Origin of the sequence: Pseudomonas sp. ACN5, from assembly GCF_002303975.1 — a bacterium.
GTDB classification, from domain to species: Bacteria; Pseudomonadota; Gammaproteobacteria; order Pseudomonadales; family Pseudomonadaceae; genus Aquipseudomonas; species Aquipseudomonas laurylsulfatiphila.
Genome location: NZ_MRCP01000007.1, coordinates 226462 through 316731, shown reverse-complemented (window position 1 = coordinate 316731; position 90270 = coordinate 226462). Strand labels below are relative to the sequence as shown.

92 protein-coding genes, 4 tRNA genes, 1 rRNA gene and 1 pseudogene (1 of these 98 only partly in view) are annotated in these 90270 nt (G+C 59.4%); 77 read left to right on the top strand and 21 right to left on the bottom strand.

Going from position 1 to position 90270, the window contains the following annotated elements; genetic code table 11:
- The 50 genes from rrf to bfr form a co-directional block, all read left to right on the top strand.
- A 5S ribosomal RNA gene (gene rrf, locus BSF40_RS15950) occupies window positions 1–110 on the top strand; the annotation flags it as partial.
- A gap of 135 nt (window positions 111–245) precedes the next feature.
- The gene (gene birA, locus BSF40_RS15945) at window positions 246–1205 is read left to right on the top strand and encodes a bifunctional biotin--[acetyl-CoA-carboxylase] ligase/biotin operon repressor BirA (RefSeq protein ID WP_095965780.1); all 960 of its coding nucleotides are present in this window, start codon (window positions 246–248) and stop codon (window positions 1203–1205) included.
- A complete protein-coding gene (locus BSF40_RS15940; protein WP_095965779.1) occupies window positions 1195–1944 on the top strand; it encodes a pantothenate kinase in 750 nt (249 codons plus the stop codon). The genes birA and BSF40_RS15940 overlap by 11 nt, the downstream gene beginning before the upstream one ends.
- 7 nt (window positions 1945–1951) lie before the next feature.
- Entirely contained in the window at window positions 1952–2389 is a 438-nt protein-coding gene (locus tag BSF40_RS15935) for a hypothetical protein (protein WP_095965778.1), read from the top strand.
- Window positions 2390–2531: 142 nt separating this feature from the next.
- Window positions 2532–2616 (top strand) — tRNA-Tyr (locus tag BSF40_RS15930).
- A gap of 24 nt (window positions 2617–2640) precedes the next feature.
- A tRNA-Gly gene (locus BSF40_RS15925) sits at window positions 2641–2714 on the top strand.
- A gap of 26 nt (window positions 2715–2740) precedes the next feature.
- Window positions 2741–2816, top strand: a tRNA-Thr gene (locus BSF40_RS15920).
- Between the two features lie 173 nt (window positions 2817–2989).
- Window positions 2990–3065 (top strand) — tRNA-Trp (locus BSF40_RS15915).
- Window positions 3066–3110: 45 nt separating this feature from the next.
- Window positions 3111–3479, top strand: coding sequence for a preprotein translocase subunit SecE (gene secE / locus BSF40_RS15910; protein ID WP_007984402.1), 369 nt, complete (start codon window positions 3111–3113; stop codon window positions 3477–3479).
- Window positions 3480–3488: 9 nt separating this feature from the next.
- A complete protein-coding gene (gene nusG / locus BSF40_RS15905) occupies window positions 3489–4022 on the top strand; it encodes a transcription termination/antitermination protein NusG (protein WP_007984405.1) in 534 nt (177 codons plus the stop codon).
- A 117-nt stretch (window positions 4023–4139) separates the two neighbouring features.
- Entirely contained in the window at window positions 4140–4571 is a 432-nt protein-coding gene (gene rplK / locus BSF40_RS15900) for a 50S ribosomal protein L11 (RefSeq protein ID WP_007933726.1), read from the top strand.
- Window positions 4571–5266 carry a 50S ribosomal protein L1 gene (gene rplA, locus BSF40_RS15895; RefSeq protein WP_003186095.1) on the top strand — a complete coding sequence of 232 codons (696 nt, stop codon included), beginning with the start codon at window positions 4571–4573 and terminating at the stop codon, window positions 5264–5266. Before rplK ends, rplA begins: the two co-directional genes overlap by 1 nt.
- Before the next feature lie 198 nt (window positions 5267–5464).
- The gene (gene rplJ / locus BSF40_RS15890; RefSeq protein WP_007970413.1) at window positions 5465–5965 is read left to right on the top strand and encodes a 50S ribosomal protein L10; all 501 of its coding nucleotides are present in this window, start codon (window positions 5465–5467) and stop codon (window positions 5963–5965) included.
- Between the two features lie 75 nt (window positions 5966–6040).
- Entirely contained in the window at window positions 6041–6406 is a 366-nt protein-coding gene (gene rplL / locus BSF40_RS15885) for a 50S ribosomal protein L7/L12 (RefSeq protein ID WP_007970414.1), read from the top strand.
- Between the two features lie 220 nt (window positions 6407–6626).
- Window positions 6627–10700, top strand: coding sequence for a DNA-directed RNA polymerase subunit beta (rpoB, locus tag BSF40_RS15880; protein ID WP_007970415.1), 4074 nt, complete (start codon window positions 6627–6629; stop codon window positions 10698–10700).
- Between the two features lie 64 nt (window positions 10701–10764).
- Window positions 10765–14964 (top strand): DNA-directed RNA polymerase subunit beta', encoded by a 4200-nt coding sequence (rpoC, locus tag BSF40_RS15875; protein WP_007970416.1) that lies wholly within the window; start codon window positions 10765–10767, stop codon window positions 14962–14964.
- A gap of 216 nt (window positions 14965–15180) precedes the next feature.
- Window positions 15181–15552, top strand: a complete 372-nt coding sequence (rpsL, locus tag BSF40_RS15870; protein WP_003186084.1) for a 30S ribosomal protein S12 — start codon at window positions 15181–15183, stop codon at window positions 15550–15552.
- Window positions 15553–15660: 108 nt separating this feature from the next.
- The gene (gene rpsG / locus BSF40_RS15865) at window positions 15661–16134 is read left to right on the top strand and encodes a 30S ribosomal protein S7 (RefSeq protein WP_007970418.1); all 474 of its coding nucleotides are present in this window, start codon (window positions 15661–15663) and stop codon (window positions 16132–16134) included.
- A 30-nt stretch (window positions 16135–16164) separates the two neighbouring features.
- A complete protein-coding gene (gene fusA / locus BSF40_RS15860; RefSeq protein ID WP_057400627.1) occupies window positions 16165–18270 on the top strand; it encodes an elongation factor G in 2106 nt (701 codons plus the stop codon).
- A 30-nt stretch (window positions 18271–18300) separates the two neighbouring features.
- Complete coding sequence (gene tuf, locus BSF40_RS15855; protein ID WP_008053875.1) at window positions 18301–19494, top strand: elongation factor Tu; 1194 nt, start codon at window positions 18301–18303, stop codon at window positions 19492–19494.
- Between the two features lie 157 nt (window positions 19495–19651).
- A complete protein-coding gene (rpsJ, locus tag BSF40_RS15850; RefSeq protein WP_003186070.1) occupies window positions 19652–19963 on the top strand; it encodes a 30S ribosomal protein S10 in 312 nt (103 codons plus the stop codon).
- An 80-nt stretch (window positions 19964–20043) separates the two neighbouring features.
- Entirely contained in the window at window positions 20044–20679 is a 636-nt protein-coding gene (gene rplC, locus BSF40_RS15845) for a 50S ribosomal protein L3 (RefSeq protein ID WP_003186059.1), read from the top strand.
- Window positions 20680–20691: 12 nt separating this feature from the next.
- Window positions 20692–21294 carry a 50S ribosomal protein L4 gene (rplD, locus tag BSF40_RS15840; RefSeq protein WP_003228735.1) on the top strand — a complete coding sequence of 201 codons (603 nt, stop codon included), beginning with the start codon at window positions 20692–20694 and terminating at the stop codon, window positions 21292–21294.
- Complete coding sequence (gene rplW, locus BSF40_RS15835) at window positions 21291–21590, top strand: 50S ribosomal protein L23 (protein WP_002555488.1); 300 nt, start codon at window positions 21291–21293, stop codon at window positions 21588–21590. The genes rplD and rplW overlap by 4 nt, the downstream gene beginning before the upstream one ends.
- Window positions 21591–21604: 14 nt before the next feature.
- Complete coding sequence (gene rplB / locus BSF40_RS15830) at window positions 21605–22429, top strand: 50S ribosomal protein L2 (RefSeq protein ID WP_003228734.1); 825 nt, start codon at window positions 21605–21607, stop codon at window positions 22427–22429.
- Between the two features lie 16 nt (window positions 22430–22445).
- Window positions 22446–22721, top strand: a complete 276-nt coding sequence (gene rpsS, locus BSF40_RS15825) for a 30S ribosomal protein S19 (RefSeq protein WP_002555486.1) — start codon at window positions 22446–22448, stop codon at window positions 22719–22721.
- Between the two features lie 11 nt (window positions 22722–22732).
- Window positions 22733–23065 carry a 50S ribosomal protein L22 gene (gene rplV / locus BSF40_RS15820; protein ID WP_003103908.1) on the top strand — a complete coding sequence of 111 codons (333 nt, stop codon included), beginning with the start codon at window positions 22733–22735 and terminating at the stop codon, window positions 23063–23065.
- Window positions 23066–23078: 13 nt separating this feature from the next.
- Entirely contained in the window at window positions 23079–23765 is a 687-nt protein-coding gene (gene rpsC, locus BSF40_RS15815) for a 30S ribosomal protein S3 (protein ID WP_007970424.1), read from the top strand.
- Window positions 23766–23777: 12 nt separating this feature from the next.
- The gene (gene rplP / locus BSF40_RS15810) at window positions 23778–24191 is read left to right on the top strand and encodes a 50S ribosomal protein L16 (RefSeq protein WP_003228729.1); all 414 of its coding nucleotides are present in this window, start codon (window positions 23778–23780) and stop codon (window positions 24189–24191) included.
- Window positions 24191–24382: a 50S ribosomal protein L29 gene (gene rpmC / locus BSF40_RS15805; RefSeq protein WP_002555481.1), complete on the top strand. Its 192-nt coding sequence runs from the start codon at window positions 24191–24193 to the stop codon at window positions 24380–24382. Before rplP ends, rpmC begins: the two co-directional genes overlap by 1 nt.
- A 2-nt stretch (window positions 24383–24384) precedes the next feature.
- Window positions 24385–24651: a 30S ribosomal protein S17 gene (gene rpsQ / locus BSF40_RS15800; RefSeq protein ID WP_003176419.1), complete on the top strand. Its 267-nt coding sequence runs from the start codon at window positions 24385–24387 to the stop codon at window positions 24649–24651.
- A 23-nt stretch (window positions 24652–24674) separates the two neighbouring features.
- Window positions 24675–25043, top strand: a complete 369-nt coding sequence (gene rplN, locus BSF40_RS15795; RefSeq protein WP_002555479.1) for a 50S ribosomal protein L14 — start codon at window positions 24675–24677, stop codon at window positions 25041–25043.
- A gap of 11 nt (window positions 25044–25054) precedes the next feature.
- Window positions 25055–25369: a 50S ribosomal protein L24 gene (gene rplX / locus BSF40_RS15790; protein ID WP_095059509.1), complete on the top strand. Its 315-nt coding sequence runs from the start codon at window positions 25055–25057 to the stop codon at window positions 25367–25369.
- Between the two features lie 22 nt (window positions 25370–25391).
- On the top strand, window positions 25392–25931 hold the full coding sequence (gene rplE / locus BSF40_RS15785; protein ID WP_003210069.1) for a 50S ribosomal protein L5: 540 nt from the start codon (window positions 25392–25394) through the stop codon (window positions 25929–25931).
- Between the two features lie 13 nt (window positions 25932–25944).
- A complete protein-coding gene (gene rpsN, locus BSF40_RS15780; protein WP_003176414.1) occupies window positions 25945–26250 on the top strand; it encodes a 30S ribosomal protein S14 in 306 nt (101 codons plus the stop codon).
- 209 nt (window positions 26251–26459) lie between these two features.
- On the top strand, window positions 26460–26852 hold the full coding sequence (rpsH, locus tag BSF40_RS15775; protein ID WP_003186040.1) for a 30S ribosomal protein S8: 393 nt from the start codon (window positions 26460–26462) through the stop codon (window positions 26850–26852).
- A gap of 12 nt (window positions 26853–26864) precedes the next feature.
- Window positions 26865–27398, top strand: coding sequence for a 50S ribosomal protein L6 (gene rplF, locus BSF40_RS15770; protein ID WP_003176412.1), 534 nt, complete (start codon window positions 26865–26867; stop codon window positions 27396–27398).
- Window positions 27399–27408: 10 nt separating this feature from the next.
- Window positions 27409–27759, top strand: coding sequence for a 50S ribosomal protein L18 (gene rplR, locus BSF40_RS15765; protein ID WP_003186037.1), 351 nt, complete (start codon window positions 27409–27411; stop codon window positions 27757–27759).
- A gap of 3 nt (window positions 27760–27762) precedes the next feature.
- Window positions 27763–28263, top strand: a complete 501-nt coding sequence (gene rpsE / locus BSF40_RS15760) for a 30S ribosomal protein S5 (protein ID WP_003186035.1) — start codon at window positions 27763–27765, stop codon at window positions 28261–28263.
- Window positions 28264–28265: 2 nt separating this feature from the next.
- Window positions 28266–28442, top strand: coding sequence for a 50S ribosomal protein L30 (gene rpmD / locus BSF40_RS15755; protein ID WP_003176408.1), 177 nt, complete (start codon window positions 28266–28268; stop codon window positions 28440–28442).
- Window positions 28443–28445: 3 nt separating this feature from the next.
- Entirely contained in the window at window positions 28446–28883 is a 438-nt protein-coding gene (rplO, locus tag BSF40_RS15750) for a 50S ribosomal protein L15 (RefSeq protein WP_003228720.1), read from the top strand.
- Window positions 28884–30212, top strand: a complete 1329-nt coding sequence (gene secY / locus BSF40_RS15745; RefSeq protein WP_015097035.1) for a preprotein translocase subunit SecY — start codon at window positions 28884–28886, stop codon at window positions 30210–30212.
- A gap of 24 nt (window positions 30213–30236) precedes the next feature.
- The gene (gene rpmJ / locus BSF40_RS15740; protein ID WP_002555468.1) at window positions 30237–30353 is read left to right on the top strand and encodes a 50S ribosomal protein L36; all 117 of its coding nucleotides are present in this window, start codon (window positions 30237–30239) and stop codon (window positions 30351–30353) included.
- A gap of 130 nt (window positions 30354–30483) precedes the next feature.
- Window positions 30484–30840: a 30S ribosomal protein S13 gene (gene rpsM / locus BSF40_RS15735; protein WP_009045849.1), complete on the top strand. Its 357-nt coding sequence runs from the start codon at window positions 30484–30486 to the stop codon at window positions 30838–30840.
- Between the two features lie 30 nt (window positions 30841–30870).
- Entirely contained in the window at window positions 30871–31260 is a 390-nt protein-coding gene (gene rpsK, locus BSF40_RS15730; RefSeq protein ID WP_002555466.1) for a 30S ribosomal protein S11, read from the top strand.
- An 18-nt stretch (window positions 31261–31278) separates the two neighbouring features.
- Window positions 31279–31899: a 30S ribosomal protein S4 gene (gene rpsD, locus BSF40_RS15725; RefSeq protein WP_003176404.1), complete on the top strand. Its 621-nt coding sequence runs from the start codon at window positions 31279–31281 to the stop codon at window positions 31897–31899.
- A gap of 22 nt (window positions 31900–31921) precedes the next feature.
- Window positions 31922–32923 carry a DNA-directed RNA polymerase subunit alpha gene (gene rpoA, locus BSF40_RS15720; RefSeq protein ID WP_007970428.1) on the top strand — a complete coding sequence of 334 codons (1002 nt, stop codon included), beginning with the start codon at window positions 31922–31924 and terminating at the stop codon, window positions 32921–32923.
- Between the two features lie 42 nt (window positions 32924–32965).
- Window positions 32966–33352 carry a 50S ribosomal protein L17 gene (gene rplQ / locus BSF40_RS15715; RefSeq protein ID WP_007970429.1) on the top strand — a complete coding sequence of 129 codons (387 nt, stop codon included), beginning with the start codon at window positions 32966–32968 and terminating at the stop codon, window positions 33350–33352.
- A 237-nt stretch (window positions 33353–33589) separates the two neighbouring features.
- Window positions 33590–35044, top strand: coding sequence for a catalase (locus BSF40_RS15710; RefSeq protein ID WP_095965777.1), 1455 nt, complete (start codon window positions 33590–33592; stop codon window positions 35042–35044).
- A 148-nt stretch (window positions 35045–35192) separates the two neighbouring features.
- Window positions 35193–35657, top strand: coding sequence for a bacterioferritin (gene bfr, locus BSF40_RS15705; protein ID WP_007970123.1), 465 nt, complete (start codon window positions 35193–35195; stop codon window positions 35655–35657).
- Window positions 35658–35721: 64 nt separating this feature from the next.
- Here the strand turns inward: bfr and uvrA are convergent, their stop codons facing one another.
- Window positions 35722–38556: an excinuclease ABC subunit UvrA gene (gene uvrA, locus BSF40_RS15700; RefSeq protein WP_095965776.1), complete on the bottom strand. Its 2835-nt coding sequence runs from the start codon at window positions 38554–38556 to the stop codon at window positions 35722–35724.
- Between the two features lie 191 nt (window positions 38557–38747).
- Between uvrA and BSF40_RS15695 the strand changes: the two genes are divergently transcribed.
- The 3 genes from BSF40_RS15695 (at window position 38748) to BSF40_RS15685 (ending at window position 41702) form a co-directional block, all read left to right on the top strand.
- Window positions 38748–40145, top strand: coding sequence for an MFS transporter (locus tag BSF40_RS15695; RefSeq protein ID WP_095965775.1), 1398 nt, complete (start codon window positions 38748–38750; stop codon window positions 40143–40145).
- A gap of 9 nt (window positions 40146–40154) precedes the next feature.
- Window positions 40155–40667: a single-stranded DNA-binding protein gene (locus tag BSF40_RS15690; RefSeq protein WP_095965774.1), complete on the top strand. Its 513-nt coding sequence runs from the start codon at window positions 40155–40157 to the stop codon at window positions 40665–40667.
- Between the two features lie 162 nt (window positions 40668–40829).
- Window positions 40830–41702, top strand: coding sequence for an AraC family transcriptional regulator (locus tag BSF40_RS15685; RefSeq protein WP_095965773.1), 873 nt, complete (start codon window positions 40830–40832; stop codon window positions 41700–41702).
- Between the two features lie 30 nt (window positions 41703–41732).
- On the opposite strand, the gene BSF40_RS15680 is transcribed toward BSF40_RS15685, so the two are convergent.
- Both BSF40_RS15680 and BSF40_RS15675 read right to left on the bottom strand, forming a co-directional pair.
- Window positions 41733–42233, bottom strand: coding sequence for a YkgB family protein (locus BSF40_RS15680; protein ID WP_095965772.1), 501 nt, complete (start codon window positions 42231–42233; stop codon window positions 41733–41735).
- A 221-nt stretch (window positions 42234–42454) separates the two neighbouring features.
- Window positions 42455–43015 carry a cysteine hydrolase family protein gene (locus BSF40_RS15675; RefSeq protein ID WP_095965771.1) on the bottom strand — a complete coding sequence of 187 codons (561 nt, stop codon included), beginning with the start codon at window positions 43013–43015 and terminating at the stop codon, window positions 42455–42457.
- A 101-nt stretch (window positions 43016–43116) separates the two neighbouring features.
- Between BSF40_RS15675 and BSF40_RS15670 the strand changes: the two genes are divergently transcribed.
- From BSF40_RS15670 to BSF40_RS15660, 3 genes are all read left to right on the top strand, one after another.
- Window positions 43117–44109 (top strand): GlxA family transcriptional regulator, encoded by a 993-nt coding sequence (locus BSF40_RS15670; protein WP_095965770.1) that lies wholly within the window; start codon window positions 43117–43119, stop codon window positions 44107–44109.
- Window positions 44110–44412: 303 nt separating this feature from the next.
- Window positions 44413–45522, top strand: a complete 1110-nt coding sequence (locus tag BSF40_RS15665; protein ID WP_095965769.1) for a DUF3182 family protein — start codon at window positions 44413–44415, stop codon at window positions 45520–45522.
- Window positions 45512–46270, top strand: coding sequence for a S9 family peptidase (locus BSF40_RS15660; protein ID WP_007970134.1), 759 nt, complete (start codon window positions 45512–45514; stop codon window positions 46268–46270). The genes BSF40_RS15665 and BSF40_RS15660 overlap by 11 nt, the downstream gene beginning before the upstream one ends.
- Before the next feature lie 138 nt (window positions 46271–46408).
- Here the strand turns inward: BSF40_RS15660 and BSF40_RS15655 are convergent, their stop codons facing one another.
- From BSF40_RS15655 to BSF40_RS15640, 4 genes are all read right to left on the bottom strand, one after another.
- Window positions 46409–47395, bottom strand: a complete 987-nt coding sequence (locus BSF40_RS15655) for a lysylphosphatidylglycerol synthase domain-containing protein (protein WP_095965768.1) — start codon at window positions 47393–47395, stop codon at window positions 46409–46411.
- Entirely contained in the window at window positions 47382–48674 is a 1293-nt protein-coding gene (gene clsB / locus BSF40_RS15650; RefSeq protein ID WP_095965767.1) for a cardiolipin synthase ClsB, read from the bottom strand. The genes BSF40_RS15655 and clsB overlap by 14 nt, the downstream gene beginning before the upstream one ends.
- Window positions 48671–49435, bottom strand: coding sequence for an endonuclease/exonuclease/phosphatase family protein (locus tag BSF40_RS15645; RefSeq protein WP_256589526.1), 765 nt, complete (start codon window positions 49433–49435; stop codon window positions 48671–48673). The genes clsB and BSF40_RS15645 overlap by 4 nt, the downstream gene beginning before the upstream one ends.
- 265 nt (window positions 49436–49700) lie before the next feature.
- Window positions 49701–50912, bottom strand: a complete 1212-nt coding sequence (locus BSF40_RS15640; RefSeq protein ID WP_095965765.1) for an MFS transporter — start codon at window positions 50910–50912, stop codon at window positions 49701–49703.
- Window positions 50913–51280: 368 nt separating this feature from the next.
- On the opposite strand from BSF40_RS15640, the gene BSF40_RS15635 reads away from it, so the two are divergent.
- Entirely contained in the window at window positions 51281–53404 is a 2124-nt protein-coding gene (locus BSF40_RS15635) for a mechanosensitive ion channel family protein (protein WP_095965764.1), read from the top strand.
- A 136-nt stretch (window positions 53405–53540) separates the two neighbouring features.
- Here the strand turns inward: BSF40_RS15635 and BSF40_RS15630 are convergent, their stop codons facing one another.
- Entirely contained in the window at window positions 53541–57857 is a 4317-nt protein-coding gene (locus BSF40_RS15630; RefSeq protein ID WP_095965763.1) for a DNA glycosylase AlkZ-like family protein, read from the bottom strand.
- Window positions 57858–58167: 310 nt separating this feature from the next.
- Here BSF40_RS15630 and BSF40_RS15625 point away from each other — a divergent pair, with 310 nt between their 5' ends.
- Together BSF40_RS15625 and BSF40_RS15620 are read left to right on the top strand one after the other, a co-directional pair.
- Complete coding sequence (locus BSF40_RS15625; RefSeq protein WP_015097021.1) at window positions 58168–59052, top strand: sugar nucleotide-binding protein; 885 nt, start codon at window positions 58168–58170, stop codon at window positions 59050–59052.
- On the top strand, window positions 59045–59974 hold the full coding sequence (locus tag BSF40_RS15620) for an NAD-dependent epimerase/dehydratase family protein (protein WP_095965762.1): 930 nt from the start codon (window positions 59045–59047) through the stop codon (window positions 59972–59974). The genes BSF40_RS15625 and BSF40_RS15620 overlap by 8 nt, the downstream gene beginning before the upstream one ends.
- Window positions 59975–60157: 183 nt before the next feature.
- On the opposite strand, the gene BSF40_RS15615 is transcribed toward BSF40_RS15620, so the two are convergent.
- The 5 genes from BSF40_RS15615 to BSF40_RS15595 form a co-directional block, all read right to left on the bottom strand.
- On the bottom strand, window positions 60158–60856 hold the full coding sequence (locus tag BSF40_RS15615) for an OmpW family protein (RefSeq protein ID WP_095965761.1): 699 nt from the start codon (window positions 60854–60856) through the stop codon (window positions 60158–60160).
- A gap of 233 nt (window positions 60857–61089) precedes the next feature.
- Complete coding sequence (locus BSF40_RS15610) at window positions 61090–61608, bottom strand: DUF3299 domain-containing protein (protein ID WP_095965760.1); 519 nt, start codon at window positions 61606–61608, stop codon at window positions 61090–61092.
- Window positions 61609–61619: 11 nt separating this feature from the next.
- Complete coding sequence (locus tag BSF40_RS15605; RefSeq protein WP_095965759.1) at window positions 61620–62885, bottom strand: ABC transporter permease; 1266 nt, start codon at window positions 62883–62885, stop codon at window positions 61620–61622.
- 1 nt (window position 62886) lies between these two features.
- Window positions 62887–63597, bottom strand: a complete 711-nt coding sequence (locus BSF40_RS15600; protein WP_095965758.1) for an ABC transporter ATP-binding protein — start codon at window positions 63595–63597, stop codon at window positions 62887–62889.
- 135 nt (window positions 63598–63732) lie between these two features.
- Entirely contained in the window at window positions 63733–64311 is a 579-nt protein-coding gene (locus BSF40_RS15595) for a DUF2796 domain-containing protein (protein WP_095965757.1), read from the bottom strand.
- 135 nt (window positions 64312–64446) lie between these two features.
- Here BSF40_RS15595 and BSF40_RS15590 point away from each other — a divergent pair, with 135 nt between their 5' ends.
- Window positions 64447–64785, top strand: a complete 339-nt coding sequence (locus BSF40_RS15590) for a hypothetical protein (protein ID WP_095965756.1) — start codon at window positions 64447–64449, stop codon at window positions 64783–64785.
- A gap of 103 nt (window positions 64786–64888) precedes the next feature.
- Here BSF40_RS15590 and trxA read toward each other — a convergent pair whose 3' ends face one another.
- From trxA to BSF40_RS15575, 3 genes are all read right to left on the bottom strand, one after another.
- The gene (trxA, locus tag BSF40_RS15585) at window positions 64889–65761 is read right to left on the bottom strand and encodes a thioredoxin (RefSeq protein WP_095965755.1); all 873 of its coding nucleotides are present in this window, start codon (window positions 65759–65761) and stop codon (window positions 64889–64891) included.
- 197 nt (window positions 65762–65958) lie between these two features.
- A complete protein-coding gene (locus BSF40_RS15580; protein ID WP_095965754.1) occupies window positions 65959–66612 on the bottom strand; it encodes a methyltransferase in 654 nt (217 codons plus the stop codon).
- Window positions 66609–67073: a YbaY family lipoprotein gene (locus BSF40_RS15575; RefSeq protein WP_095965753.1), complete on the bottom strand. Its 465-nt coding sequence runs from the start codon at window positions 67071–67073 to the stop codon at window positions 66609–66611. The genes BSF40_RS15580 and BSF40_RS15575 overlap by 4 nt, the downstream gene beginning before the upstream one ends.
- Window positions 67074–67200: 127 nt before the next feature.
- Here BSF40_RS15575 and nrdR point away from each other — a divergent pair, with 127 nt between their 5' ends.
- From nrdR to BSF40_RS15515, 12 genes and pseudogenes are all read left to right on the top strand, one after another.
- Window positions 67201–67665, top strand: coding sequence for a transcriptional regulator NrdR (gene nrdR / locus BSF40_RS15570; RefSeq protein WP_003228656.1), 465 nt, complete (start codon window positions 67201–67203; stop codon window positions 67663–67665).
- Entirely contained in the window at window positions 67662–68795 is a 1134-nt protein-coding gene (gene ribD, locus BSF40_RS15565; RefSeq protein WP_095965752.1) for a bifunctional diaminohydroxyphosphoribosylaminopyrimidine deaminase/5-amino-6-(5-phosphoribosylamino)uracil reductase RibD, read from the top strand. Before nrdR ends, ribD begins: the two co-directional genes overlap by 4 nt.
- Before the next feature lie 47 nt (window positions 68796–68842).
- Window positions 68843–69508 carry a riboflavin synthase gene (locus BSF40_RS15560; RefSeq protein ID WP_008018158.1) on the top strand — a complete coding sequence of 222 codons (666 nt, stop codon included), beginning with the start codon at window positions 68843–68845 and terminating at the stop codon, window positions 69506–69508.
- A 16-nt stretch (window positions 69509–69524) separates the two neighbouring features.
- Window positions 69525–70616, top strand: coding sequence for a bifunctional 3,4-dihydroxy-2-butanone-4-phosphate synthase/GTP cyclohydrolase II (ribBA, locus tag BSF40_RS15555; RefSeq protein WP_007970163.1), 1092 nt, complete (start codon window positions 69525–69527; stop codon window positions 70614–70616).
- Window positions 70617–70707: 91 nt separating this feature from the next.
- Window positions 70708–71184, top strand: coding sequence for a 6,7-dimethyl-8-ribityllumazine synthase (ribE, locus tag BSF40_RS15550; protein ID WP_003228649.1), 477 nt, complete (start codon window positions 70708–70710; stop codon window positions 71182–71184).
- On the top strand, window positions 71181–71681 hold the full coding sequence (gene nusB / locus BSF40_RS15545) for a transcription antitermination factor NusB (protein WP_007970164.1): 501 nt from the start codon (window positions 71181–71183) through the stop codon (window positions 71679–71681). Before ribE ends, nusB begins: the two co-directional genes overlap by 4 nt.
- 28 nt (window positions 71682–71709) lie before the next feature.
- Window positions 71710–72675 carry a thiamine-phosphate kinase gene (gene thiL / locus BSF40_RS15540; protein ID WP_095965751.1) on the top strand — a complete coding sequence of 322 codons (966 nt, stop codon included), beginning with the start codon at window positions 71710–71712 and terminating at the stop codon, window positions 72673–72675.
- On the top strand, window positions 72672–73175 hold the full coding sequence (locus BSF40_RS15535; protein WP_007970166.1) for a phosphatidylglycerophosphatase A: 504 nt from the start codon (window positions 72672–72674) through the stop codon (window positions 73173–73175). The genes thiL and BSF40_RS15535 overlap by 4 nt, the downstream gene beginning before the upstream one ends.
- Window positions 73176–73210: 35 nt before the next feature.
- A pseudogene (locus BSF40_RS15530) lies at window positions 73211–73643 on the top strand (hypothetical protein).
- 142 nt (window positions 73644–73785) lie between these two features.
- The gene (ribA, locus tag BSF40_RS15525) at window positions 73786–74403 is read left to right on the top strand and encodes a GTP cyclohydrolase II (RefSeq protein WP_007970170.1); all 618 of its coding nucleotides are present in this window, start codon (window positions 73786–73788) and stop codon (window positions 74401–74403) included.
- Window positions 74400–74819: an MFS transporter gene (locus BSF40_RS15520; RefSeq protein WP_095965750.1), complete on the top strand. Its 420-nt coding sequence runs from the start codon at window positions 74400–74402 to the stop codon at window positions 74817–74819. The genes ribA and BSF40_RS15520 overlap by 4 nt, the downstream gene beginning before the upstream one ends.
- Entirely contained in the window at window positions 74819–75619 is an 801-nt protein-coding gene (locus BSF40_RS15515) for a cobalamin-binding protein (RefSeq protein WP_095965749.1), read from the top strand. Before BSF40_RS15520 ends, BSF40_RS15515 begins: the two co-directional genes overlap by 1 nt.
- A 136-nt stretch (window positions 75620–75755) precedes the next feature.
- Here the strand turns inward: BSF40_RS15515 and BSF40_RS15510 are convergent, their stop codons facing one another.
- From BSF40_RS15510 to BSF40_RS15490, 5 genes are all read right to left on the bottom strand, one after another.
- On the bottom strand, window positions 75756–77615 hold the full coding sequence (locus tag BSF40_RS15510; protein WP_095965748.1) for a TonB-dependent receptor domain-containing protein: 1860 nt from the start codon (window positions 77613–77615) through the stop codon (window positions 75756–75758).
- 140 nt (window positions 77616–77755) lie between these two features.
- A complete protein-coding gene (dxs, locus tag BSF40_RS15505) occupies window positions 77756–79654 on the bottom strand; it encodes a 1-deoxy-D-xylulose-5-phosphate synthase (protein ID WP_095965747.1) in 1899 nt (632 codons plus the stop codon).
- 91 nt (window positions 79655–79745) lie between these two features.
- Window positions 79746–80633: a (2E,6E)-farnesyl diphosphate synthase gene (gene ispA, locus BSF40_RS15500; protein ID WP_095965746.1), complete on the bottom strand. Its 888-nt coding sequence runs from the start codon at window positions 80631–80633 to the stop codon at window positions 79746–79748.
- Window positions 80630–80872: an exodeoxyribonuclease VII small subunit gene (locus tag BSF40_RS15495; RefSeq protein WP_007970180.1), complete on the bottom strand. Its 243-nt coding sequence runs from the start codon at window positions 80870–80872 to the stop codon at window positions 80630–80632. Before BSF40_RS15495 ends, ispA begins: the two co-directional genes overlap by 4 nt.
- A 166-nt stretch (window positions 80873–81038) precedes the next feature.
- Window positions 81039–82184, bottom strand: coding sequence for a Fic family protein (locus BSF40_RS15490; protein WP_095965745.1), 1146 nt, complete (start codon window positions 82182–82184; stop codon window positions 81039–81041).
- Window positions 82185–82461: 277 nt separating this feature from the next.
- Here BSF40_RS15490 and BSF40_RS15485 point away from each other — a divergent pair, with 277 nt between their 5' ends.
- The 5 genes in view from BSF40_RS15485 to BSF40_RS15465 are tightly spaced (at most 38 nt apart) and all read left to right on the top strand, a layout consistent with a single transcriptional unit that may run on beyond the window.
- Window positions 82462–83253, top strand: coding sequence for a YfaP family protein (locus tag BSF40_RS15485; protein WP_095965744.1), 792 nt, complete (start codon window positions 82462–82464; stop codon window positions 83251–83253).
- 38 nt (window positions 83254–83291) lie between these two features.
- Window positions 83292–85004, top strand: coding sequence for a DUF2138 domain-containing protein (locus tag BSF40_RS15480; RefSeq protein WP_095965743.1), 1713 nt, complete (start codon window positions 83292–83294; stop codon window positions 85002–85004).
- Window positions 85001–85639: a DUF1175 domain-containing protein gene (locus BSF40_RS15475; protein WP_104451308.1), complete on the top strand. Its 639-nt coding sequence runs from the start codon at window positions 85001–85003 to the stop codon at window positions 85637–85639. Before BSF40_RS15480 ends, BSF40_RS15475 begins: the two co-directional genes overlap by 4 nt.
- Window positions 85636–90195 carry an alpha-2-macroglobulin gene (locus tag BSF40_RS15470; RefSeq protein ID WP_095965741.1) on the top strand — a complete coding sequence of 1520 codons (4560 nt, stop codon included), beginning with the start codon at window positions 85636–85638 and terminating at the stop codon, window positions 90193–90195. Before BSF40_RS15475 ends, BSF40_RS15470 begins: the two co-directional genes overlap by 4 nt.
- A 1-nt stretch (window position 90196) precedes the next feature.
- Window positions 90197–90270: the start of a DUF2300 domain-containing protein gene (locus BSF40_RS15465; protein WP_095965740.1), read on the top strand. The gene runs 1546 nt beyond the window's last position; 74 of the gene's 1620 nt are visible here — the first part of the coding sequence; its start codon is at window positions 90197–90199; its stop codon lies off the right edge, out of view.

Sequence of the window (90270 nt, the reverse complement as noted above, 5' to 3'; positions counted from 1 at the left end):
GACCATAGAGCATTGGAACCACCTGATCCCATCCCGAACTCAGCAGTGAAACGATGCATCGCCGATGGTAGTGTGGGGTTTCCCCATGTGAGAGTAGGTCATCGTCAAGATTAAATTCCGAAACCCCAATTGCGAAAGCAGTTGGGGTTTTGTTTTTGTCCGCAGAAAAGTCACGGCTACTGGATTTCTATGCAATAGCTCGGCGCGTGGCTATCATGCGGGCCTCATTGTGAGGCGAGACCTGCATGCTGACGTTGTTAAAGCTTCTTAAAGATGGCCGATTCCATTCGGGTCAAGCATTGGGTGCTGCCCTGGGCGTCAGTCGTAGCGCCGTGTGGAAGCAGCTTCAGCATTTAGAAGCTGAGCTGGGATTGTCCATTCATAAAGTTCGTGGGCGCGGCTATCAATTGTCCGCGCCATTAGCGCTGCTCGATCCTTCCGAGATCAGTGCCCGGGCGATTTCTTGCGACTGGCCCGTCCAGGTTTACGATTCAATCGACTCCACGAACGCCGAGGCGCTGCGTGCCATAGAGCGGGGGCAGGCTGCGCCCTTTCTTGTGCTTTCGGAGCGGCAGACAGCCGGGCGCGGGCGACGGGGTCGTAAATGGGTCAGTCCCTTCGCAGAAAACGTCTATTACAGCCTGGTGCTGCGCATTGATGGTGGGATGCGCCAGTTGGAGGGCTTGAGTCTCGTCGTTGGGCTCGCTGTTTTGCAGACGTTGCGTGAGCTTGGTATTGCAGCCGCTGGATTGAAGTGGCCCAACGATGTCCTGGTGGGGCAGAAAAAGATCGCTGGAATACTGCTCGAGCTGGTTGGTGACCCTGCTGATGTGTGCCATGTGGTTCTGGGGGTGGGAATCAATGTGAACATGCAGTCCGCTGACGAGGTGGATCAGCAATGGACATCCATGCGGCTCGAATCAGGCAAATCGTTTGATCGCAACCAATTGGTCGCTATGTTGGGGGAGATGCTGCAGCGATACCTGGCTCGTCATCAGGCGGGTGGTTTTTTGGCCATCCAGACAGAGTGGGAGCAAAATCACCTGTGGCAGGGGCGAAGCGTGTCGTTGATTGCCGGTGTCAATCAAATTGATGGTGAGGTGCTTGGTATTGATGGCCAAGGCGCTCTGCGCCTGAAGGTGGATGGTGTGGAGAAAGTCTTCAGTGGTGGTGAATTGAGCCTGAGGTTGCGTGATGATTCTTGAGCTCGATTGTGGGAATAGTTTCATCAAGTGGCGCGTGCTTGCAGCGAATGCCGGGCAGGTGCTTGGTGAGGGGGTTGTCGATTCCAATCTCGCATTGCTTGAGGGGTTGGGGGAGCTCAAAGGGCTTGCCCTCACGTTTTGCCGGCTGGTGAGCGTCAGGACTGCGGAAGAGACCGGTGCGCTGACGTCTTTGCTGAAGGATACCTTTGATGTGCCGATAGTGTGCGCAGCGCCTGCTCGCGAAATGTCAGGCGTGCGCAACGGTTATGAAGAGTTTGAGCGGCTGGGTCTGGATCGGTGGCTTGCAATGCTGGGAGGCTTTCATCTGGCTTCAGGTGCGTGCCTGGTGCTCGACTTCGGTACGGCCGTGACTGCGGACTTTATCGCTTCTAATGGAGAGCACCTGGGTGGTTTCATCTGTCCGGGCATGCCGTTGATGCGCAACCAGTTGCGTACCCATACGCGCAAAATTCGTTACGGGGATCTGGCGGCGGAGCAGGCTCTGGAAAGTCTTGTTCCGGGTCGTGCGACTGTCGAGGCTGTCGAGCGTGGTTGTTTGTTGATGTTGCGCGGCTTCGTAATGACTCAGCTCGAGTTGGCGCGCAGCTACTGGGGTGAGGACTTTGTCGTATTCCTCACCGGGGGGGATGCGAGCCTGGTTTCTGAGGTCGTGCCTCGGGCCAGGGTGGTTCCGGACTTGGTGTTTGTCGGATTGGCCATGGCCTGTCCCTTGTCCTGAGGTTTTTATGCGTTGGTTGTTTCTGCTGCTGCTTGTCCTCAATGGCTTTTACTACATCTGGCATCAACAAGAGGCTCCGCTGCGCGCGAAGGATGTCACGCCTTTGAGTCTGTATCGCGGGTCTCAGCAGGATATACGCCTGTTGAGCGAAGCGGGTGACGCCTCCAAAGAGAAGGCTAAAGCTGTCTCGCCAGACAATGGCTGTCTTTATCTGGGGGGTTATACGCGTCAGGACGCCGCGCAGGCGGTTGAGCGTCGGTTGAGCGGGATGGAGGTCAAATACCAGCCCCTGTCCAGGAGCTCGGAAAGCGCAGGGTATTGGGTGCGTGTTGCACCGGAAAGCCGGCGTTGGCTGGACGATCTGCAGCTGCAAAACCTTTCTAAAGAATTCAATGAGTTAAAACATAAAATAATGCCGTGCGAGGGGGTTGCGCCCACCGAATAGTTTGCATAGAATGGCGCCCGCTCCACAGCGAACACCGGAAACGGTTAGCGATGTGAAGCGAGGTCAACGCAGCTAACCTCAAGATTTAATTGAGAAAATGCTTGACAGAAGGCTGGCATGATGTAGAATGCCGGCTCGCTTAGGAGGGGTTCCCGAGCGGCCAAAGGGATCAGACTGTAAATCTGACGTCTACGACTTCGAAGGTTCGAATCCTTCCCCCTCCACCATTTTTAGCGAGAGCTGTAAGCCTCGCGGGTATAGTTTAGTGGTAGAACCTCAGCCTTCCAAGCTGATGATGCGGGTTCGATTCCCGCTACCCGCTCCAAGTTTACAGGTTTTGCACAGTGTTACGCTCTTGTAGCTCAGTTGGTAGAGCACACCCTTGGTAAGGGTGAGGTCAGCGGTTCAAATCCGCTCAAGAGCTCCATATAACAAGGCAGATATGAAAATATCTGCCTTTGTTTTAGGTGGTTGTGGTTGCGCCTCGTTGTGTTTTCGGGGTTGCCGGTGTCGCAGATGCTGGTGTTGCAGTCGGGATTGCCTGGTAAGTGTTGTAAAGTCTTTTTCGGGTCGGCATAATGGTCGGCCTGATTTTGTTTTAGGTCAGTAGCTCAATTGGCAGAGCGACGGTCTCCAAAACCGTAGGTTGGGGGTTCGATTCCCTCCTGACCTGCCAGATTCACCTGGTGTGTCTGGCTTTCTTTTCACAGGATCTTCATAGATGACTCCTAAAGCTGAAGCTCAAGGCTCTCGTTTCGACCTCCTCAAGTGGCTTGTAGTAGTCGCTCTGGTGGTTGTTGGCGTTGTTGGCAATCAGTACTTTTCTGCTTCGCCGATCCTGTACCGCGTACTTGCATTGCTCGCCATTGCTGCCGTAGCTGCCTTTGTAGGCCTGCAGACGGTCAAGGGCAAGTCTTTCTTTGTACTGGTTAAGGAAGCTCGCACCGAGATTCGTAAAGTCGTTTGGCCAACTCGCCAAGAAACCACGCAGACCACCCTGATTGTGGTGGCTGTTGTTCTGGTTATGGCGTTGCTGTTGTGGGGGCTTGATTCCCTGCTCGGCTGGCTTGTTTCCTTGATTGTCGGCTAAGGGTGTCCCGTGGCTAAGCGTTGGTATGTTGTGCATGCTTACTCCGGTTACGAGAAGCATGTAATGCGCTCGCTGATCGAGCGCGTAAAGCTGGCCGGTATGGAAGACGGCTTTGGCGAGATTCTGGTTCCCACTGAAGAAGTGGTTGAGATGCGCAATGGCCAGAAGCGCAAAAGCGAACGCAAATTCTTCCCTGGCTATGTGCTGGTGCAGATGGATATGAACGAGGGTACTTGGCACTTGGTCAAGGATACTCCTCGGGTGATGGGTTTCATCGGCGGTACCGCCGACAAGCCAGCACCGATCACCGATAAGGAAGCAGAGGCGATTCTGCGCCGCGTTGCTGATGGTAGCGACAAGCCGAAGCCGAAGACGTTGTTCGAGCCGGGCGAGTCGGTACGTGTCAATGACGGTCCATTCGCGGACTTTACCGGTGTTGTTGAAGAAGTTAACTACGAAAAGAGCCGGATTCAGGTCGCAGTGCTCATTTTCGGTCGCTCTACTCCGGTGGAGCTCGAGTTCAGCCAGGTCGAAAAGGTCTAGCTGAGCAACAATCCCAACCCCGCAGCCGTAGGCTGTGGGGTTTTGTCGTCACTGGGATAAACGCGCAAGTAACCGGGGAGCCTCTCGAGGCGTTCGAACCCGTAATTGGAGTGCCTCATGGCCAAGAAGATTACCGCTTACATCAAGCTGCAAGTGAAGGCCGCTCAGGCTAACCCAAGCCCACCTGTTGGTCCTGCTCTGGGTCAGCACGGCGTGAACATCATGGAATTCTGCAAGGCTTTCAACGCCCGTACCCAGGGTCTTGAGCCAGGTCTGCCGACTCCAGTGATCATCACTGTCTATAGCGACCGTAGCTTCACTTTCGAAACCAAATCCACCCCTGCTTCGGTTCTGCTGAAGAAGGCGGCCGGTCTGACCAGCGGTTCCGCTCGTCCGAACACCGTTAAGGTTGGCACCGTAACTCGTGCTCAGCTGGAAGAAATCGCGAAAACCAAAAACGCGGATCTGACTGCAGCTGATATGGAAGCAGCCGTGCGTACCATCGCCGGTTCTGCTCGTAGCATGGGCCTTAACGTGGAGGGTGTGTAATGGCTAAGCTGACCAAGCGTCAAAAGGCTATCGCCGGCAAAATCGAAGCAGGCAAGGCCTACAACTTTGTAGACGCTGCTGCCCTGCTGGCCGAGCTGTCGACTGTCAAGTTCAGCGAGTCGTTCGACGTAGCTGTAAACCTGGGTGTTGACCCGCGTAAATCCGACCAGGTCGTTCGTAGCGCTACCGTGCTGCCACACGGCACTGGCAAGACCGTTCGCGTTGCTGTGTTCACCCAGGGTCCAGCTGCTGAAGCCGCTCTGGCTGCCGGCGCTGACCGTGTAGGCATGGACGACCTGGCTGCCGAAATGAAAGGCGGCGACCTGAACTATGACGTAGTGATCGCATCCCCGGATGCCATGCGCGTTGTAGGTCAGTTGGGTCAGATCCTCGGTCCACGTGGCCTGATGCCTAACCCTAAAGTCGGCACCGTGACTCCAGACGTAGCTACCGCGGTTAAAAACGCCAAGGCTGGTCAGGTTCGTTATCGCACCGACAAAAACGGCATCATCCACACTTCCGTTGGCAAGATCGGCTTCGACGCCGTCAAGCTGAAGGAAAACGTTGAAGCCCTGATCGCTGATCTGAAGCGTATCAAGCCAGCTTCCTCGAAAGGCATCTACGTCAAGCGCGTTACCCTGAGCACCACCATGGGCCCAGGTCTGGTTATCGACCAGAGCTCGCTCGACGCGTAAGACACAGATTGGCGCAAGCGATTGCGCCAATTGAAAAATTGGGGTCCCTGCCTGGCGGGGGCTATCCAAGACCGTAGGCGACGCAAGTCTTAAACCACAAGCCTACGCAGATGGTGCTCCCGGTTCCTTACCGAATCAGACACCAAAACGACATCCGGTTTCGACCAGATGAAACGGTAACAAGCAGGAGTTAAACCCGTGGCAATTAAACTCGAAGACAAGAAGGCCATCGTCGCTGAAGTCAACGAGGCTGCCAAAGTCGCTCTGTCCGCTGTCGTGGCTGATGCCCGTGGCGTAACAGTAGGCGCGATGACCGGACTCCGTAAAGAGGCTCGTGAAGCTGGCGTTTACGTACGTGTTGTGCGTAACACCCTGCTCAAGCGCGCTGTTGCTGACACTGAATTCAGTGTCCTCAACGACGTGTTCACCGGCCCTACCCTGATTGCGTTCTCCAAGGAACATCCAGGCGCTGCTGCCCGGATCTTCAAGGAATTCGCAAAGGGTCAGGACAAGTTCGAGATCAAGGCAGCTGCGTTCGAGGGCAAGTTCCTCGCAGCTAACCAAATCGACGTACTGGCAACTCTGCCGACCCGTGACGAAGCAATTTCTCAGCTGATGAGCGTGATTCAAGGCGCTACCAGCAAGTTGGCTCGTACTCTGGCGGCAATTCGCGACCAGAAAGAAGCTGCTGCAGCCTAAGGCTCGTCAACTTCTCGCGTTTTTTGTTTTTTTCGATGGTCGCGTAGGCCGTCCCCAATATCAGGAATTAGATTCATGTCTATCTCTCAGAACGATATCCTTGAAGCAGTTGGCAACATGTCCGTAATGGAAGTTGTTGAGCTGATCAAAGCTTTCGAAGAAAAATTCGGTGTTACCGCTGCTGCTGCATCGGCAGGTCCTGCCGTTGCTGCTGCCGTTGCTGAAGAGCAAACCGAATTCAACGTCATGCTGACCGAAGCTGGCGAGAAGAAAGTTAACGTGATCAAGGCTGTACGTGAACTGACCGGTCTGGGCCTGAAAGAAGCCAAGGCTGTAGTTGACGGCGCACCTGCCATGGTTCTGGAAGCTGTTGCCAAAGACGCAGCTGACAAAGCCAAAGCAGCTCTGGAAGAAGCAGGCGCTAAAGTCGAGCTGAAGTAAGCATCGACTTTGCTCCTCCAGCCCGAGCGTTAAGCGACAGGCTGATGGCTGGTGGCTCTTGCCACCGGCCTTTTTCCGTTATTGGCAGCCGACTGGGTTGGTGCCGATAACGTGCTGTAACCACCCGATGCGGTGGCGCAAACCATGGGGTTTGCACGATTTTCTGGCTGCTCCCGTCGGGAGGGGCCAAACAAGCAGGTGACCAAGCTGGGGAACGCTGATGGCTTACTCATATACTGAGAAAAAACGTATCCGCAAGGACTTTAGCAAGTTGCCGGACGTCATGGATGTGCCGTACCTCCTGGCCATCCAGCTGGATTCGTATCGTGAATTCTTGCAAGCGGGAGCGACTAAAGATCAGTTCCGCGACGTGGGCCTGCATGCGGCCTTCAAATCCGTTTTCCCGATCATCAGCTACTCCGGCAATGCTGCGCTGGAGTACGTCGGATATCGTCTGGGCGAACCGGCATTTGATGTCAAAGAATGCGTATTGCGCGGTGTAACTTACGCCGTACCTTTGCGGGTAAAAGTGCGCCTGATCATTTTCGACAAAGAATCGTCGAACAAAGCGATCAAGGACATCAAAGAGCAAGAAGTCTACATGGGTGAAATCCCCCTGATGACTGAAAACGGTACCTTCGTAATCAACGGTACCGAGCGTGTAATCGTTTCCCAGCTGCACCGTTCCCCGGGCGTGTTCTTCGACCACGACCGTGGCAAGACGCACAGCTCCGGTAAACTGCTGTACTCCGCGCGCATCATTCCTTACCGCGGTTCGTGGCTGGACTTCGAGTTCGACCCGAAAGACTGCGTATTCGTGCGTATCGACCGTCGTCGCAAGCTGCCTGCATCGGTACTGCTGCGCGCGCTCGGCTATACCACCGAAGAAGTGCTGGACGCGTTCTACACCACCAACGTATTCCACGTGAAGGGCGAGACCCTGAGCCTGGAGCTGGTGCCTCAGCGCCTGCGCGGTGAAATCGCTGTCCTCGATATTCAGGATGACAAAGGCAAGGTTATTGTCGAGCAGGGTCGTCGTATCACCGCTCGCCACATCAACCAGCTGGAAAAAGCCGGTATCAAAGAGCTGGATGTGCCTCTGGACTACGTCCTGGGCCGCACAACCGCCAAGGTCATCGTGCATCCGGCAACCGGCGAAATCCTGGCAGAGTGCAACACCGAGCTGAACACCGAGATCCTGGCAAAAATCGCCAAGGCCGGCGTTGTTCGCATCGAAACTCTGTACACCAATGATATCGACTGCGGTCCGTTCGTCTCCGACACCTTGAAGATCGACTCCACCAGCAACCAACTGGAAGCGCTGGTCGAGATCTATCGCATGATGCGTCCTGGCGAGCCGCCAACCAAAGACGCTGCCGAGACCCTGTTCAACAACCTGTTCTTCAGCCCTGAGCGCTATGACCTGTCTGCGGTCGGCCGGATGAAGTTCAACCGTCGTATCGGTCGCACCGAGATCGAAGGTTCGGGCGTGCTGTGCAAGGAAGACATCGTCGCGGTACTGAAGACCCTGGTCGACATCCGTAACGGTAAAGGCATCGTCGATGACATCGACCACCTGGGTAACCGTCGTGTTCGCTGCGTAGGCGAAATGGCCGAGAACCAGTTCCGCGTTGGCCTGGTACGTGTTGAGCGTGCGGTCAAAGAGCGTCTGTCGATGGCTGAAAGCGAAGGCCTGATGCCGCAAGACCTGATCAACGCCAAGCCAGTGGCTGCGGCGGTGAAAGAGTTCTTCGGTTCCAGCCAGCTGTCCCAGTTCATGGACCAGAACAACCCGCTGTCCGAGATCACCCACAAGCGCCGTGTTTCTGCACTCGGCCCTGGCGGTCTGACGCGTGAGCGTGCCGGCTTTGAAGTTCGTGACGTACACCCGACTCACTACGGTCGTGTATGCCCGATTGAAACGCCGGAAGGTCCGAACATCGGTCTGATCAACTCCCTGGCCGCTTATGCGCGCACCAACCAGTACGGCTTCCTCGAGAGCCCGTACCGCGTGGTGAAAGACGCTCTGGTCACCGACGAGATCGTGTTCCTGTCCGCCATCGAAGAAGCTGATCACGTGATCGCTCAGGCTTCGGCCACGATGAACGACAAGAAAGTCCTGATCGACGAGCTGGTAGCTGTTCGTCACTTGAACGAATTCACCGTCAAGGCGCCGGAAGACGTCACCTTGATGGACGTATCGCCGAAGCAGGTAGTTTCGGTTGCTGCGTCGCTGATTCCGTTCCTCGAGCACGACGACGCCAACCGTGCGTTGATGGGTTCGAACATGCAGCGTCAAGCTGTACCGACCTTGCGCGCTGACAAGCCGCTGGTAGGTACCGGCATGGAGCGTAACGTAGCCCGTGACTCCGGCGTTTGCGTCGTGGCTCGTCGTGGCGGCGTGATCGACTCCGTCGACGCCAGCCGTATCGTGGTTCGTGTTGCCGATGACGAAGTTGAAACCGGTGAAGCCGGTGTCGACATCTACAACCTGACCAAGTACACCCGCTCCAACCAGAACACCTGCATCAACCAGCGTCCGCTGGTGCGTAAAGGTGATCGGGTTCAGCGTAGCGACATCATGGCCGACGGTCCGTCCACCGACATGGGTGAACTGGCTCTGGGTCAGAACATGCGCATCGCGTTCATGGCATGGAACGGCTTCAACTTCGAAGACTCCATCTGCCTGTCCGAGCGTGTTGTTCAGGAAGACCGTTTCACCACGATCCACATCCAGGAACTGACCTGTGTGGCCCGTGACACCAAGCTTGGCCCAGAGGAAATCACTGCCGACATCCCGAACGTGGGTGAAGCGGCACTGAACAAACTGGACGAAGCCGGTATCGTTTACGTAGGTGCTGAAGTTGGCGCAGGCGACATCCTGGTCGGTAAGGTCACTCCGAAAGGCGAGACCCAGCTGACTCCGGAAGAAAAACTGCTGCGTGCGATCTTCGGTGAAAAAGCCAGCGACGTTAAAGACACTTCCCTGCGTGTACCTACCGGTACCAAAGGTACTGTCATCGACGTACAGGTCTTCACCCGCGACGGCGTTGAGCGTGATGCTCGTGCCCTGTCGATCGAGAAGTCCCAGCTGGACGAGATCCGCAAGGACCTGAACGAAGAGTTCCGTATCGTTGAAGGTGCTACTTTCGAACGTCTGCGTTCCGCTCTGGTCGGCCACAAAGCCGAAGGCGGCGCCGGTCTGAAGAAAGGCCAGGACATCACCGACGAAGTTCTCGACGGTCTTGAGCACGGCCAGTGGTTCAAACTGCGCATGGCTGAAGATGCTCTGAACGAGCAGCTCGAGAAGGCCCAGGCCTACATCGTTGATCGTCGCCGTCTGCTGGACGACAAGTTCGAAGACAAGAAGCGCAAGCTGCAGCAAGGCGATGACCTGGCTCCAGGCGTGCTGAAAATCGTCAAGGTCTACCTGGCAATCCGTCGTCGCATCCAGCCGGGCGACAAGATGGCCGGTCGTCACGGTAACAAGGGTGTGGTCTCCGTGATCATGCCGGTTGAAGACATGCCGCACGATGCCAATGGCACCCCGGTCGACGTCGTCCTCAACCCGTTGGGCGTACCTTCGCGTATGAACGTTGGTCAGATCCTTGAAACCCACCTGGGCCTCGCGGCCAAGGGTCTGGGCGAGAAGATCAACCGCATGATCGAAGAGCAGCGCAAGGTTGCCGAGCTGCGTAAGTTCCTGCACGAGATCTATAACGAGATCGGCGGTCGTCAGGAAAGCCTCGATGACTTCTCGGATCAGGAAATCCTGGATCTGGCTCAAAACCTGCGTGGCGGCGTTCCAATGGCCACTCCAGTGTTCGACGGCGCCAAGGAAAGCGAAATCAAGGCCATGCTGAAACTGGCGGACCTGCCAGAAAGCGGCCAGATGCAGCTGACCGACGGCCGTACCGGCAACAAGTTCGAGCGCCCGGTCACCGTTGGCTACATGTACATGCTGAAGCTGAACCACTTGGTAGACGACAAGATGCACGCGCGTTCTACCGGTTCGTACAGCCTGGTTACCCAGCAGCCGCTGGGTGGTAAGGCGCAGTTCGGTGGTCAGCGTTTCGGGGAGATGGAGGTCTGGGCACTGGAAGCATACGGTGCCGCTTACACTCTGCAAGAAATGCTCACAGTGAAGTCGGACGATGTGAACGGCCGTACCAAGATGTACAAAAACATCGTGGATGGCGATCACCGTATGGAGCCGGGCATGCCCGAGTCCTTCAACGTGTTGATCAAGGAAATTCGTTCCCTCGGCATCGATATCGATCTGGAAACCGAATAACACGTGACGCGAATCGAGAGCGGGGCAGGATTGCCCGCTCTCTGCTCCGCCAGGAGGAAAGGCCTTGAAAGACCTACTGAATTTGCTGAAAAACCAGGGTCAAGTCGAAGAGTTCGACGCCATCCGTATCGGATTGGCATCGCCTGAGATGATCCGTTCGTGGTCGTTCGGTGAAGTTAAAAAGCCGGAAACCATCAACTACCGTACGTTCAAACCTGAGCGTGACGGCCTGTTCTGCGCCAAGATCTTTGGCCCGGTAAAGGATTACGAGTGCCTGTGCGGTAAGTACAAGCGCTTGAAGCACCGCGGTGTGATCTGCGAGAAGTGCGGTGTTGAAGTCGCGCTGGCAAAAGTTCGTCGTGAGCGCATGGCGCACATCGAACTGGCCTCGCCGGTTGCCCACATCTGGTTCCTGAAATCGCTGCCGTCCCGTATCGGCTTGCTGATGGACATGACCCTGCGTGATATCGAACGCGTTCTCTACTTCGAGAGCTACGTCGTTATCGATCCAGGCATGACCACCCTTGAAAAAGGTCAGCTGCTGAACGACGAGCAGTACTTCGAAGCGCTGGAAGAGTTCGGCGACGATTTCGATGCCCGCATGGGTGCCGAAGCTGTCCGCGAACTGCTGCACGCTATCGACCTGGAGCACGAGATTGGCCGCCTGCGTGAAGAAATTCCGCAAACCAACTCGGAAACCAAGATCAAGAAGCTGTCCAAGCGTCTGAAGTTGATGGAAGCCTTCCAGGGTTCCGGCAACCTGCCAGAGTGGATGGTGCTGACCGTTCTGCCGGTTCTGCCGCCAGATCTGCGTCCACTGGTCCCGCTGGATGGCGGTCGCTTCGCAACTTCCGACCTCAACGATCTGTATCGTCGAGTGATCAACCGTAACAACCGTTTGAAGCGCCTGCTGGATCTGTCCGCTCCGGACATCATCGTGCGCAACGAAAAGCGTATGTTGCAGGAAGCCGTCGACGCACTGCTCGACAACGGTCGTCGTGGCCGCGCTATCACAGGTTCCAACAAGCGTCCTCTGAAATCCCTGGCTGACATGATCAAGGGTAAGCAGGGTCGTTTCCGTCAGAACTTGCTCGGTAAGCGTGTTGACTACTCCGGCCGTTCGGTAATTACCGTAGGTCCGACCCTGCGTCTGCACCAGTGCGGTCTGCCGAAGAAGATGGCTCTCGAGCTGTTCAAACCGTTCATTTTCGGCAAGCTGGAAATGCGTGGTCTCGCAACCACCATCAAAGCTGCCAAGAAGATGGTCGAGCGCGAGCTGCCGGAAGTTTGGGACGTTCTCGCTGAAGTGATTCGCGAACACCCGGTTCTTCTCAACCGTGCACCGACCCTTCACCGTCTGGGTATCCAGGCGTTTGAACCGGTACTGATCGAAGGTAAGGCTATCCAGCTGCACCCTCTGGTCTGCGCCGCGTACAACGCCGACTTCGACGGCGACCAAATGGCCGTGCACGTACCGCTGACGCTGGAAGCCCAGCTGGAAGCGCGTGCGTTGATGATGTCGACCAACAACATTCTGTCGCCAGCCAACGGTGAGCCAATCATCGTTCCGTCGCAGGACGTTGTATTGGGTCTGTACTACATGACGCGTGAAGCGATCAACGCCAAGGGCGAAGGTCGTGTATTCGCGGATCTGCAGGAAGTTGACCGAGTGTTCCGTGCCGGCGAAGCCGCACTGCACGCCAAGGTCAAAGTCCGGATCAACGAAACCGTCAACGACCGTGACGGCGGCAGCGTGACCAACACCCGTATCGTCGACACCACTGTCGGCCGTGCGCTGTTGTTCCAGGTTGTGCCAAAAGGTCTGTCGTACGACGTCGTCAACCTGCCGATGAAGAAAAAGGCGATCTCCAAGCTGATCAACCAGTGCTACCGCGTGGTTGGTCTGAAAGAGACCGTTATCTTCGCTGACCAGTTGATGTACACCGGTTTTGCCTACTCGACCATCTCCGGCGTTTCCATCGGTGTTAACGACTTCGTTATCCCGGATGAAAAAGCCCGCATCATCGGTGCAGCCACCGACGAAGTGAAAGAGATCGAGAGCCAGTACGCCTCCGGCCTGGTAACCCAGGGCGAGAAGTACAACAAAGTGATCGACCTTTGGTCCAAGGCGAACGACGAAGTTTCCAAGGCGATGATGGCCAACCTCTCGAAAGAGAAAGTCATCGACCGTCATGGCGTCGAAGTCGACCAGGAATCGTTCAACTCGATGTACATGATGGCCGACTCGGGTGCGCGGGGTTCCGCAGCACAGATTCGTCAGCTCGCCGGTATGCGTGGCCTGATGGCCAAGCCGGACGGCTCCATCATCGAAACGCCGATTACTGCGAACTTCCGTGAAGGTTTGAGCGTACTTCAGTACTTCATCTCCACTCACGGTGCTCGTAAAGGTCTGGCGGATACCGCGTTGAAAACGGCGAACTCGGGTTACCTGACTCGTCGTCTGGTAGACGTGGCGCAGGATCTGGTTGTAACCGAGATCGATTGCGGCACCGAACACGGTCTGCTGATGACTCCGCACATTGAAGGCGGTGATGTTGTAGAGCCGTTGGGTGAGCGCGTATTGGGTCGTGTTATTGCCCGTGACGTATTCAAGCCGGGTACCGAGGACGTCATCGTTCCTGCTGGCACCCTGGTAGACGAGAAGTGGGTCGAGTTCATCGAGCTGAACAGCATCGACGAAGTGATCGTGCGTTCGCCGATCAGCTGCGAAACCCGCTACGGCATTTGCGCCAAGTGCTACGGCCGTGACCTGGCTCGTGGTCACCAGGTGAACATCGGTGAAGCGGTCGGCGTAATCGCTGCCCAGTCCATCGGTGAGCCGGGTACCCAGCTGACGATGCGTACGTTCCACATCGGTGGTGCGGCAAGCCGGACCTCCGCAGCCGACAGCGTTCAGGTGAAGAATGGCGGTACCGTCCGTCTGCATAACCTGAAGCACGTTGAGCGAGTGGACGGTCACCTGGTTGCCGTGTCCCGTTCCGGTGAGCTGGCCATCGCTGATGACTTCGGTCGTGAGCGTGAGCGTTACAAGCTGCCGTACGGTGCCGTGATTTCGGTTAAAGAAGGTGACAAGGTCGACGCTGGCGCCATCGTGGCCAAGTGGGATCCGCACACTCACCCGATCGTTACCGAAATGAAAGGTACCGTGACCTACGTGGGCATGGAAGAAGGCATCACGATCAAGCGTCAGACTGACGAATTGACCGGTATGACCAACATTGAAGTACTCGACGCCAAAGATCGTCCAGCTGCCGGTAAGGACATCCGTCCAGCCGTTAAGATGGTTGATGACAACGGCAAGGATCTGTTGCTGCCAGGCACTGACGTAATCGCTCAGTACTTCCTGCCAGCCAACGCCCTGGTCGGTGTAGCGGACGGTGCGAAGATTGCGATCGGTGATGTTATCGCTCGTATTCCGCAAGAAACTTCGAAGACCCGTGACATCACCGGTGGTCTGCCGCGTGTTGCCGACCTGTTCGAAGCCCGTCGTCCGAAAGAAGCGTCGATTCTGGCTGAAGTCAGCGGCACCATCGCGTTCGGTAAAGAGACCAAGGGCAAGCGCCGTCTGGTCATTACCCCGAACGACGGTAGCGATCCGTACGAAGAGCTGATTCCGAAGTGGCGTCACCTGAACGTGTTCGAAGGCGAACAGGTAAACCGCGGCGAAGTTATCTCCGACGGTCCGAGCGATCCACACGACATCCTGCGTCTGCTGGGTGTGAGTGCGCTGGCCAAGTACATCGTAAACGAGATCCAGGACGTTTACCGTCTGCAAGGCGTGAAGATCAACGACAAGCACATCGAGACCATCCTGCGTCAGATGCTGCGTAAAGTTGAAATCGCTGAATCCGGCGATTCCAGTTTCATCAAGGGCGACCAGATGGAACTGACTCACGTACTGGTAGAGAACGAGCGCCTGGCGACTGAAGACAAGTTTGTCTCCAAGTTCACTCGTGTACTGCTGGGTATCACCAAGGCGTCGTTGTCCACCGAATCGTTCATCTCGGCGGCTTCCTTCCAGGAAACCACCCGCGTACTGACCGAAGCGGCGGTAACCGGCAAGCGCGATTACCTGCGTGGCCTGAAAGAAAACGTGGTCGTGGGTCGTCTGATCCCGGCTGGTACCGGTCTGGCTTATCACAGCGAGCGTAAGCGTCGCCGTGATGCAGACAAACCGTTGCGCGTAAGCGCCAGTGAAGTGGAAGCTGCACTGACCGAAGCGCTGAACTCGAGCGGTAACTGAGTTCTGCGGTAAATGAGTGTGAGGCCCTGGTCACTCCGTTCATCGAATCGAGACAAATTGTCGAGATTGGATGAGCGGGGAGGGCGGGGCCTTGCCTTGACTGGGGACAAGATCCTCTTTAGACTCTTGTACCCCTAAATTTGGCGGGAACTCGTTCCTGCCATTTTGCTTTTCTTGCAAGACAATAGCGTCGCAAGACAACAGTGGAGCTAGTAGATGGCAACTATCAACCAGCTGGTACGTCAGCCGCGTAAGCGTATCGTCGAGAAATCCGACGTGCCTGCGCTGCAGAACTGCCCGCAACGCCGTGGCGTGTGCACCCGTGTGTACACCACCACGCCGAAAAAACCTAACTCGGCACTGCGTAAAGTATGCCGTGTGCGTCTGACCAACGGTTTCGAGGTTTCCTCGTACATCGGTGGTGAAGGCCACAACCTGCAAGAACACAGCGTGGTACTGATCCGCGGCGGTCGTGTAAAAGACTTGCCAGGTGTTCGTTACCACACCGTTCGCGGTTCGTTGGATACTTCCGGTGTTAAAGGTCGTAACCAGGGTCGTTCGAAGTACGGTACCAAGCGTCCGAAGTAATCGGCCGTTTTGCAGTTATTCATTTTATTGAGTCGATAAGAGTAAGGTCGGGCACGTATCCACAGGATCTGTCCCGGGCTAACCTGAAGACCGTTTGAGGGCTTATCAATGCCAAGACGTCGCGTAGCAGCCAAGCGTGAGATTCTGGACGATCCGAAATACGGAAGCCAAATCCTCGCCAAATTCATGAACCACGTAATGGAAAGCGGCAAGAAAGCCGTTGCCGAGCGTATCGTTTATGGTGCCCTGGATACCGTGAAGGCTCGTAAGGCCGGCACCGATCCCCTGGAACTCTTCGAAAAAGCACTCGACGCCATCGCTCCGCTGGTCGAAGTGAAGTCGCGCCGCGTTGGTGGTGCTACTTACCAGGTTCCGGTCGAGGTTCGTCCTTCCCGTCGTAACGCTCTGGCAATGCGCTGGTTGGTAGACTTCGCCCGCAAGCGCGGCGAGAAGTCTATGGCTCTGCGTTTGGCTGGCGAGCTGTTGGACGCCGCCGAAGGTAAAGGTGCTGCAGTTAAGAAGCGTGAAGACGTGCACCGTATGGCTGAAGCCAACAAGGCTTTCTCGCACTACCGCTTCTAATTCTAGCGTCACTCATTTTGCGAGGGCTTTATGGCTCGTACTACACCGATTAATCGCTACCGTAACATCGGTATCGTTGCTCACGTGGATGCTGGTAAAACCACCACCACCGAGCGCGTCCTTTTTTACACTGGCAAAAGCCACAAGATGGGCGAAGTGCATGATGGCGCTGCGACCACTGACTGGATGGTTCAGGAGCAGGAGCGTGGTATTACCATTACTTCTGCTGCCATTACCGCCTTCTGGCAGGGTTCGGCCAAGCAGCACAAAGACCAATACCGCTTCAACGTCATCGATACCCCGGGTCACGTAGACTTCACCATTGAAGTTGAACGTTCCCTGCGTGTACTCGACGGCGCGGTCGTTGTGTTCTGCGGCACCTCCGGCGTTGAGCCTCAGTCCGAAACCGTATGGCGTCAAGCCAACAAGTACGGCGTTCCACGTATCGTTTACGTGAACAAGATGGACCGTGCCGGTGCGAACTTCCTGCGCGTGATCGCTCAGATCAAGCAGCGTCTGGGTCACACTCCGGTGCCTATCCAGCTGGCTATCGGTTCCGAAGACAACTTCCAGGGTCAGATCGATCTGATGACCATGGAAGCCGTTTACTGGAACGATGCCGACAAGGGTATGACTCCTCGTCGTGAAGCCATCCCTGCTGAACTGCAGGAGCTGGCTGAAGAGTGGCGCAACAACATGGTTGAGGCTGCGGCCGAAGCCAGCGAAGAGCTGATGAACAAGTACCTCGAAGGGGAAGAGCTCTCCATCGAGGAAATCAAGGGTGCTCTGCGTCAGCGTACTATCGCTGGTGAGATCGTTCTGGCTGTTTGCGGTTCTTCCTTCAAGAACAAGGGTGTTCCCCTGGTTCTCGACGCCGTTATCGACTACCTGCCTGCACCAACTGACATTCCTGCCATCAAGGGTACTGACCCGGATGACGAGGAAAAGCAGATGGAGCGTCATGCAGACGACAACGAGCCGTTCTCGGCTCTGGCGTTCAAAATCGCTACTGACCCATTCGTGGGTACCCTGACCTTCGTTCGTGTTTACTCGGGCGTGTTGGCCTCCGGCGACGGCGTGATCAACTCGGTCAAGGGCAAGAAAGAGCGTGTGGGTCGTATGGTGCAGATGCACGCAAACGCCCGTGAAGAGATCAAGGAAGTACGCGCTGGCGACATCGCGGCCTTGATCGGCATGAAGGACGTCACCACTGGTGAAACCTTGTGCAACGCTGACAAGCCAATCATCCTGGTTCGCATGGACTTCCCGGAGCCGGTTATTTCGGTTGCCGTAGAGCCTAAGACCAAGGATGACCAGGAAAAAATGGGTATCGCTCTGGGCAAACTTGCTCAGGAAGACCCGTCTTTCCGCGTCAAGACTGATGAAGAGACTGGTCAGACGATCATCTCTGGCATGGGCGAGTTGCACCTGGACATCCTGGTTGACCGGATGCGCCGTGAGTTCAACGTCGAAGCCAACATCGGTAAGCCTCAGGTTTCGTATCGTGAGCGCATCACGAAGAATTGCGAAATCGAAGGCAAGTTCGTTCGTCAGTCCGGTGGTCGTGGCCAGTTCGGTCATTGCTGGATTCGTTTTGCTCCTGCTGACGAAGGTCAGGAAGGTCTGCAATTCGTGAACGAAGTAGTGGGTGGTGTGGTTCCTAAGGAATACATCCCGGCTATCCAGAAGGGTATCGAAGAGCAGATGAAGAACGGCGTAGTTGCCGGCTATCCGCTGATCGGCCTGAAGGCTACCGTGTTTGATGGTTCTTACCACGACGTCGACTCGAACGAGATGGCGTTTAAGGTGGCTGCTTCCATGGCGACCAAGCAACTGGCCCAGAAGGGCGGTGGTGAGTTGCTCGAGCCGATCATGGCGGTAGAGGTTGTTACGCCTGAAGACTATATGGGTGACGTGATGGGCGACCTTAACCGTCGTCGCGGCATGATTCTGGGTATGGAAGACACGGTTTCCGGTAAGGTGATCCGTGCTGAAGTTCCGTTGGGCGAGATGTTCGGTTATGCGACCGACGTTCGTTCGATGTCCCAGGGTCGCGCAAGCTACTCTATGGAATTCAAAAAATACAATACGGCTCCGTCGCACATCGTCGAAACCGTTACCAAAAAACAAGGCTGATTCAGTCCTTTAGGCAAGGAGTTAATTGTCGTGGCTAAAGAAAAATTTGATCGTTCCCTACCGCACGTCAACGTTGGCACCATCGGTCACGTTGACCACGGTAAAACCACTCTGACCGCAGCTCTGACTCGCGTTTGCTCCGAAGTTTTCGGTTCCGCAATCGTTGATTTCGATAAAATCGACAGCGCTCCAGAAGAAAAAGCTCGTGGTATCACCATCAATACCGCGCACGTTGAGTACAACTCGAAGATCCGTCACTACGCTCACGTTGACTGCCCAGGTCACGCTGACTATGTGAAGAACATGATCACCGGTGCTGCCCAGATGGACGGCGCGATTCTGGTTTGCTCGGCCGCTGATGGTCCGATGCCACAAACCCGTGAGCACATCCTGCTGTCCCGTCAGGTAGGCGTTCCGTACATCGTGGTTTTCCTGAACAAGGCTGACCTGGTAGACGACGCTGAGCTGCTGGAGCTGGTCGAGATGGAAGTTCGCGACCTGCTGTCCACCTACGACTTCCCGGGCGATGACACTCCAATCATCATCGGTTCGGCTCGTATGGCGCTGGAAGGCAAAGACGACAACGAAATGGGCACCACTGCCGTTCGTAAACTGGTTGAAACTCTGGACAGCTACATCCCAGAACCAGAGCGCGCTATCGACAAGCCATTCCTGATGCCAATCGAAGACGTATTCTCGATCTCGGGTCGTGGTACTGTTGTGACTGGTCGTATCGAGCGCGGTATCGTTCGCGTTCAAGATGCACTGGAAATCGTTGGTCTGCGTGACACCACCACCACCACCTGCACCGGTGTTGAAATGTTCCGCAAGCTGCTCGACGAAGGTCGTGCTGGCGAGAACTGCGGCGTTCTGCTGCGTGGTACCAAGCGTGACGACGTTGAGCGTGGCCAGGTTCTGGTTAAGCCGGGTTCGGTTAAGCCGCACACCAAGTTCACCGCAGAAGTTTACGTTCTGAGCAAGGAAGAAGGCGGTCGTCACACTCCGTTCTTCAAAGGCTACCGTCCACAGTTCTACTTCCGTACTACTGACGTGACTGGTAACTGCCAGCTGCCAGAAGGCGTTGAAATGGTAATGCCAGGTGACAACATCCAGATGGAAGTTACCCTGATCAAGACCATCGCAATGGAAGACGGTCTGCGTTTCGCTATCCGTGAAGGCGGTCGTACCGTCGGCGCTGGCGTCGTAGCCAAAATCATCGAGTAAGCATCTCTTTTGAGATAGCTTCGATGCTTTGAAAAGCCCCCGCTCAGCGGGGGCTTTTTTATTGGGTTGACACCTATCTGGGGCGTCTATAGAATTGCGCCTCCTTTTAACGGGCGTATTGCGCTCGGTGGGAATAGCAGCCGGAGTCTGAAATCCAATGCAAAATCAGCAAATCCGTATCAGGTTGAAGGCTTTCGACCATCGCCTGATCGACCAATCAACCCAGGAAATCGTGGAAACCGCGAAACGTACTGGTGCTCAAGTGCGTGGTCCAATTCCACTGCCTACCCGTAAAGAGCGGTTCACCGTTCTGGTCTCCCCGCACGTCAACAAAGACGCGCGTGACCAGTACGAGATCCGTACTCATAAGCGCGTTCTGGACATCGTCCAGCCAACGGATAAAACCGTTGATGCTCTTATGAAGCTTGATCTTGCGGCCGGTGTGGAAGTGCAGATCAGCCTCGGCTAAGACTCGGTCTTAGTCGTGTAACGCTCTGAAATGGGCGGCCATAGCGGGTGAAAGCCCCGTACACTCATGAGGTTTACAACATGACTATTGGTGTAGTCGGTCGTAAATGCGGTATGACCCGTATTTTCACCGAAGAAGGTGTCTCCATTCCGGTCACGGTCATTGAGATCGAGCCGAATCGCGTCACCCAGTTCAAAACTGAAGAGACCGATGGCTATCGTGCAGTGCAAGTCACTGTCGGCGAGCGTCGTGCTTCGCGTGTAACAGCAGCTCAGGCTGGCCACTTCGCTAAAGCGAACGTTGCCGCTGGTCGTACCGTAATGGAATTCCGCCTTGAAGAAGGCGAGTACCAGGCCGGCGATCTGATCAACGCTGAAATCTTCGCCGCTGGTCAACTGGTTGATGTAACCGGTCAGTCCAAGGGTAAAGGCTTCCAGGGTACGATCAAGCGTTGGAATTTCCGCGGGCAAGATAACACCCACGGTAACTCCGTATCCCACCGCGTTCCAGGCTCTATCGGCCAGTGCCAGACTCCTGGTCGTGTATTCAAGGGCAAAAAAATGTCCGGTCATATGGGCGCTGAGCGCGTGACCGTGCAGTCCCTCGAAGTAGTGCGCGTGGACGCTGAACGCAATCTGTTGTTGGTCAAGGGCGCTGTTCCTGGCGCTACTGGCGGCAACTTGGTTGTACGTCCAGCAGCCAAGGCTCGCGGTTAAGGGGAAGCTGACATGCAATTAAATGTAAATGACGCTCAAGCGATCGAAGTTTCCGAACTGACATTTGGCGGCGAATTCAACGAGACGCTGGTTCACCAAGCAGTCGTGGCCTACATGGCCGGCGGCCGTCAGGGTTCCAAGCAGCAAAAGACCCGTTCCGACGTTCGTGGTGGCGGCAAGCGCCCATGGCGTCAGAAAGGTACTGGCCGTGCTCGTGCCGGTACTATCCGTAGCCCAATCTGGCGTGGCGGCGGTACCACTTTCGCAGCTCGTCCTCAGGATCACTCCCAGAAGCTGAACAAGAAGATGTATCGCGCAGCAATGCGTTCCATCCTTGCTGAGCTGGTGCGTACTGATCGTCTGGTCGTGGTTCAGGATTTCGCCGTTGAAACGCCGAAAACCAAAGACCTGCTGGGCAAGCTGAACAACATGAGCCTGACCGACGTTCTGATCGTGTCGGACGCTGTTGATCAGAACCTGTACCTGGCTGCTCGTAACCTGCCACACGTAGATGTACGTGACGTGCAAGGTTCCGATCCAGTTAGTCTGATCGCATACGACAAGGTGTTGATCACCGTGTCGGCCGTGAAGAAATTCGAGGAGCTGCTGGGATGAACCAGGAACGCGTATTTAAAGTTCTGCTTGGCCCGCACGTTTCCGAGAAGGCTACGGTTCTGGCAGACAAGAAAGGCCAGTTCGTTTTCAAGGTTGCTACTGACGCAACCAAGCTGGAAATCAAGAAGGCCGTCGAAAGCCTGTTCAGCGTGAAAGTAGAGCGTGTAACTACCCTGAATGTTCTGGGTAAGAGCAAGCGCACTGCTCGCGGTCTGGGCAAGCGTAATGACTGGAAGAAGGCAGTTATCTCCCTTCAGCCAGGCCAAGATCTCGATTTCAGCAGCAGTGCTGAGTAAGGAAGGGGTGCATCATGGCAATCGTTAAATGCAAACCGACTTCCCCTGGCCGCCGTTTTGTGGTCAAGGTGGTCAACCAGGAGCTGCATAAAGGCGCTCCTCACGCACCGCTGCTCGAGAAGAAATCGAAGACTGGTGGTCGTAACAACAATGGCCGTATTACCACTCGTCACATCGGTGGTGGTCATAAGCAGCATTACCGTATGGTCGATTTCCGTCGCAACGACAAAGATGGCATCGTCGCCACTGTCGAGCGTATCGAATACGATCCAAACCGTACTGCTCACATCGCACTGCTCTGCTACGCAGACGGCGAGCGCCGCTACATCATCGCCCCTAAAGGCGTGAGTGCTGGCGACCAGCTGATCGCAGGCGCTCTGGCTCCAATCAAGCCAGGCAACGCTCTGCAACTGCGCAACATTCCAGTCGGTTCTACCGTACACGGCATCGAACTGAAGCCAGGTAAAGGCGCACAGATCGCTCGTTCCGCTGGTGCTTCGGCTCAGCTGATCGCTCGTGAAGGCGTGTACGTTACCCTGCGTCTGCGTTCCGGTGAAATGCGTAAAGTCCTGGCTGAATGCCGTGCGACCCTGGGCGAAGTCTCGAACTCCGAGCACAGCCTGCGTTCGCTGGGTAAAGCCGGTGCCAAACGCTGGCGTGGCGTTCGCCCAACCGTTCGTGGTGTTGCCATGAACCCGGTTGACCACCCACATGGTGGTGGTGAAGGTCGTACCTCTGGTGGTCGTCATCCGGTATCGCCATGGGGCTTCCCGACTAAGGGCGCGAAGACTCGTGGTAATAAGCGTACCGACAAAATGATCGTCCGTCGTCGCAAGTAAATAGAGGGATACGACAGTGCCACGTTCTCTGAAAAAAGGTCCTTTTATCGATCTTCACCTACTGAAGAAGATCGAGGTGGCGGCGGAAAAGAACGATCGCAAACCGGTGAAAACCTGGTCGCGTCGTTCGATGATCCTGCCACAAATGGTCGGTCTGACCATCGCAGTACACAACGGTCGTCAGCACGTCCCAGTTCTCGTGAACGAAGACATGGTCGGCCACAAACTGGGCGAGTTCGCCGGTACCCGCACTTATCGCGGGCACGTGGCAGACAAGAAAGCCAAGCGTTAAGGGGTTAGGAAATGGAAGTAGCCGCTAAGTTGTCGGGCGCTCGAATCTCCGCCCAGAAAGCCCGCTTGGTCGCCGACCAGATCCGCGGGAAGAAGGTGGGCGAAGCGCTCAACCTGTTGGCTTTCAGCAGTAAGAAAGCCGCCGAGATCATGAAGAAAGTGCTGGAGTCGGCCGTAGCCAACGCCGAGCATAACGAAGGCGCAGACGTTGATGACCTGAAGGTCAGCACCGTTTTCGTCAACGAAGGGCGTTCGCTGAAGCGCATCATGCCACGTGCCAAAGGCCGTGCTGATCGCATCGTCAAGCGGTCTTGCCATATCACTGTCAAGGTTGCTGACAAGTAACGGAGTCGAAGAGATGGGTCAGAAAGTACATCCCATTGGCATTCGCCTGGGAATCGTCAAGGAGCACACCTCCGTCTGGTACGCAGACGGTCGGACTTATGCGGACTATTTGCTCGCAGATCTGAATGTGCGTGAGTACCTCCAAGACAAACTAAAAAGCGCGTCCGTAAGCCGTATAGATATCCATCGTCCGGCCCAAACTGCACGCATCACCATCCACACCGCTCGTCCAGGTATCGTTATCGGGAAGAAAGGTGAAGATGTTGAGAAACTGCGTCAGGACCTGACCAAGCAAATGGGTGTGCCTGTGCACATCAATATCGAAGAGATCCGCAAGCCGGAGCTCGACGGTATGCTGGTTGCGCAGAGCGTAGCTCAGCAGCTGGAGCGTCGCGTAATGTTCCGTCGTGCTATGAAGCGCGCCGTACAGAACGCCATGCGCATTGGTGCCAAAGGCATCAAAATCCAAGTGAGCGGTCGTCTCGGCGGTGCTGAAATCGCACGTACTGAATGGTATCGCGAAGGTCGTGTGCCATTGCACACCCTGCGTGCCGACATCGACTATGCCAACTACGAAGCTCACACCACTTACGGTGTGATCGGTGTAAAGGTTTGGATCTTCAAAGGCGAAGTAATTGGTGGTCGCCAAGAAGAACTGAAACCACAAGCACCAGCGCCTCGTAAAAAAGCTGCTAAGTAAGGGGTACGCCAAATGTTGCAACCAAAGCGTACGAAGTTCCGCAAGCAAATGACTGGTCACAACCGTGGCCTGGCATTGCGCGGTAGCAAAGTCAGCTTCGGCGAGTTCGCGCTGAAGTCTGTTGCTCGTGGTCGTCTCACCGCTCGTCAGATCGAGTCAGCGCGTCGTGCACTGACCCGTCACGTAAAACGTGGTGGCAAGATCTGGATCCGTGTATTCCCGGACAAGCCGATCTCCAAAAAGCCTCTCGAGGTTCGGATGGGTAAAGGTAAGGGTAACGTGGAATACTGGGTTGCCCAGATTCAGCCAGGCAAAGTCCTGTATGAAATCGAGGGTGTTTCTGAAGAGCTGGCGCGTGAGGCTTTCGCCCTGGCTGCTGCAAAGCTGCCGCTCGCCACCTCCTTTGTTAAACGGACGGTGATGTGATGAAAGCGAATGAACTTCGTGAAAAATCCGCACAGCAGCTGAACGAGCAACTGCTCGGCCTGCTGCGCGACCAGTTCAATCTGCGTATGCAGAAAGCAACTGGCCAGTTGGGGCAGTCTCATCTGCTCTCGCAAGTTAAGCGTGACATCGCTCGCGTGAAGACTGTGCTCAACCAGCAGGCAGGTAAGTAATCATGGCTGAAGCCGAAAAAACTGTCCGTACGCTGACTGGCCGTGTTGTCAGCGACAAGATGGACAAAACCATCACCGTTCTGATCGAGCGTCGCGTTAAGCACCCGATCTACGGTAAATACGTTAAGCGTTCGACTAAGCTGCACGCGCACGACGAAACCAATCAGTGCCACATCGGCGACAAAGTCACTATTCGTGAAACTCGTCCTTTGGCCAAGACCAAGTCTTGGGCGCTGGTTGATGTTCTCGAACGCGCTGTGGAAGTCTAAGGACTAGGGGTCGGAGAAATTATATGATTCAGACTCAATCCATGCTCGATGTGGCCGATAACAGCGGCGCTCGCCGCGTTATGTGCATCAAGGTGCTGGGTGGCTCCCATCGTCGTTACGCTGGTATCGGTGACATCATCAAAGTTACCGTCAAGGAAGCAATTCCTCGCGGTAAGGTGAAAAAAGGCCAAGTGATGACTGCTGTTGTAGTCCGCACTCGTCACGGCGTACGTCGTGCTGATGGCTCCATTATCCGCTTTGATGGCAACGCTGCTGTTCTGTTGAACAACAAGCAAGAGCCGATCGGCACCCGTATCTTTGGGCCAGTGACCCGTGAACTTCGTACTGAGAAGTTCATGAAGATCGTCTCGCTCGCCCCAGAAGTGCTGTAAGGAGATCCGACATGCAAAAGATTCGTCGTGACGACGAGATCATCGTGATCGCCGGTAAAGACAAAGGTAAGCGCGGTAAGGTGCTTAAGGTTCTCGCTAACAACCGTCTGGTTATTGGTGGTCTGAACCTGGTCAAGCGTCATACCAAGCCTAACCCGATGTCGGGCGTGCAGGGCGGTATCGTCGAAAAAGAAGCTCCACTGGATGCTTCTAACGTCGCCATTTTCAACAGCGAAACCAACAAGGCTGACCGCGTTGGTTTCAAAGTAGAAGACGGCAAGAAAATTCGTGTCTTCAAGTCGACCCAAAAAGCGGTTGATGCTTGAACACTGCTAGGTAGATGAGACCATGGCACGACTAAAAGAGATTTACCGGAAGGAAATTGCTCCGAAACTTAAGGAAGAACTTAAGCTTTCGAACGTGATGGAAGTTCCGCGCGTTACCAAAATCACCCTGAACATGGGTCTGGGCGAAGCGATCGGCGACAAAAAAGTCATCGAGCACGCTGTTGCTGACCTGGAAAAGATCACCGGCCAGAAAGTCGTTGTGACCTACGCTCGCAAATCCATCGCTGGCTTTAAAGTCCGTGAAGGTTGGCCGATCGGCGTCAAAGTGACCCTGCGCCGTGAGCGTATGTACGAGTTCCTGGATCGTCTGCTGTCGATCTCCCTGCCTCGGGTTCGCGACTTCCGCGGCCTGAATGCCAAGTCCTTCGATGGTCGTGGCAACTACAGCATGGGCGTGAAAGAGCAGATCATCTTCCCGGAAATCGACTACGACAAGATCGATGCTCTCCGCGGTCTGGACATCACCCTGACCACCACTGCCAAGAACGATGATGAAGGCCGCGCTCTGCTGCGTGCGTTCAAATTCCCGTTCCGCAACTGATTGGAGTAGGACCATGGCCAAGATGAGCATGAAAAACCGCGAGCTGAAGCGTCAGCTCACGGTTGCCAAGTACGCCAAGAAGCGTGCAGCACTGAAAGCTATCATCGTTGATCTGAACGCAAGTCCAGAAGCGCGTTGGGAAGCTACAGTAGCCCTGCAGAAGCAGCCACGTGACGCAAGCGCTTCGCGCATGCGTAACCGCTGCCGCCTGACCGGTCGTCCACACGGCGTTTACCGCAAGTTCGGCCTCGGCCGTAACAAGCTGCGTGAAGCTGCCATGCGTGGTGACGTACCGGGTCTGGTTAAAGCCAGCTGGTAAGTACTGTCAAAGTCTCGGTGTCCAGGATCGCAAGATCCTGACCACCGGTGGCCTTGAATCTGGATCAAGCCCCTTTTGGGGCTTGATTCATTTCTGGGGTGTGTCTAGAATACCCGGCTCGCCTGAGCCCGTGTTTTTCATGCCCGGAGATTCTCGGCGACACGTAATAGCCGCAAGGCTAATTTTTTTGTATTAGGAGCGTCTAGCCCATGAGTATGCAGGACCCGTTAGCGGACATGCTAACTCGTATCCGTAATGCCCAGATGGCTGAAAAGTCCGTCGTAAGCATGCCATCTTCCACGTTGAAGGTAGCTGTTGCCAAAGTCCTGAAGGACGAAGGTTACATTGCGGGTTATCAGATCAGCAGCGAAATCAAACCACTGCTGTCCATCGAGCTGAAGTACTTCGAAGGCCGTCCGGTTATCGAAGAAGTGAAGCGCGTTAGCCGTCCAGGCCTGCGTCAGTACAAGTCCGTCGATGATCTGCCGAAAGTTCGTGGCGGTCTCGGTGTGTCTATCGTCTCCACCAACAAGGGTGTGATGACTGATCGTGCTGCGCGCGCTGCCGGTGTCGGCGGCGAAGTTCTTTGCACTGTGTTCTAAGGGGGGATAAGCATGTCTCGCGTCGCTAAGAACCCCGTTAAGCTGCCAGCCGGTGTCGAAGTAAAATTCGCAGGCCAACAGCTTTCGGTGAAGGGTGCCAAGGGCACTCTCGAACTGAACATCCATTCGTCCGTTGAGATCGTTGAAGAAGCTGGTGAGCTGCGTTTCGCTGCTCGCAATGGCGATCAACAGACTCGCGCAATGGCTGGTACCACTCGTGCGTTGGTAAACAACATGGTCCAAGGCGTAAGCCAAGGCTTCGAGCGCAAGCTCCAGCTGGTCGGTGTTGGTTACAAAGCGCAAGCAAAAGGCACAGTGCTGAACCTGGCTCTTGGCTTCTCGCACCCAGTGGATTACGAACTGCCGGAAGGCATCACCGCTGAGACTCCTAGCCAGACCGATATCCTGATCAAGGGCATCGACAAGCAGCTGGTAGGTCAAGTGGCCGCCGAGATCCGCGACTTCCGTCCACCAGAGCCGTACAAAGGCAAAGGTGTGCGCTACGCGGACGAAGTCGTCCGTCGTAAAGAAGCCAAGAAGAAGTAGGGCATAGCAAATGACCGACAAAAAAGTTACTCGACTGCGTCGCGCTCGCAAAGCACGCCTGAAAATGCACGAACTCGAAGTCGTGCGTCTCTGCGTGTTCCGCTCTTCGCAGCACATCTACGCCCAGGTCATTTCGGCCGACGGCAACAAAGTCCTGGCAAGCGCCTCGACTTTGGATAAAGAACTGCGTGATGGTGCCACCGGCAACATCGACGCGGCCACTAAGGTTGGCCAGCTGGTCGCTACGCGTGCTAAGGCCGCTGGCGTCTCGCAGGTGGCTTTCGACCGCTCTGGCTTCAAGTACCACGGCCGCGTTAAAGCGCTGGCTGATGCTGCTCGTGAAGCTGGGCTGGAGTTCTAAGTTATGTCAAATAACGACCAAAAGCGCGACGAAGGCTACATCGAGAAGCTGGTTCAAGTTAACCGCGTAGCCAAAACCGTTAAAGGCGGCCGTATCTTCACTTTCACCGCGTTGACCGTGGTTGGTGATGGTAAGGGCCGTGTTGGCTTCGGCCGTGGCAAGTCGCGTGAAGTGCCTGCTGCGATCCAGAAGGCAATGGAAGCTGCTCGCCGCAACATGATCCAGGTTGATCTGAACGGCACCACCCTGCAGTACGCAATGAAGTCCGCTCACGGCGCTTCGAAGGTGTACATGCAGCCTGCTTCTGAAGGTACCGGTATCATCGCTGGCGGCGCTATGCGTGCTGTCCTCGAAGTTGCTGGCGTTCAGAACGTTCTGGCCAAGTGCTACGGCTCGACTAACCCGGTAAACGTGGTTCACGCCACTTTCAAGGGTTTGAAAGCAATGCAGTCTCCTGAATCCATTGCCGCCAAGCGTGGCAAAAGCGTCAAGGAGATCTTCTGATCATGGCTACCGTTAAAGTTACGCTGATCAAAAGCATGACCGGCCGCATCCCTAACCACAAACTGTGCGTTAAGGGTCTGGGTCTGCGTCGCATCGGTCACACTGTAGAAGTCCAGGATACTCCCGAGAATCGCGGGATGATCAACAAGGCTTACTACATGCTGCGTGTCGAGGGTTAATCGATGAAACTCAATGATCTGAGTCCAGCGCCGGGTTCCCGTCGCGAAAAGCATCGTCCGGGCCGTGGTATCGGTAGTGGTTTGGGTAAGACTGGTGGCCGTGGTCACAAAGGTCAGACCTCTCGCTCCGGTGGCACCATTGCTCCAGGCTTTGAAGGCGGTCAACAGCCGCTGCATCGTCGCCTGCCGAAGTTCGGTTTCGTTTCCCTGAAAGCCATGGATCGCGCAGAAGTGCGTCTGTCCGAGCTGGCTAAAGTGGAAGGCGACATCGTCACCGTGCAGTCCCTGAAAGATGCCAACGTGATCAACGTCAACGTACAGCGTGTGAAAATCATGCTGTCCGGTGAAGTGACTCGCGCTGTCACTATCGGCAAGGGAATCGGCGCCACCAAAGGTGCGCGTGCGGCTATCGAAGCAGCTGGCGGCAAGTTCGAGGAATAAATGGCTAAGCAAGGTGCTCTCTCTGCGCTCGGCAAAGGCGGTATGTCTGAACTCTGGGCTCGTCTGCGTTTTCTGTTCCTGGCGATTATCGTCTACCGAATAGGCGCACACATCCCGGTTCCAGGTATCAACCCGGACCGACTCGCGGACCTGTTTCGACAGAATGAGGGGACCATTCTTAGCTTGTTCAACATGTTTTCCGGCGGCGCGCTGGAACGGATGAGCATCTTTGCACTGGGGATCATGCCGTACATCTCGGCATCGATCATCATGCAACTGATGACCGCCGTCAGCCCGCAGCTGGAGCAGTTGAAGAAGGAAGGTGAAGCTGGCCGTCGCAAGATAAGCCAGTACACCCGCTACGGCACTGTCGTCCTCGCTCTCGTCCAGGCCATTGGCATGTCCATTGGTCTGGCGGGGCAGGGCGTTTCGTTCACTGCTGACTTCAGCTTTCATTTCGTTGCGGTAACCACATTTGTGGCGGGCGCGATGTTCATGATGTGGCTGGGTGAGCAGATCACTGAGCGTGGTGTAGGCAACGGTATCTCGATGTTGATCTTCGCAGGTATCGTCGCCGGTCTTCCGAGAGCGATCGGGCAGTCTTTCGAGTCTGCACGTCAGGGTGATATCAACATCTTCGCCCTGGTTGCCATCGGTTTGCTGGCAGTAGCGATTATCGGTTTCGTGGTGTTCATTGAGCGTGGTCAGCGTCGTATTGCTGTTCACTACGCCAAGCGTCAGCAGGGCCGCAAGGTCTTCGCTGCGCAGACCAGCCACTTGCCGCTGAAGGTGAACATGGCCGGTGTTATTCCGGCTATTTTCGCGAGCAGCATTTTGCTGTTCCCGGCTTCGTTGGGTGCCTGGTTCGGTCAGTCTGAAGGTATGGGCTGGTTGCAGGACATCTCGCAGTCGATCGCTCCTGGTCAGCCGTTGAATATTCTGCTGTTTAGTGCAGGGATTATTTTCTTCTGCTTCTTCTATACGGCGTTGATGTTCAATCCGAAAGACGTAGCGGAAAACCTGAAGAAGTCCGGTGCCTTTATTCCGGGTATCCGTCCAGGTGAGCAGTCTGCGCGCTACATTGATGGCGTTCTGACTCGCTTGACCATGTTCGGTGCTCTTTACATGACGGCCGTCTGCCTGTTGCCCCAGTTCCTGGTGGTTGCAGCGAACGTACCGTTCTACCTTGGCGGGACCTCGTTGCTGATCGTCGTCGTGGTTGTGATGGACTTCATGTCCCAAGTACAATCGCACCTCGTTTCGCACCAGTACGAATCCCTGATGAAGAAAGCCAACCTGAAGGGTTACGGCAGCGGCATGCTGCGCTGACCCATAAGGTTCGAGGAGTTGGTGATGAAAGTTCGTGCATCGGTGAAAAAGCTGTGCCGTAACTGCAAGATTATTCGCCGCGAAGGTGTTGTTCGAGTAATTTGCAGCGCGGAACCGCGTCACAAACAGCGCCAAGGCTGAGTGTGATTGTGCTTCAAGCCCGGCAGCTAGTGCGCTGCCGGGTTGATTATTTGTTATTACAGCGATATTATCTCGCGCCCTATTTCTTGGCTTCCGGGGCGTAGGTAGCTGTCAATTGGAGTCCCACTGAATGGCCCGTATTGCAGGCGTTAACATTCCAGATAACAAGCATACTGTTATCTCGCTGACCTACATCTATGGTGTTGGTCGCACTACTGCACAGAAAATTTGTGCAGAGACTGGGGTAAACCCAGCAGCAAAGATCAAAGATCTGAGCGACGAGCAGATTGAACAGCTGCGTGGCGAAGTGGCGAAGTTCACCACTGAAGGTGACCTGCGTCGCGAAATCAACATGAAAATCAAGCGCTTGATGGACCTCGGTTGCTATCGCGGTCTGCGTCATCGTCGCGGTCTTCCAGTGCGCGGTCAGCGTACCAAGACCAACGCGCGTACCCGTAAAGGTCCGCGTAAGCCGATCCGCAAGTAATCGCCCCAGCGAATCGACAGGAATTTAATCATGGCAAAACCTGCTGCTCGTCCTCGTAAAAAAGTTAAAAAGACAGTGGTTGATGGCATCGCCCACATCCATGCATCTTTTAACAACACCATCGTGACCATCACCGACCGTCAAGGTAACGCTCTTTCCTGGGCTACCTCCGGTGGTTCGGGTTTCCGCGGTTCCCGCAAGTCCACCCCGTTTGCTGCTCAGGTAGCTGCTGAACGTGCTGGTCAAGCTGCGCTGGAATACGGCCTGAAAAACCTCGACGTCAACGTCAAAGGTCCAGGTCCAGGTCGTGAATCCGCAGTCCGCGCTTTGAACGGCTGTGGCTACAAGATCGCCAGCATCACCGACGTGACGCCAATCCCGCACAACGGGTGCCGTCCGCCGAAGAAGCGCCGCGTGTAATCCAGGAGATTGTAAAGAATGGCTCGTTACATTGGTCCAAAATGCAAACTCGCTCGTCGCGAAGGCACCGATCTCTTCCTGAAGAGCGGCGTGCGCGCGATCGAATCGAAGTGCAACATTGAAGCAGCACCTGGTATCCACGGCCAACGCCGCGGTCGCCAGTCCGACTACGGCACCCAACTGCGTGAAAAGCAGAAGGTCCGTCGTATCTACGGCGTTCTCGAGCGTCAATTCAGCGGCTACTACAAAGAAGCTGCTGGCAAGAAAGGTGCAACCGGTGAGAACCTGCTGCAACTGCTCGAATGCCGTCTGGACAACGTTGTATACCGTATGGGCTTTGGTTCGACTCGCGCCGAATCCCGTCAGCTGGTATCGCACAAGTCGATCAGCGTAAACGGTCAGACCGTTAACGTACCGTCCTACCAGGTTCGTGCTGGTGACGTGGTTGCTGTTCGCGAGAAAGCAAAAAATCAACTTCGCATTGTCCAAGCTCTCGATCTGTGTGCCCAACGTGGCCGCGTAGAATGGGTAGAAGTAGACACTGAGAAGAAGTCGGGCGTTTTCAAGAACGTTCCAGCTCGCAGTGATCTGTCCGCCGACATCAACGAAAGCCTGATTGTCGAGCTCTACTCCAAGTAAGGGCTAGAAAATAGGTGCATCCATGCAGATTTCGGTAAATGAGTTCCTGACACCCCGCCACATTGATGTGCAGGTTGTCAGTCCAACCCGCGCCAAGATCACTCTCGAGCCTCTCGAGCGTGGTTTTGGCCATACCCTGGGCAACGCGCTGCGCCGCATCCTGTTGTCCTCAATGCCCGGCTGTGCAGTAGTCGAGGCCGAGATTGACGGTGTGCTCCACGAGTACAGCGCCATCGAAGGTGTACAGGAAGACGTCATTGAAATCCTGTTGAACCTTAAAGGTCTGGCTATCAAGCTGCACGGTCGTGACGAAGTTACGCTGACCTTGTCGAAGAAGGGTTCGGGGGTGGTTACCGCTGCCGATATTCAGCTGGATCATGATGTCGAGATCGTTAATCCCGATCACGTAATCGCTAACCTGGCGTCTAACGGCGCCCTGAACATGAAGCTCGTAGTAGCTCGTGGTCGTGGTTATGAACCGGCAGACTCGCGTCAGAGCGATGAAGACGAAAGCCGCAGCATCGGTCGCTTGCAGCTTGACTCTTCGTTCAGCCCGGTTCGCCGTATCGCATACGTGGTGGAAAACGCCCGTGTCGAGCAGCGTACTAACCTGGACAAGCTGGTTATTGATCTGGAAACCAACGGTACTCTGGATCCTGAAGAGGCTATTCGCCGCGCTGCAACCATCCTGCAACAGCAGTTGGCTGCGTTCGTCGACCTCAAGGGTGACAGTGAGCCAGTGGTTGTCGAGCAGGAAGACGAGATCGATCCGATCCTGCTTCGCCCGGTTGACGATCTGGAACTGACTGTACGTTCGGCTAACTGCCTTAAGGCGGAAAACATTTACTACATCGGTGACCTGATTCAGCGTACCGAAGTGGAACTGTTGAAGACTCCGAACCTGGGCAAGAAATCCTTGACTGAAATCAAGGACGTTCTGGCCTCCCGCGGTCTGTCCCTCGGCATGCGCCTCGACAACTGGCCGCCTGCAAGTCTTAAGAAGGACGACAAGGCGACTGCCTGATCGTCGTAATCACCGAACGTAGTGTTTGGTAAGGAATGAACCATGCGTCATCGTAAAAGTGGTCGTCACCTGAGCCGCACCAGCTCGCACCGCAAGGCCATGTTCCAAAACATGGCGGTGTCGCTGTTCGAGCACGAGCTGATCAAAACGACTCTGCCAAAAGCCAAAGAACTGCGCCGCGTTGCCGAGCCGCTGATCACTCTGGCCAAGACAGACAGCGTTGCTAACCGTCGTCTGGCTTTCGACCGTACTCGTTCGAAAGCTATCGTTGGTAAGCTCTTCAACGACCTGGGCAAGCGTTACGCTACCCGTGAGGGTGGCTACCTGCGCATCCTCAAGTGCGGTTTCCGCGCTGGCGACAACGCGCCTATGGCGTACGTCGAGTTGGTTGATCGTGCTACTGCTGGCGAAGCTGTATCCGCCGAGTAAGACGTCAGTCTGAAACAAGGAACCGGGCCTAGTGCCCGGTTTTTTGTGCCTGTAAGAAACGCGCCGTTTGTACAAGCGTCTTCTTCGTCCACATCGTCATGATGTGATGGGGATGATAATTAGTTTTTATCTATCGATGTCTGCAAGTTAATGAATTTGTAGCTGTCATATTGATGATCAATACTCCTTCTCAGCCGATAGCCGGCAGTTCAAGACCGACAAAGGAAGGAAGATCGCATGAGCCAAAACAAAACGCTTACCACCGCCAGTGGCGCTCCTGTTGCCGATAACCAGAATTCCCGTTCTGCTGGCCCTCGTGGCCCGCTGCTGCTCGACGACTTTCATCTGATCGAGAAGCTTGCCCATTTCAACCGTGAAAACATCCCCGAGCGCCGTGTGCACGCCAAAGGCTCGGGTGCCTACGGTACGTTCACAGTGACGCGTGATATCACTCAATACACCAGTGCGAAACTGTTTGAGGCGGTCGGCAAGCAGACCCCGACTTTCCTGCGGTTTTCCACCGTGGGTGGTGAGCGCGGTTCGGCCGATACCGAGCGCGATCCACGCGGGTTTGCCTTGAAGTTCTACACCGAGGAAGGCAACTGGGACATTGTTGGCAATAACACGCCAGTGTTCTTCATTCGTGACCCATTGAAGTTTCCAGACTTTATCCACACCCAGAAGCGTTTGCCGCAAAGCAACCTGAAAAGTGCCCAGGCGATGTGGGACTTCTGGTCGCATTCGCCCGAAGCGTTGCACCAGGTCACCATCCTGTTTTCCGACCGCGGTATCCCTGACGGATATCGCCACATGCACGGCTTTGGCAGCCACACGTACAGCCTCATCAGCGCTAAAGGCGAGCGCCACTGGGTGAAGTGGCACTACAAGACCAAACAAGGGATCAAGAACCTTGCTCCCGCTGAGGCTGCGCGCCTGGCTGGTACAGATCCGGATTACGCCCAGCGCGACTTGTTCAATGCCATCGAGCAGGGTGATTTCCCGAAATGGCGCGTGTGCATTCAGATCATGAGCGAGTCTCAGGCGGCAGCGCACTACGAGAACCCGTTTGATGTCACCAAAACCTGGTCGCAAAAAGAGTTTCCACTGATTGAAGTCGGAGAGTTGGAGCTCAATCGCAATCCGCAGAACTACTTCGCGGAAGTCGAGCAGGCGGCGTTCGGTCCCAGCAACATGGTTCCAGGCGTTGGTTTGTCGCCGGATCGTATGCTGCAAGGTCGGGTCTTTGCCTACGCGGATGCTCACCGCTACCGTGTCGGCACCAATCACCAACAGTTGCCAGTCAACGCTCCGCGCAGTCCGGTCAACACTTATCAGCGCGATGGATCGATGGCCTTTGGCAGCAATGGCGGTGCGGCGCCGAACTACGAGCCAAACAGCTACGTGGAATCGCCGAAGCAGGCACCTCGTTTTGCAGAGCCGGCATTGGCCCTCAGTGGTGCCGCCGATCGTTACGACCACCGCGAAGACACTGATTACTACAGTCACGCCGGCGCGTTGTTCCGCTTGATGTCTGAAGAGCAGAAATCACTGCTGGTCAGCAACATCGCCGGTGCGATGGCGGGGGTGACGAGTGATGTGGTTGATCGCCAGCTGCAACATTTCTACAAAGCTGACCCGGCGTATGGAGAAGCAATCGCAAAGCTGCTCAACGTACAGCTTAACGAAGTCTAAATGAGAAGCAGAACCGCCCTTGTTTGGGCGGTTTTTGCGTTATTTCAGCTGGTTTTCTCAGAATATCTTCGCTTTTATTGCGTCTTGCGAGTGACGATAAGGGCATGTTGGTTCAAACTACAACTTTCAAGCAGGGAGATGTAGGGCGATGCAAGGCCACCCAGATGTGATCGATTACCTCAACACGTTGCTGACCGGCGAACTGGCCGCGCGTGATCAATATTTCGTCCATTCGCGGATGTATGAGGACTGGGGTTTCACCAAGCTCTACGAACGAATCAACCACGAGATGGAAGAGGAAGCAGGGCACGCTGATGCCTTGATGCGCCGGATCCTGATGCTCGAAGGTACTCCGCGCATGCGTCCGGACGATCTCGATGTCGGCACCACGGTGACCGAGATGCTCGAGGCGGATTTGCGCCTGGAATACAAGGTGCGGGCTGCGCTGTGCAAAGGCATCAAGCTCTGCGAGCAGCACAAGGACTACGTCAGCCGCGAAATGCTGCGGGTTCAATTGCATGACACCGAAGAAGATCACACTTACTGGCTCGAAAAGCAGCTGGGTCTGATCAAGTTGATCGGGCTTGAGAACTACCTGCAATCCCACGCCTGATTCAGCGAATACAAAAAAGCCCCTGCCACCGATGAAGTGACAGGGGCTTTTTCATGGCGCCCGGTTAAGCCCGGTCCCGCTCCAGCAGCGGCTTGAGGTAATAGCCGGTATGAGATTGCTTCATCTCTGACACTTCCTCCGGTGTACCGACGGCGATGATCTGACCGCCTTTGGAACCACCTTCCGGACCGAGGTCCACCAGCCAGTCGGCGGTCTTGATCACGTCCAGGTTGTGCTCGATGACCACCACGGTGTTGCCGTGGTCGCGCAGGCGATGCAGCACGTCCAGCAGTTGCTGGATATCCGCGAAGTGCAGCCCGGTGGTCGGTTCATCGAGGATGTACAGGGTCTTGCCGGTATCACGCTTGGACAATTCGCGAGACAGCTTCACCCGCTGGGCTTCACCTCCGGAGAGCGTGGTCGCCGATTGCCCCAGCTTGATGTACGACAGGCCGACATCCATCAACGTTTGCAGCTTGCGCGCCAGGGCCGGTACGGCATCGAAGAACACCCGCGCTTCCTCGATGGTCATCTCGAGGGTTTCGTGGATGCTCTTGCCCTTGTACTTGATCTCCAGGGTTTCACGGTTGTAGCGCTTGCTCTTGCACACGTCGCACGGCACGTAGATGTCCGGCAGGAAGTGCATTTCGACCTTGATCAGGCCGTCGCCCTGGCAGGCTTCGCAACGCCCGCCCTTGACGTTGAAGGAGAAGCGCCCCGGGCCGTAGCCCCGGGAGCGGGACTCCGGCACGCCGGCGAACAACTCGCGGATCGGCGTGAACAGTCCGGTATAGGTCGCCGGGTTGGAGCGCGGTGTGCGGCCGATCGGGCTCTGGTCGATGTCGACGACCTTGTCCAGGTGCTCCAGGCCCTTGATGCTGTCGTGGGCGGCCGCCTCAAGCGTCGTTGCGCCATTCAGCGCGGTGGCGCTCAACGGGAACAGCGTGTTGTTGATCAGCGTCGATTTACCCGAGCCGGACACGCCGGTCACACAGGTCAGCAAACCGATCGGAATCTCCAGGTCGACATTGCGCAGGTTGTTGCCGCGCGCGCCCTTGAGCGACAGCGTCAGCTTCTTGTTGCGCGGCGTACGTTTGGCCGGGACTTCGATCTTCACCCGGCCCGACAGGTATTTGCCCGTCAGCGAGTCCGGGTGCGCCATGACCTCGGCCGGTGTGCCTTCGGCGACGATATGCCCGCCGTGCACGCCGGCGCCCGGGCCGATGTCGACCACGTAGTCGGCCAGGCGGATCGCGTCTTCGTCGTGCTCGACCACGATCACCGTGTTGCCGATATCGCGCAGGTGCTTGAGGGTGCCCAGCAGCCTGTCGTTATCGCGCTGATGCAGGCCGATGGAGGGTTCGTCGAGGATGTACAGGACACCCACCAGGCCGGCGCCAATCTGGCTGGCCAGGCGAATGCGCTGGGCCTCGCCACCGGACAAGGTGTCGGCACTGCGGTCCAGCGACAGATAGTCGAGGCCGACGTTGACCAGAAACTGCAGGCGTTCGCGGATTTCCTTGAGGATCTTGTCGGCAATTTCGCCACGCCGACCGGTGAGCTTGAGCCCGCCAAAATAATCGGACGCATCGCCGATCGGCAGGTTGGTCACCGCCGGCAGGGTTTTCTCGCCGACCCAGACGTGCCGCGCTTCACGCCGCAGACGGGTGCCACGGCAATCCGGGCACGACTGGGTGCTGAGGAATTTGGCCAGCTCCTCGCGCACCGATGCCGATTCTGTTTCGCGGTAACGGCGCTCCAGGTTCGGCACGATGCCTTCGAACGGGTGCGAGCGTTTGACGATGTCGCCGCGGTCGTTCAGGTATTTGAAATCGACGTTTTGCGAACCGCTGCCATGCAGGATGAATTTCTGCTGGTCGGCGGGCAGTTCGTTGAACGGCACTTCCAGGCTGAACTTGTAGTGCGCGGCCAGTGAGCCGAGCATCTGGAAGTAATAGACGTTACGCCGGTCCCAGCCACGAATCGCCCCTTCGGCCAGGGTCAGTTCGCCGTTGACCAGGCGCTTGATGTCGAAGAACTGCTTTACCCCCAGACCATCACAGGTCGGACAGGCGCCGGCCGGGTTGTTGAAGGAGAACAGCTTGGGTTCAAGCTCGCTGATGGCGTGGCCGCAGATCGGGCAGGCGAAGCGTGCGGAGAAGATCATCTCTTCACCCGGTTCGTTGTCCATCGGCGCTACCAGGGCGATGCCGTCCGCCAGTTTCAGCGCGGTTTCAAAGGATTCGGCCAGGCGTTGTTGCAGGTCGGCGCGAACCTTGAAACGGTCGACCACGACATCGATGGTGTGTTTTTTCTGCTTGTCGAGCTTGGGGGCTTCGTCCAGCTCGTAAAGCTTGCCGTTGATTCGGGCGCGGACAAAACCCTGTGCGCGCAGTTCTTCGAAAACCGACAGGTGCTCGCCTTTGCGCTCGCGGATGACCGGGGCCAACAGCATCAGTTTGCTGCCCTCCGGTTCGGCGAGGACCAGGTCGACCATCTGGCTGACGGTCTGCGCTTCCAGCGGAATGTCGTGGTCCGGGCAACGGGGGATGCCCACGCGGGCATACAGCAGGCGCAGGTAATCGTAGATTTCGGTAATGGTGCCGACCGTCGAACGCGGGTTGTGCGAGGTGGACTTCTGTTCGATGGAGATCGCCGGCGACAGGCCTTCGATGGTGTCGACGTCGGGTTTTTCCATCATCGACAGGAACTGCCGGGCATAAGCCGACAGCGATTCGACGTAGCGGCGCTGGCCTTCGGCGTACAAGGTGTCGAAAGCCAGGGACGACTTGCCGGAGCCGGACAGGCCGGTGATGACGATCAGCTTGTCCCGTGGCAGGGTCAGGTCGATGTTCTTCAGGTTGTGGGTTCGAGCCCCACGAATCAGGATCTTGTCCAAGGTGGCCTCGCTCGGCGGGCGTCGAAAACGTAGGAGTATACGGGCAAATACTGGATGGATGCACACTATCAAACGAGAGGGCTACTGTCTTACATGAAGAGTGTGTCAGCAATGCGCGTCAAAGCGTCGCGATATACCCCGCCAATCGATCGGACTGGTAGAATCGCCGCCGGTTCACATGAGGTTTTTCCATGCACGATCCCCACAGCGAGCGCATGAGTGGTAGCGAGACCCGCGCGGCAAGCGGTCTGGCCCTGGTGTTCGCCTTCCGTATGCTTGGCATGTTCATGGTGTTGCCGGTACTGGCGACCTATGGGATGGATCTGGCCGGAGCCACGCCGGCCCTGATCGGTCTGGCGATTGGTGCTTATGGCCTGACCCAGGCAGTTTTCCAGATTCCGTTCGGTTTCATTTCCGACCGCATCGGCCGTCGCCCGGTGATTTACCTGGGCTTGATCGTCTTTGCCCTCGGCAGTCTGCTCGCCGCCAATGCCGATTCGATCTGGGGCGTGATCGCCGGGCGAATCCTGCAGGGTGCCGGGGCGATTTCCGCCGCGGTCATGGCCTTGCTGTCCGACCTGACCCGCGAGCAGCACCGGACCAAGGCCATGGCCATGATCGGCATGACCATCGGCCTGTCGTTTGCGGTGGCCATGGTCGTCGGTCCGCTGCTGACCCGCGCCTTCGGGTTGTCCGGGTTGTTCCTGGCCACCGGCGGCATGGCGCTGTTCGGCATCGTGATCGTGATGTTCATGGTGCCGCGCTCCACCGGCCCGTTGCAGCACCGTGAGTCCGGTGTCGCGCGCCAGGCGTTGATGCCGACCCTCAAGCATCCGGACCTGCTGCGCCTGGACCTGGGCATTTTTGTCTTGCACGCGATGTTGATGTCCAGCTTCGTCGCCTTGCCCCTGGCGCTGGTCGAGAAAGCCGGGTTGCCCAAAGAGCAGCACTGGTGGGTGTACCTGACCGCGCTGCTGATTTCTTTCTTCGCCATGATTCCGTTCATTATCTACGGCGAGAAGAAACGCAAAATGAAACGAGTTTTACTCGGCGCCGTCGTGACGTTGATGTTCACTGAGCTATTCTTCTGGCAGTTCGGTGACAGCTTGCGGTCTCTGGTGATCGGTACGGTGGTGTTCTTCACCGCGTTCAATCTGCTGGAGGCTTCATTGCCGTCGCTGATCAGCAAGGTTTCACCGGCAGGTGGCAAGGGCACGGCGATGGGGGTTTATTCCACCAGCCAGTTCCTCGGCTCGGCACTGGGGGGAATCCTCGGTGGCTGGCTGTTCCAGCATGGCGGTCTGTCGGTTGTATTCCTCGGATGCGCCGGTCTGGCTGCCCTCTGGCTGGCCTTTGCTGTTACCATGCGCGAACCTCCCTACGTCACAAGCCTGCGCTTGCCGTTGTCGCCCGAGGCGATCCGCGAAGCGGGTCTGGTCGAGCGCCTGAAGGCGGTCGTAGGGGTAACAGATGCAGTCATCGTCGCGGAAGAGGCGGCGATTTACATCAAACTGGACACCGAACTATTGGATCGCACCACCCTTGAGCGCCTGGTGAACAACCCGGCCGGGGCAGCGTGCGTAGCCTAGGAGAACGTTATGGCCCGTGGGGTTAACAAAGTCATATTGGTCGGCACTTGCGGCCAGGATCCCGAAGTTCGCTACTTGCCTAACGGTAACGCCGTGACCAACCTGAGTCTGGCGACCAGCGAACAGTGGACCGACAAGCAAACCGGCCAGAAAGTCGAAAAGACCGAATGGCACCGTGTATCGATGTTCGGCAAAGTGGCAGAAATCGCCGGCGAATACCTGCGTAAAGGTTCGCAGGTTTACATCGAAGGCAAGCTGCAGACCCGCGAGTGGGAAAAAGACGGTATCAAGCGTTACACCACCGAAATCGTGGTCGACATGCAAGGCACCATGCAACTGCTGGGTGGCCGTCCACAGGGCGACCAGCAGGGCCAGGGCGGTGGCAACTACCAGCAATCCGCGCCGCGCCAGCAGGCTCAACGTCCTGCTCCGCAACAGCAGCCACAGCGTCCGGCCCCTCAACAGGCCGCACCGCAACCGGCTCCGGATTTCGACAGCTTTGATGACGATATCCCGTTCTGATTCTTTCACCGAAGAATAGAACCTGACAAAGCCCGGCCTCCTTATGGATGCCGGGCTTTTTTGCATTTTTACCAAGGCTTCCTCGCCGGGATCGAGGACCGTCCAGCCGTCAGCGCGCAGTGATACTCTGCTATGGGTCCAGACCCTGTGCAGAGTTGCCCTATGGATCGCCTGTCTACGTTGTTGTCACAGTTCGGAGTGCGCGCGCACCTGTTTTACAGCGGCAAGCTTTGCGGCGTGGCGTCCTACGATGGCGCCGACCAGCGCGGCCATATTCACCTGTTGCAGGCCGGCTCTGTCACGTTGAAAGGCCTGGGGAGGAGTGAGTTGTTGCTCACTCGCCCCAGCCTGATTTTCCTGCCGCGCCCCAACCGACATCAGCTCATCGCCAGTGACACTGAAGGTGCTCAGCTGTTATGCGCGTCGATGCTGTTCGATGGCGGCGCCAGTAATCCGATATCTGCTTCGCTCCCCGATCTTCTGATATTGCCTCTGGATGAGCTGCCGTTGCTGGCCGACACCCTGAGATGGCTGTTCGGTGAAGCTGGCGCCGGGCATTGTGGCAGGGAGGCGGTGCTTGATCGTTTGTTCGAACTGTTGATCATCCTGCTGCTCCGGCATTTGCTTGACCACCAGCAGTTGAGCACTGGAATGATGGCCGGGTTGGCCGACGTGCGGCTGTCGCGCTCGTTGATTCAGATGCACAACCAACCTCAGCGGGCCTGGTCAGTGGCCGAGTTGGCGAATGAATCGAACATGTCCCGCGCCGCTTTTGCTGTGCATTTTCGCGCGGTTCTGGGGCAAACACCGCTGGATTATCTGTTGAGCTGGCGTATCAGCCTGGCGCAGAAGCGCCTGCGGGAGGGGCGGCCGATTACGCTGATCGCCGATGAGGTGGGCTATGAAAGTCCGTCGGCGCTTGCCCGTGCGTTTCGCCGCAAGACCGGCTGCAGTCCACGGGACTGGATGAAGTCCCTGGCGGCTGAGGGCGGCGCACTGGCTGAGGATGACGATGACCTGAATGCATTGAGCTGATTCAGGCCATCGGCGGATGAGGTTGTCAGCTCAAGGAATTTCCAGTCTGGTCAGCGAATGGCCCGCCACGAACAGGGAGGCGGCAAGCAAGCCGATGTCCTTGAGCAGGAACTGGCCTGGCGCGACCGTAATGGCCGGGAAACCAAGGCCTGGCTCAATCACTCCGGGCGTCGAGAACATAAAGCTCAAGGTGGTGAAAAATAACCCGGCAGACAAGGCGCCTCCGATCAAGGAAAGCTTTGGTGACAGCAGGCGGCCTGCAATCAGTACACCGATGGAAATCTCCAGGACACCGAGCAAACTGGAAAACAGATCGACACTGATAAGGTCATAGACCCAACCCAGGAAAGGGCTGTTGCTCACCAGAGGCACCAGTCCCTCTGCTTCATAGTGAGTAAATTTCATTCCGCCGAACCAGAAGTAGATAACGGCAAGGGCAAAGTAAATGCCGTAGGTCCCGATCGCCATGGTGGTGAGTCCGAGGGATGTTTTTTTCGACAAGCTGTCAGTGCTGATATTCATGCTGTTCATTGTTCAGGCTTCCAGTGAGTTATCCAGAAAGTGGCATGGGTGAAAGCAACATCCCCCGCGTATGCGTAGGGAGTGGAGTGATTGTTGGCTTTGGCATGACTTTCCAGGATTCTGGCGGTATTGCGTTCGATGCAGATCGTCCAGACTCACTGGAAATAAAAAGCCCATGGCATGTGAGGCCATGGGTTTTTTCATTTTTGCTGTCTCGTCCTGAATGAGGGTTACACGTTCTGGCTTCCTATCAGGAATTCGTCGGCCGACACCACGCTGGCATACGCAAATGCCAGGGACGCCATGAACGCCGCATGAACCTGGGCCGCCGGCACCGTCACGCCATTGAACTCCAGGTCACGGGTGGCGCAGGCGTCGTGGATCACGGTCACCGTGTAGCCGAAGTCCGCCGCCGCACGGGTGATGCCGTCGACACACATGTGGCTCATGCTGCCCACGACCACCAGTTCCTTGATGCCTTGCTCGTCGAGGATCGATTTCAACTCGGTTTCGCGGAACGAGTTGACGAAGTGCTTGAGCACCACCGGTTCGTCTGCACGGTTGATCACTTTGGGGTGCAGCTTCGCGCCTTCGGAGTTCGGGGTGAAGAACGGCGCCTCTGCGGAGGTGAATTCGTGGCGGATATGCACCACCGGATCACCGGCATCACGGAAGGCCTTGATCAGGCGGACGGCGTTGTCGGCGGCGGCATCGGCGCCGACCAGTGGCCACTTGCCTTGGGGGAAGTAGTCGTTCTGGATATCGACTACGATGAGCGCTTGCTTGGCCATGACTGTTTCCTCGAAGTGTGTTTGGGTGTGGAATGAAGTATTGGCGCTGGCAGGCGGTCCGGGGATTGGCCGCACCGACAATAAGAGGGGGAAAACTGACAATGGATGCAGAAAGGGCAATCGCCGAGCTCGGTGTGCTGATCTATCCCGGCGCGCAGATGGCGGCGGTGCATGGCTTGACGGACTTGTTCGGGGTGGCGAACCGGATCGCCGCCGAGCATCAGGCTGCGCAGTTGCCCCTGCTGCGGGTCAGCCATTGGCAGGTCGAGGGTGATCAGCCGCCGGCCCGGGTCTTCGACAGCCATCCCGGCCCGGAGCGTGCCCTGGTGGCCGTGTTGATCCCGCCATCGATTGCCGGCTTTTCCGAGGGCCAGGCGCCACAGGGCTTGATCCGCTGGTTGCGCGAGCAACATGCCGGCGGCGCGACACTGGGCGGGGTTTGCGTGGGCTCGATCCTGTTGGCTGAAAGCGGTCTGCTCGACGGCCGCAGCGCCACCACCCACTGGACTTCGGCCAAAGCATTCGCCGAACGTTATCCGGCGATACGGCTCAAGGCCGATACGCCGATTGTCGATGATGGCGACCTGATCACCACCGCCGGACTGATGGCGTGGTCTGAACTGGGTTTGCGCCTGGTCAACCGGCTGCTGGGACCGAGCATTGCCACCAGTACCGCGCGTTTTCTGGTGGTGGAACACAGCGATAGCGCCAGCGAGTGCGGCAGCAATTTTGCACCGATCCTCAGTCATGGCGATGCGGCGATTCTCAAGGTGCAACACTGGCTGCAAAGCACCGGGGCGACCGATGTGTCGCTGGCGGCGATGGCCGAAAAGGCAGGGCTGGAGGAGCGCACCTTCCTGCGACGCTTCCGCGCGGCCACCGGGCTCAAACCTACCGAATACTGTCAGCATCTGCGAGTCGGCAAGGCCCGGGAAATGCTCGAATTCACCAACGGCACCATCGATCATATCGCCTGGACCGTGGGTTATCAGGACCCCGGCGCGTTTCGCGCGACCTTCAAGAAAATCACCGGGTTGGCGCCGAGTGATTATCGGGCGCGGTTTGGGGTGACACCGGGGGCCGCAGTACGATAGGCCCATCACCACAAAGCCCCTTGTGGGAGCGGGCTTGCTCGCGAAGGCAGAGTGTCATTCACCGCAAATGTTGACTGAAAGTCCGCATTCGCGAGCAAGCCCGCTCCCACATGGGGTTTGTGCCAGTCTTGAGTCGTGCAAAATGCCGGAGTATCAAAGGGCATCGTGCAGAATAAAACAGGCCCCATGCCATCACTTTGTACGCAACGGGCTGATTTAAAACCCCTCTTTGCGCAACGGGCCTTGGCCTGATCCCTGCACCCCTTCAACTACATTCATCAAGCGTCGATTGAAGGGGGATGCATGACCCCAACAAACCGCAAGAAACTGGTGGTTGCCCATTCTGTACGCGCCGATGCGCCGCTGCACGAAGTCGAGACAAACCGTGCGCTGGCGCGCTGGCTGGCGCAGATAATGGGACTCAAGTACGGCGGCAGTTACGATCCGCAATTGCATGACGGTCGGGACCTCTACCTGTTGCCGACCCAGACGCTGGTGGGCGCTGCGGCTGCCCGGCAACTGGGGGTCAAGGGACCGGAGGATTTGTGGGGTGGTTATGTCGACCATGATTTCATCTGCACCAAAGCCATCAGTCATGGGCTGCTCAACCACCATGCCCATGCACCGCCCGGCTGGGCTCCTTTGTTTTCCCAGCGGGTACGCAGCGTCGTACTCGACGGTCTCAGCGTGTTCTGCCTGAAGGATGCTCGCCCGGCGGCGGAGCATCTGTTGTACACCGGGCCGATCCGCCTGAAGCCGATACACGCTTGCGCCGGGCGTGGTCAGGAAGTGATCCAAAGCCTCGACGAGTTCGATGAAATTCTGGCCAGGCCCGAGGCTGACGCGACCTTCACCGAAGGCGTGGTGCTGGAGCAGGATCTTGATCAGGTGATTACCCACAGCGTCGGCCAGAGCTTCATCGGCGACAAGGTGCTGAGTTACTGCGGTGATCAATACTTGACCAAAGACACTGAGGGCGAGGAGGTGTATGGCGGCTCGAACCTGTTGGTGGTGCAGGGCAGCTACGACGATTTGTTGAAGCTGGACCTTGCCGATGACGTGCGGGTGGCTATCAAGCAGGCGCAGGTGTTCGACAGCGCCGCGGATGAAGCCTATCCGCGTTTCTATGCGTCACGGCGCAACTACGACATCGCTCAGGGCATCGATAGCGACGGCAAACAGCGCAGCGGCGTGCTCGAACAATCCTGGCGCATGGGCGGTGCCAGCAGTGCCGAGGTGGCGGCCTTGCAGAGTTTCGTCAACGATCCGGGGATGCGCGCGATTCGTGTGTCTTCGGTGGAAACCTACATCGATCAGCCGCTGCCGGCAGATGCCATCGAGGTGTATCGCGGGCCGGCGCAAAGCAGTGAATTTCTCCTCAAGTACGTAACGGTTAAATCCTATGACGGCTAGAAGCGAATCCATTCAGATCGATATCGATAATGAACAGATGAGCGGGACTTTTCTGAGCCCCAAATCGAAAGTCCCCGGCGTACTTTTTGTGCACGGTTGGGGCGGCAGTCAGGAGCGGGACCTGGAGCGCGCCAAAGGCATCGCCGGCTTGGGGTGTGTATGCCTGACCTTCGACCTGCGCGGGCACACCGGCGGCACCGGCATTCCATTGTCCCGGGTGACCCGGGAGGACAATCTGCGCGACCTGCTGGCAGCCTATGACCGCTTGCTCGCGCACCCGGCCCTCGATACCTCCGCGATTGCCGTGGTCGGCACCAGTTATGGGGGTTATCTGGCCTCGATTCTGACTTCGCTGCGGCCGGTGCGCTGGCTGGCGCTGCGGGTGCCGGCGCTGTACCGCGACGAGCAATGGCACACGCCGAAACGCGACCTGGACAAGCTGGATCTGCGTGATTACCGAGGCACTCTGGTGCGTGCCGACAGCAACCGGGCCTTGCATGCCTGCTCGCAATTTCGCGGGGATGTCCTGCTGGTGCAGTCGGAAACCGACGATTATGTGCCGCACGCGACGATCATGAGCTACCGGGCGGCCTGTCAGCAGACGCACTCAATGACCCACCGCATCATCGACGGTGCCGACCACGCCTTGAGCGACCCGGTTTCCCAGCAGGCCTATACCTCGATCCTTGTCGACTGGATTACCGAGATGGTGGTCGGGGAGCGGTTGAGCATTATTCAATCCCAGTGATTTGCGGTGTGCCTGCGGACGCCTTCGCGGGCAAGCCCGCTCCCACAATGTCTGCAGGTGTTCACAAAGAATGTGTTCATCACCGATCAACTGTGGGAGCGGGCTTGCTCGCGAAGGCGTCCGCAAGCACACCCCAAATCATTTGGTTTTCTTCGAAATCCGTAACGCCTTGGCCTTGGCTTCCACCAACAGGTACATCACCAGGGCAATCAACAACGGCAGGATGAAATAAATCGCCCGATAGGCCAGCAGCCCGGCCACCAGGCTACCCCGCGAAACCTCGTGTTGCAGCAGCGCCACGAACACCGCCTCGAGCACGCCGAGCCCGGCCGGGATGTGGGTGATGACCCCGGCGATGGCGCTGATCAACAGCACGCCCAGTACCAGTGGATAGTCCAGTTTGCTCGGCAGCAGGGTGAAGATCACCGCCGCCATCAGCGACCAGTTCAGCGCACCGAGGGTCAGTTGCAGCACCGCCATGCGCAAGGACGGGAGGTCGATTTCGATACCGCGAATCTCCCACTCCCGACGTTTGGCAAACTGGCACGCCACCAGGTAGCCGGCGCTCAACAGCAACAACAAGACCCCTACGCCTTGCAGCGCACTGCTGCTGAGCTTCCAGCCCGGCGGCATGCGCACCAGCCCGCTGCTGAACACGGCGCCGGCAATGACCATGTAGCCGAACCAGTTGGTCGCCAGGCTCAGGCCAAGGATCTTCGCGATGTTGCTCTTGCTGACCCCGAGCCGCGAATACAACCGGTAGCGCATGGCAATGCCGCCGACCCAGGCGCTCAGGTTCAGGTTGAAGGCGTAGCTGATGATCCCCACGGGCAGGATCTGCTTCCACGTCAGGTTCTGGCGGATGTAGGTGCGGCCGATCAGGTCGAAGCAGGCGTACACCAGAAAACTCACCAGGGTCAGCCCCGACGCGATGATCAGCGTGCGCACCTTGAAATCGGCCAGGTTATCGAACACTTCGTTCCACTCAAGGCGCTGGGCGAGCATCGTGAACAGCACGATCAGCATCAGGAAAAACAGCATCGTCAGCGGTCGTTTCCAGCGGCTCCAGTGCGACTTGCCCGGGCTTTTGGCGTCAGTTTCCATGTGAGGCTCAGCGCGGTTCATGGTCAGCGCTCCCGGTCGGAGGGGGGATGGGTTTCAGGCGAGGTTTGTGCGCCGGCAACCAACCGGCCCAAGCCGGGAAATGCCGCAGGAAGTGAAACACCAGAAAACCTATGGTCATGTGCCAGACACGCCCGCGCGGCGCGATGTCGTGAGACATGGCCTTGCAATGGTTGTCGCTGAGGTCTTCCAGGCGATCGAACAGAACTCGATTGAAGCCACGGTCGCGGATCAGCACGTTGGCTTCCAGATTCATCGACAGGCTCAATGGGTCGAGGTTACTCGAGCCGACGGTGCTCCAGTCTTCATCCACCAATGCGACCTTGCCGTGCAACGGGCGGTCGCAATATTCGTAGATCTTCACCCCGGATTTGAGCAGGTAGTCATAGGTCATGCGCGCCGCAAGCTTGGCCACCCGCATGTCTGGCTGGCCCTGCAGGATCAGCCGCACATCCACGCCTCGGCGGGCCGCGTTGCGGATCTCGCGCAACAAGCGAAAGCCGGGAAAGAAGTAGGCATTGGCGATCACCACCCTACGCTTGGCCTGGCGCAACACCTGGCGGTAAACCTCTTCAATGTCGCTCGGGTGTTCACCGTTGTCGCGGTACACCAGACGCACCTGGCCATCGTGATCGCTGACGGCCAGCTCCGAACGCCGCTGCCGACGGCGTTGCCACCAGTATTTGGCGTGCGCCGGGCGACCGCATTGCAGCAGAGCGAAGTGATGGATGTCGGCCACCGCCGGGCCTTGCACCTCCACGGAATAGTCCTGCTTGGCCTCGGGACCGAAGTCGGCAAGGTGATCGGCAGAAAAGTTGATCCCGCCGATGAAGGCAATGCTGCCGTCCACCACCACTATCTTGCGGTGCAGGCGCCGGAACCAGTTGGTGCGGATGCCCAGGCGTTTTGGTGCCGGATCGAACATTTGCAGGTGCACGCCGGCGGCGGTCAGGGCGGTAAGGAACCCGGTACTCAATTCGCCGCAGCCAAAGCCGTCGAGGCTGACGGTGGTGCGTACACCGCGCTGGGCAGCTTCGATCAGGATCTGTTGCAGCTCATTGCCAACCTTGTCCTCGAACACAATGAAGGTTTCCAGCAGGATTTCACTTTGCGCCCGGCGCAGGGCGTCAAATACCCGGGGAAAATACGCTTCGCCGTTTTCCAGCAACTCGACGCGATTGCTGCCTTGCCAGCCGTATTCAACGTCGACCGCTGTCGGCTCACGGATCGGCGGAGCGGGGATGTTATCCAGCGTGGTTTTTTCCATCGACTGGCTGCTCATAACTCGATCTCCACCGACAGCGGGACGTGGTCGGAAAGGTGCGACCAGGGGCGGGTGGTCAGCACTTGCGGATGGCTGGCCTTGAGGTTGCGCAGGTAGATGCGGTCCAGACGCAATGCCGGCAGGCGCGCGGGGAAACTGCGCGCCGGTTTGCCGTGGTGCGCGGCGAAGGCTTCGCGCAGACCGCAGGGTTTGAGCAACGCATCGGCGCGCTGACGCCAGTCGTTGAAGTCTCCGGCGACGATCACCGGGGCATCGGCGGGCAGGGCGTCCAGACGCTGGGCGAGCAGCTTCAATTGCGCCGTGCGGTGACTTTCGCGCAGCCCCAGATGCACACAAATGGCATGCACTTCCTGGGCGTCGCCTGGCAGGCGCAACACACAATGCAGGATCCCGCGGTTCTCGTGACCGCTGATGGACACGTCGAGGTTGTCGTGGCGGATGATCTGGAATTTCGACAACAGCGCGTTGCCGTGATCACCCGCCGGATACACCGCATTGCGGCCATAGGCGAACTGCGGCCACAGGGTGTCGGCGAGGAACTCGTATTGCGGCATCGCCGGCCAGTTGGTGTAACGCTTGGGGTGGTGCTCGTGGGTGCCGTGGACTTCCTGCAAAAACACCACATCGGCAGACACACTGCGCACCGCTTCACGCAGTTCTGGCAGGATGAAGCGCCGGTTGAGCGCGGTGAAACCTTTATGGGTGTTGACCGTCAGCACCTTGAAGCGACAAGTCACGGACGGATCCTGTACCCGCATGTCGGTTGCATTTGAGTGTGCGGGAATATCGGTGTGATTCGCTGTCATGTCGCCTCCCGCTTGACGGCCCTGTCTTTGGATGACTCTGGGGCGACGGCGAAAGTTTCGATGGGGCTACGGACGGTAGATTTTCTGCAGAGCACCACCGAACAATTGTGGGAGCGGCGGTGCGGCGATCCGACTTGCTCGCGAAAGCGGTGTGTCAGTCACCTCATTGTTGAGTGTGCCGACGCCTTCGCGAGCAAGCCCGCTCCCACAGTGGGTATCAGTGGCCCGTGATTATGCGGGCAGAACCGTCGGCCGGCTCGGCATAGGCCGGACCAAGGCGATCAAGACGTCCGCTCCACGCAGTCAATGCCAGCGCCACCAGCACCACCAGGCCACCGATCCACGCGGTATGGATCAACCCCATGTGGGCGACGATCAGGCCACCGCCCCAGGCGCCACCGGCAATGCCGAGGTTGAACGCGGCGATGTTCAGGCCGGATGCCACGTCCACGGCATGGGGTGTGTGATGTTCGGCCTGGCGCACCACGTACACCTGCAACCCCGGCACGTTGCCGAATGCCACGGCGCCCCAGACCAGCACGGTGGCCAGCGCCAGCCAGGGATTGCCGGCCGTGAAGGTCAGCGCGAACAACACGGCGGCGAGCAGGGCAAAAATGATTTTCAGGGCGCTGATCGGACCGCGTTTGTCCGCCAGTTTGCCGCCCCAGATATTGCCGACGGCCACGGAGATGCCGTAGACCAGCAACACCAGGCTGACGGCGCTGGCGCTGAAGCCGGAGAGGTCCTGAAGAATTGGCGCGAGGAAGGTAAAGGCGGTGAACGTGCCGCCGTAGCCGACGGCCGTCATCGCATACACCAGCAACAGGCGAGGTTGCCTGAGCACCTGCAATTGCTGCAAGAACGACGCGGGTTTGCTGTGGGCGATATTTTTCGGCACGTAGATCAGGCTGCCGATGAAGGCGATGACGCCCAGTGTCGAAACGGCGAGGAAGGTTTCGCGCCAGCCGAAATGCTGGCCGATGAATGTCCCCAGCGGCACGCCGGTGACCAGCGCCACGGTCAGGCCGGTGAACATGATGGCAATCGCGCTGGCGGCTTTTTCCTTCGGCACTAGACTGGTGGCGATGGTCGAACCGATCGAGAAAAACACCCCGTGGGCCAGGCCGGTGACGATCCGGGCGAGGATCAGCGACTCGTAGCCCGGTGCTTGCCACGCCAGCAGGTTGCCGAGGGTGAACAGCACCATCAGCGACAACAGCAACAACTTGCGCGGAACCTTGCCGGTGAGGGCGGTCAGCACCGGGGCGCCGACGGCAACGCCAAGGGCATACAGGCTGACCAGCAGGCCGGCGGACGGCAGGCTGACGCCGAGGTCGGCGCCAATAGTGGGTAACAGGCCAACGATGACGAACTCTGTCGTCCCGATGGCAAAGGCGCTGAGGGTCAGCGCGAGCAAGGCAATGGGCATGGCTGCAACTCCGGAAGATGATTCGATGGAGCGCAGTGTCGGGATTTTGCTCGTGAGGAAAAATATAGGGATGGACATTTGATATTTGCCTTGGACGCAAAGATCGCAAGTGCGGGTGATAGTCTGTGGCGAGGGAGCTTGCTCCCGCTCGGCTGCGCAGCAGTCGTTAACCCATTGCATGCGGTGTATCAGATGTTTCCGAATGGTAATTTTTGGGGGCGCTTCGCACCCCAGCGGGACGGTGCGGCGATCCGACAAGCTCCCTCGCCACATGGGGTATCGCCATTCGGCTATCTAGAGGCAATGTCCGAACTTGCCCGGCATTTTTCGATCAGTTCCTTACCGACACAGCCAAAGGAGCGGGTGTTTTGATCAGGCTCAAGACCGTGATACTGCTGGGGGCGTTGCTGTTTGTGGGCAGCGAGCAACTGGAAGCCGCTGCGATACCGGGGCTGCCGGCCGCCGCGACCGCTGCGACGCCGCCGGCACACCCCGAACCGCTGGTGCAAGGCGGATTACTGGGGGCCATCAGTTCAAGCATCGACGAGGTCCAGACCAAGCTTGATCTCAATCAAAACCTGCTCGACGCCTGGCGCCTGCGTGCCGACCGCGCGGCCGATGAAGTGGATCAGTTGGTCAATCAGCCTTCGGCCCGCTCGCCCTGGAGCGTCGTTGTCGATTTCCTGATACTGACCGGCGTGTGGGCCGCCGTGTTTGCCTGTCTTTGGCTGCTTGGGCGATTGTTGGCCAAACGCCTGTGCGCGCATCGCCTGCTGCTCAGTCGCGAACGGGGCCAGGCATTGCTCGGTTACGTGCTGCCCTACGCCCTTCCGGCAGTGGTCAGTCTGCCGTTGACGATTTATGCCAGCCAGTTTTTGCCGATATCGGCGGGCCGGGCGCTGGCGTTGTGTCTGGCTTATGCCACAAGCGCGGGGATCTTTGCTGCGTCATTGGTGATGTCGCTGATGGTGATATTCAATGCCGGCCACAAGCGCCGCGCGGTGCAGATCATCCGTGAAAAAAGTCCCTGGCCGTTGTTCGGTATCGGCTTTCTGGTGGCCTTGAGCGATGCTCTGACCAGCCCGCAGATCGCCCATCAGTTGGGCAACAATCTCACCAGCAGCATCGCCGTGTTTACCGGGTTGGCCGCGTCGATTTCCTTCGGCTTGCTGGTGATTCGCATGCGTCGCCCGGTAGCCCATGTGATCCGCATCCTGCCGCTGGCCCAGCGCCTCAGTCAGCCGGCGTTGCGTGAAACCCTGCGGATATTTTCCGGGCTCTGGTACTGGCCGATTCTGTTGATGGTACTGGTTTCGATCATCAACCTGATCGGTGCCGGGGCGGACAATCAGAGAGTGCTGCGCAGCGCCTTGTTCACCACGGTGCTGCTGATTGCCACGGTGTTTCTCAGCACCACGCTGCATCATCTGTTCAAGGCGCGCAGCGAGTCGGACCTGCGCCGCAGCGGCGCCTACAAGGAGCGCTTCCTCAACCTATCCCACGCCTTGCTGCGCATCGGCATGGCCATCGTGTTCATCGATATCCTCGGGCGGATCTGGGGCGTGTCGCTGTTCGAGTTCGCGGTGAGCAATGCCGTGGGCCGGGCGATCAGTGATTCCCTGAGCCACATCGGTTTGATCCTCTTGGTGACCTGGATGGTCTGGGTGGTGCTCGACACGGCGATTCAGGAGGCCCTGAAACCGCCGACCAACAAACGCTCGGCGCGCCAGCCCAGTACGCGGGTGAAAACCATCCTGCCGCTGCTGCGCAATGCGATCAAAATCATCCTGGTGGTGATCTGTGCGATCACCACCATGGCCAACCTGGGCATCAACGTCGCGCCATTCCTGGCCGGTGCCGGGGTCATCGGCCTGGCAATCGGTTTCGGTTCCCAGCAACTGGTGCAGGATGTGATTACCGGGCTGTTCATCATCATCGAGGACACCCTGTCCATCGGTGATTGGGTGGTGCTTGATTCCGGGCATGCCGGCACGGTCGAAGGCCTGACCATCCGCACCTTGCGCCTGCGCGACGGCAAGGGCTTCGTGCACTCGGTACCGTTCGGGCAGATCAAGGCCGTGACCAACCAGTCGCGGCAATTCGCCTATGCGTTTTTCTCAGTGCAATTCACCTATGACACCGACGTCGACAAGGCCATCGAACTGATTCGCGAGGCCGGGCATTCCATCAGCAACGACCCGTTCCTGCGCTACAACCTGCAAGGGCCGCTGGATGTGTTTGGCGTCGACAGGATGGACCTCAACGGTGTGGTACTGACCGCGCAATTTCGCACGGTGAGTGGTGGCCAATATGCGGTGAGCCGGGCCTTTAACCAGCGTTTGAAAAAGCTTGTGGATAACTGCCCGTGGGTGAACTTCGCGCAAACTTATCCACAGCAGGCGTTGGTGCCGAGGCATTCGGTCGAAGCGCCACCGGAGGCTGAGCCGGAACACGCGGCGGTGTTGATGCCGGATCGGCCGCGGTCTCAATAGCCGTTGTTGTCCTGAGGTTCTTTATTGCCTGTAATGGCCTCTTCGCGGGCAAGCCCGCTCCCACAGTTGATTTGTGTCGTTCACAAATCCCCTTGTGGGAGCGGGCTTGCTCGCGAAGGGGCCGGTAGAGACAACCTCAATGCCGGATCAGCTTGCAGCGCACCTCGGCACTCGCCTGCTGATTCAGCTCCAGCCAAAAAAGCGGCTTGCCGGCAATCTCGGCAGCAACCGGCAAACCATCGCGATACACCAGCCGATTGCTCGCCAGCGCCGGGACTTTCGCACCGGGCAATAGCGTGCCGGCGAGGTTCAGCGGATCGACCCCGCACACTGCGACCAAGCTCCCGTCATGGGGCCGACGTCGCACCTCCCGCAGCAAGGGAATCGCTTCGGGCAGGGCGAACTGCTCGCCCGCCAGGCCGCTGACAAACCGTCCTCCACGAATCTCGCCGCGTGCCTCCAGGCGATGGAAGGTGCGCAGCAGTTCACGCCAGCTCGGCAGCCACTCCGCCTCACGTTCCAGCAAGCGCCAGAACACCACACCGTAACGACGCAGCAAGGTCATGGCGATGTGTTCCAGGGTTTCGGCCGGCGTCGATGCGAGACGCTGGTTTCCCGCCACAGGAGCCGTTGGCGCGCGTCGCAACAAGGCCCAGCGCCCGGCGTCGTCCATGCCGCCGATGAATGCGCCGCGTCCACGCCGACTGTTGCGCGACTGGCGCTTGCTCGCCGGGGTGATCAGCGCGCGCAACCCGGCAAAGCTGTCGGCGTTCACCAGCCCCGCGCCCACCAGTTCCTGCAGGGCGATTTCCAGCTCCGAACGCAGCAGGTGCGCCTCATGGATCAGCTCGTCGAAAAACAGCGCGCCATGCTGACTGAGGGCGGCGTGGACTTTTTGCGTTTTCGGCGACAGTTCGCTCACCGGTGTCTGTTCGGTCAAGCCGCTCCAGAGGCCGACCCGATTGCGCGGCAGCAAGACAACCGGTGTGCTGCGCAGCGCGGTGCCGGCGCTTTTGTTGTGCGCCGTCAGGCGCGTCCACACCAGTCTGCCGCTGCGGCACAACTCATCCAGCCAGGTCGCCGAATAGTCCTTGATCCGTGCGGGCAGGATGTCGCTGTCCCAGGCGGAAGCGGCGGCGGGGTAGCCTTCCAATTGCCCGACGATGACTGGCAACACTGCAGCGCCCTGGCCCTGGCTTGCAGTCGACACATGCTGCCAGTCGAACAGGAATCGCATGAAATCCTGCAACGCCACCGGTTCGATTTCCCGGCGCAGGCGCTTGACCGTATAGCGGTGAATCCGCGCCAGCAAATGCCGCTCGCACCATTCTTCTTCGGCGATGCCCGGGGTGAAGCGACCGCGCAACACGTAGCCTTCGCGTTCCAGTTGCGCCAGGGCCTGGGTCACTTGTGCTGCGGGCATGCCGAGTGGTTCGGCAATGCGATCGAGGGCAAGTGGGCCGAAGGCGCTGAGCCGTGCGCGGATCATTTCGAGGACGGCTTCGTCGGGTGCCCAGGTTTCATCGAAGTCCGGCAGCGCTTGCAGCGGTGGCGTCAATTCGGCCTGTGGATAAATGGCCCGCAGGCAGGTCAGGCGCTCCAGCGCCAGCCACAACGATTGCCTGGCGTTGATCTGTAAACGGCTCGCGCGTCCGCTGTCGGCCAGGGTCTTGAGCCAGTCGAGCCAATGCGGATTGGCGCCGGCCTCGGCATCGGTGATGCACGCCAGGCTCATCAAGGCCTCGTGCATTTCATCGACACTGCAAGGCACCGGCCAGGCTTCGTCGCGCACGGCGGCAATCGCCTCGGCGTCCAGTGCACCGAGGTCGTCGGTGGATTGCGGATCGCTCCAGCGTCGATTGAGTACCGCTTGGGTGCGGCGTTCTTCAAGCGGTGCATCGTCGAGAAAGGTGTAGGGGCGGGCGCTGAGAATCTCCGCCGCCAGCGGCGAGGGCGCCGGCAGGTCTCGGCTGATCAGGCGGATGTCGCCGCGTTCCATGCGCCGCAACAAGGCCAGCCAGCCTTCAGTGTCCATGGCTTCGTGCAGGCAATCGTCAAGGGTCTGTTCCACCAGCGGATGGTCGGGAATCTCCCGTTCGCCAGCGAGGTTTTCCACACAGGCAATCTGATCGGGAAACACGCTGGCGATCAGGTCTTCGCTTTTCATCCGCTGGATCTGCGGCGGGACTTTGCGCCCGCCGCTGTAGCGCGGCAGCGCCAGGGCCACGCCGGCATTCCAGCGCCAGCGCACGCCGAACAGCGGGGCGTCGAGCACGGCCTGGATCAGGATGTGCTCGGCGCTGTTGCTATGCAGGTAGCGCCAGACATCGTCCAGTTCAAAGCTGTGGCTGGTGGACAGCGACAGCACGATGGCGTCTTCGCTGGCGGCGGCTTGCAGTTCGAAGTTGAAGGTGCGACAGAAACGCTTGCGCAGGGCCAAGCCCCAGGCGCGGTTGATGCGGCTGCCGAACGGCGTATGAATGACCAGTTGGGTGCCGCCGGACTCGTCGAAAAAACGCTCCATCAGCAGCGTGTCTTGGGATGGCAGGGCACCCAGCGTCTGTCGTGCGCGGGCCAGGTAGTCCACCAGTTGTTCGGCGCTGGCGAGGTTCAGGCCCAGGGTTTCGGTCAGCCAGTCCAGCGCTGGCTGCAAGTTGCCAGGCGCGGTACCCAGCAGGTCGTCGAGTTTTGCCTGCAGGCGCGCCACCGCCGAGGACAATTCGGCGCTGCGCCCCGGCGCTTCACCAAGCCAGAACGGAATGGTCGGCGGCTGACCCTGGGCATCCTCGACCCGCACCTTACCGGTTTCCACCCGCAGGATTCGATAGGAGGTATTGCCCAACTGGAAGATATCCCCGGCGATGCTTTCCACCGCGAAGTCTTCGTTGATGGTGCCGATGTTCAACCCTTGAGGCTCCAGCAGCACGGCGTAGTCGGCGTTGTCCGGAATGGTCCCGCCACTGGTCACTGCGGTCAGTTTTGCGCCACGGCGCCCGCGCAGGGTGCGGCTCACGGCGTCGCGGTGCAGGTAGGCGCTACGGATGCCCTGACGCCCGTTGTAGCCCTCGGCGAGCATCTGCAGCAGCGCCTGATAGTGTTTGTCGTCGAGTCCGGCGTAGGGAGAGGCGCGGCGCAGCATCTCCAGCAGCGCTTGCTCGGGCCATTCCTGGCAACTGACTTCGGCGATGATCTGCTGCGCCAGCACGTCCAGCGGCGCCTGCGGGATCAGCAAGGTATCGAGTTCGCCCCGGCGCACGCAGTCGAGCAGCGCGGCGCATTCGATCAGGTCGTCGCGGGTGGTGGCGAACAAGCGGCCCTTGGGCGTGCCGCCGACCTGGTGCCCGGAACGGCCGACCCGTTGCAGAAAACCGGCAATCGAACGCGGCGAGGCGATCTGGCACACCAGGTCGACGTCGCCGATGTCGATCCCCAGTTCCAGCGATGCCGTGGCGATCAGCACTTGCAGGTCGCCACGCTTGAGCCGCTGCTCGGCGTCCAGGCGAAACTCCTTGGCCAGGCTGCCGTGGTGGGCCGCTACGGCGTCCTTGCCCAGGCGTTCGCTCAGGTGACGGCTCAGGCGCTCGGCCAAACGCCGGGTGTTGACGAAAATCAGCGTGGTCCGGTGTTCCCGGGCGAGGGCGGCGAGGCGGTCGTAGACCAACTCCCAGACATCGTTGGCCATCACGGCCGACAGCGGCACGGGCGGCACTTCGATGTCCAGGTCACGGGGGCGGGCGTGGCCGATGTCGATGATTTCGCACGGGCGGTCGCGACCGACCAGGAAACGCGATACTGCTTCGATGGGTTTTTGCGTGGCCGACAGACCGATGCGCAGCAGCGGCTCGGGGCAGAGTGCCTGCAGGCGTTCAAGGCTCAGGGCCAGATGGCTGCCGCGCTTGCTGGCGGCCATGGCATGGATTTCGTCGATGATCACCGTTTGTGTCGTACCGAGCATCTGCCGACCGGAGTCGGAACCGAGCAGCACGTACAGGGATTCCGGTGTGGTCACCAGAATGTGCGGCGCCGTCTTGCGCATCGCCGAGCGGTCTTTTTGCGGTGTATCGCCGGTGCGCACGGCGGTGCTGATCTGCAGTTCGGGCAGGCCCATCACACGCAGTTGCTCGGTAATGCCGGCCAACGGGGTTTGCAGGTTGATCCGGATGTCGTTGGACAGCGCCTTGAGCGGCGAGACGTAGACCACCAGCGTTGCGTCGGGCAAGCCTTCGGGGCTTTCCAGGCCGCGGTGCACCAGGTCGTCGATGACGGCGAGAAACGCGGTGAGGGTCTTGCCGGAGCCGGTGGGCGCGGCGACCAGGGTCGAGCGGCGCTGGCGGATCAATGGCCACGCCCGGGCCTGGGCGGCGGTGACCGCTGCGAATGTGTGGCTGAACCAGGCGCTGACGGCGGGGTGGAAGCCGCTCAGGGCACTGTCTGCGGGGATGGGCAGGTTCATGCAGCAAGTTATGCGGGTGGGGGGCGCAAGATGCAAGTACCACTTGGGGATCTCTATTGGCTGACACGGCCCCTTCGCGGGCAAGCCCGCTCCCACAGGGGATCGGCGGTGTACCCACATCCAGTGTGGGAGCGGGCTTGCCCGCGAAGGGGCCAGTAGCAGCGCCGCAAATCCCGGACATCTACACTTTACGGATGACGGTTGCGCACTAAACCCGCAAAATGCAACGATTCCGGCAATTACCAACGACATCGCCTTGGGGCTATGTCGATATAGCCATCGTTCCAATCAGACTGGGCCTGCTGACTCTATGCGAATGCGCCTTATGTTACTGGGCGGCGGAAATGCCCTTGGGCAGGCGCTGATTCGCCTCGGTGCGGAGGAAGACATCGGTTTCCTCGCCCCCCGCCCGCCGCAAGACGGCTGGGATGCCGCGAGCCTGACACAACTGCTCGACGACACCCGTCCCGATGCATTGATCAACCTTGCCTACTACTTCGACTGGTTTCAGGCCGAAGCGGTCAGCGAACAGCGTCTGGCCGGCCAGGAGCGCGCGATCGAGCGTCTGGCGGAACTGTGCCAGCACCACAACATCGTTCTGCTGCAACCTTCCAGCTACCGCGTGTTCGACGGTTCCCGCGCAACGGCCTACAGCGAAAAAGACGAACCCGTGCCCTTGGGCTTGCGGGGGCAGGCGTTGTGGCGGATTGAGCAAAGCGTTCGCGCCACCTGCCCGCAACACGTGCTGCTGCGTTTCGGCTGGCTGCTGGACGACAGCCCGGATGGCGCCCTTGGTCGCTTCCTCGCCCGTGCCGAACAACCCGAAGAACTGCTGATGGCCGACGACCGGCGCGGCAATCCAACGCCGGTCGACGATGCCGCCCGCGTGATCATTTCAGTGCTCAAGCAACTCGATTGCGCAGCGCCACTGTGGGGCACCTACCACTACGCCGGGCATGAGGCGACGACACCGCTGGCGCTGGGGCAGGCGATTCTGGCCGAAGCCCGCAGCCTGCATCCGCTGGCCATCGAAGCGCCGACCGCCCAGGCCCACGCCGCGCGTCCGGATGCTGCGGAAGAGCCGCAACACGCGGTATTGGCCTGCAAAAAAATTCTGCACACCTTCGGGATCAAACCACGCGCCTGGCGTGCGGCGCTTCCCGGTCTACTGGACAGGTTCTATCGCCATGGCTGACGGCCCCGTTTTGATCACCGGTGGTGCCGGTTTCATTGGTTCGCACCTGACTGACGCCCTGCTCGCCAAGGGCCATGCGGTGCGGATTCTCGATGACCTGTCCACTGGCAAGCGCAGCAATCTGCCACTGGATAATCCCAAGGTCGAACTGATCGTCGGCGACGTGGCCGATGCGGCTGTGGTCGCCCAGGCGATGGCTGGTTGCAGCGCCGTGGCGCACCTGGCCGCCGTGGCGTCGGTGCAGGCCTCGGTGGACGATCCGGTGCGCACGCACCAGAGCAACTTCATCGGCACGCTGAACGTCTGCGAAGCCATGCGCCAGGCCGGGGTCAAGCGCGTGCTGTTCGCCTCCAGCGCGGCGGTGTATGGCAACAATGGCGAGGGCGAGTCGATCGACGAAGACACGCCAAAGGCGCCGTTGACGCCGTATGCGGTGGACAAACTGGCCAGCGAGCAGTACTTCGACTTCTACCGTCGCCAGCATGCACTGGAGCCGGTGATTTTCCGCTTCTTCAACATCTTCGGCCCGCGTCAGGATCCGTCCTCGCCGTACTCCGGGGTGATCAGCATTTTCAGCGAACGCGCACTGAAGGGCTTGCCGATCACCGTGTTCGGCGATGGTGAGCAGACCCGGGATTTTGTCTACGTCGAAGACCTGGTCGACTTGCTGGTGCAGGCCATCGAGAAGCCCCGGGCCGAGGTCGGTGCGGTCAACGTTGGCTGGAACCAGGCGACGACCCTCAAGCAAATGCTCGAAGCGCTTGAAGCCGTGGTCGGCCAGCTGCCGCCGGTAAGCTACGGCCCGGCGCGCTCCGGTGACATCCGTCATTCCCGGGCGAACAACCAGCGTCTGCTGGAGCGCTTCACTACCAAGGAGCAGACACCGATGCGTGTGGGGCTGGCGCGGTTGCTGGGGCGATAGATCGCTTTCCTCGCAGACATGAAAAAGGCGCCTTTTGACAGGCGCCTTTTTCACGGCCGGAATTTACTTACAGCGTGTGCAACTTCTATGGCGAGGGAGCTTGCTCCAGATCGACTCCGTCACGGTCGTCATCAGTATTGAGTTTGCTCGCCACGGCCTCATCCACCACCACGTGAACGTTACTTAGAACTTGTAGCCCAGACCGACCATGTAGACGAACGGATCCACATCCACATCGACCTTGGCCCGGGTGCCCGGTGCAATGGCGTTGTTTTCCACAGTGGCGGTGGTATCGATGTCGATGTAGCGCACCTGGGCGTTAATCATCACGTTGTCGGTCAGCATGTAGTCAGCACCGACCTGCCAGGCCAGACCCCATGAGTTATCCGCCTTGAAATTGCTGAAACCGGCGGACTGGGCTCGGCTGCCGACATGTTCGTCGTAGATATAGGTGTAGTTGATGCCACCGCCGATGTACGGTTGGAACGCCGACTTGGGATCCAGCGGGTAATACACCAGGCTCAAGGTTGGCGGCAGCTGTTTGATGCTACCGAGCTTGCCGTTGGCAGGGGCCAGCGCGGTGCCCTTGATTTTCACATCATGTTCGAAGGGGGTTGCCGCCAGCAGCTCGATACCCAGGTGGTTGGTGAGCATGTAGGCGAAGTTCAAGCCCAGTTGCGTGTCGCTGCTCAGGGTCGCCTTGCCACCCAGGTCGGCACCCGCCAGCGGGCCTTGATCAACCTTGACGCTGGAGCTGTCGGCTTCCGGGTCGACGGTGATGGCGCCGGCACGAAGGATGATGTCACCGGCTTCGAAAGCATTGGCGAGCGGGGCTGCGAGCGCGAGGGCAACCAGCGAAGCGCTGAGCAAGGACTTGTTCATGGGGGCTCCAGAGGACGTTAAAAATGTTCGATGTCCAATGGTAAGGCGCCTAACGATTCGGTCTTTTGATGCAGCTCAATGAAAGTGGGGAGGGAGTGATTTTTGTGGTGTTGCTGATGGCCTCATCGCGAGCAAGCTCGCTCCCACAGGGGATTTGAGTCGAGACACAGATCAAGTGTGGGAGCGAGCTTGCTCGCGATGACTGACTTTAAAGCAACCCATGACTACCGGACTCACTCCGGCAATTCATACAGATAAATCTTGTCCGCCTCCATCTGATACCCGGCATCCGCCAGTTCGCTGGTGGACGCCTTGACCTGCAATGCGCCCTCGATCCAGTACGGCTGATACAACTCGTCCAGCTTCACGCCGACTTCGCTTTTGACGTGCACGATCTGGTTCGACGGCGGTGGCGGTACGTGAATGCAGGCGCCGAAATACGGCACCAGCAGAAACTCCGTGGTGCGTCCTTCCTCGCTCACTTCCAGCGGCACGATGTAACCCGGCAGGCGAATATTCTGGCCATCGAGGGTCTTGACCACCGGTGCGTTGGGCAAGTCTTGTTTGGCGGCGGGCGCCGACTCGGCTGACAGTGCGGTGCTCATCTGCGACAGATCGTGCAGCGGCGTCATGTTCGGCACTTCTTTCGGCGCATCCGGCGGAATCATCTCCGACCAGGTCAGGTCTCGCGGCTGGGCTGCCCACAGGGGCAGGGCGACCAGCATCAACAGCGCAAGTACAGCGCGGGGCATTTTCAGCGTCCTCATAAACGGATCGACAGGCCATCGGCCAGGGATTGGCGATAGGCGCGCCAGGCCGGCACGCTGCCCATCAGCAACGCGGCGATCAGGATGCCACCGAGCAGCTTCCATTCATACTCGCTCGGCCAGGACAGCGGCAGATACAGACCATAGTTGGCCTGCACATAACCCTGGGCCGCCGCAATGCACACATACAGCAACGCCACGCCAGCGATCACGCCCGACAGCGCCAGGGCGAAAGCTTCGAGCACCAGCAGCGTCGCGATGTGCCAGGGTCGCGCACCCACCGAGCGCAGGATCGCCATTTCCCGACGGCGTTCGTTGAGGCTGGTGAGAATGGCCGTGAGCATGCCGATCAACCCGGTCAGCACCACAAACAGCGAGACCACGAACAAGGCTTTTTCCGCCGTGCCCATCAGGCTCCACAGCTCTTGCAGCGCCACGCCCGGCAGGATCGCCAGCATTGGCTCACCACGGAATTCATTGATTTCCCGTTGCAGGGCAAAGGTCGAAATCTTGTTGTTCAGACCGAGCATGAACGCGGTGATCGCTTGCGGCGTGAGGTCCATGTTACGTGCCTGATCGGCCGTGATTCGGCCCTCGCCCCGGGCCGGCACGCCGTTATGCCAGTCGATGTGAATCGCTTCCATACCGCCAAGGCTGATGTGCAGCGTGCGGTCCACCGGCGTGCCGGTGCGTTTGAGAATGCCGACCACGGTGAACGGCTTGTCGTCGTGCTTGACCAGACTGATCGCCGCCACGCCGTGGGCCAGCACCAGTTTGTCACCGAGTTTGTAGTGCAGTGCCTCGGCCACTTCGGCACCGAGCACCACTTCGAACGGGTCGGTCGCAAACGCCCGGCCATCGGCCAGCTCCAGGTGTTGCTGGCGGCCATACTGGTAATGCTCGAAGTAGGCTTCGGTGGTGCCCATCACCCGATAGCCGCGATGGGAATCACCGAGAGACATCGGGATCGCCCATTTCACTTTCGGGTTGCTGGCGAAGTGCTCGAAGCTGTCCCAGCGGATGTTGTTGGTGGCGTTACCGATGCGGAATACCGAGTACAGCAACAGGTTCACCGAACCTGAGCGGGCGCCGACGATCAGGTCGGTACCGCTGATGGTGCTGGCGAAACTGGCCTTGGCTTCAGTGCGCACGCGCTCCACCACCAGCAGCAGGCACACCGACAAGGCGATGGCGAACGCCGTGAGGATCGCGGTGAAGCGGCGGTTAGCCAGGCTGGCCATGGCTAGACGAAACAGATACATCTCAGACCTCGGACGGGGTGGCGGCGCGATTGAGTTCGGCCAGCGACAGGTTGTGATCGAACAGCGGCGCCAGGCTCTGGTCGTGGCTGACGAACAACAGGCTCGAGCCGGCTTCGCGGCACTCGGCGAACAGCAGGCGAATGAAGTTCTCACGGGCGTCGTAATCGAGGGCCGAGGTCGGCTCGTCGGCGATCACCAGTTCCGGTTGCCCGATCAGTGCACGGGCGGCGGCGACCCGTTGCTGCTGGCCGATGGACAACGAATCGGCGCGGCGACCGAGGATGTTCGCATCCTTCAGACCCAGGTGGGCGAGCAGCGTCGCGGCCGCTTTGTCGACGCTGCCATGACGCTGTTTCGCCCGTTCGGCACGCAGTGTCGAGAAGTGGCAGGGCAGTTCGACGTTTTCACGCACCGACAGAAACGGCAGCAGGTTGAACTGCTGGAAGATGTAGCCGGTGTGATCGACGCGGAAGTGGTCGCGGGCGCCGGCCGACAGCTGCGTCAGCTCCTGGCCGAGCAGGCGGATGCTGCCGCGATCGGGTTTTTGCACGCCGCCGAGCAGACCGAGCAGGGTGGTCTTGCCGCTACCGCTGGGACCTTTGAGAAACAGGGTTTCACCGCGCTCCAGGCGAAACGCCGGGATGTCCAGCAGTGGCGGGTGACCGGGCCAGCTGAAGCCCAGGTCGGACAGTTCGATGAGTGCTTGGGTCATGTGAAACCGGTCAGGTTAGTGGTGAACCCCTGTGGGCGCGGGCTTGCTCGCGAATGCGGTGTGTCAGAGACATTGATGCAAACTGATACGGCGCTTTCGCGAGCAAGCCCGCTCCCACATTTGATTTGCGGTGGATCAGAATTTCAGGGTGGCAGCCTTGGCCGTCACATCAACGCCTTGCTGCCCGCTCGGGCCGATCAGTTGTACCTGAATCGTCCGAGTGGCCGGGAATGAGTTGAACATGTTCGCCAGGTCCAGGGTCTTCAATGCGTCCGGTGTGGCGCAGGTGAACTGATAATGAGCGTGGATTTCGCTGTGGTCGTGATGATGCTCGTCCTTGGCGTCTTCATCATGGTCATCGTCGGCATCGGGCGTGTCACCGAACAACGGGCTTTCCAGTTCCTGGTTTTCCACCACGCAACCGGCGGCTTTCGGCAGGTTGAACAGGGCCAGCGGTTGTTCAAGCAGAGCGCGGGCCGCGGCGACTTTGGCTTTGTCGGCATCGCTGGTGGCGACGTGTTCGAACCCCACCAGGTTCATGGCCGGGCTTTGCAGTTCCAGCGCCAGGGTCTTGCCGTCCAGCGCCGCGTTCAGGCGCCCAACGCCATGTTCGTGGGCGCCCAGGCTGCCATGCTCGTGATCGTGTTCATCGGCGGCATGGGCGACAGCCAGCGGCAGCATGGCAAACGGCAGAGCGAGGAGCAGACAACGCATGGCGAGTCTCCGAAAAGTAAAATGAAGAAAATGTTATGTAATCTTATAACGTAAGTGTGGAGAGTTTGACTGCCTGCTTGGCGTTGCACAAGTCCCATGGGAGCATGCAGGGAAGAAAAGTGCGGGAGCAGACTTATGTTGCGAATTCGCGGAAGCATCGGCGACTGGCCGGTGGATCTGACCCTGGAGATGGACGATGCGGACTGGGCGCGACTAGGGGCGCAGTTGCAGGTAGAAAAAAACCCGGTCAGCGCCCCGGTGGCGAAACCGCTGAATCAGGATGATGCGCTGTGGCAGATCGCCCGGGATTTGCTGCGTCAGGCCGGACAGTTGAGTGGACCGGACTTGCTCGATCAATTGGAAGGCCTGACCGGCAGTGCGGCGGCGGGCAAGCGCCTGCTGGTGCGTTTGCGCCATTGTGCGGATGTGAAAGTGGAAAGCGGCGGCGATACACCGTTGTACCGCTGGTTGTAGGAGCGAGCTTGCTCGCGAAGAGCCTCAGGGCACCGCGGTCATACCGGTAGCCCTCATTATCGTTGACGCCCATCGCGAGCAAGCTCGCTCCTACAAGGGCAATTCAATACAGCGCGGCAAACAATTTACGACGGTACGTGCTCACCAGCGGGTGATCATTGCCCAGCAACTCGAACACTTGCAGCAAGGTCTTGTGCGGCAAACCTTCGCTGTAGCTGCGGTTGCGGATGAACAACTTCAGCAAAGCATCCAGCGCAGCGTCGTACTGCTGACGGGCCAGTTGCTGGATCGCCAGTTGATAGACCGCTTCATCGTCCAGCGGGTCTTTTGCCAGCCGTGCCTTCAGGTCGGCGGCGTCCGGCAGGTCCTTGGCCAAACCGAGAAACTTGATCTGCGCCTTGGCGCCGGCCAGCGCGGCCTTGTGCTCGTCGCTCTTGACCGCATCCAGCACGGTTTGTGCCTCGCCCAGTTCACCGCGCTCGGTCAGGCAGCGGGCGTACAGGATCAGCGCCTTGGCGTTGGTATTGTCTTCACCCAGGATCACCTTGAGCAATGCTTCGGCATCGGCAAAGCGGCTGTCGTCGAACAACGCCTGGGCCTGTTCGAACGGATCGGCGGCGGCCGGTGGCGGCATCTGCACATGGGGTTCGAGCAGGGCGCGCACGGCGGATTCAGGCTGGGCACCGGCAAAGCCGTCGACAGGCTGGCCGTCCTTGAACAGCACCACGGTCGGCAGGCTGCGGATGCCGAAGCGGGCGACGATGTCTTGCTCGAGGTCGCAGTTGACCTTGGCCAGCAGCAACTCACCCTGATAGCTCTCGGCAATGCTCTGCAACATTGGCATCAGCACTTTGCAGGGCGCGCACCATTCGGCCCAGAAATCCACCAGCACCGGCTTGTGGAAAGAGTTCTCGATCACCGACTGGTCGAAATCGGCAGTCGTGGCGTCGAAGATGTACGGCGTTTCCTGACTCATGGGCAATCTCTTGGAAGCGTGAATGGGGCAACTATACGGCTTGGTGGGGGGCGGCCGGAAGCGGTTGGCCGTGAGAGGTGTGTTGCCTGACAGGGCGCCTTCGCGGGCAAGCCCGCTCCCACAGGGATTGAAGTCGCCACAAGATGTGTGGTTCACACCAACCATTGTGGGAGCGGGCTTGCCCGCGAAGCTTTTAACTAGCGCTGCGCATGGTAGAGGCTCACATGCCTAAACTCGTGGGGTTCGGCCAGATCCGGCAGGGTCATGGCCTCGAGCATTTCGATGCGCCGGTACAACGGATGGCGAAAATCCCGTACACGGGAATCCGCCACCAGCGCCTCTCGGCCGCGACTGAGGAACTGGTCGAGCAGCGGCAGGTTCGCCCGGTCGTACAGCACATCCGCCACCAGAATCAGATCGAAGCGATCAGCCTCGGCGAAAAAGTCCGTCGAGTAGTTGAGCTGCACGTCATTGAGCTCGGCATTCGCCCGACACGCGGCAATCGCCAGTGGATCGAGGTCGCAGGCCAGCACTTCCAGTGCGCCGGCCCTGGCGGCGGCAATCCCCGCCACCCCGGAGCCAGCGCCGAAATCCAGCACCCGCTTGCCTTCGACCCAGTGCGGGTTTGCGGCCAGATAGCGGGCTACGGCCAGGCCGCTGGCCCAGCAGAAACTCCAGTACGGGGGTTCATGCAGGATGCGCCGGGTTTCTTCGGGGCTGAAGGCGCGGTCCATGTTGTCGCCGTCGATCAGCCACAGCTTCAAATCGGTTTCGGGCAACGGGCAGGCCACCAATTGTGCATCACCCAGCAGTTCAACCAAGGCCCGTTGCAGGTCGAGCGGTGCACTCATGGGGCTTTGACGAATTGCAATTGGCCCAGGGCCTGGGTGGTCGGCTGGGTAATCAGTTGCGACGGCAAGTGCAGGATCAACTGGCCGGACTGGCTGGCGCGGCCTCGCAGTTCCACGCGGGCGCCGGACGGGAAGGACTCAGGATTGAAGCGCAGGTGAAACGGCAATACCTGGTTGTTGCCAATCAGGCTGGAACTGGCGAGCAATTGTTGCGGGCGGTCTTTCTCGTCGATCACCAGCAATGCCAGCTCGACTTCAGCACCGGCCGGCACGCCCTGCAGGGTGCCGCTCAGCTCACGCTGATAGGCAGGCAGGGGGCCGAGGTCTGCAGCCTCCCGGGCTTTCTTCTGCGCTTGCTGCGGTGCCGGGCCAGGTGTTGGCGGCTGGGGCTTGGGTGCATCGCTGCTGCAAGCCACCAGGAGGCTGAAAACACTGAGCAAAATGAGCGGACGTAACGACATTGGTGGCTCCATAAAGCTGAATTCCATGGATCAAGTGATCATCCCGTCTGTATACCGCAAACCCTATGGCTTGTCTTGCCACCGGGATGCGCTACCATGGCCCTCCCTTTTTTTGTTGCCTGCCACCATGCACTGTCCCTTCTGCGGTGCCAACGACACCAAGGTCATTGACTCGCGTCTGGTCGCCGAGGGCGAACAGGTGCGCCGCCGGCGTGAATGCCTGGCCTGCGGCGAGCGTTTCACAACGTTCGAGACGGCTGAACTGGTGTTGCCGCGCCTGATAAAAACCGACGGCAGCCGCCAGCCGTTCGACGAAGAAAAACTCCGCGCCGGCATGCAGCGCGCGCTGGAAAAGCGCCCGGTGAGCGTCGAGCGCCTCGAATCGTCGCTGGTGCACATCAAACACAAACTGCGTGCCACCGGCGAGCGCGAGGTCAAATCCCTCGTGGTCGGCGAACTGGTGATGGCCGAGCTGCAGAAGCTCGACGAAGTCGCCTACATCCGCTTTGCTTCGGTCTATCGTCGCTTTCAGGACCTCAACGAGTTCCGCGAAGAGATCGATCGCCTGGCCCGTGAACCGGTGAAAGAATGACCACGCCCGCAGAACTTGCCATCCTCGATGCCTATTTCATGGCCCGTGCCCTGGAACTGGCGCGCAAGGGGCATTACACAACGCACCCCAACCCACGTGTAGGTTGCGTGATCGTGCAGGGTGGGCAGATTGTCGGCGAAGGCTGGCACGAGCGCGCCGGCGAGCCTCACGCCGAGGTTCACGCCTTGCGCGCGGCCGGTGAGCAGGCGCGTGGCGCGACCGTTTATGTGACGCTTGAGCCTTGCAGCCACCACGGCCGCACGCCGCCCTGTGCCGATGCGCTGGTGAATGCCGGTGTGGCCCGCGTGGTCGCGGCGATGCAGGACCCGAACCCGGAAGTCGCCGGTCGCGGTTTGCAACGCCTGACTCAGGCCGGTATCGCCACCGAAAGTGGTGTGCTGGAGGGTGAAGCGCGAAAGCTCAACCAAGGCTTCCTCAAGCGCATGGAGCACGGCTTGCCGTTCGTGCGGGTCAAGCTGGCCATGAGCCTCGACGGTCGCACGGCGATGGAAAGCGGCGAAAGCCAGTGGATTACCGGTCCGGCAGCACGCTCGGCGGTGCAACGCCTGCGCGCCCAGGCCAGCGTGGTGCTGACCGGCGCCGACACGGTGCTGGCGGACAACGCGCGGTTGACCGTGCGTGCCGATGAGCTCGGACTGGACGCCGAACAAACCGCACTGGCCATGAGCCGGCCGCCGCTGCGTGTGCTGGTCGATGGCCGCCTGCGCGTACCGCTGGATGCGCCGTTCTTCAAGGCCGGCCCGGCGCTGGTCGCCACCTGCGTGGCGGTGGAAGAGCAGTACGCCAACGGCCCGGAATGCCTGATCGTGCCCGGCTACGATGGCCAGGTCGACCTGCGTCAGCTGCTGGTCGAACTCGCCAACCGTGGCGTCAACGAGGTGCTGGTCGAGGCCGGTCCACGGCTGGCGGGTGCTTTCGCTCAGCTTGGGTTGGTGGACGAATTCCAGATATTCATCGCCGGCAAGTTCATGGGTTCTTCGGCGCGGCCGCTGCTGGACTGGCCGCTCGCGCAAATGAAGGATGCGCCGGAGCTCAAAATCACCGAAATTCGTGCAGTTGGCGATGACTGGCGAGTCATCGCCATCCCAGTGCCAGCAGCGAGCGTATAATTTCCGGCCATCGCTATAGCGCTGGCTTTGTTCTCGAGGAGAACCTCATGTTTACCGGCATCATCGAATCCATCGGCAGTATTCGTGCATTGACCCCAAAGGGCGGTGATGTGCGGGTTCACGTCGAAACCGGCAAGCTCGACCTGAGCGACGTCAAGCTGGGCGACAGCATCGCGGTCAACGGCGTGTGCCTGACGGCCGTTGAATTACCGGGCAATGGTTTTGCGGCGGACGTCAGTCGCGAAACCCTCGACTGCACCGCCATGAACGACCTGAAAAGCGGCAGCCCGGTCAATCTGGAAAAAGCCCTGACCCCGACCACTCGCCTTGGCGGGCATCTGGTCAGCGGTCACGTCGATGGCGTGGGTGAAGTGGTTGCCCGTACCGAAAACGCGCGCGCCGTGGAATTCCGCATTCGCGCACCCAAGGACCTGGCCAAGTACATCGCCCATAAAGGCTCGATCACCGTCGACGGCACCAGCCTGACCGTGAACGCGGTCGATGGCGCCGAGTTCCTGCTGACCATCATTCCGCACACCCTGAGTGAAACCATCATGGCGTCGTATCAGCCTGGTCGCCGGGTGAACCTGGAAGTCGACTTGCTGGCCCGTTACCTGGAACGCCTGCTTTTGGGCGACAAGGCCGCAGAGCCGACTGCCGGCAGCACCATTACCGAAAGCTTTCTGGCCGCCAACGGCTACCTCAAATCCTGACCCAAGGGGGTGCCTTGTGGCGCTCAATAGCATCGAAGAACTGGTTGAAGACATCCGCCAAGGCAAGATGGTCATCCTCATGGATGACGAAGACCGCGAGAACGAAGGCGACCTGATCATGGCCGCCGAGTGCTGCAAGCCCGAGCACATCAACTTCATGGCCAAGCACGCCCGTGGCCTGATTTGCATGCCGATGAGCCGCGAGCGCTGCGAACTGCTCAAACTGCCGTTGATGGCACCGCGCAACGGTTCCGGTTTCGGCACCAAGTTCACCGTCTCCATCGAAGCCGCCACCGGCGTGACCACCGGCATCTCCGCCGCCGACCGCGCGCGTACCGTGCAAGCGGCTGCCGCCCGTGATGCCAAGGCTGAAGACATCGTCAGCCCGGGCCACATCTTCCCGCTGATGGCCCAGGCCGGCGGCACCCTGGCCCGTGCCGGCCACACCGAAGCGGCCTGCGACCTGGCGCGCATGGCCGGTTTCGAGCCGAGTGGCGTGATCTGCGAAGTGATGAACGACGATGGCACCATGTCCCGTCGTGCCGAACTGGAAGCTTTTGCTGCCGAACACGACATCAAGATCGGCACCATCGCCGACCTGATTCACTACCGGATGATCCACGAACGTACCGTTCAGCGGATTGCCGAGCAGCCGCTGGACAGCGAACTGGGCCAATTCAACCTGGTGACCTATCGTGATTCGGTGGAAGGCGACGTGCACATGGCGCTGACCCTGGGCAACGTGTGTGCCGAAGAACCGACCCTGGTTCGCGTGCACAACATGGACCCGCTGCGTGACCTGCTGATGGTCAAGCAACCAGGCCGCTGGAGCCTGCGCGCCGCCATGTCAGCGGTTGCCGAGGCCGGCAGCGGCGTGGTGCTGTTGCTCGGTCACCCGCTCGATGGTGACGTATTGCTGGCGCATATCCGCGAAACCGCCGATCACGCCGCGGTGAAAAAACCGACCACTTACAGCACTGTCGGTGCCGGTTCGCAGATTTTGCGCGACCTGGGCGTACGCAAAATGCGCCTGATGTCGGCACCCATGAAATTTAATGCGATATCCGGTTTCGATCTGGAAGTTGTAGAATACGTGCCCTCCGAATAATGACCGGTTGTTCCCGGCCTTGAATTCGCGGTTCAAATATCACTGAGGGACGCGTACGAGACGCGTCCCGGCTCTTTAAGAGATCTAACGAATGACCCTGAAGACCATCGAAGGTACCTTCATCGCCCCTAAAGGCCGCTACGCTCTGGTAGTGGGCCGTTTCAACAGCTTCGTCGTTGAAAGCCTGGTCAGCGGTGCCGTTGATGCCCTGGTTCGCCACGGCGTGAGCGAAAGCGACATCACCATCATCCGCGCACCTGGCGCCTTCGAAATTCCGCTGGTTGCGCAGAAAGTCGCTCAAAAGGGCGAGTTCGCGGCAATCATCGCCCTGGGCGCAGTCATTCGTGGCGGCACTCCGCATTTCGAATACGTGGCTGGCGAATGCACCAAGGGCCTGGCCCAGGTGTCCATGGAGTTCGGCGTACCGGTTGCATTCGGCGTGCTGACCGTTGACTCCATCGAGCAAGCCATCGAGCGTTCCGGCACCAAGGCCGGCAACAAAGGTGCTGAAGCTGCCCTGTCCGCTCTGGAAATGGTCAGCCTGCTGGCGCAGTTGGAGGCCAAGTGATTAGCGACGATAGCGATCGTTTCAACCCGCGCGATCCAAAGCCTGCGGATGCCGGCAAGCCATCGAAAAGCGCCAAGCGCCGCGAAGCCCGTCAGCTCGCGACTCAGGCGCTGTACCAATGGCACATGGCCAAGCAGTCGCTGAACGAGATCGAAGCGCAGTTCCGGGTCGATAACGATTTCAGCGATGTCGACGGCGCGTACTTCCGCGAAATCCTGCACGGGGTTCCGCAGTTCAAGACCGAAATCGACACCGCACTCAAGCCTTGCCTCGATCTGACCATCGAAGAGCTGGACCCGGTTGAACTGGCGGTTCTGCGCCTGTCCACCTGGGAACTGCTCAAGCGCGTCGACGTGCCGTACCGCGTTGTGATCAACGAAGGTATCGAACTGGCCAAGGTCTTCGGTTCCACCGACGGCCACAAGTTCGTCAACGGTGTGCTCGACAAGCTGGCCCCGCGTCTGCGTGAAGCTGAAGTGAAGGCGTTCAAGCGCTGATTGGCGCTTGGAATGTTGACACGAAGCCATGGGCGAGTTTGAGCTGATCCGCAATTTCTTCGCCGCCGCGCCTTGTGCGCAGGGCGGCGAAGGCGTTGCCCTCGGGATCGGCGATGACTGCGCCTTGCTGGCTGTTCCTCCCGGGGAGCAGTTGGCGATTTCTACCGATACGCTGGTGGCCGGCGTGCATTTCGCCGATCCCTGCGATCCCTTTCTGCTCGGTCAGCGCTCGCTGGCCGTGGCCGTCAGCGACCTGGCCGCGATGGGCGCCACACCAATCGCCTTTACCCTTGCCCTGACCTTGCCGACGGTGACCGCCGATTGGCTGCAAGCCTATGCCCGTGGGTTGAACACCATGGCGCAAAGCTGCGGCGTGGCACTGGTGGGCGGTGACACCACCCGTGGGCCGCTCAGCCTGACCATGACCGTATTCGGTCGCGTGCCGAGTGGCCAGGCGCTGACCCGCAGCGGTGCGCAGCCGGGCGATCTGCTGTGTGTTGGCGGCGATCTGGGCAAAGCTGCCGGTGCCTTGCCATTGGTGCTCGGCCAACGCACGGCCGACGCGAGCGTTGCCGAGCCGTTGCTGGCCCACTACTGGTCGCCGCAACCGCAGCTTGGCCTGGGGCAGGCGCTGCGGGGCAAGGCCACTTCGGCGATGGACATCTCCGACGGCCTGCTTGCTGATTGCGGGCATATCGCGCTGGCCTCGAAGGTCGGTATCGAAGTCGAGCGGGAGCGTTTACCGCTGTCGCAGAGCCTGGTCGACTTTCTCGGCCGATCGGACGCCCAGGTGGCGGCCCTGAGTGGTGGCGACGATTACGTGCTGGCGTTCACCCTACCGTCCGTCGAGTTGCCGCCATTGCTGGCCGACGGCTGGCCGATCCATGTGATTGGACGGGTGGTGACGGGGCAGGGCGTGACGCTGCTGGACGCCGATGGCCAGGACATCACCCCGCAAACCCGGGGTTATCAACATTTTCGGGAGTCACCGTGACAGATCATCCCAAGCAGGTCCCGGCGGAATTCGTACCGCCGTCGGTCTGGCGTAATCCATGGCATTTCCTGGCGTTCGGCTTCGGCTCGGGCACCTTGCCAAAGGCGCCCGGCACTTGGGGTTCGTTAGTTGCGCTCCCCTTTATTCCGTTGTGGCAGATGTTGCCCGACTGGGGTTACTGGCTGATGCTCGGCATCACCATGCTGTTCGGCTTCTGGCTGTGCGGCAAAGTGGCCGACGATTTGCGGGTACACGACCATGAAGGCATCGTCTGGGACGAAATGGTCGGGATGTGGATCACCCTGTGGCTGGTGCCGGAAGGTTGGCAGTGGTTGCTGGCAGGCTTCTTGATGTTCCGCTTCTTCGATATCCTCAAGCCATGGCCGATTCGCTGGATCGACCGGCACGTGCATGGCGGCGTTGGCATCATGCTCGATGATGTCCTGGCCGGGGTGTTCGCCTGGTTGGCGATGCAGGGACTGGTGTGGTTTTTCGCCTGATCAAGGGATGCCAGGCGATAATCGGGGGAGCAGGGATGGTTCTACGGGGATTGATGGTGGTGCTCGCGATGTTTTGCTCTTTCGCCCAAGCGGGAGGAGAGGGGGCTACGCCGCCGTCGGTGATTCATCTGGCCAGCGAAGACTGGGAAGACTACACCGCCGCCGACGGTCATGGCCTGGGCTGGGACGTGCTGCGACATGTGTTCGAGCCGGCAGGTGTCAAAGTGCACATCCGCACCGAGCCCTACCTGCGTTCGCTGGGCCTGGCCGAGCGTGGCCAAAGATCCCTCCCGGTTGCGCAGTACCCATATCGCCGAGTTGCCGTTGTACCTTTGCTTTGCCAAGACCCCAAAGGCGCGTAGCTTGATGACCCTGTTCGATCACCGTATGGAGACGTTGGTAAAAAGCGGTGAGCTCAAACCGATCTTCGAGCGCTGGAAACAGCCTTATCCGTTTGATTCGAACTGAAGGGCTGACACAGAGCCCTGTGGGACGCATATCAAACTTTTTGATGGTTATCGCCGATAATTCAGCCTAAGCGTCGCTCGGAACCTGCTGTTACAATGCCGGCTCTGCGAATCTTCAGAACTTTTAGATCAGGAGCACACCGGTGCCTGTCGTTTTTGTCGCCGCTTCCAAGCTGCCAACGCCTTTTGCGCAATTCACCATGCACGGCTTTCTCGATGAAGGCACTGGCCGCGAGCACGTTGTGCTGAGCCTGGGTGAGTTCGACGACGGTGCCCCTGTACTCGGCCGGTTGCACTCCGAATGCCTGACTGGCGATGCACTGTTCAGCCAGCGTTGCGACTGCGGCTCGCAACTGGAGGCCGCTTTACAGGCCATCGCCCGCGAAGGTCGTGGCGTGTTGCTGTACTTGCGCCAGGAAGGTCGTGGCATTGGCCTGCTGAACAAGATCCGCGCCTATGAGTTGCAGGACGGTGGCGCCGATACCGTCGAAGCCAACGAGCGTCTGGGCTTTGCTGCCGACCAGCGTGACTATGCCATGTGCCTGCCGATGCTGGAGCACCTGGGCGTGAAGTCATTGCGCCTGATGACCAACAACCCGCGCAAGGTCAAGGCCTTGACCGACATGGGGATCGCGGTCGCCGAGCGCGTGCCGTTGCACACTGGCCACAACCCGCATAACCGACTCTACCTGGCGACCAAGGCCAGCAAGCTCGACCACATGATGGGCAATGAACATCAGGGCGAGGTAGACCGGGCGTGACCCGGGGTCAGGTTCGGCGGCGACTGTCCGTCAACTGGTGGCAATACCTGGCACTGGCCCTGTTGCCGCTGTTCGTGATCAACGCGATGTTCGGCCAGAGCGAAGCCATTCTGCCGGTGCTGACGATGCCGTTGTTCATCGCCGGTGTCGCTTCGATGTTTGTCAGCCTGAAGTTTTTCGGCGCCTACAAGCACGCGCTGATCGCCACCCAGAAAGCCCTCGATACCCCTGAAGAACCTGGCGCGTGGATCAACCTGGCGGCGAAACGCCGTACAGCGTTCCTTGCCGCCGGCCTGCCAGCGTGGATCGGTGCCCTGGCGGTGTTCGTCGGACTCGAAGCGGTGCCGCTGATGCTGTTGGCGCTGTCGACCGCCGTGCTGTTCTACCTCTACCGTATTCCGCGTCAGCTCGGTTGATGCGCGCGCTCTGGCTGGCGGTTTTGCTGCTGGCCGCCAGCCGATCGGCCATCGCGGTCGAGCGGGTCGTCAGCCTTGCACCGTCACTCTCTGAAATCGTTGTTGAACTGGGTTCTGCCGACCTCCTGGTCGGTGTGCTGGACGCCGGTGAGCGACCGGCTGAACTCAAGAACCTGCCCTCCGTTGGCCGCTATGGCCAGTTGGACATGGAGCGGTTGCTCAGCCTGAAGCCCGACCTGTTGCTGCTATGGCCCGGTAGTATCGGCCCGGCCCAGCGCGACCAGCTCAAGCACCTGAACATTCCCACCTACGTCGCCGAACCCCACAGCCTGGACCAACTCACCGCGCAAATCGAGGCCATTGCCGCTCGGCTCGATCGGCCTGAACGCGGCGTTTCATTGGCCAGCGATTTGCGCCAGCGGTTGGATGCACTGCGTCAACGTTATCGACGGGATCAGCCGTTGCGGGTGTTCTATCAGATATGGGATCGGCCCTTGTACACCGTTGGTGGCGAGCAGATCATCAGCGACGCGCTGGAGGTCTGCGGAGCAAAAAACGTGTTCGCCGACCTGAAGCTGCCGGCACCGCAGATCAGCGTGGAAGCCGTGTTGCAGCGTAATCCCGAGGTGATTCTGGCCAGCGATCAGGCGCAGCTCGACGCGTGGAAAGCCTGGCCGCAGGTGGCGGCGGTAGCACAGGGGCAATTGCGCCTGGTGACGGACAAAGGCCTGGAGCGACCGAGTGGGCAGATGGTTGAGGCAACTGCAAAGCTTTGCCAGTTGATTGCGCCTGGCCGCTGAGAGCGAGGTGCCTGCTTCGCGAGCAAGCCCGCTCCCACAGGGTTCTGCTTTAATCACAAATCTGTAATCCAACCCGAAAACCTGTGGGAGCGGGCTTGCCCGCGAAGAGGCCGGTCCAGACAGTACAGATTCCGGATCAGATTCCAGGCGTCCACGTCACCCCGAACATCCACGCCCGACCTTCCTCGCGATACCCGTACTGGCTGCCCTGGTAGCTGTACAACGCCCGGCTGTAACCCTTGTCCAGCAGGTTGTCGACCTTCAGCTCCAGCCTGACTTCACGATTGAGCTCCCAACTGCTGCGCAGCCCCAGCAAGGCATAGCCGCCGAGGGGCTGTTGATTGTTCAGGTCGTCATAGCTGCTGCTGACCGCTTGCCAACTGGCGCCGAGGCCCAGGCGATCGAACTGTCGGTCCAGATCCCAACTCAAGGTACGCCGCGCGCGACGGGCCAGGGTGTGGCCCGTGTCACGGTCGCGCGGATCGATGATCGCCACGCCGAGATTGCTCTGCCAGTCGAACAGTTCCTGCTTCAGCGTTGCTTCGAAGCCGTTGATCCGCGCCGAGGCAACGTTCTCGGGGCTTGAGTTGCTGCCGAAGATGATCGCGTCTTCAAGGTCGGTACGATACAGCGACGTTTCCAGTCGACTGCTCTCGGTCAATTGGCTGCGCCATTGCAGCTCATAGCTTTTCGAGGTTTCAGGCTTGAGGTCCGGGTTGCTGAAGTCGGGGTAGTACAGGTCGTTGAACGTCGGTGCGCGGAAGCCTTCGCTGTAGGTGAACAGCACTTCGTTGTCCGGGTTCAGCGGCAGGGTGAAGGTGCCGCTCCAGGTGTTCTGGCTGCCGAACTGCTGGTTGTCGTCGTGACGCAAACCCAGCTCCGTGGAGAAACGCTCGGCCCGATAGCGATGCTGAATGTACGCCGCACGATTCCAGCGACTGTCTTCATCGAACGCGGTGCTGCTGTTGATCCGGTCTTCATACCAGTCACCTCCCAGCAGCAGACTGTTGCGCTCGTTGAGCGTCAGGTCGTTCTGCCAGTTCACCGAATCCCGGTAGGTGTTGAACACGCTGCGTTCGTCACTGAGTTTGTCGAGGGTCTTCTCGCGGTTTTCGCTGTGACCGAGTTCAACACGGGTTTCCCATGCTTCATTGATACGCGCGTCGATGTAACTGCTGACACTGCTCACATCGAATTCGTTGTATGGCTGCTGTTGGACTGCCCCGAACGGGTTGTCGAATTCGCTTTTGCCACGATTATCCAGCGCGTTGGCGCCGATCTCGATGTCATCGCTGAGTGCGTGGCTAAAGCTCATGCTAAACGACTGGTTTCGGTACTCGTCATGGTCGCCGTCGCTGGGGTATGACTCGTGGGTGCGATTGATCCCGGCGCTTTCGTCGAGGCTGGCGCCGAGATTGAAACGGGTGCGCTCATCGCCACCGGACAGGCCAAGGCTGCGCTCCCAGGTCTGGTTGCTGCCAAACGCCGTCTGCAGGCGCGGTTGCAGGCCCTGCTCGCCACCACGGCGGGTGAAGATCTGGATTACCCCGCCAATCGCATCGCTGCCATAAATCACCGAACGGGAGCCGCGCAGCACTTCTACGCGCTCGACCTGATCGATATTGATGTGCTGCAGGTTGCTGTCGCCGGAGGTCGAGCTACCGATGCGCTGACCGTCCACCAGCACCAGGCTCTGGGCTGATTGCGTGCCGCGAATGTAGACTCCCGGCACACTGCCGCGCCCGCCGGCCTGCACGATTTGCACGCCCGGTACACGGCGCAGCAGGTCGGTGACGCTATCGGGTTGCAGGCGATCGATGTCGTCGCGGGTGAACACGGTGTTGGCGGCGCTGCTGTCGTTGCGTGCTTCGACCTGGCGGTTGGCGCTGATCAGCACGTCGGGCAGCTTCAGCGCTTGATCGCGTTCGAAGGTGTCGGCGAGGGCGTTTGCGGTTGGCAGAAGAAACAGGGGCAGGGCGAGGCGGGAGAACTTCATGGGTGGTCCGATGGTGTTTCGTGGTGCACACAAATCAAATGTGGGAGCGGGCTTGCTCGCGAAGGCGTCGGTACAGCCAACATTGATGTTGGATATACCGGCCTCTTCGCGGGCAAGCCCGCTCCCACAGGGTTTTGCGTTTAGATGTTGAGCAGTTGCAGGCGCTCGCGGATCGATGCCTCGATCCCGGCTTCATCCAGCCCGCACTCGGCCAGCATTTGCGCAGGCTTGGCGTGCTCGACGTAGATGTCCGGCAAGCCCAAGTGCAGCATCGACTTGAGGATGTTTTCGCGGGCGAGGAATTCGCTGACCGCGCCACCGGCGCCGCCCATGATTGCGTTTTCCTCGACGGTCACCAGCAGCTCGTGGCTGCCGGCGATTTCGCGAACCAGCGCTTCATCCAGCGGCTTGACGAAGCGCATGTCGACCACGGTCGCGTCCAGCGTCTCGGCGACTTTCAGGGCTTCGGCCAGTTGCACGCCGAACACCAGCAAGGCGACTTTGCTGCCCTGGCGGCGAACTATGCCCTTGCCGATCTCGATCGGCTCGAGGTCTTTCTCGATGGTCGCGTTCGGGCCATTACCGCGTGGATAACGCACAGCCGCCGGGCCTTCGTACAGGTGACCGGTGGTGAGCATCTTGCGCAGCTCGTTTTCATCGCTCGGGGTCATCACCAGCATGCCGGGGATGCAGCGCAGGAACGACAAATCGAAGCTGCCGGCGTGGGTCGGACCGTCTTCGCCCACCAGACCTGCACGGTCGATGGCGAACAGCACGTCGAGATTCTGCACCGCCACATCGTGGACAAGCTGGTCGTAGCCGCGCTGCAGGAAGGTCGAATAGATGGCCACTACGGGTTTGGCGCCTTCGCAGGCCATACCGGCGGCGAGGGTCACAGCGTGTTGCTCGGCAATGGCCACGTCGAAGTAGCGCAGCGGGAAACGTTCGCTGAACGCGACCAGGTCCGAGCCCTCCTTCATCGCCGGGGTAATCCCGACCAGGCGCGGATCGGCAGCCGCCATGTCGCACAACCATTCGCCGAATACACCGGAATATTTCGGCCCGCTGGCCTTTTTCGGCGCGGCGGCGGGGGCGTCCAGCGGTTCGAGTTTGGTGATGGCGTGGTAACCGATCGGGTCGACTTCCGCCGGGGCGAAGCCTTTGCCTTTCTTGGTGACGACGTGCAGGAACTGCGGACCTTTCAGGTCGCGCATGTTGCGCAGGGTGGCGATCAGGGTCGGCAGATCGTGGCCATCGATGGGGCCGATGTAGTTCCAGCCCAGCTCTTCGAACAGCGTGCCGGGAACCAGCATGCCTTTGGCGTATTCTTCGGTGCGGCGAGCGATTTCCCAGGCACCGGGCAGGCGCGACAGCACTTTCTTGCTGCCTTCGCGCATGCTCGCGTAGGTGCGGCTGGAAAGGATTTTCGCCAGGTAGTTCGACAAGCCACCGACGTTGCGCGAGATCGACATGTCGTTGTCGTTGAGGATCACCAGCATGTTGGCGTCCACTTCCGGCGCATGGTTCAGCGCCTCGAACGCCATGCCCGCGGTCAACGCGCCGTCGCCGATCACCGCGATCGCCTTGCGCTCGCTGTTTTGCAGGCGGGCGGCAATCGCCATGCCCAGCGCGGCACTGATCGAGGTGCTGGAGTGGCCGACGCCAAAGGTGTCGTACTCGCTCTCGGAACGGCGCGGGAAGGCAGCGACACCGTCCTTCTGGCGCAGGGTGCCCATGCGCTCGCGACGACCGGTGAGGATCTTGTGTGGATAAGCCTGATGACCCACGTCCCACACCAGCCGGTCGTCCGGGGTGTCGAAGACGTAATGCAGCGCGATGGTCAGCTCGATCACGCCCAGGCCTGCACCGAAATGCCCACCGGTCTGGCCGACCGTGTAGAGCAATTCCAGGCGCAACTCATCGGCCAGGGTTTCCAGCTCGGCTTCGCCTAACCGGCGCAGGCCGTCCGGCGTGTTCGCGCGGTCGAGCAGGGGCGTGGTCGGGCGCTTGCGGGGAATCTCATGAAACGTCGTGGGCATCAGGCGAATCGTTATAGGTATAAAAGATGCGGCAGTTTACCTGATGCTTCGCCCCCTGCCCACGCGTTGGTCTTTTTTGGTGGATTCGCCTTCAACTGCGGCGATCGACGATATACCGGGCCAGATCCCGCAACGGCTCGGCCGCCGCGTCAAACGGTCGCAGGGCATGCAGGGCCTGGTCGCGCAACTCCAGGGCATAGGCCTTGGCGGCGTCGAGGCCGAGCAGGGCCGGGTAGGTCGGCTTGTCCCGGGCAATGTCCGCGCCCTGGCGTTTGCCGAGGGTGGCGGTATCGCTTTCGACGTCGAGAATGTCGTCCTGGACCTGAAATGCCAGGCCGATGGCTTGAGCATAAGTCTGCAGGGACTTGAGTTCGTCTTTCTCGGCACGACCGCTGGCCAGGGCGCCGAGTTTGACGCTGGCTTCGATCAGCGCACCGGTCTTGTGCCGGTGCATGTATTCCAGGGCTTTCTGGTCAAGCTTCAGGCCGACCGAACCGAGGTCGATGGCCTGACCGCCGACCATGCCTGCCGGGCCCGCCGCCAGTGCCAGGGCGCTGACCATTTGCAGGCGGATTTCGGCATCCGACGTGCTCAGGCGCGGGTCTAGCAGGGCGCTGAAAGCCAGGCTCTGCAAGCCGTCACCGGCGAGGATCGCGCAGGCTTCATCGAATTTCTTGTGGGTGGTGGGTTGGCCGCGACGCAGATCGTCATCGTCCATGGCCGGCAAATCGTCATGTACCAGTGAATAGGCGTGGATCAGCTCCACCGCACAGGCGGCACCGTTGGCTTGCTCAGGCTTGCCGCCCAATGCTTCACACGCGGCGTAGGCCAGCAGGGGACGCACGCGTTTGCCGCCATTCATCACGCTGTAGCGCATGGCTTCGTACAGCCGCGCCAACTCGGGGCCTGGTGCCGTGAACAGGGTTTCCAGCGCCGCATTGACGCGGGCCTGGCTGGTGGCCGAGTAGGCTGCAATCATTCTGGCTGATCCGCGTCGAAGGGTTCCTCGGCCAACTCGCCATCACGCTCGAGCAGTACCTGAACCTTTTGCTCGGCCTGGGCCAGCGCCGCCTGGCAATCGCGGGTCAGACCGATGCCTTGCTCGAAAGCGGCCAGCGAGTCCTCCAGCGACAATTCGCCATTCTCCAGACGCTCCACCAGCGTTTGCAGGTCGGCGAGGGACTGTTCGAAATCCAGTGCAGCTTTTTTGCGGGCCATGGCGGCGATTTCCGGTTGACGTTAAACCGGCGCGACACTAGCAGATAGGGGGTTTATGGGCAAACTCACAGACGATGTACGCCCCCGTAGGCGCTGCCGAAGGCTGCGATCTTTTGACTTTGTTTTGTTGGAAGCAAGATCAAAAGATCGCAGCCTCCGGCAGCTCCTACAGTACCGGGTTATCAGGATAGTGGATTCGGTAGCGGGTGCTGCGCCCGCCACCGGGCAGGCGTTGCAGACAGCCCTTATCCAGCAGTTCGGCCAGATGACGGGTTGCGGTCGCTTTGGATACTTTGGCGACCGCCTGGTATTGAGCCGCACTGATGCCGTGCTCGAAGCCTCTTTCGCCGCCATCGAGCAAGCGATTCAGTACCCTGGTTTGTTCGGCCGACAACCCGGATGTTTGGTGCGCCTGCCAGAATCGCGCCTTGCCTAGCACACTGTCGATCCGTGTCATGGCTTGTTGCAGGCTGAGCAGAAGCGTTTGCAGGAACCACTCCAGCCACTCCGTGACATCGGTCGTAGCTTTTTGACTCGTTTCCAATACCCGGTAGTAACCGGAGCGGTCCTCAAGAATGCTTGCCGACATGGCGTAAAAACGAATCGCCTGAGCCTCGCCCTGTGCCAATGCCAGATCGGTAATGGTGCGTGTGAGGCGACCATTGCCGTCGTCAAAAGGGTGGAGTGTGACAAACCAGAAGTGGGCGATGCCAGCACGCAGCAACGGGTCGAGTCCGACCTGGCTTCGGCCGCTCTCAAACCAGTCGAGGAAGATTTCGAGTTGACGCTCAAGGCCCGGTCGAGGCGGCGCTTCGAAGTGTACGGTCGGCTTGTCGAGACGACCGGAGACGACCTGCATCGGTTCATCGCCGCGCAATGCACCGACACGTATCGCCCGGGTGGCGAGGTTGCCGTCCTGCTCCGGAAACAACCATCCATGCCAGTGCAGCAAGCGGTCCAGTGTCAGCGGCTCGGCAAAATGCTGAGTAGCATCAAGCATCAATTGCGCAAGACCTTCACTGCGTTGGCTGACTCTATCGCCATCAACCAGATCCAGACCCAGGCGTCGAGCCAGCGACGAACGAACGGAGCCGACGTTCAGTTGTTCACCTTCAATGGCCGATGAGGTGACGATGTTTTGCAATAACGCATCCAGCTCACTTTGCGCGCTCAGCGAACTGCCCACGGAACTGGCCATGCCCATTAGCCGACCTTGTGCTTGAACGCACTCGCGTAACAAGGGCGCCAAGCGTTCGGCATTCCAGGTGAACTCTGGCCAATCAGGCTGCTGCCATATCCATTGAGGTGTCATGCACTTGATGCTCTAAGCGGGGTGAGCCGATTAGATCGGTTATTCGGCTCATATAATGAGCCGAATATGGCGCGTATTCGGCTCACCGTCCACCCGTTATCGTGATTCCCGCCGCAATTTCGGAGCCGTCCGATTGTTAAAAAACACCCGAATGGCTAACCTTCAAGCCCTATACGACCTGGCAGTCACGGGTCTTTCAGACGAAACGCAGTATGCCCATCTGTAACGCGCCCAGGATCAGGCGCAAGGTTTCGTCATGCATGGCAGGAGGCGTCGCATGCGCTCATTTCTTTTGCTGCTGATCGGGCTGGCTATCGCGCCCTCGATTCTGGCCGCGCCGAATGCCGGGTTGTCGGAGCCGGTGGGCGGCTGGCGCTACAACGGTTTGCTGGATCGTACGGAAAACCCGCAAGTCGCCTATCCCACGCCGCCCATCGACCGAGGCGTGCAGCGCAATCGCACGATGATCGAAGGTCAACTCAAGGCCCTCGGTACTCAGCGTGGGCCGCACACGCTGGCGGTCAACGGCAATCCCTTGAATCTGTACACCGACGACCAGGGCCGTTTCGCCCGGCCCTATGCGTTCGGCGCCGGTTCCAACAGCGTCGAAGTGCGTAGCGCTGAAGGCCAGTCGCTCAAGCGCGTTCAATTCTATGAAGCCAACAACCTGCGCACTCCCGCGCGGATTCGTGTGGTGCTGGGCTGGGACGACCCGAAGGCCGAACTCGATTTGCACATCATCACCCCCGACGGCCAGCACGCTTTCTGGGCGCACTCGGCGCTGACCAATGGCGGCGGCCTCGACCCGGACGGCGTCGATGGACCCGGCCCGGAGATGTTCACCATGACCGCACCGCTGCACGGCACCTATCTGGTTTACGTGAACTATTGGGGCAACTTCGGCAGCGAAGGCTATAACTTCGAGGAGACCGGCAACCAGAACGAGGTGATTACCTCGCAGATCAACCTGGTGCTCAACGAAAACACCGTCGATGAAAAACGCGAGACCTTCATCGTGCCCCTGCGCGCAATCGGCGACCTGCTGCTGGTCAAGACTTTCAACTATTAAGCATCCCGCTCCACGGATGAACATCGGGTTTTGTGAACATGAGTGATAGCACTGTTACTCCGGCCGCCGGCGCACCCGCGGCCAAACCTCACCTGCATTGGCCGACGCTGTTGATCGGCATATGCCTGGTCGCTGGCGTAGCCGGTGGGTTGGGGTGGCTCATGCACAAGCCCAAGGCCCCGGCGCCTGCGTTGGCCAGTGACAAACTGGGTATGGGCCGGCCGGATGGTTTGCTGGAGACCCACTCTTTGAGCCAATTGCCCAAAGACCTGCTCGCGGTGCCCTTCCTCAAGGAAACCCTGACCGAAGATTTCGTCTTCTACTACGAAACCCACGCCGATCGCCTCGGCCTGATCGGCAGTTTGCGGCGGATCATCTACGAACATGACCTGAAGTTGCAGGACACCCTGATCGAGCAACTGTTCGATCAGCCTGCCGACGTCGCGTTGTGGCGCGGGGCGGACGGGCGGCTCAAGGATTTCCTGCTGGTGATGGATCGCGGCGGCCTGGCCAAGGTGCTGGAACCGATGGCCAAAGTCGCGCTGGACGACTCGCAGCTGAGCAAGGTCGCTGACGTGAAGGTCGGCAGCGAAGACGTGCCGCTTTATCAGCTCAATTACAACGCCAGCAAGGCGCTGCTGTTCGCGTCCCATGGCGACAAACTGGTGGTGCTGTCCAATCCGGCGAAACTCTACGATCCGCAAAACGGTGCAATAGAGGAACCGGGCAGCGTATCGACCACGGCTATTGCCGCGCTGCTCAATGGCGAAAAGCTGTTTCCCGAAGCCTTCGGCCTGCCGCCTCGTGCGCCGCAGGTGAAACAACGTCTGTCGGTGAATGCCAGCGTGCTGGCCATGGGTTACCAGCGTTTCATTCCGAACTTTGCCGGCCTGCGCTTTGACATGGACGACACGGGCTGGCACAGCTTCCTGGCCATGGATGAACTGGAAAATCAGTCGGACTTCGATTTCAAACCGATCTGGCAAGCCATGCCCATGGGCGCAAGCGCTTGCGTGGCGTTGCCGCTGGCTGCCGAACAACAGAAGCCGTTGCTGGTGAAGCTCGGTGCAGAGGAGAAGGTGGCCCAGGCACTGACCGAACACATGGCCGGCGCGGCGGGGCTTTGCTGGTATGCCGATTCGCGGTTGTACACGCCCTTACTGGTGGCCAGCCTCAACGATGACGACGGCGGCAAGCTCGATGGGGATCTGGGCAAACTGTTCGGCTCGATGGTCGGTGCGCACGAGAGCAACGTCGAAGACGGTGCCTTCCCGGTGCTGGAAAAACAGGAAGGCCAGAGCCATCAGTGGCAACGTCAGGTCAGCTCCAGTTACGGTCCCTATTCGGCCAGGGAAGCTCAAGATCCCGATGCCATCACCGGCAAGGCGTTCATGAAAGTCAGCCTGGCGCGCCATGGTTCGACGTTGCTGTTTTCCCTCGACGACAAGCTGGTGGACAAAGCCCTCGGCACCCTCGACAAACGCTTCCCGCCGATGGCCGACGTGGTGCCCAAGGACTTGCTGATGCCCGTCTATTTCGGCCCTGATTCCATGGCGCAACTGATGCAGCAGGAAACCCTCGACAGCCTGCCCCAGGACATGGAACCGGTGTTCTATAACGCCGCACAAACCTTCCTGATTCCGAAACTGCGCACGCTCGGTGGCTACGGCAAATACGCCCTGACCTTGCCCGAAGGCAGCGAGCCAGACGGCCACTGGCAGTGGCTGCCGCTGGAGTGGAAAGCCCTGTGACGGCATTGATCCGCAGTCTCGGCCTGCTGGCGTTGTTGCTGAGCGCAGGTGCCCGCGCTGTCGAAGCACCATCGCTCGACCCGCAGCAATCCCAGGTGTTCCGCGCCTGGTTCGTGCGCATCGCCCAGGAGCAACTGAGCCAGGGCCCGAGCCCTCGCTGGTATCAGCAGGATTGCGCCGGGCTGGTGCGCTTCGCCGCCAATGAAGCGCTGAAAGTCCATGACGACAAATGGCTGCGCAGCAATGGCCTGTCCAATCGCTACCTGCCACCGGAGCTGCAATTGAGCGACGCCCAGCGCGGTCTCGCCCAGCAGTGGCAGCAGGGTGGTGGCAAGGTCGGGCCGTACGTCAACGCGATCAAATTGATCCAGTTCAACAGCCATCTGGTCAGCCGCGATGTGTCACAGGCACGCCCCGGCGACCTGATGTTTTTCGATCAGGGCGACGACCAGCACCTGATGATCTGGATGGGCCGCTACATCGCCTATCACACCGGCACCACCACACCCACCGACAACGGCATGCGTTCGGCAAGCCTGCAGCAACTCATGACATGGAAGGACACCCGATGGATACCCGACGCAGCCAACCCCAACTTCATCGGCGTCTATCGACTGAATTTTCTCTCCCAATGACCGGTGCCCGCATGCTGCGTTTTCTGTCTCTGATGTTGGTGTGGGCGCTGCCACTCTCGGTGGTTAACGCCGATGACTCGGTTCCGGCCAGCGGCTATGCGCCAGTGGCTGGCGAGAGCTTTTTCCTGCTGGCGGACAGCAGTTTCGCCAGCGATGAACCGGCGATGGTGCGCCTCGAAGCGCCGGGCCGCGACTATCGCCGGTTTCGCATGGAGCCTTATGGCGGCGCGGACATTCGGGTGTATCGCATCGACAAGCCGCTGGACTTCCTCAAGCGCCAGAAGAATCTGCATCGGGTGGTCAGCGATGGCCAGTTCAAGGGGGAAGGCCTGTCCAACACCCTCGCGTACCTGTGGGACAACTGGTATCGCAAATCCCGCCGGGTGATGCAGCGGGCGTTTTCCTACGAGTCGCGTAAACAAGTCACCGAGGAAGTGCCGGAACTGAAGATGGGCAATGCGATGGCCGCGCCAACGCCCTACGATGCACAGCCGCAATTCGCGTTGATACCGGGCTTGCCGGTGGTCAGCCAGTTCCGTTACCCGTTGTGGCAGGCCAAGCCGATCCAGCCACCGGCGGGGGTGAACCTGGCCGGGTCTTCCAGCGAGTTTGTCAGTGTCGCGCCGGGCAATGTGTACATCCCGCTGGGCACTCTCAAACCGGGTCTTTATCTGGTGGAAGCGCTGATCGGCAAGTACCGCGCGACCACCATGGTGTTCGTCTCCAACACCGTGGCGGTGAGCAAGATTGCCGGTGACGAATTGCTGGTGTGGGCCGCGCGCAAACACGAAGGCAGCTCGGTGCCGAAGGTCAATGTGCTGTGGACCGACGGCCTGGGTGTGATGAGCAGCGGCGCCACGGATAGCGACGGCTTGCTGCGCTTGAAACACGTCAGCCCCGAGCGTTCGTTCGTGATCGGTGAAGACGAAGAGGGCGGGGTGTTCGTCTCCGAGAACTTCTACTACGACAGTGAAATCTACGACACAAAACTCTATGCCTTCACCGACCGGCCGCTGTATCGGCCGGGGGATTGGGTGTCGCTGAAAATCGTCGGGCGTGAATTCAAGAACGCGCGGGACTCGGTGCAGCCAAGCGCTGCCGACGTCAATGTGAGCGTGCTCGATGCCACCGGCACGGCCCTGCAATCCCTCGATCTGAAGCTTGATTCCAAGGCTGGCACCCAGGGCCGCTTCCAGTTGCCGGACAATGCCGTGGCCGGTGGTTATGAACTGCGCTTCACCTACAAGGACCAGACCTACAGCAGCGCCTTCCGCGTCGCTGAATACATCAAGCCGCACTTCGAGATTTCACTCAATCTGGCCAAGCAGGATTACCGCACCGGCGAGCCGGTCAAGGGCAACCTGGTGCTGCTGTACCCGGACGGCAAACCGGTGGCCAATGCGAAATTGAGCCTGAGCCTGCGCGCCCAACAGCTGTCGATGGTCGACAACGAACTGCAATACCTCGGGCAATTTCCGGTGGAACTGACCAGTACCGAACTGACCACCGACGCCAAGGGCAACGCAACGCTCGACCTGCCCGCCGCCGACAAACCGAGTCGCTACATGCTCACCGTGTTCGCCAGCGACGGCGCGGCGTATCGGGTCAAGACCACTAAGGAAATCCTTATCGACCGTGGCGCGGCGAACTTCCGCTTGAGCGCGCCCCGACGCTTCAGCGCGGTGGGCGACAAGGTTGCGTTCAGCTACACCCGCGAAGGCGAGCAGGCCCAGGCCGTTACACCCGGCAGCTACGGCTGGGTACGTCTGGAAGACCAGAGCACCGGTCAAGGAAAACTCGCGGCAACCGACAAAGGTTTCACCCTGGCCTTTGACCGACCGGGCACCTACAACCTGACGCTCAAGGATGACCACGGTCGCGTGGTCGGCGCCACCGGGCATTCGGTCACCGGCGAAGGTGTCAAGGCCGTACCCGGCACCGTGGAAATCGTCCTCGACAAGCCCGAGTACATCACGGGCGATGAAGCGCTGGCGCTGATCACTTTTCCGGAACCGGTCAACGATGCCTTGTTGTCGCTGGAGCGGGACAAGGTCGAGGCGACCGCGCTGCTGTCCAAAGGCGGTGACTGGCTGAAGACGGAAAAACTCAGCGATACCCAATACCGCGCGCGCATCCCGGTGAAGGACGGCTTCGCGCCGAACCTGACCTTCTCGGTGCTGTACACCAAGGGCGGCCAGTACAGTTTCCAGAACGCCGGCATCAAGGTAGTAACGGCTCAGATCGACGTGGCCATCGCCACCGATAAAGACACCTACCAGCCGGGCGAAACCGTCTCGGTGGACCTGACGACTCAATTTGCCGGTAAGCCGATCCCGGCGCACCTGACGGTCAGCGTGGTCGATGAAATGGTCTACGCGCTGCAACCGGAAGTCGCGCCGAGCATCGACCAGTTCTTCTATCACCCGCGGCGCAACAACGTGCGCACCAGCGCCAGTTTGTCGTTCATCAGTTATGACGTCGCCTTGCCGGGCAGCCCCGGTGCACCGGGCAAAGCCAATCGCAGTGAGCGCGGCGTGAAGGTGCTGGAGCGGCCGCGTCGCGAGGACGTCGACACAGCAGCCTGGCAGCCGGAGTTGTTGACCGACGCCAACGGAAAGACCCGTTTCACCTTCAAGATGCCTGACTCCCTGACCCGCTGGCGTATCACCGCCAGGGCCATCGCCGATGACGGTCAGGTCGGACAGAAGAAGCAATTCGTTCGCTCGGAAAAACCGCTGTACCTGAAGTGGAGCGGGCCGAGTCGATTCCGTACCGGCGACAAACCGGACCTCGGAGTGTTCGCCTTCAGTCAGGCCGAGAAACCGCTCAAGGCCGAACTGGTGACCCGTTACGCCGGCAACGAACAGCGCGTACCTGTGACCCTCAACAGCGGCATCAACTACGTCCCGTTGCCGGCGTTCGAACTGGCCAATGGCGAGTGGAGCGCCGAGCTGGTGCAGGACGGCAAAACCGCTGACGCGTTGACAGTGCACCTGAGCGCGACCGGTGAAGGCTGGCGGGTGACGCAATCCCAGAGTCTCGATGTGAGCAGCGGCGATACACCGCTGACATTGCCGGCAGACGCGACCGATATTCGCCTGCGCCTGGATGACAGTCCGCAAGCGTTGTTCCGTTCGGCCCTCGACGATCTGTTGAGCTACCCCTACGGTGGCGTCGAGCAGACTGCCAGTCGCCTGCTGCCGTTGAGCATCGCCTACCCGACGCTGGCGGCGAATCCGCAGATCCGCGATCGCTTGCGCCTGATCATGCAAAACAGTCGCCTGCGCCTGGTACAAATGGCCGGTCCTTCGGCGAGCTTCACCTGGTGGGGCATGGACGGCGAGCCGGACGCGTTCCTCACCGCCTACGCCTATTACGCCGACTGGCACGCCAGCCGGGTGCTGGACCTGAGCCTGCCGCCGGAACACTGGCAGCGGGTGCTGGAGGTCTACGCCAAACAGGCGAACAACACGCCGCTGCTGCAGCGGGCGCTGATCCTGTCGTTCGCCAGGCAGATGCAGTTACCGGTCAGCACCTTGCTCAGTGGCCTGATGGACGATCTGGTGAAAGCGGGCGAGGGCAGTACCGCGAACCTGATGGAGGACGGTGATGACAGCCTCGTCATGAGCGATCCTGACTCAGCCCTGGGGCTGGCTGCCGCGCGAGTGCTGACGGCCTCGCTGGCCAGGCAGGCGAAGGTCGCTTTGCCGGATGCGTTCAACCGGCAACTGGCCGACGCGCAGCAACGTCTGGCGGTCAGTTCCCAGCCGTTTGCCGAAGCGCTGAACCTGTCGCTGCACCCCTTCGATCAGGCTCACGCCCAGGCGTTGCTGCAACGTCTGTTGCCGCAGCAATCGACTCTGGAGCGGGCATTGGCGCTCACCTGGCTGCAGCGCAGCATCGAGCAGGCATCGCCCACCATTGCATTGGCCCCGGGTGAAGGCTGGAAGAAGCAGTACGGGGTTTCTGGTGAGATGTATTGGACGTGGCAGGGGCCTGCGCCAGTGCCGGCGGTATTGACGCTGAGCGGGGTGCAGGAGCGTCCGCTGCGCGCTGCATTGAGCTACCGCAGCCAGCAGCCGACGGTCGATCCGATGGCCGTGACCATCACCCGTCGCCTGTCGCGGCTGGTGCCGGGGGATGAAGCTTTTACCTTCAAACTCGAAGCGGTCGGCAACGCGCCCCTGTCCAGCGATAGCCTCTATCTCGACGAGGTGATCCTCACCAGCAAAGCCGCCAGACCGCTGCGCTACGGTCTGCTGGAAGTGCCGCTGCCACCGGGCGCCGATGTCGAGCGCACGACCTGGGGCATCAAGCTCATGGGCAAGGCTGGCACCGAACCGACATCGCTGGAGAAGGCGCGTTTCGAGCCGGGGCAAATGGCTTATGCCGTTCCGGTCGATGCCTTGAGTGGCGAATTGCGCCTGCGGCATCTGGTGCGTTTCTCGCAGAAGGGGCAGTTCAACTTGCCGCCGGTGCGATTCACTCAGGTGTATGCGCCGCAGCATCAGGCGAGGGAACAAAAGGCAGCCCTTGGCCAGGTCACGGTTCACTGACGTGCACAGGTTGCTGCTGGGGTGGCTGCTGTGTTTGATCCCTGTGCTGGCGACAGCGCAGGAGGAACCGCTGCG

Coding starts and splice junctions, on each gene's coding strand:
- birA (WP_095965780.1), top strand. CDS start 246: ATGCTGACGTTGTTAAAGCTTCTTAAAGATGGCCGATTCCATTCGGGT.
- BSF40_RS15940 (WP_095965779.1), top strand. CDS start 1,195: ATGATTCTTGAGCTCGATTGTGGGAATAGTTTCATCAAGTGGCGCGTG.
- BSF40_RS15935 (WP_095965778.1), top strand. CDS start 1,952: ATGCGTTGGTTGTTTCTGCTGCTGCTTGTCCTCAATGGCTTTTACTAC.
- secE (WP_007984402.1), top strand. CDS start 3,111: ATGACTCCTAAAGCTGAAGCTCAAGGCTCTCGTTTCGACCTCCTCAAG.
- rplK (WP_007933726.1), top strand. CDS start 4,140: ATGGCCAAGAAGATTACCGCTTACATCAAGCTGCAAGTGAAGGCCGCT.
- rplA (WP_003186095.1), top strand. CDS start 4,571: ATGGCTAAGCTGACCAAGCGTCAAAAGGCTATCGCCGGCAAAATCGAA.
- rplL (WP_007970414.1), top strand. CDS start 6,041: ATGTCTATCTCTCAGAACGATATCCTTGAAGCAGTTGGCAACATGTCC.
- rpoB (WP_007970415.1), top strand. CDS start 6,627: ATGGCTTACTCATATACTGAGAAAAAACGTATCCGCAAGGACTTTAGC.
- rpsL (WP_003186084.1), top strand. CDS start 15,181: ATGGCAACTATCAACCAGCTGGTACGTCAGCCGCGTAAGCGTATCGTC.
- rpsG (WP_007970418.1), top strand. CDS start 15,661: ATGCCAAGACGTCGCGTAGCAGCCAAGCGTGAGATTCTGGACGATCCG.
- fusA (WP_057400627.1), top strand. CDS start 16,165: ATGGCTCGTACTACACCGATTAATCGCTACCGTAACATCGGTATCGTT.
- rpsJ (WP_003186070.1), top strand. CDS start 19,652: ATGCAAAATCAGCAAATCCGTATCAGGTTGAAGGCTTTCGACCATCGC.
- rplC (WP_003186059.1), top strand. CDS start 20,044: ATGACTATTGGTGTAGTCGGTCGTAAATGCGGTATGACCCGTATTTTC.
- rplD (WP_003228735.1), top strand. CDS start 20,692: ATGCAATTAAATGTAAATGACGCTCAAGCGATCGAAGTTTCCGAACTG.
- rplW (WP_002555488.1), top strand. CDS start 21,291: ATGAACCAGGAACGCGTATTTAAAGTTCTGCTTGGCCCGCACGTTTCC.
- rplB (WP_003228734.1), top strand. CDS start 21,605: ATGGCAATCGTTAAATGCAAACCGACTTCCCCTGGCCGCCGTTTTGTG.
- rplV (WP_003103908.1), top strand. CDS start 22,733: ATGGAAGTAGCCGCTAAGTTGTCGGGCGCTCGAATCTCCGCCCAGAAA.
- rpsC (WP_007970424.1), top strand. CDS start 23,079: ATGGGTCAGAAAGTACATCCCATTGGCATTCGCCTGGGAATCGTCAAG.
- rplP (WP_003228729.1), top strand. CDS start 23,778: ATGTTGCAACCAAAGCGTACGAAGTTCCGCAAGCAAATGACTGGTCAC.
- rpmC (WP_002555481.1), top strand. CDS start 24,191: ATGAAAGCGAATGAACTTCGTGAAAAATCCGCACAGCAGCTGAACGAG.
- rpsQ (WP_003176419.1), top strand. CDS start 24,385: ATGGCTGAAGCCGAAAAAACTGTCCGTACGCTGACTGGCCGTGTTGTC.
- rplN (WP_002555479.1), top strand. CDS start 24,675: ATGATTCAGACTCAATCCATGCTCGATGTGGCCGATAACAGCGGCGCT.
- rplX (WP_095059509.1), top strand. CDS start 25,055: ATGCAAAAGATTCGTCGTGACGACGAGATCATCGTGATCGCCGGTAAA.
- rplE (WP_003210069.1), top strand. CDS start 25,392: ATGGCACGACTAAAAGAGATTTACCGGAAGGAAATTGCTCCGAAACTT.
- rpsN (WP_003176414.1), top strand. CDS start 25,945: ATGGCCAAGATGAGCATGAAAAACCGCGAGCTGAAGCGTCAGCTCACG.
- rpsH (WP_003186040.1), top strand. CDS start 26,460: ATGAGTATGCAGGACCCGTTAGCGGACATGCTAACTCGTATCCGTAAT.
- rplF (WP_003176412.1), top strand. CDS start 26,865: ATGTCTCGCGTCGCTAAGAACCCCGTTAAGCTGCCAGCCGGTGTCGAA.
- rplR (WP_003186037.1), top strand. CDS start 27,409: ATGACCGACAAAAAAGTTACTCGACTGCGTCGCGCTCGCAAAGCACGC.
- rpsE (WP_003186035.1), top strand. CDS start 27,763: ATGTCAAATAACGACCAAAAGCGCGACGAAGGCTACATCGAGAAGCTG.
- rpmD (WP_003176408.1), top strand. CDS start 28,266: ATGGCTACCGTTAAAGTTACGCTGATCAAAAGCATGACCGGCCGCATC.
- rplO (WP_003228720.1), top strand. CDS start 28,446: ATGAAACTCAATGATCTGAGTCCAGCGCCGGGTTCCCGTCGCGAAAAG.
- secY (WP_015097035.1), top strand. CDS start 28,884: ATGGCTAAGCAAGGTGCTCTCTCTGCGCTCGGCAAAGGCGGTATGTCT.
- rpmJ (WP_002555468.1), top strand. CDS start 30,237: ATGAAAGTTCGTGCATCGGTGAAAAAGCTGTGCCGTAACTGCAAGATT.
- rpsM (WP_009045849.1), top strand. CDS start 30,484: ATGGCCCGTATTGCAGGCGTTAACATTCCAGATAACAAGCATACTGTT.
- rpsK (WP_002555466.1), top strand. CDS start 30,871: ATGGCAAAACCTGCTGCTCGTCCTCGTAAAAAAGTTAAAAAGACAGTG.
- rpsD (WP_003176404.1), top strand. CDS start 31,279: ATGGCTCGTTACATTGGTCCAAAATGCAAACTCGCTCGTCGCGAAGGC.
- rpoA (WP_007970428.1), top strand. CDS start 31,922: ATGCAGATTTCGGTAAATGAGTTCCTGACACCCCGCCACATTGATGTG.
- rplQ (WP_007970429.1), top strand. CDS start 32,966: ATGCGTCATCGTAAAAGTGGTCGTCACCTGAGCCGCACCAGCTCGCAC.
- BSF40_RS15710 (WP_095965777.1), top strand. CDS start 33,590: ATGAGCCAAAACAAAACGCTTACCACCGCCAGTGGCGCTCCTGTTGCC.
- bfr (WP_007970123.1), top strand. CDS start 35,193: ATGCAAGGCCACCCAGATGTGATCGATTACCTCAACACGTTGCTGACC.
- BSF40_RS15695 (WP_095965775.1), top strand. CDS start 38,748: ATGCACGATCCCCACAGCGAGCGCATGAGTGGTAGCGAGACCCGCGCG.
- BSF40_RS15690 (WP_095965774.1), top strand. CDS start 40,155: ATGGCCCGTGGGGTTAACAAAGTCATATTGGTCGGCACTTGCGGCCAG.
- BSF40_RS15685 (WP_095965773.1), top strand. CDS start 40,830: ATGGATCGCCTGTCTACGTTGTTGTCACAGTTCGGAGTGCGCGCGCAC.
- BSF40_RS15680 (WP_095965772.1), bottom strand. CDS start 42,233: ATGAACAGCATGAATATCAGCACTGACAGCTTGTCGAAAAAAACATCC.
- BSF40_RS15675 (WP_095965771.1), bottom strand. CDS start 43,015: ATGGCCAAGCAAGCGCTCATCGTAGTCGATATCCAGAACGACTACTTC.
- BSF40_RS15670 (WP_095965770.1), top strand. CDS start 43,117: ATGGATGCAGAAAGGGCAATCGCCGAGCTCGGTGTGCTGATCTATCCC.
- BSF40_RS15665 (WP_095965769.1), top strand. CDS start 44,413: ATGACCCCAACAAACCGCAAGAAACTGGTGGTTGCCCATTCTGTACGC.
- BSF40_RS15660 (WP_007970134.1), top strand. CDS start 45,512: ATGACGGCTAGAAGCGAATCCATTCAGATCGATATCGATAATGAACAG.
- BSF40_RS15655 (WP_095965768.1), bottom strand. CDS start 47,395: ATGAACCGCGCTGAGCCTCACATGGAAACTGACGCCAAAAGCCCGGGC.
- clsB (WP_095965767.1), bottom strand. CDS start 48,674: ATGAGCAGCCAGTCGATGGAAAAAACCACGCTGGATAACATCCCCGCT.
- BSF40_RS15645 (WP_256589526.1), bottom strand. CDS start 49,435: ATGCGGGTACAGGATCCGTCCGTGACTTGTCGCTTCAAGGTGCTGACG.
- BSF40_RS15640 (WP_095965765.1), bottom strand. CDS start 50,912: ATGCCCATTGCCTTGCTCGCGCTGACCCTCAGCGCCTTTGCCATCGGG.
- BSF40_RS15630 (WP_095965763.1), bottom strand. CDS start 57,857: ATGAACCTGCCCATCCCCGCAGACAGTGCCCTGAGCGGCTTCCACCCC.
- BSF40_RS15625 (WP_015097021.1), top strand. CDS start 58,168: ATGCGAATGCGCCTTATGTTACTGGGCGGCGGAAATGCCCTTGGGCAG.
- BSF40_RS15620 (WP_095965762.1), top strand. CDS start 59,045: ATGGCTGACGGCCCCGTTTTGATCACCGGTGGTGCCGGTTTCATTGGT.
- BSF40_RS15615 (WP_095965761.1), bottom strand. CDS start 60,856: ATGAACAAGTCCTTGCTCAGCGCTTCGCTGGTTGCCCTCGCGCTCGCA.
- BSF40_RS15610 (WP_095965760.1), bottom strand. CDS start 61,608: ATGCCCCGCGCTGTACTTGCGCTGTTGATGCTGGTCGCCCTGCCCCTG.
- BSF40_RS15605 (WP_095965759.1), bottom strand. CDS start 62,885: ATGTATCTGTTTCGTCTAGCCATGGCCAGCCTGGCTAACCGCCGCTTC.
- BSF40_RS15600 (WP_095965758.1), bottom strand. CDS start 63,597: ATGACCCAAGCACTCATCGAACTGTCCGACCTGGGCTTCAGCTGGCCC.
- BSF40_RS15595 (WP_095965757.1), bottom strand. CDS start 64,311: ATGCGTTGTCTGCTCCTCGCTCTGCCGTTTGCCATGCTGCCGCTGGCT.
- BSF40_RS15590 (WP_095965756.1), top strand. CDS start 64,447: ATGTTGCGAATTCGCGGAAGCATCGGCGACTGGCCGGTGGATCTGACC.
- trxA (WP_095965755.1), bottom strand. CDS start 65,761: ATGAGTCAGGAAACGCCGTACATCTTCGACGCCACGACTGCCGATTTC.
- BSF40_RS15580 (WP_095965754.1), bottom strand. CDS start 66,612: ATGAGTGCACCGCTCGACCTGCAACGGGCCTTGGTTGAACTGCTGGGT.
- BSF40_RS15575 (WP_095965753.1), bottom strand. CDS start 67,073: ATGTCGTTACGTCCGCTCATTTTGCTCAGTGTTTTCAGCCTCCTGGTG.
- nrdR (WP_003228656.1), top strand. CDS start 67,201: ATGCACTGTCCCTTCTGCGGTGCCAACGACACCAAGGTCATTGACTCG.
- ribD (WP_095965752.1), top strand. CDS start 67,662: ATGACCACGCCCGCAGAACTTGCCATCCTCGATGCCTATTTCATGGCC.
- BSF40_RS15560 (WP_008018158.1), top strand. CDS start 68,843: ATGTTTACCGGCATCATCGAATCCATCGGCAGTATTCGTGCATTGACC.
- ribE (WP_003228649.1), top strand. CDS start 70,708: ATGACCCTGAAGACCATCGAAGGTACCTTCATCGCCCCTAAAGGCCGC.
- thiL (WP_095965751.1), top strand. CDS start 71,710: ATGGGCGAGTTTGAGCTGATCCGCAATTTCTTCGCCGCCGCGCCTTGT.
- BSF40_RS15515 (WP_095965749.1), top strand. CDS start 74,819: ATGCGCGCGCTCTGGCTGGCGGTTTTGCTGCTGGCCGCCAGCCGATCG.
- BSF40_RS15510 (WP_095965748.1), bottom strand. CDS start 77,615: ATGAAGTTCTCCCGCCTCGCCCTGCCCCTGTTTCTTCTGCCAACCGCA.
- dxs (WP_095965747.1), bottom strand. CDS start 79,654: ATGCCCACGACGTTTCATGAGATTCCCCGCAAGCGCCCGACCACGCCC.
- ispA (WP_095965746.1), bottom strand. CDS start 80,633: ATGATTGCAGCCTACTCGGCCACCAGCCAGGCCCGCGTCAATGCGGCG.
- BSF40_RS15495 (WP_007970180.1), bottom strand. CDS start 80,872: ATGGCCCGCAAAAAAGCTGCACTGGATTTCGAACAGTCCCTCGCCGAC.
- BSF40_RS15490 (WP_095965745.1), bottom strand. CDS start 82,184: ATGACACCTCAATGGATATGGCAGCAGCCTGATTGGCCAGAGTTCACC.
- BSF40_RS15485 (WP_095965744.1), top strand. CDS start 82,462: ATGCGCTCATTTCTTTTGCTGCTGATCGGGCTGGCTATCGCGCCCTCG.
- BSF40_RS15480 (WP_095965743.1), top strand. CDS start 83,292: ATGAGTGATAGCACTGTTACTCCGGCCGCCGGCGCACCCGCGGCCAAA.
- BSF40_RS15470 (WP_095965741.1), top strand. CDS start 85,636: ATGACCGGTGCCCGCATGCTGCGTTTTCTGTCTCTGATGTTGGTGTGG.